Annotated in this window: 96 protein-coding genes, 1 other RNA gene, 2 pseudogenes and 1 other annotated feature (2 of these 100 cut by a window edge); of the genes and pseudogenes, 40 read left to right on the top strand and 59 right to left on the bottom strand. The window is 51.8% G+C overall.

The features are described from left to right. From D9741_RS06660 to glsA, 4 genes are all read right to left on the bottom strand, one after another. Positions 1-5,462, bottom strand: the 5' end (the start) of a protein-coding gene (locus D9741_RS06660) for an Ig-like domain-containing protein (RefSeq protein WP_130215515.1). The gene continues 16,207 nt to the left of window position 1, outside the view; 5,462 of the gene's 21,669 nt are visible here — the first part of the coding sequence; its start codon is at positions 5,460-5,462; the stop codon falls past the left edge of the window. Between the two features lie 108 nt (positions 5,463-5,570). Beyond that, positions 5,571-6,926: a TolC family outer membrane protein gene (locus tag D9741_RS06655; protein WP_130215513.1), complete on the bottom strand. Its 1,356-nt coding sequence runs from the start codon at positions 6,924-6,926 to the stop codon at positions 5,571-5,573. A gap of 342 nt (positions 6,927-7,268) precedes the next feature. Continuing rightward, entirely contained in the window at positions 7,269-8,561 is a 1,293-nt protein-coding gene (locus D9741_RS06650; RefSeq protein ID WP_130206329.1) for an APC family permease, read from the bottom strand. Between the two features lie 2 nt (positions 8,562-8,563). Continuing rightward, the gene (gene glsA, locus D9741_RS06645; protein ID WP_130215511.1) at positions 8,564-9,496 is read right to left on the bottom strand and encodes a glutaminase A; all 933 of its coding nucleotides are present in this window, start codon (positions 9,494-9,496) and stop codon (positions 8,564-8,566) included. 261 nt (positions 9,497-9,757) lie between these two features. Between glsA and copA the strand changes: the two genes are divergently transcribed. Then, complete coding sequence (gene copA / locus D9741_RS06640; RefSeq protein ID WP_130215509.1) at positions 9,758-12,262, top strand: copper-exporting P-type ATPase CopA; 2,505 nt, start codon at positions 9,758-9,760, stop codon at positions 12,260-12,262. 214 nt (positions 12,263-12,476) lie between these two features. Here copA and D9741_RS06635 read toward each other — a convergent pair. Further along, positions 12,477-12,554, bottom strand: a pseudogene (locus D9741_RS06635) (addiction module antidote protein, HigA family); the annotation flags it as partial. Positions 12,555-12,603: 49 nt separating this feature from the next. On the opposite strand from D9741_RS06635, the gene D9741_RS06630 reads away from it, so the two are divergent. Together D9741_RS06630 and ybaK are read left to right on the top strand one after the other, a co-directional pair. Then, the gene (locus D9741_RS06630; protein WP_130215507.1) at positions 12,604-13,398 is read left to right on the top strand and encodes a TraB/GumN family protein; all 795 of its coding nucleotides are present in this window, start codon (positions 12,604-12,606) and stop codon (positions 13,396-13,398) included. A gap of 202 nt (positions 13,399-13,600) precedes the next feature. After that, positions 13,601-14,080, top strand: coding sequence for a Cys-tRNA(Pro)/Cys-tRNA(Cys) deacylase YbaK (ybaK, locus tag D9741_RS06625; RefSeq protein WP_130215505.1), 480 nt, complete (start codon positions 13,601-13,603; stop codon positions 14,078-14,080). Between the two features lie 36 nt (positions 14,081-14,116). Here the strand turns inward: ybaK and ushA are convergent, their stop codons facing one another. Continuing rightward, entirely contained in the window at positions 14,117-15,769 is a 1,653-nt protein-coding gene (ushA, locus tag D9741_RS06620) for a bifunctional UDP-sugar hydrolase/5'-nucleotidase (RefSeq protein WP_130215503.1), read from the bottom strand. Positions 15,770-15,986: 217 nt separating this feature from the next. Between ushA and fsr the strand changes: the two genes are divergently transcribed. Together fsr and ybaL are read left to right on the top strand one after the other, a co-directional pair. Continuing rightward, positions 15,987-17,207 carry a fosmidomycin MFS transporter gene (gene fsr / locus D9741_RS06615; protein WP_130215501.1) on the top strand — a complete coding sequence of 407 codons (1,221 nt, stop codon included), beginning with the start codon at positions 15,987-15,989 and terminating at the stop codon, positions 17,205-17,207. A 238-nt stretch (positions 17,208-17,445) separates the two neighbouring features. After that, positions 17,446-19,122, top strand: a complete 1,677-nt coding sequence (gene ybaL / locus D9741_RS06610) for a YbaL family putative K(+) efflux transporter (RefSeq protein ID WP_130215499.1) — start codon at positions 17,446-17,448, stop codon at positions 19,120-19,122. A gap of 130 nt (positions 19,123-19,252) precedes the next feature. Here the strand turns inward: ybaL and gsk are convergent, their stop codons facing one another. Continuing rightward, complete coding sequence (gene gsk, locus D9741_RS06605) at positions 19,253-20,557, bottom strand: inosine/guanosine kinase (protein WP_130215497.1); 1,305 nt, start codon at positions 20,555-20,557, stop codon at positions 19,253-19,255. A gap of 151 nt (positions 20,558-20,708) precedes the next feature. On the opposite strand from gsk, the gene aes reads away from it, so the two are divergent. Continuing rightward, a complete protein-coding gene (gene aes / locus D9741_RS06600; protein ID WP_130215495.1) occupies positions 20,709-21,677 on the top strand; it encodes an acetyl esterase in 969 nt (322 codons plus the stop codon). Here aes and hemH read toward each other — a convergent pair. The 8 genes from hemH to D9741_RS06560 form a co-directional block, all read right to left on the bottom strand. Next, positions 21,652-22,614: a ferrochelatase gene (gene hemH / locus D9741_RS06595; protein WP_130215493.1), complete on the bottom strand. Its 963-nt coding sequence runs from the start codon at positions 22,612-22,614 to the stop codon at positions 21,652-21,654. The two genes, aes and hemH, sit on opposite strands and share 26 nt — an antisense overlap. A gap of 131 nt (positions 22,615-22,745) precedes the next feature. Continuing rightward, positions 22,746-23,390 (bottom strand): adenylate kinase, encoded by a 645-nt coding sequence (adk, locus tag D9741_RS06590; RefSeq protein ID WP_001313630.1) that lies wholly within the window; start codon positions 23,388-23,390, stop codon positions 22,746-22,748. A gap of 218 nt (positions 23,391-23,608) precedes the next feature. Then, positions 23,609-25,483 carry a molecular chaperone HtpG gene (gene htpG / locus D9741_RS06585; protein ID WP_000678201.1) on the bottom strand — a complete coding sequence of 625 codons (1,875 nt, stop codon included), beginning with the start codon at positions 25,481-25,483 and terminating at the stop codon, positions 23,609-23,611. A gap of 109 nt (positions 25,484-25,592) precedes the next feature. Then, entirely contained in the window at positions 25,593-26,198 is a 606-nt protein-coding gene (recR, locus tag D9741_RS06580) for a recombination mediator RecR (RefSeq protein WP_130206305.1), read from the bottom strand. Further along, complete coding sequence (locus tag D9741_RS06575; RefSeq protein ID WP_001515903.1) at positions 26,198-26,527, bottom strand: YbaB/EbfC family nucleoid-associated protein; 330 nt, start codon at positions 26,525-26,527, stop codon at positions 26,198-26,200. Before D9741_RS06575 ends, recR begins: the two co-directional genes overlap by 1 nt. Positions 26,528-26,579: 52 nt before the next feature. Then, entirely contained in the window at positions 26,580-28,511 is a 1,932-nt protein-coding gene (gene dnaX, locus D9741_RS06570) for a DNA polymerase III subunit gamma/tau (protein WP_130215491.1), read from the bottom strand. After that, positions 27,183-27,247 (bottom strand) — a sequence feature (DnaX frameshifting element). (Overlaps the previous gene by 65 nt.) A 118-nt stretch (positions 28,512-28,629) precedes the next feature. Next, positions 28,630-29,181: an adenine phosphoribosyltransferase gene (apt, locus tag D9741_RS06565; protein ID WP_130215489.1), complete on the bottom strand. Its 552-nt coding sequence runs from the start codon at positions 29,179-29,181 to the stop codon at positions 28,630-28,632. 161 nt (positions 29,182-29,342) lie between these two features. After that, a complete protein-coding gene (locus D9741_RS06560) occupies positions 29,343-29,711 on the bottom strand; it encodes a DUF454 family protein (protein WP_130215613.1) in 369 nt (122 codons plus the stop codon). Positions 29,712-29,780: 69 nt separating this feature from the next. On the opposite strand from D9741_RS06560, the gene priC reads away from it, so the two are divergent. Both priC and rsmS read left to right on the top strand, forming a co-directional pair. Then, complete coding sequence (gene priC, locus D9741_RS06555) at positions 29,781-30,308, top strand: primosomal replication protein N'' (RefSeq protein WP_130215487.1); 528 nt, start codon at positions 29,781-29,783, stop codon at positions 30,306-30,308. A gap of 13 nt (positions 30,309-30,321) precedes the next feature. Continuing rightward, positions 30,322-30,489, top strand: coding sequence for a pleiotropic regulatory protein RsmS (gene rsmS, locus D9741_RS06550; RefSeq protein ID WP_130206299.1), 168 nt, complete (start codon positions 30,322-30,324; stop codon positions 30,487-30,489). Between the two features lie 45 nt (positions 30,490-30,534). Here rsmS and D9741_RS23765 read toward each other — a convergent pair. The 3 genes and pseudogenes from D9741_RS23765 to acrR form a co-directional block, all read right to left on the bottom strand. Next, positions 30,535-30,633, bottom strand: a pseudogene (locus tag D9741_RS23765) (hypothetical protein); the annotation flags it as partial. Between the two features lie 60 nt (positions 30,634-30,693). Beyond that, positions 30,694-34,056, bottom strand: a complete 3,363-nt coding sequence (gene mscK / locus D9741_RS06545; protein ID WP_130215485.1) for a mechanosensitive channel MscK — start codon at positions 34,054-34,056, stop codon at positions 30,694-30,696. Positions 34,057-34,177: 121 nt separating this feature from the next. Continuing rightward, positions 34,178-34,831 (bottom strand): multidrug efflux transporter transcriptional repressor AcrR, encoded by a 654-nt coding sequence (gene acrR / locus D9741_RS06540; RefSeq protein WP_130206295.1) that lies wholly within the window; start codon positions 34,829-34,831, stop codon positions 34,178-34,180. 141 nt (positions 34,832-34,972) lie between these two features. Here acrR and acrA point away from each other — a divergent pair, with 141 nt between their 5' ends. The 7 genes from acrA (at position 34,973) to D9741_RS06505 (ending at position 43,534) form a co-directional block, all read left to right on the top strand. Continuing rightward, complete coding sequence (gene acrA / locus D9741_RS06535) at positions 34,973-36,166, top strand: multidrug efflux RND transporter periplasmic adaptor subunit AcrA (protein WP_130215483.1); 1,194 nt, start codon at positions 34,973-34,975, stop codon at positions 36,164-36,166. A 22-nt stretch (positions 36,167-36,188) separates the two neighbouring features. Beyond that, a complete protein-coding gene (gene acrB / locus D9741_RS06530; protein ID WP_130206291.1) occupies positions 36,189-39,338 on the top strand; it encodes an efflux RND transporter permease AcrB in 3,150 nt (1,049 codons plus the stop codon). 557 nt (positions 39,339-39,895) lie between these two features. Continuing rightward, a complete protein-coding gene (gene tomB / locus D9741_RS06525; protein ID WP_000344800.1) occupies positions 39,896-40,270 on the top strand; it encodes an Hha toxicity modulator TomB in 375 nt (124 codons plus the stop codon). Positions 40,271-40,295: 25 nt separating this feature from the next. Next, positions 40,296-40,514, top strand: a complete 219-nt coding sequence (locus D9741_RS06520; protein ID WP_001280991.1) for an HHA domain-containing protein — start codon at positions 40,296-40,298, stop codon at positions 40,512-40,514. Positions 40,515-40,685: 171 nt separating this feature from the next. Continuing rightward, positions 40,686-41,237, top strand: coding sequence for a maltose O-acetyltransferase (gene maa / locus D9741_RS06515; RefSeq protein ID WP_130215481.1), 552 nt, complete (start codon positions 40,686-40,688; stop codon positions 41,235-41,237). Positions 41,238-41,350: 113 nt separating this feature from the next. Continuing rightward, complete coding sequence (locus tag D9741_RS06510; RefSeq protein ID WP_130206287.1) at positions 41,351-41,821, top strand: YlaC family protein; 471 nt, start codon at positions 41,351-41,353, stop codon at positions 41,819-41,821. A 162-nt stretch (positions 41,822-41,983) separates the two neighbouring features. Next, entirely contained in the window at positions 41,984-43,534 is a 1,551-nt protein-coding gene (locus tag D9741_RS06505; protein WP_130215479.1) for an EAL domain-containing protein, read from the top strand. 37 nt (positions 43,535-43,571) lie between these two features. Here D9741_RS06505 and D9741_RS06500 read toward each other — a convergent pair whose 3' ends face one another. Both D9741_RS06500 and ffs read right to left on the bottom strand, forming a co-directional pair. Next, positions 43,572-43,925: a DUF1428 domain-containing protein gene (locus D9741_RS06500; protein WP_064529090.1), complete on the bottom strand. Its 354-nt coding sequence runs from the start codon at positions 43,923-43,925 to the stop codon at positions 43,572-43,574. Between the two features lie 120 nt (positions 43,926-44,045). Next, positions 44,046-44,142: signal recognition particle sRNA small type (gene ffs / locus D9741_RS06495), an RNA gene on the bottom strand. Between the two features lie 162 nt (positions 44,143-44,304). On the opposite strand from ffs, the gene D9741_RS06490 reads away from it, so the two are divergent. Further along, on the top strand, positions 44,305-44,616 hold the full coding sequence (locus D9741_RS06490) for an MGMT family protein (protein ID WP_130215477.1): 312 nt from the start codon (positions 44,305-44,307) through the stop codon (positions 44,614-44,616). 30 nt (positions 44,617-44,646) lie between these two features. Here the strand turns inward: D9741_RS06490 and D9741_RS06485 are convergent, their stop codons facing one another. Then, on the bottom strand, positions 44,647-45,219 hold the full coding sequence (locus D9741_RS06485) for a YbaY family lipoprotein (protein WP_130215475.1): 573 nt from the start codon (positions 45,217-45,219) through the stop codon (positions 44,647-44,649). 218 nt (positions 45,220-45,437) lie between these two features. On the opposite strand from D9741_RS06485, the gene tesB reads away from it, so the two are divergent. Further along, complete coding sequence (gene tesB / locus D9741_RS06480) at positions 45,438-46,298, top strand: acyl-CoA thioesterase II (protein ID WP_130215473.1); 861 nt, start codon at positions 45,438-45,440, stop codon at positions 46,296-46,298. Between the two features lie 182 nt (positions 46,299-46,480). Here tesB and amtB read toward each other — a convergent pair whose 3' ends face one another. The 6 genes from amtB to cof form a co-directional block, all read right to left on the bottom strand. Then, entirely contained in the window at positions 46,481-47,767 is a 1,287-nt protein-coding gene (gene amtB, locus D9741_RS06475; RefSeq protein ID WP_130215471.1) for an ammonium transporter AmtB, read from the bottom strand. Positions 47,768-47,796: 29 nt separating this feature from the next. Continuing rightward, positions 47,797-48,135 (bottom strand): P-II family nitrogen regulator, encoded by a 339-nt coding sequence (gene glnK, locus D9741_RS06470; protein ID WP_000780338.1) that lies wholly within the window; start codon positions 48,133-48,135, stop codon positions 47,797-47,799. Positions 48,136-48,315: 180 nt separating this feature from the next. Next, entirely contained in the window at positions 48,316-50,097 is a 1,782-nt protein-coding gene (locus tag D9741_RS06465; RefSeq protein WP_130215469.1) for a SmdB family multidrug efflux ABC transporter permease/ATP-binding protein, read from the bottom strand. Continuing rightward, positions 50,090-51,862 carry a SmdA family multidrug ABC transporter permease/ATP-binding protein gene (locus D9741_RS06460; protein ID WP_130215467.1) on the bottom strand — a complete coding sequence of 591 codons (1,773 nt, stop codon included), beginning with the start codon at positions 51,860-51,862 and terminating at the stop codon, positions 50,090-50,092. Before D9741_RS06460 ends, D9741_RS06465 begins: the two co-directional genes overlap by 8 nt. 29 nt (positions 51,863-51,891) lie before the next feature. Next, entirely contained in the window at positions 51,892-52,350 is a 459-nt protein-coding gene (gene decR / locus D9741_RS06455; protein ID WP_130215465.1) for a DNA-binding transcriptional regulator DecR, read from the bottom strand. A gap of 152 nt (positions 52,351-52,502) precedes the next feature. Beyond that, positions 52,503-53,321, bottom strand: coding sequence for an HMP-PP phosphatase (gene cof, locus D9741_RS06450; RefSeq protein ID WP_130215463.1), 819 nt, complete (start codon positions 53,319-53,321; stop codon positions 52,503-52,505). 99 nt (positions 53,322-53,420) lie between these two features. On the opposite strand from cof, the gene D9741_RS06445 reads away from it, so the two are divergent. Together D9741_RS06445 and queC are read left to right on the top strand one after the other, a co-directional pair. Beyond that, on the top strand, positions 53,421-55,121 hold the full coding sequence (locus D9741_RS06445) for an SgrR family transcriptional regulator (protein WP_130215461.1): 1,701 nt from the start codon (positions 53,421-53,423) through the stop codon (positions 55,119-55,121). Positions 55,122-55,184: 63 nt separating this feature from the next. Next, complete coding sequence (gene queC, locus D9741_RS06440; protein ID WP_130206272.1) at positions 55,185-55,880, top strand: 7-cyano-7-deazaguanine synthase QueC; 696 nt, start codon at positions 55,185-55,187, stop codon at positions 55,878-55,880. A gap of 51 nt (positions 55,881-55,931) precedes the next feature. Here queC and fadM read toward each other — a convergent pair whose 3' ends face one another. The 9 genes from fadM to bolA all read right to left on the bottom strand — a co-directional run bounded on the left by fadM (position 55,932) and on the right by bolA (position 66,260). Next, positions 55,932-56,330 (bottom strand): long-chain acyl-CoA thioesterase FadM, encoded by a 399-nt coding sequence (fadM, locus tag D9741_RS06435; protein WP_001194534.1) that lies wholly within the window; start codon positions 56,328-56,330, stop codon positions 55,932-55,934. 93 nt (positions 56,331-56,423) lie between these two features. Then, positions 56,424-56,795, bottom strand: a complete 372-nt coding sequence (locus D9741_RS06430) for a helix-hairpin-helix domain-containing protein (protein WP_130215459.1) — start codon at positions 56,793-56,795, stop codon at positions 56,424-56,426. A gap of 150 nt (positions 56,796-56,945) precedes the next feature. Beyond that, positions 56,946-58,817: a peptidylprolyl isomerase gene (gene ppiD, locus D9741_RS06425; RefSeq protein WP_130215457.1), complete on the bottom strand. Its 1,872-nt coding sequence runs from the start codon at positions 58,815-58,817 to the stop codon at positions 56,946-56,948. A 191-nt stretch (positions 58,818-59,008) separates the two neighbouring features. Further along, positions 59,009-59,299: a nucleoid-associated protein HU-beta gene (gene hupB, locus D9741_RS06420; RefSeq protein ID WP_254892905.1), complete on the bottom strand. Its 291-nt coding sequence runs from the start codon at positions 59,297-59,299 to the stop codon at positions 59,009-59,011. Between the two features lie 190 nt (positions 59,300-59,489). Continuing rightward, positions 59,490-61,844: an endopeptidase La gene (gene lon / locus D9741_RS06415; protein ID WP_130215455.1), complete on the bottom strand. Its 2,355-nt coding sequence runs from the start codon at positions 61,842-61,844 to the stop codon at positions 59,490-59,492. Positions 61,845-62,031: 187 nt separating this feature from the next. Further along, positions 62,032-63,306 (bottom strand): ATP-dependent protease ATP-binding subunit ClpX, encoded by a 1,275-nt coding sequence (gene clpX / locus D9741_RS06410; RefSeq protein ID WP_000130305.1) that lies wholly within the window; start codon positions 63,304-63,306, stop codon positions 62,032-62,034. Positions 63,307-63,431: 125 nt separating this feature from the next. Beyond that, positions 63,432-64,055 carry an ATP-dependent Clp endopeptidase proteolytic subunit ClpP gene (gene clpP, locus D9741_RS06405; RefSeq protein WP_000122253.1) on the bottom strand — a complete coding sequence of 208 codons (624 nt, stop codon included), beginning with the start codon at positions 64,053-64,055 and terminating at the stop codon, positions 63,432-63,434. 245 nt (positions 64,056-64,300) lie between these two features. Then, positions 64,301-65,599 carry a trigger factor gene (tig, locus tag D9741_RS06400; RefSeq protein WP_001198386.1) on the bottom strand — a complete coding sequence of 433 codons (1,299 nt, stop codon included), beginning with the start codon at positions 65,597-65,599 and terminating at the stop codon, positions 64,301-64,303. 343 nt (positions 65,600-65,942) lie between these two features. Then, on the bottom strand, positions 65,943-66,260 hold the full coding sequence (bolA, locus tag D9741_RS06395; RefSeq protein ID WP_130215453.1) for a transcriptional regulator BolA: 318 nt from the start codon (positions 66,258-66,260) through the stop codon (positions 65,943-65,945). A 304-nt stretch (positions 66,261-66,564) separates the two neighbouring features. On the opposite strand from bolA, the gene D9741_RS06390 reads away from it, so the two are divergent. From D9741_RS06390 to cyoE, 7 genes are all read left to right on the top strand, one after another. Continuing rightward, entirely contained in the window at positions 66,565-67,143 is a 579-nt protein-coding gene (locus tag D9741_RS06390; RefSeq protein ID WP_130206262.1) for a lipoprotein, read from the top strand. Between the two features lie 43 nt (positions 67,144-67,186). Continuing rightward, entirely contained in the window at positions 67,187-68,662 is a 1,476-nt protein-coding gene (gene ampG, locus D9741_RS06385) for a muropeptide MFS transporter AmpG (protein ID WP_130215451.1), read from the top strand. A gap of 459 nt (positions 68,663-69,121) precedes the next feature. Beyond that, the gene (gene cyoA, locus D9741_RS06380) at positions 69,122-70,069 is read left to right on the top strand and encodes a cytochrome o ubiquinol oxidase subunit II (RefSeq protein WP_001239440.1); all 948 of its coding nucleotides are present in this window, start codon (positions 69,122-69,124) and stop codon (positions 70,067-70,069) included. 21 nt (positions 70,070-70,090) lie between these two features. After that, positions 70,091-72,082 (top strand): cytochrome o ubiquinol oxidase subunit I, encoded by a 1,992-nt coding sequence (cyoB, locus tag D9741_RS06375; RefSeq protein WP_130215449.1) that lies wholly within the window; start codon positions 70,091-70,093, stop codon positions 72,080-72,082. Beyond that, positions 72,072-72,686 (top strand): cytochrome o ubiquinol oxidase subunit III, encoded by a 615-nt coding sequence (locus D9741_RS06370; RefSeq protein ID WP_000179819.1) that lies wholly within the window; start codon positions 72,072-72,074, stop codon positions 72,684-72,686. Before cyoB ends, D9741_RS06370 begins: the two co-directional genes overlap by 11 nt. Continuing rightward, the gene (locus tag D9741_RS06365; RefSeq protein ID WP_130215447.1) at positions 72,686-73,015 is read left to right on the top strand and encodes a cytochrome o ubiquinol oxidase subunit IV; all 330 of its coding nucleotides are present in this window, start codon (positions 72,686-72,688) and stop codon (positions 73,013-73,015) included. The genes D9741_RS06370 and D9741_RS06365 overlap by 1 nt, the downstream gene beginning before the upstream one ends. Before the next feature lie 11 nt (positions 73,016-73,026). Next, positions 73,027-73,917 (top strand): heme o synthase, encoded by an 891-nt coding sequence (gene cyoE / locus D9741_RS06360; RefSeq protein WP_130215445.1) that lies wholly within the window; start codon positions 73,027-73,029, stop codon positions 73,915-73,917. A 25-nt stretch (positions 73,918-73,942) separates the two neighbouring features. Here the strand turns inward: cyoE and D9741_RS06355 are convergent, their stop codons facing one another. Both D9741_RS06355 and D9741_RS06350 read right to left on the bottom strand, forming a co-directional pair. After that, positions 73,943-74,881, bottom strand: a complete 939-nt coding sequence (locus D9741_RS06355) for a tetratricopeptide repeat protein (protein WP_130215443.1) — start codon at positions 74,879-74,881, stop codon at positions 73,943-73,945. Between the two features lie 10 nt (positions 74,882-74,891). After that, positions 74,892-76,391, bottom strand: coding sequence for an SEL1-like repeat protein (locus tag D9741_RS06350; RefSeq protein WP_130215441.1), 1,500 nt, complete (start codon positions 76,389-76,391; stop codon positions 74,892-74,894). A gap of 393 nt (positions 76,392-76,784) precedes the next feature. Here D9741_RS06350 and D9741_RS06345 point away from each other — a divergent pair, with 393 nt between their 5' ends. Further along, positions 76,785-78,149, top strand: coding sequence for an MFS transporter (locus D9741_RS06345; RefSeq protein ID WP_130215439.1), 1,365 nt, complete (start codon positions 76,785-76,787; stop codon positions 78,147-78,149). Positions 78,150-78,276: 127 nt separating this feature from the next. On the opposite strand, the gene yajQ is transcribed toward D9741_RS06345, so the two are convergent. Then, complete coding sequence (yajQ, locus tag D9741_RS06340) at positions 78,277-78,768, bottom strand: nucleotide binding protein YajQ (protein ID WP_001138904.1); 492 nt, start codon at positions 78,766-78,768, stop codon at positions 78,277-78,279. 167 nt (positions 78,769-78,935) lie between these two features. Between yajQ and panE the strand changes: the two genes are divergently transcribed. Both panE and yajL read left to right on the top strand, forming a co-directional pair. After that, positions 78,936-79,847 carry a 2-dehydropantoate 2-reductase gene (gene panE / locus D9741_RS06335; protein ID WP_130215437.1) on the top strand — a complete coding sequence of 304 codons (912 nt, stop codon included), beginning with the start codon at positions 78,936-78,938 and terminating at the stop codon, positions 79,845-79,847. Then, a complete protein-coding gene (yajL, locus tag D9741_RS06330) occupies positions 79,810-80,400 on the top strand; it encodes a protein deglycase YajL (RefSeq protein ID WP_001276309.1) in 591 nt (196 codons plus the stop codon). Before panE ends, yajL begins: the two co-directional genes overlap by 38 nt. Before the next feature lie 53 nt (positions 80,401-80,453). Here the strand turns inward: yajL and thiI are convergent, their stop codons facing one another. After that, the gene (gene thiI / locus D9741_RS06325) at positions 80,454-81,902 is read right to left on the bottom strand and encodes a tRNA uracil 4-sulfurtransferase ThiI (RefSeq protein ID WP_000668682.1); all 1,449 of its coding nucleotides are present in this window, start codon (positions 81,900-81,902) and stop codon (positions 80,454-80,456) included. A 205-nt stretch (positions 81,903-82,107) separates the two neighbouring features. Here thiI and xseB point away from each other — a divergent pair, with 205 nt between their 5' ends. From xseB to yajO, 4 genes are read left to right on the top strand one after another with little or no spacing between them, the layout of a single operon-like run. Next, on the top strand, positions 82,108-82,350 hold the full coding sequence (xseB, locus tag D9741_RS06320) for an exodeoxyribonuclease VII small subunit (RefSeq protein WP_001124935.1): 243 nt from the start codon (positions 82,108-82,110) through the stop codon (positions 82,348-82,350). Next, positions 82,350-83,249, top strand: coding sequence for a (2E,6E)-farnesyl diphosphate synthase (gene ispA, locus D9741_RS06315; protein WP_130215435.1), 900 nt, complete (start codon positions 82,350-82,352; stop codon positions 83,247-83,249). The genes xseB and ispA overlap by 1 nt, the downstream gene beginning before the upstream one ends. Before the next feature lie 24 nt (positions 83,250-83,273). After that, positions 83,274-85,136: a 1-deoxy-D-xylulose-5-phosphate synthase gene (dxs, locus tag D9741_RS06310; protein WP_130215433.1), complete on the top strand. Its 1,863-nt coding sequence runs from the start codon at positions 83,274-83,276 to the stop codon at positions 85,134-85,136. Positions 85,137-85,190: 54 nt separating this feature from the next. After that, the gene (yajO, locus tag D9741_RS06305) at positions 85,191-86,165 is read left to right on the top strand and encodes a 1-deoxyxylulose-5-phosphate synthase YajO (protein ID WP_130215432.1); all 975 of its coding nucleotides are present in this window, start codon (positions 85,191-85,193) and stop codon (positions 86,163-86,165) included. A 69-nt stretch (positions 86,166-86,234) separates the two neighbouring features. Here yajO and pgpA read toward each other — a convergent pair whose 3' ends face one another. From pgpA to nrdR, 6 genes are all read right to left on the bottom strand, one after another. Further along, entirely contained in the window at positions 86,235-86,750 is a 516-nt protein-coding gene (gene pgpA, locus D9741_RS06300) for a phosphatidylglycerophosphatase A (protein ID WP_053883271.1), read from the bottom strand. Further along, complete coding sequence (gene thiL / locus D9741_RS06295) at positions 86,728-87,705, bottom strand: thiamine-phosphate kinase (protein WP_130215430.1); 978 nt, start codon at positions 87,703-87,705, stop codon at positions 86,728-86,730. The genes pgpA and thiL overlap by 23 nt, the downstream gene beginning before the upstream one ends. Positions 87,706-87,783: 78 nt before the next feature. Beyond that, positions 87,784-88,203: a transcription antitermination factor NusB gene (gene nusB, locus D9741_RS06290; RefSeq protein ID WP_000801125.1), complete on the bottom strand. Its 420-nt coding sequence runs from the start codon at positions 88,201-88,203 to the stop codon at positions 87,784-87,786. A 19-nt stretch (positions 88,204-88,222) separates the two neighbouring features. Beyond that, on the bottom strand, positions 88,223-88,693 hold the full coding sequence (gene ribE, locus D9741_RS06285) for a 6,7-dimethyl-8-ribityllumazine synthase (protein WP_001021161.1): 471 nt from the start codon (positions 88,691-88,693) through the stop codon (positions 88,223-88,225). Positions 88,694-88,781: 88 nt separating this feature from the next. Beyond that, positions 88,782-89,885, bottom strand: a complete 1,104-nt coding sequence (ribD, locus tag D9741_RS06280; RefSeq protein WP_130215428.1) for a bifunctional diaminohydroxyphosphoribosylaminopyrimidine deaminase/5-amino-6-(5-phosphoribosylamino)uracil reductase RibD — start codon at positions 89,883-89,885, stop codon at positions 88,782-88,784. Between the two features lie 3 nt (positions 89,886-89,888). Next, positions 89,889-90,338 (bottom strand): transcriptional regulator NrdR, encoded by a 450-nt coding sequence (nrdR, locus tag D9741_RS06275; protein WP_064527125.1) that lies wholly within the window; start codon positions 90,336-90,338, stop codon positions 89,889-89,891. Positions 90,339-90,488: 150 nt separating this feature from the next. Here nrdR and D9741_RS06270 point away from each other — a divergent pair, with 150 nt between their 5' ends. Continuing rightward, positions 90,489-91,031, top strand: coding sequence for a DUF3251 domain-containing protein (locus tag D9741_RS06270; protein WP_130215426.1), 543 nt, complete (start codon positions 90,489-90,491; stop codon positions 91,029-91,031). Positions 91,032-91,328: 297 nt separating this feature from the next. Next, the gene (gene tsx, locus D9741_RS06265; protein ID WP_116836751.1) at positions 91,329-92,213 is read left to right on the top strand and encodes a nucleoside-specific channel-forming protein Tsx; all 885 of its coding nucleotides are present in this window, start codon (positions 91,329-91,331) and stop codon (positions 92,211-92,213) included. A 229-nt stretch (positions 92,214-92,442) separates the two neighbouring features. Here tsx and yajD read toward each other — a convergent pair whose 3' ends face one another. The 6 genes from yajD to queA form a co-directional block, all read right to left on the bottom strand. Beyond that, the gene (gene yajD, locus D9741_RS06260) at positions 92,443-92,790 is read right to left on the bottom strand and encodes an HNH nuclease YajD (RefSeq protein ID WP_000974823.1); all 348 of its coding nucleotides are present in this window, start codon (positions 92,788-92,790) and stop codon (positions 92,443-92,445) included. Positions 92,791-92,918: 128 nt separating this feature from the next. Continuing rightward, complete coding sequence (secF, locus tag D9741_RS06255) at positions 92,919-93,890, bottom strand: protein translocase subunit SecF (protein WP_130206230.1); 972 nt, start codon at positions 93,888-93,890, stop codon at positions 92,919-92,921. Positions 93,891-93,900: 10 nt separating this feature from the next. After that, positions 93,901-95,748: a protein translocase subunit SecD gene (gene secD / locus D9741_RS06250; protein ID WP_130215424.1), complete on the bottom strand. Its 1,848-nt coding sequence runs from the start codon at positions 95,746-95,748 to the stop codon at positions 93,901-93,903. A gap of 27 nt (positions 95,749-95,775) precedes the next feature. Beyond that, positions 95,776-96,108: a preprotein translocase subunit YajC gene (gene yajC / locus D9741_RS06245; RefSeq protein ID WP_000007629.1), complete on the bottom strand. Its 333-nt coding sequence runs from the start codon at positions 96,106-96,108 to the stop codon at positions 95,776-95,778. A gap of 22 nt (positions 96,109-96,130) precedes the next feature. Further along, positions 96,131-97,258: a tRNA guanosine(34) transglycosylase Tgt gene (tgt, locus tag D9741_RS06240; RefSeq protein WP_000667317.1), complete on the bottom strand. Its 1,128-nt coding sequence runs from the start codon at positions 97,256-97,258 to the stop codon at positions 96,131-96,133. Between the two features lie 54 nt (positions 97,259-97,312). Then, a complete protein-coding gene (gene queA, locus D9741_RS06235; protein WP_130206226.1) occupies positions 97,313-98,383 on the bottom strand; it encodes a tRNA preQ1(34) S-adenosylmethionine ribosyltransferase-isomerase QueA in 1,071 nt (356 codons plus the stop codon). Positions 98,384-98,475: 92 nt separating this feature from the next. Between queA and acpH the strand changes: the two genes are divergently transcribed. Beyond that, complete coding sequence (gene acpH, locus D9741_RS06230; RefSeq protein ID WP_130215422.1) at positions 98,476-99,057, top strand: ACP phosphodiesterase; 582 nt, start codon at positions 98,476-98,478, stop codon at positions 99,055-99,057. Positions 99,058-99,061: 4 nt separating this feature from the next. On the opposite strand, the gene malZ is transcribed toward acpH, so the two are convergent. The 5 genes from malZ to phoB all read right to left on the bottom strand — a co-directional run bounded on the left by malZ (position 99,062) and on the right by phoB (position 106,250). Continuing rightward, a complete protein-coding gene (gene malZ, locus D9741_RS06225) occupies positions 99,062-100,879 on the bottom strand; it encodes a maltodextrin glucosidase (protein WP_130215420.1) in 1,818 nt (605 codons plus the stop codon). A gap of 154 nt (positions 100,880-101,033) precedes the next feature. Next, positions 101,034-102,407, bottom strand: coding sequence for a proline-specific permease ProY (proY, locus tag D9741_RS06220; RefSeq protein ID WP_130215418.1), 1,374 nt, complete (start codon positions 102,405-102,407; stop codon positions 101,034-101,036). 75 nt (positions 102,408-102,482) lie between these two features. Continuing rightward, entirely contained in the window at positions 102,483-103,802 is a 1,320-nt protein-coding gene (gene brnQ, locus D9741_RS06215; protein ID WP_130206217.1) for a branched-chain amino acid transporter carrier protein BrnQ, read from the bottom strand. A 405-nt stretch (positions 103,803-104,207) separates the two neighbouring features. Then, the gene (gene phoR, locus D9741_RS06210) at positions 104,208-105,503 is read right to left on the bottom strand and encodes a phosphate regulon sensor histidine kinase PhoR (protein WP_130206215.1); all 1,296 of its coding nucleotides are present in this window, start codon (positions 105,501-105,503) and stop codon (positions 104,208-104,210) included. 57 nt (positions 105,504-105,560) lie between these two features. After that, positions 105,561-106,250: a phosphate response regulator transcription factor PhoB gene (gene phoB, locus D9741_RS06205; protein ID WP_000113933.1), complete on the bottom strand. Its 690-nt coding sequence runs from the start codon at positions 106,248-106,250 to the stop codon at positions 105,561-105,563. 189 nt (positions 106,251-106,439) lie between these two features. Between phoB and sbcD the strand changes: the two genes are divergently transcribed. From sbcD to araJ, 3 genes are all read left to right on the top strand, one after another. Then, on the top strand, positions 106,440-107,642 hold the full coding sequence (gene sbcD / locus D9741_RS06200) for an exonuclease subunit SbcD (protein WP_130215416.1): 1,203 nt from the start codon (positions 106,440-106,442) through the stop codon (positions 107,640-107,642). Next, on the top strand, positions 107,639-110,782 hold the full coding sequence (gene sbcC, locus D9741_RS06195) for an exonuclease subunit SbcC (protein ID WP_130215414.1): 3,144 nt from the start codon (positions 107,639-107,641) through the stop codon (positions 110,780-110,782). Before sbcD ends, sbcC begins: the two co-directional genes overlap by 4 nt. Positions 110,783-110,907: 125 nt before the next feature. Beyond that, positions 110,908-112,092 (top strand): MFS transporter AraJ, encoded by a 1,185-nt coding sequence (araJ, locus tag D9741_RS06190; RefSeq protein WP_130215611.1) that lies wholly within the window; start codon positions 110,908-110,910, stop codon positions 112,090-112,092. A gap of 138 nt (positions 112,093-112,230) precedes the next feature. Here araJ and mak read toward each other — a convergent pair whose 3' ends face one another. Beyond that, positions 112,231-113,139, bottom strand: coding sequence for a fructokinase (mak, locus tag D9741_RS06185; RefSeq protein ID WP_130215412.1), 909 nt, complete (start codon positions 113,137-113,139; stop codon positions 112,231-112,233). Between the two features lie 124 nt (positions 113,140-113,263). Between mak and rdgC the strand changes: the two genes are divergently transcribed. Further along, a complete protein-coding gene (gene rdgC / locus D9741_RS06180) occupies positions 113,264-114,175 on the top strand; it encodes a recombination-associated protein RdgC (RefSeq protein ID WP_130206205.1) in 912 nt (303 codons plus the stop codon). A 144-nt stretch (positions 114,176-114,319) separates the two neighbouring features. Here rdgC and D9741_RS06175 read toward each other — a convergent pair whose 3' ends face one another. Continuing rightward, positions 114,320-115,343 carry the 3' portion of a DUF2773 domain-containing protein gene (locus D9741_RS06175; protein WP_130215410.1) on the bottom strand. It continues 1,256 nt past the right edge of the window, so 1,024 of the gene's 2,280 nt are visible here — the last part of the coding sequence; its start codon lies beyond the right edge, outside the window; its stop codon occupies positions 114,320-114,322.

Here is a 115,343-nt window from a genome sequence, read left to right as displayed (position 1 = left end):
GCGTCCGTCGTGGCGGAGTAATTTTGTCCGTTAAGCGTCAGCGTAATTGTGGTGCCTGCTGGCTGATTGCTGGTGCCGGAAATTTGCAGGTCCGCGCCTTTTTCGGTGGCGTTAATCACGTCATCGGTGGCGATGGTGTTGATGCCAATGGTCGGCGCGGTAAGGTTAACGGTAACCGTGTGCGTCTCGTTATCGCTATTACCCGCCGCATCAGTCACCGTGGCGGTAACAGTTTGCGGGCCGCTGCCCAGCGCCGTGACATCCGCCGCCGGAACGCCGACGCTCCAGTTGCCGGAAGCATCCAGCGTCGTGGTGTAGGTTTTATTGTTTAGCGTGACGCTGACGACATCTCCCGCCTCTCCGCCTGTGCTGGAACCAGAAATCACCAGCGCCTGCCCGTGTTCGGCGGCGTTAATAATGTCATCGCCCGCAATGGTGTTGATGGTGAGTACCGGAACGGTGAGATCCACCGCCAGATTATGCGTGGTGCTCGCCGGGTTGCCCGCTTTGTCATTGACCGTCGCGGTCAGGGTGTGGCTGCCATCGGTCAATGCCTCAAGATCTGCCGCCGGAATATTAATACTCCAGCTGCCGTCGGCCTGTACCGTTGCCTGATACGTCTGCACGGTCGGGCTATTGAGCGTTATCGTAACAATCTGCCCCGCTTCAGCGGTGGTGCTGCCGCTCACCGTCACGCCCGCATCAGCTTCGCTGGCGTTGACGATATTGTCGCTGGCGACGGTATTGATAATGATGGTTGGCGCGCTGCTGTCGACGCTGTAGCTATGCACCGCCGAGGCGCTATTGCCGTTGATATTGCTGACGCTGGCCTGCGCGGAGGCGCTGCCATCGGTTAATGACGCCAGATCGGCGGCGGGAACGGTGGCGGTCCAGCTACCATCGCTCGCCACGGTAGCGGTGTAGTTTTTACCGCCAAAGGTCACGGTGACCGTTTGCCCGGCTTCTACATTCGTGGTGGTGCCGGAAAGCGTTAAATCAGCGCCTTTTTCTGCGGCGTTAATCACATCGTCCGTGGCGATAGTGTTGATGGTGATCGCCGCCGGAGTGAGATCCACCGTTACCGGATGCGTAATGCTTATCGGATTTCCGGCGCTACTTTCCCCGGACACGGCAATATTAACCGTCCCCGCAGGCCAGGCGCTAACCTGCGCCGCCGTAACGCCCACACTCCAGCTGCCATCGGCCTGCACCGCAGTGGTGTAGTCCACATTATTAATTGTGACGGTAAGCGGCGTGCCTTCTGCCAGCCCCGAGCTGCTGCCGGTGACAACCAGCGCCTGCCCGTGTTCGATGATATTGACCACATCATCGCCCGCCACCGTATCGACCCGCAGACCGGGCAGATTGGCGTCGATGGTGATATCCCGCGTGCCGCTACCGGTATTGCCGTTTTGATTGGTGACCGAGGCGCTCACCGTTAAATCGCCATTACCCAGCGCCTGAATATCTGCCGCCGGAACGCTCACGCTCCAGCTTAAATTGGCCTGCACGGTGGTGGTGTAAGTATTACCGCCCAGCGTAATCGTTACCGTGTCGCCAACGGCGGCTCCAGTAACCTGCCCGCTGATGGTTTGCGCTACGCCCGCTTCGGCGGCGTTAATAATATCGTCGGTTGCCACCGGGTTAATTGTCACACCGGGCAACGCGCTGTCGACCAGCACGTTATGGCTGGCGGTGGCGCTGTTGCCGATACTGCTTGTCACCGCCGCCGTTACCGTGTAGTTGGCCTGGCCCAGCGCGGTTACCGCCGATGCCGGAACCGTGACGCTCCAGTTGCCGGAGGCGTCGGTCGTCGCCGTATAGTTTTGCCCGTTCAGCGTCACGGTGATGGCGGTATTGGCTGGCTGATCGCTGGTACCGGTAATCTGGACATCGGCCCCTTTTTCGCTGGCGTTAATCACATCATCGCCAGCAATGGTGTTAATACCAATTACTGGCGCGGCGGTATCGACCGTGACGGTCAGCGACTGGCTGCCCGTGTTTCCGGCTTTGTCGGTTACTGAGACGCTGACAGGATAACTGCCGTCCACCAGCCCACTGACCACCGAGGCCGGAACGCCCAGACTCCAGTTGCCGGAAGCATCCACCACGGTGGTGTAATTCACATTATTCAGCGTCACAGTGACGATATCGCCCGCCTGCGCGCCAGTGACCGTGCCGCTGATGATTTGTGCCTGGGTGTGTTCCGGCGTGTTGATGACGTTATCGGTCGCCACCGGATTAATGGTCACCACGGGCGGCGTGGCGTCCACCAGCGCCACACGTGAGACGCTGATCGGGTTACCGGCGATATCGTTCACGCTGGCGGTGACGGTGGCGTTGCCGTCAGCCAGTGCGTCAACATTCGCGGCGGGAACGGTCACGCTCCAGGTGCCGTCTGGCTGCACAACGCCCTGATACGTCTGCCCATTCAGCGTAACGGTCACCGTCTGCCCCGGCTGGGCGTCGGTGGTGCCAGTGATTTGCAAATTCTGCCCGCTTTCGGCGGCGTTGATGATGTTATCGGCGGTCAGCGGATCGATGCTCAACGCCGGGGCCTGGCTGTCGACGGTAATGGTATGGGAGGTGTCGCCTGTGTTACCGCTGATATTCGTGACCGTCGCGGTGATTTCTGCTGCGCCATCGGGCAGGCTGCTTACCGCACTGGCGGGAACGGTCAGGCTCCAGGAACCGTCATTCTGAACGGTGGTCGTCAGGGTTTGCCCGGCGAATTTCACGACTACCGTTTGCCCGGCCTCTACTCCTTGAGTAGTGCCGGTCAGCGTCAGCGGCGCGCCTTTTTCTGCGGCATTAATAATGTCATCGCCGGAGACGGTATTGATAACAATCGCCACGCTACCCGCATCAACCAGCACATTATGGTTGATAGAAACCGGGTTACCTGCCGGATCTTCCGCACTGGCGGTAACAATAACCGTGCCCGCAGCGAGCGCCTGCAAGTCCGCAGCTGGAACACCCACCTGCCAGTTGCCGTTGCTGTCGGTCACGCCCTGATAGCTTTCGTTGCCGAGTGTTACCGTCACGGTAGTGCCCGCAGGTAAATGGCTACTGCTGCCAGAAATGACCAAATCCTGCTGCTGTTCGAGAGCGTTAATAACGTCATCGCCGGAGACAGTATTGATACGCAGTCCCGGCAGCGTGGCGCTGATGGTGATATCACGTTCACCATTACCAGTGTTGCCATGCCCGTTCGTCACAGAGGCATTTATCGTTAACGCCCCATCGCCCAGCGCCTGTAAATCCGCCGTCGGTACGTTCACGCTCCAGGTAAGGTTGCTGCCCACCGTCGCCATGTAGGTATGACCGCCCAGTTCAATAGTGACGGTATCGCCCTGCACCGCACCCACGACGCGCCCACTGAGGGTTTGATCTGCCGCTGCTTCGGCGTTGTTAACAATGTTGTCGCCCGCAAAGGTGTTGATGATCACCTGCGGCAGCACCGTATCGACCAGCAAATTGCTCTGCGCGGTGCCGGTGTTGCCGGTCACATCGGTGGCGCTGGCGGTAACGGTGTAATTGGTGTTTGCCAGATTCAGGACATCGCTCACCGGAACATTCAGCGACCAGACGCCGCCGCTGACCTGAGCGCTATACGTGACATTATTCAGCGTCACGTTAACCGTGCCGCCGTCAGGTAAATTGCTGGTGCCACTTAACGTGAGCGGCTGCTGAGATTCCAGCGCATTCAGTACGTTATCACCGCTGATAGTATCTATTGCCACCTGCGGCGCGACGCCTGCCAGCGTGATGTTATGGGTCGCTGTACCGGTATTTCCAGCGGCATCAGTAACCGTGACGATGATGTCGTTAGGGCCACGCGCCAGAGTACGGGTTACCGCCGGATCAAGCGCTACGTTCCAGCTGCCGTCTGCCTGTACCACGCCTGTCAGAACTGTGGCTCCTAACTTCACGGTGACGATATCCCCCGGAGAAGCCCCACTGACCTGACCGGAAATAATCTGCGCCACAATCTGTTCAGCGGTGTTAAGAATATCGTCGCCAGCGATGGTGTTAACGCTAACCACAGGCGCACTGGTGTCTACCGCGAAATTCGCATTGTTACTGGTGGTATTTCCTGCCCGGTCGCTGACGCTGGCGTTTACGGTGTAGTTGCCATCTGCCAGAGCCTGCACTTCTGCGGCAGGCAGCGTCACTTGCCAGGTTCCGTCACTACCGACGGTTGCTGTGTGGGTGACGCCGTTCAGGTTCAGGGTTACGGTTTGCCCCGCTTCCGCATTCGATGTGCCGCTCAGTACCAGCGCGGCGTTATGCTCGGCGGCGCTGACAATGTTGTCCTGGGCGATGGTGTTGATAGCAAGTGTCGGCGGTTGGGTATCGACCGTTAACAGTTGCGCGCCAGTGACCGTATTGCCCGTGGCATCTTTCCCACTGACCAGCACTGCCTGATTCCCTTCGCCTAACGCTTGCGCATCGGCAGTCGGCACCTGCACGCTCCATCCACCGTTAGCCCCAACGGTGGTAGTGTAGGTTTTGCCGTTTAGCGTGACGGTGAGTTCTGTTCCCTGTGCCAGATGGCTACTCGTGCCAGAAAGCGTAAATCCGGCGGCCTGTTCGCTGGCATTAATGATGTTATCGCCTGCGGTGGTGGCGAGCTGTACGGCGGCCTGACTATTGTCGATGGTTAACGTTATCGACCCGGCGTTGGTAATGGTGCTACCGACGATTTGCACCACTGACCAGGTATGTTCGCCCGCGCTTTGCGTGGGCAAATCGACGCTCCAGCGTCCATCGCTACCAACCTGAGTACTGGCGATGGTGTCACCATTGCTGTCTTTAATCTGAATGGTCGCCCCCGCCTGTCCGCTGCCGCTAAAGGTTGGCGTAGTGTCATCGGTGGTATCGTTGGCGGAAAGAATACCGCGTTGATCGCCCTGATTATCGGTTACCAAAAACGATGGCGTGGCGTTGCCGGGTTCGGCTGGCGGTGGGTTGTTAACCACTTCAGTTTTTGAGTCATCATCGCCACCGCTTGCCAGTAAAGCGCCTAGCGCGCCGCCACCTACCGCCGCCCCCGCCAGCCATCCCCACGGGAAAGCCGTCGTCTGACCGACAATATCAAGGTACGGCGCAATGCTTTCAATTGCGGTGGTCTGAGCGGTCAGCTCCACGGGCGCTAATCCACCTGCCGCGGTATCGGCAAATGTTACGTGGGTCAGTTGTTGACCATCGGCAAACACCAGTTCGGATTGTTCGCTGGTATTTGCCGCTTGTAGGAAATAACCGTTGCAGCGGATCACCGTGCCGTCCTGCATATAGATCAACAAGTCATTTCCGTCACGAACATAACGCGCAACGGCAGATGCCTGAGCATGAACCTGCACCACAGAGGGCTCATAAATGACAACCGTAACGTCGCCAGGATTGATCAGCGTTTGTTTGACGGATGTTTTTCGCGAAATAACATCAATAATCAGGCTCATAATGGCATTCCTGATAAATGGCGCACATCCTTAGCGAGTCCATTTATCTAAATAAGACAAAGGTAATCACTCAACAACGATGCATACCTGATATTAATAATGGCAGGATTATTTCAAGTCGGGTAAGTCGTTGTATAAGCCCTGTTTAATTCCCGCTAATGGAATAAGGTTATTAACCGCAGCGGCATAATTCACTGCGGCGACCCAGCCATCATAATTGGCATTTATTTCAGCCGATTGCGCCTGAAAGACATCTTGCTCGACGGTTAATAGATCATTCAGGCTGCGTTTACCCAATTTATATTCATTTTGGTACACATCTCTCGTTTTGTGCGCACTTTCAGATTGCGCTAACCCAGCCTCTTCACGACCCCGTGCGCCAGTCCAGTTGGCGTACGCTACCGACGCTCGTTGAAGCACGTCCAGTTTTGCCTGCTCGACCTGCGAGGCAGAGATTTTTTGTTGCCCTTCGGCCTGTTGCACCTGGGCTGAAACCGCGCCGCCCTGATACAGCGGCGCGTTGACGTTCAGTTGTAACTGATCATCCCAATACGAGCGGTCGCTGGTCTGGTAGCGCGTTTTGCCGCCCTGAATACTGAGCGTAGGCCAGTATTGCGATTTGGTTTTCTCCACGCCGTACTGGGCAGACTGGCGTAAGTTTTCTGCCGCCAGTACCAGCGGGATGGACTGATAGTCGATATTTTTTAGCGACACTGGCTGTTCGGCTAATGCGGCTGGCGGCGAAGCTATCGCCTCCGGCTGTACGCCTGTGAGCACCGCCAGCTGTGCTTTGGCGCTTGTCATCTGTGCCTGATATTGTTCCAGCGTCGAGCGCATTCCCGCTATACGCGTTTGCGCCTGTAACTCATCGGATGATGAATTAAGCCCGGCGTTGGCGCGTAGTGCGGCCATGTTGTAGACGTTTTCCAGAGAGTGAATGTTACGTTGCGCTGCGTCGCACAAAGCCTGATAACGACTGACTTCCATATAGGTCGTCGCCGTCTTTTCGGCTACGTCGGTTAAGGTTGCCATCAATTTAAAGCGGTAGCTGTCACGAGCGGCAGTTTGCAGTTTGATATCGTTACTGGTTTTACCAAAGTCATACACCAGCTGCGTCAGGGTTATGCCATAAGAAACGTTGTTATCCAGCCTGCCGCTGGAGTCCGTTTGCCGGGAAGGCCCCGCATTACCCGTTAAACCGATGTGCGGATACCAGGCGCTTTTGGCTTCATCGATTTGCGCTTCACCAATACCTATCTGCGCCGCCTGTTGGGTGACGTCGGGGTTTCGCGCAAAGGCACGCAATATGCTTTCCTGTAACGATAAACTGGCAACCGGCGTAACCGCAGGAGCATTGGCCCATTGCGGTAATGGCGCAGCAAGCGCGTCTCCACCCATCACAATAAAACTGATTAAAAATATCAGACCTTTATTTTTACGGTTTTTTAATTGTAATCGCGCCATAGATAAGTCACTTCCTTCCAGGTCATTATTTTAACTGATCTTTATAACCAGCATCATTTTATTTAAGAAGGGTAATAACTTGTGCATCTCTTTTGTTTTTACTTCCCCCATTAAAAGAAATGCAGTGAAAAAGCTTATACGTTATTTATTAAGAATACACTACGACTTTTAGTTTACCATCATCCTCGTTAAGAATAATCCACGATAAGAAGTGATAGAAATCACAGTTTTATCGTCTATATATCTTTTTGGTGTGAATTATTTATTAAAAGCATAAGCAAGGGATTAAATTAAGGATAAAAAATAAAAGCGCAGTGCAGAAAGCACTGCGCACAAGAAGGTTTATACCGTTTTATTCCGTTTCATTACCATTGCCACAATAAGGCTTAGTAATAGTGCGCCTATAATCCACATCAGCGCACTGCTGCCCTGGGACCACAGGCTGTAAATAAAACCGATGATCACCAACAACATAACCAGCGTGCCAACGATGAGGATTGGCAACGAGGCGTGGATATCATGACGCAGGCGGATAGCGACCATAAACACCGCCAGGTAACAGACCAAAAAAGTGGCACTGGCGACGCTGGCGAGCGAGCCTAAATTCAACGCCGCCGTCATCAGCATGATCAACACCACCACGATGATGTTGCCCCATGTGCTCTGCCGCCACAGGGATTTATTCATTAGCTTCGGCAGTTCATGCTCGCTGCCCATGTTGTCCATAATATTAAATACCGCGAACAGGTTAGCGTTAATGGCTGAAGCCGTCGCCAGTAAAGCGCCGATCACCACAATCACATACCCCACATGCCCGAGCAGCGGAGAAGCGGCCTGCGCTACCGCGGTATCGGCATATTTTTCTAACTCTAATGCCGAAACATCACTAAGCAGTACCAGCGCTAGTGCGATGTAAAGCAGCGTAGTAACGCCAATCGCCACCAGAAACGCCCGTGGCATAATGACCGCCGGATCTTTTACTTTATCCGCCGCGTTCGCCATCATGCCAAAGCCCGCGTAGGCAAGGAAGGTAATCCCGATACAGGAGAAGAACGCGCCGGAAGTGGGGGGCGCGGAGACAGAAATGTGCGCAGGTTGTAGCGACCAGACGCCCGCAATGATCAACAACAACAGGATCATCATTTTGATGCCAACGAGGATAACTTCCAGTCGGCCTACTGCGTGGTTGCTTAAAGAGTTGAAGAGCGTCATCAGCGCAATGATAGCCAGCGCGTACAGCAATATAAGATGCTCATCCTGGCTGCCTTCATGCAGAAACTGCACGGCATAAGCACCAAATGCGCGGGCAACCATAGCAATACTCACCGCCAGCGTCATCAGGTAAAGCAAGGATAATGCCAGTGAAAAGACGCCGTTCCCTAATCCCCGGCGAAAGAAGTCAATAATCCCGCCATTACTGGGATAACTCGCCCCAAGCCGCGCATAGGCATAACCGGAAAACATCGCCACTATGCCGCCAAAGGCAAAAGCGACCCAGGTTGAGGCTTCCATTAACAACGCCGCCTGCCCCAGCAGGGCAAAGATCCCTGCCCCCACCATTGCCCCGATGCCAATGGAAACGACGTTCCATAGCCCGAGGGGTTTGTTACCGTTATCACCTTCCGCGTTCATCATGATCAGCCCTTAAACACGTTATAGCCGAGTTGGTTAGCAACAGATGCCACCATTTTCTGACCCCGAACACTATTACCGTCTTCATCCAGCGGCGGGGAGAACGCGGCAATCCCCATCACGCCAGGTACGACCGCCAGAATGCCGCCGCCAACGCCGCTTTTTCCTGGCAAACCCACGCGATACGCCCAGTCACCGGAGCGGCCATACAGTCCTTCCATCATCATTTCGGCCAGAATGTATGGCACGTTGTCGGCCTGCAGAATGCGTTTTTGACTTAGCGGATTAACACCGCCCGCCGCCAGCGTCGCGCCAAGCGTCGCCAGTTCCACGGTATTGATGAGCGTGGAACATTGGCGAGTGTAGACATCACAGGCTTCCATCGCATCGCAATACAGATATCCGGCGGAGTACAACAGCCAGGCAATAGCGCGGTTATGGAAGTTGGTTGTTTGTTCCGACTGGTTGACTTCGTCAGAGAGCGCGACTTGTTCTCCTGCAAGCTGTTGTTGAATATGTAAAATTCGCTGCCAGCGTTGTTCTGCATTCTCGGCTTTAATCAGACTGACGGCGGCGATAGCCCCCGCATTAACCAGCGGTGATAACGGTTTGCCACCATGAAGTTCTAAGGCAATGACCGAGTTAAAGGGAAGTCCGGTGGGATCTGCGCCAATTTTATCTTGTACAGCCTGCGGGCCGACATCTTCTAACGCGAGGGCTAGCGTACAGACTTTGGAGATGGATTCCAGCGCAAAGCGGTAATCACTGTCACCGGCACTATAGATATTGCCATCGCAGGTTACGATAGCGACGCTCGCCAGTTGGCTGGGGACATTCGCCAGAAAGGGGATGTAGTCGGCGTTTTGTCCGCCGCTAAGTGAGTGAAATTGGGTATACGCCTGATCCACTGCTTGTTGTAATTTGTTTGCATCTAACATCTTTTGTTAACTCCTTTTTATAGATGCGGGAGGTATTTCCTCACCCCGATGCCAGTTTTCAGGCATCCTGATTTAACTTAGCACCCGTACTTTAGATAAAGGAAAACAAAGAGATAAATGTCTAATTCTGATGCTAATTGCGCCAATTTTTTAATCTCTGCCGACTTTTCATTTCGCTGATAAATAATTTCTTGACCTTCCCCTTGCTGGAAGGTTTACCCTTTATCACAGTCAGTCAACACTGTCTTAAAGGAGTACGTTATGTCACAAACTATCGACCTGACCCTGGACGGCCTGTCCTGCGGTCACTGCGTTAAACGCGTGAAAGAAAGTCTCGAACAGCGCCCGGACGTTGAGCAGGCGGATGTGTCTGTCACTGAAGCACACGTTACCGGCACTGCAAGTGCAGAACAGCTGATCGAAACCATCAAACAAGCGGGTTATGACGCATCTGTAAGCCACCCAAAGGCTAAACCGCTGGCGGAGTCATCAATCCCGTCGGAAGCACTGACAGCGGTTTCTGATGAGCTTCCGGCAGCGACCGCCGATGACGATGACAGCCAGCAGTTGCTGCTGAGCGGCATGAGCTGCGCCAGCTGTGTCACCCGCGTACAAAATGCGCTGCAAAGCGTACCGGGCGTCACCCAGGCACGGGTAAACCTGGCGGAGCGTACTGCGCTGGTGATGGGCAGTGCCTCCCCACAAGATTTAGTGCAGGCGGTGGAGAAAGCAGGTTACGGCGCGGAAGCGATTGAAGATGACGCTAAACGCCGTGAGCGCCAGCAGGAAACCGCCATCGCTACAATGAAGCGCTTCCGCTGGCAGGCGATTGTCGCCCTGGCGGTGGGTATCCCGGTGATGGTCTGGGGGATGATCGGCGATAACATGATGGTTACCGCCGACAACCGCAGCCTGTGGCTGGTTATCGGCCTGATAACGCTGGCGGTGATGTTTTTCGCGGGCGGACATTTTTACCGTAGCGCATGGAAAAGCCTGCGCAACGGTGCGGCGACGATGGATACGCTGGTGGCGCTGGGTACGGGCGTGGCGTGGATCTATTCGATGAGCGTCAACCTGTGGCCGCAGTGGTTCCCGATGGAAGCGCGGCATCTTTATTACGAAGCCAGCGCGATGATTATCGGTCTGATTAATCTCGGCCATATGCTGGAAGCACGCGCACGTCAGCGTTCTTCAAAGGCGCTGGAGAAATTACTCGATTTAACCCCGCCGACGGCACGACTGGTTACTGACGAAGGTGAAAAAAGCGTGCCGCTGGCGGAAGTTCAGCCAGGCATGCTACTGCGCCTGACGACGGGCGACCGCGTGCCGGTAGATGGTGAAATTACCCAAGGCGAAGCGTGGCTGGATGAAGCGATGCTGACGGGCGAACCTATCCCGCAGCAAAAGGGCGAAGGCGATAGCGTCCATGCCGGGACAGTGGTTCAGGACGGTAGCGTGCTGTTTCGCGCCAGTGCGGTTGGCAGCCATACCACGCTGTCGCGGATTATTCGTATGGTGCGCCAGGCCCAGAGCAGCAAGCCAGAAATCGGCCAGCTGGCGGATAAAATCTCTGCCGTATTTGTGCCGGTGGTAGTGGTGATTGCGCTGGTCAGTGCGGCAATCTGGTATTTCTTTGGTCCGGCACCGCAGATTGTCTATACCCTGGTGATCGCCACCACGGTGCTGATTATCGCCTGTCCGTGTGCGCTGGGGCTGGCGACGCCGATGTCGATTATTTCCGGCGTCGGGCGGGCGGCTGAGTTTGGTGTGCTGGTGCGGGACGCCGACGCACTGCAACGCGCCAGTACGCTCGATACCGTCGTGTTCGATAAAACCGGGACGCTGACCGAAGGGAAACCGCAGGTTGTCGCGGTAAAAACATTTGCTGATGTTGATGAAGCGCAGGCATTGCGTCTGGCGGCGGCGCTAGAGCAAGGTTCCAGCCATCCGCTGGCACGAGCGATCCTTGATAAAGCAGGCGATATGCAGCTGCCGCAGGTCAACGGTTTCCGCACATTGCGCGGGCTGGGCGTGAGCGGTGAAGCAGAAGGTCATGCGTTATTGCTGGGTAATCAGGCGTTGTTAAATGACCAGCAAGTCGATACTAAAGCGATTGAAGCAGATATTTCAGCTCAGGCATCGCAAGGCGCAACGCCTGTGCTGCTGGCGGTTGACGGGAAAGCGGTGGCCCTGCTGGCAGTACGCGATCCGTTGCGTAACGATAGCGTGGCGGCGCTGCAACGCCTGCATAAAGCGGGATATCGTCTGGTGATGTTGACCGGGGATAACCCAACCACCGCCAAAGCAATCGCCAAAGAAGCTGGAATTGATGAAGTTATTGCCGGGGTGCTGCCGGACGGTAAAGCCGAAGCGATCAAACGTCTGCAAAGTGAAGGACGTCAGGTGGCAATGGTGGGCGACGGCATTAACGACGCGCCAGCGCTGGCCCAGGCGGATGTCGGTATTGCGATGGGTGGCGGCAGTGATGTTGCCATTGAAACCGCGGCGATTACCCTGATGCGCCATAGCCTGATGGGCGTTGCGGATGCGCTCGCTATTTCCCGCGCAACGCTGCGCAACATGAAGCAGAACCTGCTCGGCGCGTTTATCTACAACAGTATCGGTATTCCGGTCGCCGCCGGTATTTTGTGGCCGTTCACTGGAACACTGCTTAACCCGGTAGTTGCCGGAGCGGCAATGGCGCTCTCGTCGATTACCGTAGTGAGTAACGCCAACCGATTGCTGCGGTTTAAACCGAAGGAATAAGTACGTCATTGCGGATGCGCTGCTTTAGGGCGGCGCATTTGGCATCGACGCATGACTGCCGGATGCGGCGTAAACGCCTTATCCGGCCTACGGTTCAGGCATAAGTTTGTAGGCCTGATAAGACGCGCCAGCGTCGCATCAGGCAATGGTGATCGAATGCCGGATGCGGCGTGAACGCCTTATCCGACCTACGAGATGAAGCGATGTTTTAGCCTTACGCGATCTTTTTTGCACGCTCTTCACGGCGTGCCAAATATTCGGTCGCAGTTTCAATCCGTCTCAACTCCATTTGCGCCATCCCTCCCCGCGCGCTAGCATGATATTTCACAAAGGGAGGTCGTATGGATCTGTTGTACCGGGTAAAAACGCTTTGGGCCGCGCTGCGCGGTAATCATTACACCTGGCCTGCCATCGATATCTCTCTTCCCGGCAATCGCCATTTTCATCTGATTGGCAGTATTCATATGGGGAGTCACGATATGGCTCCCCTGCCCACCCGTTTGCTCAAAAAGCTCAAAAACGCCGATGCGCTGATCGTCGAGGCGGATGTTTCCACCAGCGATACGCCTTTTGCCAATTTGCCAGCCTGCGAGGCGCTGGAAGCGCGCATTAGCGAGGAGCAACTCCAAAACCTGCAGCACATTAGCCTGGAGATGGGCATTTCTCCCTCGCTGTTTTCTACCCAACCGCTGTGGCAAATCGCGATGGTTCTTCAGGCGACGCAGGCACAAAAGTTGGGGCTGCGGGCAGAATACGGTATCGATTACCAGTTATTGCAGGCGGCGAAGCAACAACATAAACCTGTAATTGAACTGGAAGGGGCAGAAAAGCAAATTGCCATGTTGCTCCAGCTTCCCGACAAAGGACAGGCGCTGCTGGACGATACGCTGACTCACTGGCATACCAATGCACGGTTGCTGCAACAAATGATGAGCTGGTGGCTGAATGCGCCGCCGCAAAATAATGAAATAACGCTGCCCAATACGTTTAGCCAGTCGCTGTATGATGTCCTGATGCACCAGCGCAATCTTGCCTGGCGGGATAAATTACGCGCCATGCCGCCGGGGCGCTATGTGGTCGCGGTCGGTGCTTTACATCTGTATGGAGAAGGAAATTTGCCGCAGATGTTGCGCTAAAAAAATGGCCAATATCGCTATTGGCCCGTCAAAGAGGAATTTCATATTTTTATTATTATGCCGTCGCTTTAAACGACGGTGTAAGTCGATTGTCGCTCAATCTCACCATCCTGCCAATACTCTTAGGCAAGATGACACTTTTTTTTGGGCCGCCATCAGGCGTATGCTTTCTCCGTTTTTTGTTTGAGGCAGGAAAATTACGATGACACCCGCAGTTAAATTACTCGAAAAAAACAAAATTTCTTTTCAGGTTCATACCTACGAACACGATCCGGCTGAAACCAATTTTGGCGATGAAGTCGTCAAAAAATTAGGTTTGAATCCGGATCAGGTCTACAAAACGCTGCTGGTCGCAGTGAACGGCGATATGAAACATCTGGCAGTGGCCGTCACGCCGGTCGCAGGTCAATTGGATCTCAAAAAAGTGGCTAAGGCGCTGGGAGCCAAGAAAGTAGAGATGGCCGATCCGATGGTCGCGCAGCGTTCAACAGGATATCTGGTTGGTGGAATTAGCCCACTAGGGCAGAAAAAACGTCTGCCGACGATTATCGACGCCCCCGCACAAGAATTTGCCACTATTTATGTTTCCGGCGGTAAACGCGGGCTGGATATCGAACTGGCGGCAAGCGATCTGGCGAAGATCCTCGATGCCAAATTTGCCGATATCGCTCGCCGCGATTAAGCATCGTGCCGGATGTGAGCATCCGGCACTTTCAGATTACTGCCAGCTCACCTCACCTTTCGGCTCATAAGCATTCGCATCCAGCGGCGAGTTTTTCTGGATATACGCTTTCAGCACTTCGGCATCAATAAAGCCGGTATTCACATATCCCGGTTTGTTATCAAGGCGCGGGTAACCATCACCGCCAGTAGCATTAAAGTTTAATGTTGCCATGCGGTAGGTTTTTGCCGGATCGACCGGTTCGCCTTTAATTTTCAGGTCGTTGAGTTTGCCGTCTTTCGCCACAAAACTGACGTTGGCAAATTGCGGGTAGGCACCGGAATCCGGCTTCATCTGCGCGACGGCAGTCAGGTAATCAATCGCCTCTTTACCGGTCATGTCGGCATACACCACCACATTGCCGAACGGCTGCACTTTCAGCACGTTTTTATAGCTGATATTGCCTGCCTCGATAGAATCACGAATTCCACCTCCGCTCATCACCGCAAAGTCGGCACCAGTACGATCCATTTGGGCTGCCAGAATCAACCGCCCCATATTGGTCTGTACAAAACGCACTTTGTCACGATCGCCTTCCAGACGACCATTGGTTTCGCCAATTTTCACTTCCAGCTGCGCTTTGCCTTTATTCTGGAACGGTGATAACAGCGAGATCATTTGCTGATTCTCGGCGATTTCCGGGGTGTACAGCACACGCTCGCTTTTCCCGTCTTCCCAGGTGACTTTTTTCTTCAGGTTTACCGGAATCAACTGGTAGTTGACCATTTTCATTTCGCCGTTGCGAAACTCAAAGTCGGCCCGACCAACGTACTTGCCCCACTCATGCGCTTGTACAATCCAGATGCCGTTTTGTTGATCCGGTTTGCATGGTGTACCAGGAACGTAATCTACCTGCTTTTTATTTTCAGCCGCCATACAAACGGGATCTTGCGAATGTCCGCCGACAATCATCGCCAACGATCCGGCCGGCAAACTGCGCGCCATCTCTACATCACCCGGCGCGTTAGAACCGTGCTCACCGTTGTCGTAATGCCCCATATGGGTCGCCGCGATAATAATGTCCGGCTTTTCTGTCTGTTGCAGCTCCTGGATCACCAGTTTGGCTTCGTCGGCAGGTTTACGGAATTCAATGTCGGTGAAGTTTTCTGGGTTACCTAATTTCGCTGTTTCATCAGTTGTTAAACCAATAACGGCGATTTTCAGATCCTGACTCTTAAACAGAGCCCACGGTTTAAACAGGCGCTCGCCGGTACTTTTCTGGTAGATATTGGCGGAAAGCAACGGGAACTTAGCCCACTTTTCCTGCTGGCGTAATACGGTGAGCGGGTTATCAAATTCATGATTACCGATTGCCATCGCATCATAGCCCACCAGATTCATACCGCGAAAATCTGGCTCTGCGTCCTGCAAATCGGATTCCGGCACACCGGTATTAATGTCGCCACCAGAAAGTAGCAGCACGCTCCCGCCTTCAGCGGCGACCTCTTTACGAATACCGTCCACCAGCGTTTTTTGTGCCGCCAGACCGTATTCGCCATATTCATTGCGCCAGAAATGACCGTGATGGTCGTTGGTATGCAGAACCGTAATTTTATAGGTTTTATCCTGCTCATAGGCCAACGCAGTTTCACTCGCCAGTGACAATGTGGTTAACAGTGCTAATGCCACACCCCGCTGCAATAATTTCATACTTCTCTCCCTGACCAGATAATAACGTGTTGAAAATTAGTATGACGCGACATCATAGACAAGTCTGCGTTCGGTTACGATAAATCTACATCCAGATTGGAAATTCTGTTTTCCACATTGAGACTTCCTTCAAAAGGCACGTGCAGGTATGTTAGTCAGGTAATAATCACAATTAAGATAAATTTTTACATCGCAACTCTAAAAAAGTGACTTTCCTATGGCAATGAGTGAACAATCCCAGCCTGTGGCAGGCGCGACTGCGTCGGCCACCAAGGCCCGAACTTCGTTTGGTATTTTAGGCGCTATCAGCCTCTCACATCTGCTGAACGACATGATCCAATCGCTGATTCTGGCGATTTATCCGCTATTACAGTCAGAGTTTTCCCTGACGTTTATGCAGATTGGGCTGATAACCCTCACCTTCCAGCTCGCCTCTTCGCTGCTGCAACCAGTGGTCGGTTACTGGACAGATAAATACCCCATGCCGTGGTCGTTGCCAATTGGCATGTGCTTTACCTTAAGCGGCCTGGTATTGCTGGCACTGGCGGGCAGTTTTGGCTCGGTGTTGCTGGCGGCGGCGCTGGTCGGTACCGGTTCGTCGGTCTTTCATCCAGAATCTTCCCGCGTGGCACGTATGGCGTCTGGCGGACGTCATGGTCTGGCGCAATCTATCTTCCAGGTCGGCGGTAACTTTGGCAGTTCGTTGGGACCTTTGCTGGCGGCGGTGCTCATCGCCCCCTATGGCAAAGGCAACGTTGCATGGTTTGTACTGGCGGCACTGCTGGCAATCGTGGTGTTGGCGCAAATCAGCCGCTGGTACTCTGCGCAGCACCGAATGAGTAAAGGCAAGCCGAAAGCGCCAATAATCAATCCGCTGCCACGAAATAAGGTCGTGCTGGCTGTTTGCGTACTGTTAGTGCTGATTTTCTCGAAATATTTCTATATGGCGAGCATCAGCAGCTATTACACCTTTTATCTGATGGAAAAATTCGGATTATCCATCCAGAATGCCCAACTTCATCTGTTTGCCTTCCTGTTTGCCGTTGCGGCGGGGACGTTGATTGGCGGGCCTGTTGGCGATAAGATTGGGCGAAAATATGTAATTTGGGGCTCTATCCTCGGCGTTGCGCCTTTTACGCTTATTTTACCGTACGCAAGCCTGCACTGGACGGGGGTTTTGACGGTGATTATTGGATTTATCCTCGCCTCTGCGTTTTCTGCCATTCTGGTTTATGCGCAAGAGCTGCTTCCAGGGCGTATCGGCATGGTTTCCGGGCTCTTTTTCGGTTTTGCTTTTGGCATGGGTGGCCTTGGAGCCGCAGTTCTGGGGCTTATCGCCGACCATACCAGTATCGAGTTAGTTTATAAAATATGTGCTTTCCTGCCGCTTCTTGGAATGTTGACCATATTCTTACCTGATAATCGGCATAAATCCTGAATTCCCGGCAGTCAAAGGTAAACTTTGGCTGCTTCATTTTGCAGTAACCATAAGCCTTTCCTCTTCATACACCTCATCACTTTTCCGATCCGTGCCTTTTTTGCGGCTAATTCCATTTTTCTGCAAAATTCAATAATTATTCATAAACATCATCTATGAAATTGTCATAAACTATTACCTGTAATTTTGGTTTTCCCGGCCAAAATATGGACAACCACCACCAGGAAAAGGAGACGGAATGCATCACGCCACCCCGCTTATCACCACAATTGTTGGCGGCCTTGTGCTTGCCTTTATCCTCGGCATGCTGGCCAATAAACTGCGTATTTCTCCTCTGGTGGGATATCTGTTAGCGGGTGTGCTGGCAGGCCCCTTTACCCCAGGTTTTGTTGCCGATACAAAACTTGCGCCTGAACTGGCGGAACTGGGCGTTATTCTGTTGATGTTCGGCGTCGGCCTGCATTTTTCACTCAAGGATTTGATGGCGGTAAAGTCTATCGCCATTCCCGGCGCGATCGCCCAGATAGCCGTGGCGACACTGCTGGGTATGGCGCTCTCCGCCGTGCTGGGTTGGTCGTTGATGACCGGTATCGTGTTCGGTTTGTGTCTTTCCACCGCCAGTACCGTGGTGTTACTGCGCGCACTTGAAGAACGGCAATTAATAGACAGCCAGCGAGGGCAAATCGCCATCGGCTGGCTGATTGTGGAAGACCTGGTGATGGTCCTGACGCTGGTGTTGCTGCCAGCGGTAGCCGGAATGCTGGAACAGGGCGATGTGGGCTTTGCGACACTGGCGCTGGATATGAGTATCACCATCGGCAAAGTGGTCGCATTTATCGCCATTATGATGTTGGTAGGTCGCCGTCTGGTGCCGTGGATTATGGCACGCAGCGCAGCAACCGGTTCGCGCGAGTTGTTTACCCTGTCGGTGCTGGCGCTGGCGTTAGGGATTGCTTTTGGCGCGGTGGAGCTGTTTGACGTCTCCTTTGCACTCGGCGCGTTCTTTGCCGGGATGGTGCTGAATGAGTCCGAACTTAGCCACCGTGCCGCCCACGATACGCTGCCATTACGTGATGCGTTTGCAGTGTTGTTCTTCGTCTCTGTCGGGATGTTGTTTGATCCGTTAATCCTGATTCAGCAGCCGTTGGCGGTGCTGGCTACGCTGGCGATTATTCTGTTTGGTAAATCGGTCGCGGCGCTCTTCCTCGTCCGGTTGTTTGGCCACTCCCAGCGTACGGCGTTGACCATCGCCGCCAGCCTGGCGCAGATTGGTGAGTTCGCCTTTATCCTGGCGGGACTGGGGATGGCATTGAATCTGCTGCCGCAGGCGGGGCAAAACCTGGTGCTGGCGGGGGCGATTTTGTCGATTATGCTCAACCCTGTGCTGTTCGCGCTGCTGGAGAAATACCTAGCGAAAACCGAAACGCTGGAAGAGCAGACGCTGGAGGAAGCTATCGAAGAAGAGAAGCAGATTCCGGTGGATATCTGCAACCATGCGCTGCTGGTAGGTTATGGTCGTGTGGGCAGCCTGCTGGGGGAGAAATTGCTCGCGTCTGATATTCCTTTAGTGGTGATTGAGACGTCACGTACTCGCGTCGACGAACTGCGTGAGCGCGGAGTCCGGGCGGTATTAGGCAACGCGGCTAACGAAGAGATCATGCAACTGGCGCATCTGGAATGCGCAAAATGGCTGATCCTGACGATTCCCAACGGTTACGAAGCAGGCGAGATTGTGGCATCTGCTCGCGCGAAAAACCCGGATATTGAGATTATCGCCCGCGCCCATTATGACGACGAGGTGGCCTATATCACCGAACGTGGCGCGAATCAGGTGGTGATGGGCGAGCGTGAAATTGCCCGTACCATGCTGGAACTGCTGGAAACGCCACCGGCAGGTGAAGTGGTGACGGGGTAAACGGTGATTACCGGATAATAGGCGCGGATATGTAGGCCTGATAAGACGCAGCCAGCGTCGCATCAGGCATCGAGAGCCAAATGCCAGATGCGGCGTGAACGCCTTATCTGGCCTACGAACCGACGATAACTTAACGATCCCAGTAAGATTCTTCCAGGCTGTCTTCACGCTCCGGCAGCCCGCGCGTTAAGCGTGGAGAATGCTGGTTCAGTACCTGATAGCTCACACGGTTGGCGTATTTACACACCTGCGCTAATGACGAATACGTCAACCAGGTGAATTTATGCTTGCTGGAATTTGGTACGCTGCTACGGTGATAACTGTTAGCGGTAATGTCATGCAACAGCGCCGCCAGCGCCCCATCTCCGGCACCGTTAGTGTTCATGATTTTTTCTGGTCCGCCCATATACGGCGCAATGTGCGAATAGACGCGCAGCGGATTCTGGCAATCCTTGTGGCGCATGGCGCGGCTAAACTCATACTGGTTAAATTCCGCGATAGCGCCCGGCAGCAGCGGATGCTGGGTTTTGCGTTTCGCTTCGTCTTCAGTAAAGCCCGCCATATACAAACCGATTGGCCCGGCGGTGCACAGCACCAGATCCACCCAGTCCAGCGCCTTGTCAGACGCCAGCAGCGGATCGCTCTCTCCGGTCAACGCTTCGGCTTCTTCTTCGTTCATCGCAAGGATGGAAACGTGTTCTTTGAGGAATTGCTGCCACCACTGCGGATTCTCGGCGATGACAAATTTAGTCCCCAGCGTCAGCACCACCGGCACGTTATATTTCTTCGCGTACTCAATGGCTTTCATGGTTGCTTCCGGCATCGGTTCGCCCGGCTTGCAGCGCACCAGATATGAGGTGAGTACCAGCGCCGACGCTCCGGCAATCACATCTTCCGGAATGCTTTCTGCCCGTAGCTGGTTCATGTGGCCAGGGCTAATGGCAAAAGTGCGTTCGCCAGACTCGCCAATCAGCGTAAAACAGCGTCCAATCGGGCCGTCTACGCCTTGCAGATAGTTAAGATCGGTACGGCTGGAGGTATTACACAAATAACGATAGGCGTAGCTGCCAATTTCAATATTGCTGCACATCACGCCCAGTAGTACCGAGCGGTCATCCGCCAGTACCGAGTAGTTATGCATGGTGTTACCAATAGTGCCACCCGCAAACTGATGGGTAATCAGGTTTTTCTCTTTAAGTTCCTGATAGAGTGCTTCGGCAACATCATCTTCAATCACCAGTGAATGCCCGGCACTTAATCCATAACGTTCAATGAACTCATCATCCACTTTCGCTTCTATATCGACCAGAGTCTGGTCGATACCCACTACCCAGGCGGCGCTGGTTTCGTTTTCTGGCTGGAACTGCTGAAGCAGCGGATCGCGTGCGTTTACGGGGAAGTAATGTTTGGATTTACGTTTACCGGGAAATTTCATGGTTGTTTTTACGGGTGGTTAACTGAGCGGCGAATGTTAACACAATCTCCCGGGAACGCGCGAGATGCAGCCAGTTTCAATATCAGCAGACGAGATCGCATTATCATGGCAGAGCTTCCTTACAATGGCGCAATTTGAAAGGAGTTTTTCTATGAAGATGGAAAACAAATTACCCGCACTGGAACTGATTTCTGCCGAAATGAGGGCCGTTGTTAATACACTTCAGCCTGATTTACCGCCCTGGCCCGCAGAAGGAACACTTGCCGAGCAGCGTCAGCATTACACGCTCGAGCGGCGATTCTGGAATGCTGGCGCTCCAGAAATGGAAACCAGGGATTACGCAGTTCCGACAAAATATGGACAGGTGGAGGCCCGCTTATTTTGTCCAAATTCAGATAGCCCAGCGACGCTATTTTATCTTCACGGCGGTGGTTTTATTCTCGGCAACCTAGATACCCACGATCGCATCATGCGACTTCTGGCAATCTACACTCAGTGTACGGTGATTGGCATTGATTACACCCTTTCGCCAGAAGCGCGTTTTCCGCAAGCGATAGAAGAAATCGTGGCCGCCTGTTGTCACTTCCACCAGCAGGCGGGCGATTATCAAATCAATATGTCACGTATTGGCTTTGCCGGTGATTCCGCTGGCGCAATGCTGGCGCTAGCCAGCGCCTTGTGGCTGCGGGATAAACAGATCGATTGCGGTAAGGTTGTGGGCGTTTTGCTGTGGTATGGACTTTATGGGTTACGGGATTCCGTGACTCGTCGCCTGCTGGGCGGTGCCTGGGATGGCTTAACGCAACAGGATTTGCAGATGTATGAAGAGGCATATTTAGGCAGCGAAGCGGATCGCGAGTCGCCGTATTACTGCCTGTTTAATAATGATCTCACTCGAAATGTGCCGCCCTGTTATATCGCCGGAGCGGAGTTCGATCCGCTGCTGGATGACAGTCGCCTGCTTTACCAGACGTTAGCGGCACACCAGCAACCTTGTGAGTTCAAACTCTACTCCGGTACGCTGCACGCCTTTTTGCATTATTCACGGATGATGAAAACCGCCGACGATGCTCTACGCGACGGTGCTCGATTCTTTAGCGATAGGCTGCAACAAGATTAGCCATCATTTCGATATGTTCCGGTGTAGCATTAAGCGCCGGAATATATTCGTATTTTTTCCCGCCAGCGCCGAGGAAGACTTCACGGTTTTGCTCGGCAATCTCTTCCAGCGTCTCCAGACAATCCGCAGCAAAGCCCGGGCACATCACCTGAATATGACCTACGCCTTTTTCTCCAAGCATTTTCAACGTTTCGTCGGTATAAGGCATCAGCCAGGGTTCCCGGCCAAAGCGCGACTGAAAGGTCATCATCACTTTTTCTGGTGCCATTCCCAGTGCGGAAGCCAGTTCACGCGTCGTTGTGCGACAACGCTGCGGGTAATCATCGCCTTCATCCGCGTAACGCTGGGGAATGCCATGATAAGAGAGCAGCAGCAGATCCGGCTCGCCATGTTTTTCGAAAGAGGCCCGCACGCTATTTGCCAGCGCATTAATGTAATCGTGGTTATCGGCGTAATCACGAATAAACGAAATCCCCGGAATGCTACGCTTGCGCGCGAGAATGCGTGCAAGTTCATCCCACACAGCGCCAACCGTTGAACAGGAGTATTGCGGATAAAGCGGCAGCACCACAATATGATCAACATGTTCTGCCAGTAGTTCATCGACGGCGCTTTCCAGTGATGGCGAGCCGTAGCTCATGCCCAGCGCCACTGGCATATCCGGTAAACGTTGTGCCAGCGCCTGCTGTTGCTGGCGGCTGTAAACCATCAGCGGCGAGCCACCTTCCATCCAGACCGAGGCGTACAGCTTCGCCACGCGCGGCGAGCGCAGCGGCAAAATCACACCACGCAGCAACGGCCACCACAACAGCCGTGAGGTATCGACCACGCGTCTATCGCTTAAAAATTGTTTCAGATAGCGTTTTACCGCTTCAGGAGTGGGGGCATCGGGCGTCCCCAGGTTTGCCAGCAAGATACCGGTTTTAGTCTGACGCATTACCGCCTCTTATCGATTCAACTTGTTGATAATTGTAGCGGAAAAGTGAGGAAGAAGAACTAATTGCTGTGAAAGGCCTGGCCTGAGGAGGATGAGCAGACCTGCCCGAAAACAGATCTGCTGCGGCTTGATTAGCCGAGGATTTTTTCCAGAGCCGCGCGAACTTCAGCAACCGGTTTGGTGCCGTCAACTTTCGCGTATTTGGTGTTACCCGCTTCTGCTTCTTTGGAGTAGTAGCCGATCAGCGGTGCAGTCATCTGATGGTATTCAACCAGACGTTTACGTACGGTTTCTTCCTGATCGTCTTTACGAGTAGTCAGCTCTTCACCGGTCACGTCGTCTTTGCCTTCTACTTTCGGCGGATTGAATTTAACGTGATATACACGACCAGACGGCGCGTGAACGCGGCGACCGACGATACGATCAACAATCAGCTCGTCCGGTACGTCGAATTCCAGAACGTAATCAACATTGATGCCCGCTTCTTTCATCGCGTCTGCCTGCGGAATGGTACGCGGGAAGCCGTCCAACAGGAAACCATTACGGCAATCTTCCTGAGCAATGCGCTCTTTAACCAGCGCGATCACCAGTTCATCGGTGACCAGTTTGCCAGCGTCCATAATGTCTTTAGCTTGTTTACCCAGCTCGGAGCCAGATTTGACTGCGGCACGCAGCATATCGCCAGTGGAGATTTGCGGAATACCATATTTCTCCATGATGAACTGAGCCTGAGTCCCTTTCCCCGCGCCCGGAGCGCCAAGCAGAATGATACGCATTGCGAAAATCCCCTTAAATTGTGTCGAATTTTTTGAAAAAGCGATAAACGATACCACCAACAGGCGATTGCCTCAAGAAAGGCACCTGAGGCTGAAACGGTTAATGGCGAGATAATTTGCGGAAAGTGCAGAGGATGAAAAGAAAAATGCCGGATGACACGAAGGTCATCCGGCACCACATTCAGCTGTATGCCGGATAAAATTCATCCGGCATTACATCAGGAAACCAGTAACTGGTTCATACGACGAATAAACAGGTTCGGATCTTCCAGCGTACCGCGTTCTGCCAGCAGCGCCTGATCCAGCAGCAGTTCTACCCACTCGCTGAACTTGGCTTCATCTTCAGTATCTGCCGCACGTTTCACCAGTACGTGATCCGGGTTCAGTTCGAAGATGTATTTCACTTCTGGCACTTTCTGGCCCGCTGCGGCGAACAGTTTCGCCATCTGGGTGCTCATTTCGTCCGCGTCGGTAGAAACGATCGCTGGCGTATCGGTCAGACGATGAGTCAGACGGACATCTTTCACGCGCTCGCCGAGCAGGGCTTTTACGCGGTCGATGAACGGAGTCAGTGCTTTTTCCGCTTCTTTCGCACTCTCATCAACTTCGTCAGCCAGTTTTTCCAGCGACTCATCAACTTTAGACACGGACTGGAACGGTTTACCGTCGAACTCGGTCAGATAGTTCATCATCCACTCATCGATGCGGTCGGAAAGCAGCAGAACTTCGATGCCTTTCTTACGCAGCAGTTCCAGGTGCGGGCTGCTCTTCGCTGCCGCATAGCTGTCTGCGGTGATGTAGTAGATTTTCTCCTGCCCTTCTTTCATGCGGGAAACGTAGTCTTCCAGAGACACGGTCTGCGCAGAAGAATCGGTATGGGTAGACGCAAAACGCAGCAGTTTGGCGATCGCTTCCTGGTTAGCGAAATCTTCCGCCGGACCTTCTTTCAGTACCAGGCCAAACTGTTGCCAGAAGGTCTGGTATTTTTCCGCGTCGTCTTTCGCCAGTTTTTCCAGCATTTGCAGCACACGCTTGGTCAGCGCATTGCGCAGATTGCGGGTTACGGTGCTGTCCTGGAGGATTTCACGGGAAACGTTCAGCGGCAGATCGCTGGAGTCAATCAAACCACGCACGAAGCGCAGATAGTTCGGCATGAACTGTTCTGCGTCGTCCATGATGAACACACGCTGGACGTACAGTTTCAGGCCGTGTTTATGATCGCGGTTCCACATATCCCACGGCGCCTGCGACGGGATGTACAGCAGGCTGGTGTACTCCTGCTTACCTTCAACGCGGTTGTGGCTCCAGGTCAGCGGATCGTTAAAGTCATGGGCGATATGTTTGTAGAACTCTTTGTACTCTTCATCGGTGATCTCCGACTTGTTACGCGTCCACAGCGCCTGCGCTTTGTTGATTTTCTCCCAGGAGATAACGGTTTCGCCATCTTTCTCTTCGCGTTTTTCGATCTCTACCGGCAGCGCGATATGGTCGGAGTATTTGCTGATGATGGAGCGCACGCGCCAATCATCGAGGAACTCGTCTTCGCCTTCACGCAGATGCAGGGTGATTTCAGTGCCACGATCTTCTTTGGTGATGTCGGCAACGGTGTATTCACCTTCACCAGCCGATTCCCAGAACACGCCGTTTTCTGGTTTTTCGCCCGCCGCACGAGTACGCACGGTCACTTTATCGGCCACGATAAACGCGGAGTAGAAACCAACACCAAACTGACCGATCAGCTGGCTGTCTTTCGCCTGGTCAGAACCCAGGGATTCGAGGAATGATTTGGTGCCGGATTTAGCGATAGTCCCCAGATGGTCAATCACTTCGTCGCGGGTCATCCCCACGCCGTTATCGGAAATGGTCAGCGTGCGCTTGTCTTTATCGAAAGAAACACGAACGCGCAGTTCGCCGTCACCTTCGTACAGATCCGGGTTAGAGAGCGCGCGGAAACGCAGCTTGTCCGCCGCATCGGAGGCGTTAGAGATAAGCTCACGCAGGAAGATTTCTTTATTGGAATAGAGAGAATGGATCATCAGGTGCAGAAGCTGCTTCACTTCTGACTGAAAACCACGAGTTTCTTGTCCTTTCATGTAGGTCTACCTCAATAATGCCATTTTAAGGTTAAAAACAGGATGAGGGGTAAATGGGGACAAGGAAGGATAATTTCAAGCGAGAGCAGGTGATCCTGCTCTCGTTTGCTTAAAAACGAATCTTATGACGCCCGGCAAGGGAATGCGACAACGTGGTGCCGTCGACCATTTCCAGCTCGCCGCCAACCGGTACGCCATGAGCGATTCGGCTGGCTTCCACGTCATATTGCGCGCAAAGCTCGGCAATATAGTTGGCGGTGGCTTCACCTTCGACCGTCGGGTTGGTGGCGAGGATCACTTCGGTGATTTTTTCTGCCGCCAGACGCTGTTCCAGTCGATCAAGTCCGATATCATCCGGGCCAATACCGTCCAGCGGTGACAGATGCCCCATCAACACAAAATAACGACCGGAAAACTGCCCCGTCTGCTCAATGGCGTAGATGTCCGCCGGACTCTCTACCACGCAGATTTGACCGTTTTCCTGACGACGCGGATTCGAACAGATATTACAGACTTCCTGTTCAGTGAAGGTGCGGCAATCGGCGCAGTGGCCGATTTCCGACATCGCCCGGGTGAGCGCCTGCGCCAGACGCATCCCGCCGCTACGATCGCGCTGAAGCAGCGTGAACGCCATACGCTGCGCCGACTTCGGGCCAACGCCCGGCAGACAGCGCAGTGCTTCCATAAGCTGTGTTAACAGCGGGCTGGTTTGCATCAGAACGGCATCTTAAAGCCTGGCGGCAGCTGCATTCCGGAGGAAACAGAGGCCATTTTTTCTTTCTGGGTTTCTTCGATGCGGCGCGCTGCGTCGTTGAATGCCGCAGCGACCAAATCTTCCAGCATCTCTTTGTCGTCTTCCAGCAGGCTAGGGTCGATCTCTACGCGACGGCAGTTGTGAGCGCCATTGATGGTCACTTTCACCAGACCAGCACCGGATTCGCCAGTCACTTCCAGCTTCGCGATTTCTTCCTGCATCTGCTGCATTTTTTCTTGCATCTGCTGGGCTTGCTTCATCAGGTTGCCCAGACCGCCTTTACCAAACATAGGTTTCTCTCTCAATCACGTTAAGGATGACGATCGTAAGCAGTGCTTACGATCAAATGGGGCGGATACTTTCTTCATCCAGCTCTGCATCAAAGAATCGACGCAGGGTCTGAATATTATTATCCGCAATAATGGACTCGCGCGCCTGCGCAAGTTTTTCTTCGTATATCGCCTGACGCCACTCCAGCGGCGTGCGCACCGCGGGATTATCATCTTCAACGATAGTCAGTTCAACCGTTGAACCTTTTAACGTGCTCAACGCTTCAGCCAGTTTTTGCTGTGCGCCGCGGTTATTCAAATGCCGCTGAGAGGAGCGTAAATGCAGGCATACAGCGTTGTCGCTCTCCTCTTTCCAGGCATTTAACGCCACCTGCTCGACCAGTTTGGGTAGCGATAGTTGGCTCACCTGTGCCGCCCACGGGTCGCGCTCAATGGCTTCTGCCGCCAGCTTCGCCGCCAGTTCCGGCGTTTTTTCATGTTCCAGCGCTTTTTTAAGCGCCTTCGGCGTGGCGACTACTTCTTTTTGCTGCATCACTGGGGTGGTCGCCTTCCAGCGATACGCTTCTTTTTTGGCTGGCGCTTTTTCCAGCGCCGATGGCACCGGACGCGACTGAACGCGATCGGTGACCGAAGCCAGTCTTTCCAGCGCAGCGTTATTCACCGGCCGCGCGCGGGTAGCGGCTGCCGGTTCACTCTTTTTTGCTTTGGTTGCTCCCTGAGCGCGCTGCAGTTGCTGACGCGCCGCCAGCACCTGGCTGGTGGTTTCTGAGAGCGGTACAGTCGGTGCCTGCTGCGGCGCTGGTTGCGGTTGCGGCGGCACCTGGGTTGGCGTCATTACCGCCGTTGGCGCGACGGGCGCAAAGGACTGGCGTGGCACTTCTGGCTCAGGCAGCGGCATACGCGGATGGAACGCCAGCGCGCGCAGCAGCGTCATCTCAACGCCCATGCGGCGGTCCGGCGCATACGGTAATTCTTTGCGACCAATCAACAGCGTCTGATAGTAAAGCTGAATATCCGTCGGCGGTATGGTGCGCGCCAGTTCACGCATCCGCAGCTCGATGGCGGCCATGTCGTTGCCAAGTGCAGCAGGCGAAAGTTGTACCATCGCAATACGATGCAACAGACCGAGCATTTCCACCAGCAACGCTTCCCACTCGATACCACGGGCAGCGGCTTCATTAATCAGCGCCATTACGCGCTCGCCGTTGGCCTCGACCATCGCTTCAACCAGCGACAGCGCCTGATCGTCGTCAAGCGTACCCAGCATCGCACTGACCGCCTGGGTTGAAACCTGGCCGTCACCGCTGGCAATTGCCTGGTCGGTCAGACTTAAGGCGTCTCGCAGGCTGCCTTCAGCGGCGCGCGCCAGCAGCTGCAACGCACGTGGCTCGTGGGCGATATGTTCTTCGTTGAGGATGTGCTCAAGCTGATGGCGAATTTGCTCGACATCCAGCGCCTTGAGATGGAATTGCAGACAGCGTGACAAAATCGTCACCGGCAATTTCTGCGGATCGGTCGTCGCCAGCAGGAACTTGACGTGCTCTGGCGGCTCTTCAAGGGTTTTTAACAGTGCGTTAAAGCTGTGACGCGACAGCATATGCACTTCGTCGATCAGATAGACTTTAAAACGACCACGCGCCGGAGCGTACTGAACGTTATCCAGCAGGTCGCGGGTATCTTCAACTTTAGTGCGCGAGGCGGCGTCGATTTCAATCAAATCGACAAAGCGCCCCTGCTCGATTTCACGGCAGTTATCGCATACGCCGCACGGCGTCGCGGTAATGCCGGTTTCGCAGTTTAGCCCCTTCGCCAGCAGTCGGGCGATAGAGGTTTTTCCGACGCCACGGGTGCCGGAAAAAAGATAAGCATGATGAATACGCCCTAACGACAAGCCGTTCGCCAGTGCGGTCAGCACATGTTCCTGGCCGACGACGTCAGCAAAGGTTTGTGGGCGCCATTTTCGGGCTAAGACCTGATAACTCATTGGCAGGCTCTGAAACGCTGGAAGGTGGATTCACGAAGGGGTAATGCTAACACAGCCCCGTCAGAACGGCGAGGCTGAATGTACAACTTGTGCTGCCCATGACGTGGGCTGGCGAAAATTAATGGCCCGGGAACGGGACAAGGCTATAACAGGTAATGCCCTGCTTTTCGAGGCGCTGTTCGCCGCCAAGATCGAACAGATTAATGATGAATGCAGCGTCAGTAACTTCACCACCTAAACGGCGGATCAGTTTAACCGTCGCTTCAATGGTGCCGCCTGTTGCCAGCAAATCATCAACCACCAGCACTTTGTCGCCAGGTTTAATGGCATCAACGTGGATTTCCAGCTTATCGGTGCCGTATTCCAGTTCGTAAGAATCGTTGATAGTTTCGCGCGGCAGTTTGCCTGGTTTACGTACCGGCACAAAACCAACGCCCAGACCCAGTGCTACCGGAGCGCCGAACAAGAAGCCACGAGCTTCAGTGCCGACAACTTTGGTAATGCCCGCATTTTTGTAACGCTCAACCAGTAAATCGATGCTGAGAGCGTAAGCTTTCGGGTCTTCCAGTAAGCTGGTGACATCGCGGAAAAGAATGCCGGGTTTCGGGTAGTCCTGAATGCTTTTGATGCTATTTTTGAGATACTCAAGCTGCTGTGCAGTCGCGGTCATAAGTGTATGCCTGCTTGTTACGGTGGTACTCACGGCGCGTTTTAAACGAGTCAAAAGTAACAGTTGTTTAACCTTTGACCGCCTGCGCCTGTGCTCGAAAACGCCAGAATGTACTGGCTGTGGGCGATAATTGCAACAGCGATTGTTGTGCTTTGCCGTTTTTATTGCTTTTCATCAATCACTGGGATTCGCCACATAAAAATCAGCAAACAGCCGAGGATCACCAATAACAGAATCCGCACCCACGTCATATGTACGAACCAAAGTGAAATCGCAAAAGTCAGTAAAATAATGCATATCGCCCGAGGCTTTGCGCCGCGTGGCATTGCATGATATTTCTGCCAGAAGCGTAAATAGCTGCCAAACCATGAACGGTACAGCAACCAGGCATGGAAGCGCGGCGATGAACGGGCAAAGCACCAGGCGGCCAGCAGGATAAATGGCGTCGTCGGCAATACCGGTAATACCACGCCCAGCGTACCCAACACTACCGCCAGCCAGCCAATGATGATTAAAATGATTCGTTGCATATTATGTGTAGTCAGCATACAGAGTGGCTACTTTAGCATAACAATTATCATTTTCATTGAGGTCTTATCGTGAAAACTGCCCTGCTGCTGGAAAAACTGGAAGGTCAGCTCGCCACGCTGCGCCAGCGTTGTGCCCCGGTGGCGCAGTTCGCCACGTTAAGCGCCCGTTTCGACAGGCACCTTTTTCAGACCCGTGCGACAACGTTACAGGCGTGCCTGGAAGAAGCAGGAGATAATTTGTCCGCGCTTCGCCATGCGGTTGAGCAACAGCAACTGCCGCAAGTCGCCTGGCTGGCAGAACATCTGGCGGCACAACTGGAGGCTATAGCGCGTGAAGCCGCAGCCTGGTCGCTACGCGAGTGGGATAGCGCACCACCAAAAATTGCCCGCTGGCAGCGTAAACGTATTCAGCATCAGGAGTTTGAACGACGGCTACGTGAAATGGTTGCCGAACGTAAAGCCCGTCTGGTGCGGGCGACCGATCTCGTGGAACAGCAAACGCTACATCGTGAAGTGGAAGCCTATGAAGCGCGCCTGGCGCGTTGCCGTCATGCGTTGGAAAAAATCGAAAACAGGTTAGCGCGTTTAACCCGCTAACAATGGAGAAAGTATGTCACTGGAAAATGCCCCTGACGATGTCAAACTGGCCGTCGATTTAATTGTGCTGCTGGAAGAAAATCAAATCCCTGCCAGTACCGTGCTGCGCGCGCTGGATATTGTAAAGCGTGATTATGAAAAGAAATTAACGCGCGATGATGAGGCGCAAAGTGATAAATAAATGGGGCCGCTAAATGTCCCCTAAGATTGCGGGCAAACGCAAAACTGCCTGATGCGCTACGCTTATCAGACCTACACCGCTCCTGCAATATATTGAATTTTCGCGGTTTCGTAGGCCGGATAAGGCGGTCACGCCGCATCCGGCATGAACAACGCGCACTTTGTCAGCAATCTCGGGGGCAACTAAATGCCGCCCCTTTCGTTATTATCCTACCGCAGGCGTCGGATCGTCACCTTTGTAGTCACGTTTCACTTCCGTCACTTCATCGCCCTTCTCGTTATGCAAATGCACTTCAAGCTGGTTAAAGGCAATGTTGATGTCGTTTTCACGGCATAACTGATCGATAGTACGGTTCAGTTCATCGACGGTGCGGCTACGGTCGCGCAGTTCACGAACATACAAGCGCAGTTCGTGATCCAGCGTGCTGGCGCCAAATGCAGTAAAGAAGACTTCTGGCATTGGCTCGTGCATCACCCTTGGATGCTCAGTCGCTGCCTGGAGCAGAACTCTGCGGACTTTTTCCAGATCGGAACCATAGGCCACGCCCAGACGGATCACCAGACGCGTGGTGGTATCAGTCAACGACCAGTTGATTAGACGCTCGGTAACAAACGCTTTGTTCGGGATGATCACTTCTTTGCGATCGAAATCGGTAATCGTTGTCGCACGAATACGGATCTTACTGACCGTCCCAGAGTAGGTACCAATGGTTACCGTATCGCCAATGCGCACCGGACGTTCGAACAGGATGATCAAACCGGAGACGAAGTTACCGAAGATCTCCTGTAAGCCAAAACCAAGACCTACGGATAATGCTGCTGCCAGCCACTGGAGTTTATCCCACGAGACGCCCAGCGATCCGAACACCGTCATCGCACCAACGGCAATGATGATGTAGTTAAGGATAGTAGTGATGGCATACGATGCCCCCTGGCGCATGTTCAGGCGCGACAGCACCAGCACTTCCAGCAAACCAGGCAGGTTGCGAATCAACGCCCAGGCCACCATTGAGGCGATAATCGCAAACAACAGACTGCCCATGGTGACGTTTTTCACCACCGCTGCGCCAGCTTCATTGCCGTTGTAATGCCAGAGCGTGATGCTGTCGAGATAGCTGAACACGGTGATCAAATCGGACCAAATTGCCCAGAACATGACACCGAACAGCGCAAACATCAGCAACATGGTAATACGCAGCGTCTGCTGGTTAACCTGCTCCAGCGCGATGGTGGGTTCTTCCGGCGGTTCGGCACCTTCAGCGCCCTCTTTCACCAGATTCTGCCGACGCGCCAGCGCACGACGCCAGGCGATACGTCGCGCCGCTACGCTTAAGCCGCGCAACACCGTCTGGTAGAGCAAGTTCCAGATGATCACCAGATAAACGGTTTCAATCCAACGCCCGGAGAGGCGCAGCGTGGTGTAGAAGTAGCCTGTAGCGGTCAGCACCATCAGTGCAATCGGGATAATCGACAGCACGGTAATGGTGACCAGTCGCATGGTGTGCGACTCTTTATCACGCCAGCTTTCGCGGCACATCGGCCATACCAGGAAGGCAATCAGCTGCAAGTTGAAGAAAATCATCGCCTGCCCCAGCACATCATCCATCAGATGCAGCGGGGAGAGTTCTGCCACCACAGACCAGAAATGGATCGGCAGCAACGCGAGGCTGATGCGGACAATTTGCCGACGCCAGTGGCTGGTCTGCTGTTCCGGCATACCAAAGTGACGCACGGCAACACCGTTTTTCTCCAGCACTTTCCAGCACAGGCCAAACACCAGCCAGAAAATCGCCAGCTTTTTGCTGAACGACCACAATAATTCGCTGATATTGAGCTGCATAGTCAGCAGAATCAGGCCGACAGCGAGAATAATCAGGCACACCGGCAGTGCGCGGATCAGGTCAATAAGAATCGCTTTTGGCGTATTGAGCTGGCTATCGTTACGCAGGGAACCTACCGCCGAAGCCAGTTTTTGTTGATATGCTTTCAGCCAGCCTAAACGCCAGTGAATCAGCCCGGCAATCAACAGCAGCGGCAAACCGGCAAGAAAAGCGATAAATACGGCGGGCCAGGCTTTTTCCCAGTTCACCGTAATTTTCATCGATTTAAACTCATCTTTCAGGGTTTGCGGGAACGCTTTGATCCAGTCCCAGTCCATTGGACGGTTACTGTTCACCCAAAAAATTTGCTGAGTCAGGATGGATTTCAGGTTTTTCGATACGCTCATTAACTGCTGCTGGTTGATTTGCAGGTTAATGGCCATCATCAGCTGGTTACCCAACTGTTTGTTAAGCTGATCCAGCAATTCGCGACGCATATCAACCACTTGCAATAACGCATCGTGAACTTCGCTGTTGACTTCGTTGGCGTGACCTTCTTCCAGCTTGCTGACGAACGCATCGCTCTGGAACAGCGCGTCACGTTGCTGGTTGACTTCAAACTGTTCGAGACGCAAGTCCGCGATGCGGTTGGTCATATTTTCCAGTTCATCCGCCGAGGGCAGCGTTTGTTGTTGCTGATAAAGAATGCGTGAAAGCAGCAGACTGCCTTTCAGGACAGAAATCTGCTCTTTGATGTTACGTTCCGATTGCAGCGCCCGCTCCAGCCAGTTTTTGACTTTGATGTTTTGCTGCATCAGGACATTACCGTTTTCGGTAGCGGTAATCAGACGCTGGCTTAATTGCTGGTTTATTTCCAGCTCCTGCTTCACCAGCGGATTAGCCTGAATACGCGCAGCTTCATCCGGGGTAACGGCTTCCTGCGCCGTTTTTTCGGTTAATGTCAGGCGCTTGCTGTTCACCGCCTCCTGCAGCAGTTGTAGCTGATGTTCAAGTCGCGTACTGTTCGCCGTCACGTAATCACGCTGCTTTTGCAGGGTGTCCTGTAAGACAGTGTTCCCTTCCAGGCTTTTACGCTGTTGGTCAATCTCGGCATTCAGCAAAGCCTGCTGTGCCTGCATTAACACTTTCTGGCTGGGACGTAAGGCGGCTTCGCCGACCTCGGTTCCATCCAGGCGGCTGCGAATTTGTTGCAATTGCTGCGAGGCGGTATACATCGCATTTTGCACGCGTTCAGGCTGCGTCTGTAACGAAACTAACTGGCTGTTATAAGAAGCCAGATCATTTTGTGCATTCTGCAAATCGTCCAGCGCCTGGGAGACGCGTAACTCCAACTGGCGCAACGATAGCGTACTCAGAATTTTGCGGGTTTCTTCGTCGTTATCCACATCGTTGAGCGCAGTTAACGCAGCGGTCGCCTGGCGCATTTTCTCTGGCGCTTCGGCAACTTTTTGCCGTAATTGCACCGTTTCGTCTTTTACGCGATCGATTTTCTCGAGGGTGGCTAATGTGTCAGTAATATCTTGCTGCACCAGCTTGTCCTGGGCAGAAAGATCTTTTTGTTTATTAAGTGAGTCAAGTTGTGCCTGCAGGTCTGCTTTCGTCGGTAGATCACCATTCGATGACGCCCGCGCAAACGCCGTGTTCTGGCATAACAAGACAAGAACAAAAGCAATAAATGCTGAAAAAACAAAATGCCGTGATCGTTTGTAATACTGGAACATAGTCATGATGAATGAAGGTTTCTGAACCTGAAGAACGACCTGAACTAGTCGGGTGGCTAGAATATCACGGTGTAGAGAGCCAGAATAGCAACAGCGAAAATGTCCAGGATAAATCCTGGAGTCTGATTCAGGATTTTTCGTTGGCGGCGGGAGTACGAAGGGTCGGGCAAAGAAGATACATTTCCAACAAGATGGCTACGTAATCGCGGGCTTCTTTTTTTAGATCAAAAGATTGCGGTGCAAACAGCCAGTTTTCCATCAGGCCGGAAATATAACCGCGCATAATTATCGCCGCACGGCGCGTCATTAAATTGGTTGGTAATAATTTCTTTTCAATACAATGCCTTAACGTTTGCTCTATACGTTCATAACTTTCCAGACAGAGATTTCGTTGTGCCTGTTGGACAACCGCCATTTCTCCGACAAACTCGCATTTGTGGAAAATAATCTCCATCAATAATCGACGCCGTTCCTCTGTCACCGTCGATTCAAGCACATGAATTAGTATTTCTCTTAAAACTGAGAGTGGATCGTCAGGGAATTTTGCCTGATACTCAAGCTCTAGTTCACCAATATTGGACTCTGACAGCTCCCAGATCTCACTGAACAAATCCGACTTGTCTTTAAAATGCCAGTAGATTGCACCGCGCGTAACGCCTGCCGCTTTTGCAATCTCTCCCAGTGAGGTGGATGATACCCCCTGCTGTGAGAAAAGACGTAGCGCCACATCGAGGATGTGTTGACGCGTTTCTTGCGCTTCTTGTTTGGTTTTTCGTGCCATATGTTAGTGAATTTACAGGCGTTAGATTTACATACATTTATGAATGTATGTACCATAGCACGACGATAATATAAACGCAGCAATGGGTTTATCGACTTTTGACCATTGACCAATTTGAAATCGGACACTCGAGGTTTACATATGAACAAAAACAGAGGGTTTACGCCTCTGGCGATCGTTCTGATGCTCTCAGGCAGCTTAGCGCTTACAGGATGTGACGACAAACAGGCCCAACAAGGTGGCCAGCAGATGCCCGCCGTTGGGGTAGTAACAGTCAAAACTGAACCTCTGCAGATCACAACCGAGCTTCCGGGCCGCACCAGTGCTTACCGGATCGCAGAAGTTCGTCCTCAAGTTAGCGGGATTATCCTGAAGCGTAATTTCAAAGAGGGTAGCGACATCGAAGCAGGCGTCTCTCTTTATCAGATTGATCCTGCTACCTACCAGGCGGCGTACGACAGTGCAAAAGGCGATCTGGCGAAAGCGCAGGCGGCAGCCAATATCGCGCAACTGACTGTTAATCGTTACCAGAAACTGCTGGGTACTCAGTACATCAGTAAGCAAGAGTACGATCAGGCGCTGGCTGATGCGCAACAGGCAAATGCGGCTGTCACTGCGGCAAAAGCGGCTGTTGAAACCGCGCGCATCAATCTGGCTTACACCAAAGTCACCTCTCCGATTACTGGCCGTATTGGTAAATCGAACGTGACGGAAGGCGCCCTGGTGCAAAACGGTCAGGCGACTGCGCTGGCAACCGTGCAGCAACTTGATCCTATCTATGTGGATGTTACCCAGTCCAGCAACGACTTCCTGCGTCTGAAACAGGAACTGGCAAATGGCACGCTGAAGCAAGAGAACGGCAAGGCCAAAGTCTCGCTGATCACCAGCGACGGCATTAAGTTCCCGCAGGACGGTACGCTGGAGTTCTCTGACGTGACTGTCGATCAGACCACCGGTTCTATCACTTTACGCGCTATCTTCCCGAACCCGGATCACACTCTGCTGCCGGGCATGTTCGTACGCGCTCGTCTGGAAGAAGGGCTTAATCCTAACGCCATTTTAGTTCCGCAACAGGGTGTAACTCGTACACCACGCGGTGAGGCTACCGTTCTGGTGGTTGGCGCAGATGACAAAGTGGAAACCCGCCCAATCGTCGCAAGCCAGGCTATTGGCGATAAGTGGCTGGTGACAGAAGGTCTGAAAGCAGGCGATCGCGTAGTAATAAGTGGGCTGCAGAAAGTGCGTCCTGGTGTCCAGGTAAAAGCACAAGAAGTTACCGCTGATAATAACCAGCAAGCCGCAAGCGGTGCTCAGCCTGAACAGTCCAAGTCTTAACTTAAACAGGAGCCGTTAAGACATGCCTAATTTCTTTATCGATCGCCCGATTTTTGCGTGGGTGATCGCCATCATTATCATGTTGGCAGGGGGGCTGGCGATCCTCAAACTGCCGGTGGCGCAATATCCTACGATTGCACCGCCGGCGGTCACGATCTCCGCCTCCTACCCCGGCGCTGATGCGAAAACAGTGCAGGACACGGTGACGCAGGTTATCGAACAGAATATGAACGGTATCGATAACCTGATGTATATGTCCTCTAACAGTGACTCCACAGGTACTGTGCAGATCACCCTGACCTTTGAGTCTGGTACTGATGCGGATATCGCGCAGGTTCAGGTGCAGAACAAACTGCAGCTGGCGATGCCGTTGCTGCCGCAAGAAGTACAGCAGCAAGGGGTGAGCGTTGAGAAATCTTCCAGTAGCTTCCTGATGGTTGTCGGCGTTATCAACACTGACGGCACCATGACGCAGGAAGATATCTCTGACTACGTAGCGGCAAATATGAAAGATGCCATTAGCCGTACGTCGGGCGTTGGTGACGTTCAGCTGTTCGGTTCACAGTACGCGATGCGTATCTGGATGAACCCGAATGAGTTGAACAAATACCAGCTAACGCCGGTTGATGTCATTACCGCTATCAAAGCACAGAACGCCCAGGTCGCAGCCGGTCAGCTCGGCGGTACACCGCCGGTGAAAGGCCAGCAGCTTAACGCCTCTATTATTGCTCAGACGCGTCTGACCTCTACTGAAGAGTTCGGCAAAATTCTGCTGAAAGTGAATCAGGATGGTTCCCGCGTGCTGCTGCGTGATGTGGCGAAGATTGAGCTGGGTGGTGAGAACTACGACATCATCGCGGAATTTAACGGACAACCGGCTTCTGGTCTGGGTATCAAGCTGGCAACCGGTGCGAACGCGCTGGAAACTGCTGCGGCAATCCGTGCTGAACTGGCGAAGATGGAGCCATTCTTCCCGTCAGGTCTGAAAATCGTTTATCCGTACGACACGACGCCGTTCGTGAAAATCTCTATTCACGAAGTGGTTAAAACGCTGGTCGAAGCAATCATCCTCGTGTTCCTGGTTATGTATCTGTTCCTGCAGAACTTCCGCGCGACGTTGATTCCGACCATTGCCGTACCGGTGGTATTGCTGGGGACCTTTGCCGTCCTTGCCGCCTTTGGCTTCTCGATAAACACGCTAACGATGTTCGGGATGGTGCTCGCCATCGGCCTGTTGGTGGATGACGCCATCGTCGTGGTAGAAAACGTTGAGCGTGTGATGGCGGAAGAAGGTCTGCCGCCGAAAGAAGCCACACGTAAGTCGATGGGGCAAATTCAGGGCGCACTGGTGGGTATCGCGATGGTGCTGTCGGCGGTATTTATCCCGATGGCCTTCTTCGGCGGCTCTACTGGTGCAATCTATCGTCAGTTCTCCATTACCATTGTTTCGGCAATGGCGCTGTCAGTGCTGGTGGCGTTGATCCTGACTCCGGCACTTTGTGCCACTATGCTGAAACCTATCGCTAAAGGCGATCACGGCGAAGGCAAAAAAGGCTTCTTCGGCTGGTTTAACCGCATGTTCGAGAAGAGCACGCACCACTACACCGACAGCGTAGGCGGCATTCTGCGCAGTACGGGGCGTTATCTGGTGCTGTATCTGATCATTGTGGTCGGCATGGCTTATCTGTTTGTACGTCTGCCAAGTTCCTTCTTGCCAGATGAAGACCAGGGTGTATTTATGACCATGGTCCAACTGCCAGCGGGTGCGACGCAGGAACGTACGCAGAAAGTGCTCAATGAGGTGACGGATTACTATCTGACCAAAGAGAAGAACAACGTTGAGTCGGTATTCGCCGTTAACGGCTTCGGCTTTGCGGGACGTGGTCAGAACACTGGTATTGCGTTCGTTTCGTTGAAGGACTGGGCTGACCGTCCGGGTGATGAAAACAAAGTTGAAGCGATTACCACGCGTGCAACGCGCGCTTTCTCGCAGATTAAAGATGCGATGGTCTTCGCCTTTAACCTGCCTGCGATTGTGGAACTGGGTACGGCAACCGGCTTCGACTTTGAGCTGATTGACCAGGCTGGCCTCGGTCACGAAAAACTGACTCAAGCGCGTAACCAGCTGCTGGGCGAAGCGGCGAAACATCCTGATCTGTTGACCAGCGTGCGTCCGAACGGTCTGGAAGATACTCCGCAGTTCAAGATTGATATCGACCAGGAGAAAGCTCAGGCTCTGGGTGTTTCTATTAACGATATTAACACTACCCTGGGCGCTGCATGGGGCGGCAGCTACGTGAACGACTTTATCGACCGCGGTCGTGTGAAGAAAGTTTACGTCATGTCAGAAGCAAAATACCGCATGCTGCCGGAAGATATCGGTAACTGGTATGTGCGTGCTGCTGATGGCCAGATGGTGCCGTTCTCGGCATTCTCCTCTTCGCGTTGGGAGTACGGTTCGCCGCGTCTGGAACGTTACAACGGCCTGCCATCCATGGAGATCTTAGGCCAGGCGGCACCAGGTAAGAGTACCGGTGAAGCAATGGCGCTGATGGAACAACTGGCGAGCAAACTGCCTACCGGTGTTGGCTACGACTGGACGGGGATGTCCTATCAGGAACGTCTCTCCGGCAACCAGGCGCCGTCGCTGTATGCGATTTCGTTGATTGTCGTGTTCCTGTGTCTGGCGGCATTGTACGAGAGCTGGTCGATTCCGTTCTCCGTTATGCTGGTCGTTCCGCTGGGGGTTATCGGTGCGTTGCTGGCAGCCACCTTCCGCGGCCTGACCAACGACGTTTACTTCCAGGTGGGCCTGCTCACAACCATTGGGTTGTCGGCGAAGAACGCGATACTTATCGTCGAATTCGCCAAAGACTTGATGGATAAAGAAGGTAAAGGTCTGATTGAAGCAACTCTGGATGCGGTGCGGATGCGTTTACGCCCAATCCTGATGACTTCACTGGCATTTATCCTCGGTGTTATGCCGCTGGTTATCAGCACCGGTGCTGGTTCCGGCGCGCAGAACGCAGTAGGTACTGGTGTAATGGGCGGGATGGTGACCGCAACGGTACTGGCGATCTTCTTCGTTCCGGTGTTCTTCGTGGTGGTTCGCCGCCGCTTTAGCCGCAAAAATGAAGATATCGAACATAACCATACAGTCGATCATCATTGATTAACGTCGTAATCACTAAGGCCGCGCAAGCGGCCTTTTTTATACGCGTAATCTTAATGTTGAAATGTTTATAGTTAATGATTTCAAACGTAAGTTAGTTTTAACACCGCATAAAATTCATAAAAAATACTTATTGTTAGTTAATTTATATTAAGTCGTACCGATGGATTTAATAACCCCCAGGCATCTAGAGGCTATTCTTAATTATTTGCGGCAATTCTTTATTTGTTCATGTCAATTACATCATAATCAGAGTAATCCTGGGTATTAGTGTGACAAATCGTCAGACCATTTTATCACTCTCAAACATCCTGATTACATTATGTTATGAATAGCATCAGACAAAGTGCTTTAGCCATTACGTCGTCGGCGCTGGAATGAGGAAGAGGGTCTTTTCCCTCTCCTCCTCCTAATTGTAATTTTTCGTAATAATACGATGAAAACCGCCAAAGAGTAGCTTATAGTTAATCTAACAAGTGAGAGAGCAAGGCCAGGTCTGTAAGTTTTCCATCCCAAAAGGTGTCCGTTAGTTCAACCGCTAAGAAGGGGGACGCGTTATGGATGAATACTCACCAAAAAGACATGATATCGCGCAGCTTAAATTTCTCTGCGAAACCTTGTATCATGACTGTCTTGCAAATCTTGAAGAAAGTAACCATGGTTGGGTTAACGACCCTACCTCGGCCATCAATCTGCAGCTTAATGAACTCATTGAGCATATAGCAACCTTCGCACTTAATTACAAAATTAAGTATAATGAAGACAATAAGCTCATTGAGCAGATAGATGAATATCTGGACGACACCTTTATGTTGTTCAGTAGTTATGGTATTAATATGCAGGATCTCCAGAAATGGCGGAAGTCAGGTAACCGACTGTTCCGTTGTTTTGTGAATGCCACTAAAGAGAATCCTGCGAGTTTATCTTGTTAGAATTATTACAACCATGGGTAGAAGTATGTCCGATAAACCTTTAACGAAAACCGATTATTTGATGCGTCTGCGTCGTTGCCAGACAATTGACACGCTTGAGCGTGTTATCGAGAAAAATAAATACGAATTATCAGATAATGAACTGGCGGTATTTTACTCAGCCGCAGATCACCGCCTCGCAGAATTGACCATGAATAAACTGTACGACAAGATCCCCTCCTCTGTATGGAAATTTATTCGGTAATTAAATAGCAGACATTCGAAGATGTAACCGACTGTTTATTAACATTATTATATTATTCGCAATGAAAGCATACTGCATGTGACATTCATCACACTCGGGAAACGGGAACGTTCTCTTAACTGACTTTTCGCATTACCGTGTTGCCGCATTTTCAGCAACGGGAGGTCAGTAATGAGCACAGAAAAAGAAAAAATGATTGCTGGTGAGTTGTATCGCTCGGCAGATGAGGAGTTATCTCGCGATCGCCTGCGCGCTCGTCACCTTATTCACCAATACAATCACTCCGCACCGGAAGAACAAACATTACGCCAGAAAATTCTCACCGATTTATTCGGTCAGGTAGCAGATGCTTATATTGAACCCTCTTTTCGCTGCGACTATGGCTATAACATTTTTTTGGGCAAAGGATTTTACGCCAACTTCGATTGCGTGATGCTCGATGTCTGCCCAATTCGTATCGGTGATAATTGCATGTTGGCACCAGGTGTTCACATTTATACCGCAACGCACCCTGTTGACCCAGTAGCCCGTAATAGTGGCGCTGAACTGGGGAAACCTGTGACTATCGGTAATAACGTCTGGATTGGCGGACGTGCTGTCATCAACCCTGGTGTAACCATTGGCGATAACGTCGTGGTGGCCTCTGGTGCCGTCGTCACAAAAGATGTTCCGGCTAACGTTGTCGTGGGCGGTAACCCGGCCACTGTCATTAAAAAACTGTAACCATAGTTGCAACTGTTATGCAAAATTGTGGTTAATCTGTTACTTTCATCATATGATTCCCACGTTAAAATAGGGTGTTCCCTGAAAAGTTGCAGATACCACAAAGGCAAAAGATGACTGAAATACAACGCCTGCTGACCGAAACAATTGATGCACTAAATGCACACGAAAAACGCGATAATAAACCTCGCTTTAGTATCAGTTTTATCCGTAAACATCCGGGGCTGTTTATCGGTATGTATGTCGCTTTTTTTGCCACTCTGGCTGTGATGTTACAGTCTGAAACGCTGGTTGGTTCAGTCTGGCTCCTGGTGGTATTGTTCATCCTGCTTAACGGTTTCTTCTTTTTTGACGTTTATCCGCGTTACCATTACGAAGATATCGACGTTCTGGATTTCCGGGTTTGCTACAACGGCGAATGGTACAATACACGCTTTGTTCCAACTGCATTGGTCGACGCTATTCTGAACTCGCCGCGTGTCGCGAACATCCACAAAGAACAGTTGCAGAAAATGATCGCTCGTAAAGGTGAGTTGTCCTTTTACGATATTTTCACTCTCGCCCGCACCGAAGCGACACCATAAGTTGTATCACCCTCACCAGGCGTAAACCTCCGCGCCTGGTGAATTGACAACAATCGTTGCCACAACGCATTTAACGAAACTCCCCCGCATCACTTATCTTTTGCATGCCGTTATTCGCTATCGGATATACTTTCCCTACACTGCGTAAATAAGGACATGCTGGTGAGAACACGACATCTGGTCAGCCTAATTTCAGGAGTACTGATCCTTTCCGTACTTCTGCCAGTGGGCTTAAGCATCTGGCTGGCTCATCAACAGGTAGAAACGTCATTTGTTGAGGAGCTACATACCTACTCATCCCGCGTCGCTATTCGCGTCAACAAAGTGGCGTCACAAGGGAAAGATGCACTACAAAAACTGGAAAAATGGCAAGGCGCAGCCTGTAGCGAGGCTCATCTAATGGAAATGCGCCGGGTATCTTATAGTTATCGCTATATTCAGGAAGTGGTCTATGTCGATAACAACGTTCCTCAGTGCTCTTCTCTGGAACATGAAAGCCCGCCAGATACCTTCCCCGAGCCAGGTAAAATATCGAAAGATGGTTATCGGGTATGGTTAACCTCGCACAACGATTTAGGTATTACCCGCTACATGGTCGCTATGGGAACTGCACATTACATAGTGATGATTGACCCCGCCTCATTTATAGATGTGATTCCTTATAGCTCGTGGCAAATTGATGCCGCGATTATTGGCAATGCGCATAACATTATCATTACCAGCAGTGACGAAATAGCCCAGGGAATTATTACCCAGCTGCAAAAAACACCGGGCGAACACATCGAAAAGAATGGAATCATTTACGATATCCTGCCTCTCCCCGAGATGAACATTTCCATAATCACCTGGGCTTCGACAAAAACGTTACAAAAAGGTTGGTATCGGCAGGTCTTTATCTGGTTGCCTGTCGGATTGTTAATTGGCCTACTGGCGGCAATGTTCGTCCTGCGGATTTTACGCCGTATCCAGTCACCGCATCATCGCCTGCAAGATGCTATCGAAAACCGCGATATTTGCGTGCACTATCAGCCTATTATCTCCTTATCGAATGGAAAGATTGTCGGAGCCGAAGCGCTGGCGCGCTGGCCGCAGACAGACGGTAGCTGGTTGTCACCGGATAGTTTTATCCCGCTGGCGCAACAAACGGGCCTGTCAGAATCTCTGACTCTGCTTATTATCAAAACGGTCTTTGAAGATATGGGCGACTGGCTGCGTCAGCATCCGCAGCAACATATTTCGATCAATCTTGAATCCACCGTGCTCACCTCGGAAAAAATCCCGCAATTGCTGCGTGAAATGATCAATCACTACCAGGTCAATCCCAGACAGATCGCTCTTGAACTCACTGAACGCGAGTTTGCCGATCCAAAAATCAGCGCCCCGGTAATCTCCCGATATCGACAGGTTGGTCATGAAATTTATCTTGATGATTTTGGTACCGGTTATTCGAGCTTAAGTTATTTGCAGGATCTGGATGTCGATATTCTGAAGATCGATAAATCCTTCGTTGATGCGCTGGAATATAAAAATGTCACACCGCATATCATCGAAATGGCAAAAACACTGAAACTTAAAATGGTGGCGGAAGGGATCGAAACCAGCAAACAGGAAGAGTGGCTACGCCAGCATGGCGTACATTACGGCCAAGGGTGGTTGTACAGCAAAGCATTACCGAAAGAAGAGTTTTTACGCTGGGCAGAACACCATCTGTGAATTTTGGGGCTGGCGGCACGCCGCACAGCCCGTCACGCTACTCGTCGATGATTGACTCGAACCCACCGTAGATCATTCGTTTACCATCAAACGGCATGGACTCGCCGAACTCTTTCATCCGTGGGTCCGACATCATCTTCTGATTGGCAGCGTCGCGGACCTCTTTTGAAGGGTATTCAATCCAGCTAAAAACCACTTCCTCATTCTCTTCCGCTTTGACCGCCATACGAAAATCGGTCACTTTGCCATTCGGTACATCGCTGGCCCAGCATTCAACAATGCGCAGGGCGCCAAACTCTTTAAACAGCGGCGCGGCCTTTGCGGCCATTTCACGATAGGCATCCTTTTTGTCGGCAGGAACAGCAACCACAAAACCATCAACATACTTCATCAGACATACCTCCGAAGCGTACTGCGCAGCCAGAAAATTCTTGCGGCATCAGTCGTGATTAAAGTTTAGCCACATTGGGATTTTTTGACGAAACGGTGGGGAGGCAGAAATGGGTGGGGGCCCTGCCAGCTACATCCCGGCACACGCGTCATCTGCCTTGGCTGCTTCCTTCCGGACCTGACCTGGTAAACAGAGTAGCGTTGCGGGAGAACCAACAGAGCCCCCATTGAGAGCGTTGAGAACCAACGCGCAGGCGCATTATCACTGCTGCCCCGGCTAATTGCAACCCATTGCGTGCCAGATGCTGGTTTCTTGCGCAATGCGGCTTCACTAGGACGTTTTTCCAGATTATGCTGAAAAATTACCTCAGGAAGAAAAGATGGAAAAAGAAGATTCATTTCCCCAACGCGTGTGGCAAATCGTAGCCGCTATTCCCGAAGGGTATGTCACTACTTACGGCGATGTCGCGAAACTGGCAGGATCTCCCCGTGCCGCACGCCAGGTGGGCGGTGTGTTAAAGCGCCTGCCCGAAGGCAGCACTTTGCCCTGGCATCGGGTGGTTAACCGCCACGGCACAATCTCATTAACTGGACCAGATTTACAGCGTCAGCGGCAGGCATTACTGGCAGAAGGCGTGATGGTATCGGGAAACGGACAAATCGACTTACAGCGTTATCGCTGGAACTACTAACCCTCTCCGGGCGGAGAGGGTTAACTTCGCTTAATATTGCGTAGGAGCTGGAACTGCCGAAGACGGATTCACCTGGGTTGGTGAAGTCGAAGGTACGGTAGTTGTTGCGCCACCGCTGGCCTGAACTGGCACGGCGGTTTGCTGTACCGGCACCAATGTCAGGTCGGCTTTAGTTCCGCCCTGGTTGATCACCGGCTGAACGGTATCGGTAATAAACACCAATTTGTCATTTACGGTAATCGCCGCACTTAACAGAATACGCGCGTTCGGCTGAACATCTGCCGGGTTAAATGGCAGAACAAAGCTGAATGGCGACTGTTTACCTTCAGTACGCACCGCTTTTTGCGCCAGTACTTTAGACGGCGCATCGGCTAACGACGCGTCAGAAAGTGTCACGGTCAGCACAGCATCGGGAGGCAGTGCGACTTTCTGACGGATCCAGACCGTACCGGAGACATTAGGTTGCTGTATAGCAGGTTGTTGTGTCGCCGCAATAGAGGTATTTGCAGCAGGTGCTGGCGTCTGGATATCCGCGCTTTTATCAGCGCAAGCCGCCAACGCAATCGCAACCGCTAAACCACTGGCCATGTGCACGAGTTTCATTCACTTCTCCTTATTATCAATGCACCAGCGGGCTAACTTTCCTCGCCGGAAGAGTGGTTAACAAAATCGTAACGTCAATAAGTGTGGCACAAATCACGAATTTACGCCTGCATTTAGCCCGTAATTCAGACCATTGCACCCATCGGACCAGTGACAAAATTGCGTTATACTCAACTCACTTTGGCTTGCTGCGGCAGCTTTGTTACTGGAGAGTTAATATGAGTCAGGCCTTAAAAAATTTACTGACATTGTTGAATCTGGAAAAAATTGAGGAAGGACTCTTTCGCGGCCAGAGTGAAGATTTAGGTTTACGCCAGGTGTTTGGCGGCCAGGTCGTGGGTCAGGCCCTGTATGCCGCAAAGGAGACAGTACCCGAAGAGCGTCTGGTGCATTCATTCCACAGCTACTTTCTTCGCCCTGGTGATAGCAAGAAGCCGATTATTTATGATGTCGAAACACTGCGCGACGGCAACAGTTTCAGTGCTCGCCGTGTGGCAGCGATTCAGAACGGCAAACCGATTTTTTATATGACAGCGTCTTTCCAGGCGCCAGAAGTTGGATTCGAACACCAAAAAGAGATGCCTCTGGCCCCAGCGCCTGATGGTTTGCCCTCGGAAACACAGATCGCCCAGTCGCTGGCGCACCTGCTGCCGCCAGTGCTGAAAGATAAATTCATCTGCGATCGTCCGCTGGAAGTGCGTCCGGTGGAATTTCATAACCCACTGAAAGGTCACGTCGCCGCGCCGCATCGTCAGGTATGGATCCGCGCAAATGGTAGCGTGCCGGATGATCTGCGCGTTCATCAGTATCTGCTGGGGTACGCTTCTGATCTTAACTTCCTGCCGGTAGCTCTACAGCCGCACGGCATCGGTTTTCTCGAGCCGGGGATTCAGATAGCCACCATTGACCATTCCATGTGGTTCCATCGACCATTTAATTTAAACGAATGGCTGCTGTATAGCGTGGAGAGCACGTCAGCGTCCAGCGCACGCGGCTTTGTGCGCGGTGAGTTTTATACCCAGGACGGCGTGCTGGTTGCCTCGACCGTTCAGGAAGGGGTAATGCGTAATCACAATTAAAAAAACAGCCGGAGGTGAAAACCGTCCGGCTGCCAGATAGTTGGTAACGTACTTTTGTTGATGCCGGATGCGGCGTAAACGCCTTATCCGGTCAACAAATTATCGTAAATTCAACAAATTGTGATTTTTATTGTAGGCCTGATAAGCGCAGCGCATCAGGCGAAATTGCATTTGATTGCTTGTTACGCGTTATAGGCATTTTCGCCGTGGCTGTTGACGTCCAGCCCTTCTCGCTCCTGTTCTTCCGGCACACGCAGGCCAACCGTCAGATCCGCCAGTTTGTAGCCGATAAATGCCACCACACCGGACCAGACGATCGTAATGGCGATGCTTTCAAGCTGTACCAGCAACTGATGGCCCATCGTCACACCTTCAGCGAAGCCCACGCCGCCCAGTGAGCTGGCGGCAAAAATCCCGGTCATGATACAGCCGACAATGCCACAAACGCCGTGCACACCGAAGACATCGCAGGGATCATCGACCCGCAACAGGCGTTTGAGCATGGTAACGCCCCACAAGCCCGCCAGACCCGCTACCACGCCGATAATCAACGCGCCGCCAACCCCAATGTAGCCACAGGCTGGCGTCACGCCGACCAGACCGGCAATCGCGCCAGAACACGCCCCCAGCAGTGAAGGCTTACCACGCAGCGCCCATTCACCGAAGATCCAGCCAAGAATCGCCGCCGCCGTTGCCACCACAGTATTCACAAATGCCAGTGCTGCGATTTCATTCGCCGTACCCGCTGACCCGGCGTTAAAGCCAAACCAACCGATATAGAGAATGGCAGTTCCGGTGAAGACCATCGGCAGATTGTGCGGTTTAAACGCCTCTTTGCCAAAGCCCACGCGTTTACCTATCAGATACGCGCCCACCAGACCGGCGATTGCGGCGTTAATGTGCACCACCGTGCCACCCGCGAAATCCAGCGCACCATGAGAAGCCAGCAAACCACCGCCCCAGACCATATGCGCAATCGGAATGTAAGAGAGCGTCAGCCATACCACCACGAAAATCAGCACTGCTGAGAAGCGGATCCGTTCCGCCAGCGCCCCGACTATCAAGCCGACGGTAATGCAGGCAAACGATCCCTGAAACGCCACGTGGATATACTGATAAATGCTGCCCATCACCGCCGTCAGTTCGATGTTTTTCAGCATCAACCAGTTGATGTTGCCAAAGAAGTTGTTGCCCTCACCAAACGCCAGCGAGTAACCGTAAACCACCCAGAGAATACAGACCAGTGCAAACGTCACGGTCACCTGCGTTAGCATCGACAGCACGTTTTTGCCGCGAATCAACCCGCCGTAGAACAGGGCAATCCCCGGAACAGTCATAAACAGCACCAGCGCAGTACAAATCATCATAAACGCATTGTCGGCTTTATCGGCCACCGCAGGTGCAGCCATGACCAGTCCCGGCAGCATCGCCAGTGAAGCAAGCCCAGTTTTTATCGTCGCTATCTTCATTTTTCGTTCCTGTTGCTGTGTGCCAGAGATTACAGCGCCGCTTCGTCGGCTTCGCCGGTACGAATACGAATGACGCGTTGCAATTCAGCGACGAAGATTTTGCCATCGCCAATTTTTCCGGTGTAAGCCGCCTTACTGACGATATCGATCACTTCATCGAGTTGATCATCAGCAATCGCCACATCAATTTTTACTTTTGGCAGGAAATTGACGCTGTATTCCGCGCCCCTGTACAGCTCAGCATGGCCCTTCTGACGCCCGAAACCTTTCACTTCGGTGACGGTCAGGCCCTGAATACCAATGGAAGATAACGCTTCACGAACGTCTTCCAGCTTGAATGGTTTGATTATCACGGTCACCAGCTTCATAGATCCCCTCCGGTCAGAATTCGGTAATGGTTCTGCTACACGAAGAAGGTATTGCAAGCGGTGTGCCAGAAATGAAAAACGAGAAAGAGAGCAGGAAGTTAAGAAGATTGAAAATAAAAACGCACTATGACAGTGCACAGTGCGTTACATTTTTGCACCACCGATGAAATTTTGCGCTAATCAGGCGCTCAGAGATTCATCTTCACGCACGCTGGCTGCCAGCTCTTCGCCCGCAAGTTGCAGTTGATACATCTGCCAGTAGCGCCCCTGGGCGGCCAGCAGTTGCTGGTGAGTACCCTGTTCCACAGCCTGACCACGATGAAGCACCAGAATGGTATCAGCATCAACAATGGTCGATAAGCGGTGAGCAATCACCACCAGCGTAGTATGTTCACGCACCGCCGCCAGAGCATGTTGAATCGCCTGTTCAGTACCGGAGTCAATGCTGGCGGTTGCCTCATCAAGGATCAGGATTTGCGGCGTCTCCACCAGCACGCGTGCCAGTGCCAGCAGTTGCTTTTGCCCGACTGAGAGATTATTCCCCTGCTCGCCCAGCGGCGTATTAATACCGTCGCTCATGCTACGCGCGAGTTCCGCCAGTTGTACCGTTTCCAGCGCCTGCCAGACGCGCTCTTCGGAGATATCACGTCCCAGCGTCACATTGGCAAGGAAAGTATCCGCCAGCACCACCGGATCTTGCTGCACCATCGCCACGCCCTGACGCAGCGCGCTATGACTGAGCGAACTTAACGGACGTCCATCAAGGCGAATCTCACCTTCTGTTAGTGGGTAATAGCCCATCAGCAAACTTGCCAGGGTACTTTTTCCGCTACCGGTATGCCCCACCAACGCCACAAAGCTGCGCGAAGGAACGGCAAGATTAATATTTTTCAGCACCAGATTGTCATCGCGATAAGCAAATGACACGTTATCAACTTCAATGGTGCCGCTCTGTAACGGGCGATCATCATTGCCATATTGCTGCCGCGGACCGTCCATCAGCTCAAACACACGTTCGCCAGCAACAACAGCCTGTTGCAGCATCGCCTGTTGCGTGGTCAGTTCGATTAAGGGTTCGTTAAGTCGCCCAAGATAGCTGATAAACGCATACAACACGCCCACTTCAATGGTGCCGCTGGCGGAGAAGCCAAACAGCATCAACAAGCCACAAAGAATGAGCGATGAAAACAGACTCAGCAGGGGACGCAGTAAAAAGCCGTCCAGCCGTAGCGTTTGCATTCGCGCCATATAGTGTGAACGGCTGGCTTCGCCCATACGTTCGCCAAATCGCGCCTGCTGGCGGAACTGCTGGATGACGCTCATGCCGTTAATAACTTCGTTAAAGCCGTCGTTGATATCCGCCAGATAGGCGCGCACACGACGGACAATCGGCGTGCTGTAACGCTGGTATATCACCATCACCACCAACACAACCGGGAATATCATTATCGCTACCAGCGCCATTCGCCAGTCGAGACTGAACATCGCTATCAGCATCGCCCCTACCAGGGCGGCGCTACGCAGGACAGTTGCCACTACGGTAACGTAGAGATCGCGGATCACTTCAGTGTCATTAGTGACGCGGGAAATAACCTGCCCGACGGGTTGGGTATCAAACTCGCTTAATGGCTGGCGTAACGCAGCATCCATCACGTCGGTACGCAACTGTTGTACAACGCCTACTGCCGCACGGTTAAACAACAGCGACTGCGCGTAATGTAGCCCGGCGGCAAACAGTTGCAGTACGACATATGCCGCTGCCAGCCCGACAACCATTTTCAGCGGTAGATTATTTTTCGCCACCATATTGTCGATAAAGTAACTGACGAGCAGCGGGCAGCTCACTTCTGCCGCCGCTGCCACCCACATCATCAACACTGCGATACCCAGCGGTTTACGCCACGGTGAACCGTAAGCTAACAGGCGCTTCAGAGTCGGCCAGAGTTGGCTAAAACTACGCATCAACGGCCTCCTCATGATTTTCCGGAGCATCGTTGAGCGCCGCTTCCAGTTGTTGATAGCGATACATATCGCGATACCAGCCGCTTTGCTGCGCCAGCACATCATGATCGCCGCGCTGGGCAATATGCCCATGCTGCATCACAATAATTTCACTCGCTTCGGTCAGGGCAGAAAGGCGATGGGCGCTGATAATCACCGTTCTCCCCTGCCCCCACTGGCGCAGGTTATGGAGAATCTGGTATTCCGTGCGACCATCTACCGCCGATAGAGCATCGTCAAGAATGAGGATTTCCGCATTCACCAGCAATGCCCTGGCAATGGAGATTCGCTGTTTTTGCCCACCGGAAAGCATCACGCCGCGCTCGCCCACTTCTGTGTCGTAACCTTGCGGCAGACGCAAAATATCGTCATGCACGCTGGCTAACCGCGCTACATGTTCAATTTCTTGCTGGGTGGCATTTGGGCAACCCAGCGCGATGTTATTAGCAACCGTGTCAGAAAAAAGGAACGGTGTCTGGCTAACTACCGCCAGGCGGCTACGCCAGCTGTCGAGTTGCAACTGCGTCAAAGGAATATCATGAAAACGGATATCACCCTCGGTGACATCAAAATGACGTTGAATTAATGACAGCACAGTACTTTTGCCGGAGCCGGTCGGCCCACAAATTCCCAGCATCTGACCCGGTTTCAGCGCAAAACTGATGTTCTCGAGCGCAGGGTGATGAGTTTGAGGATAGGTAAACTGGCGAATATTCACATCCAGTTCACCACGACCTTCTGGCACCTTATCTTTACCATCAATAACGACTGGCGCTTCGGCCAGCATGGTACGAATTCGGCTATACGCCGCGCTGCCGCGCTCCACAATGTTAAACATCCACGCCAGCGCCAGCATCGGCCAAATCATCAAACCAAGGTACATCATAAAACTGGTGAGCTGGCCCAACGTTAAGCTGCCCTGCACGACCATCCAACTACCACCGCCAATCGCCAGTAAATTCGCCATGCCAATCGCGATATAAATGGTCGGATCGAAACGAGCATCGATGCGCGCTACTCGCATGTTTTTCTTACCGGTATCTTCGGCATCTGCGGCGAACAGTGCAGACTGGCGATCCTCCAGACCAAAGGATTTAATCATACGAATACTGGTCAGACTCTCCTGGGTACGATCGTTAAGGCTGGAAAAGGCGGCTTGTGCCAGCTTAAAGCGTTCATGCAAGGCGTCGCCGTTGCGTTTAATCATGATTGCCATCACTGGCATCGGCAACAGCGCTATTAAAGTTAACTGCCAGCTAATCTGCGTTGACATCATTATCAGCACTGCGCAACCCATCACCAGCGAATCCACCAGCGTTAGCACCCCTTCACCGGCGGCAAATACCACACGATCGACGTCATTTGTCGCACGGGCCATAAGGTCGCCCGTGCGATGACGCAGATAAAACTCTGGATGCTGGCGGCTTAGCTGGCGGTAATAATCTTCACGCAGTTCAACAGCCAGTTGATAAGACGCGCCGAACAGCAGTACGCGCCAGACGTAGCGCAGGAGATAAACCACGACTGCAATCAACACCATGGTGGCGATCCACATCAGGATCTGCCCGGTAGTAAAGTGTTTTTCTGTCACGCCATCGACAACAATACCAACGACTTTTGGCGGGATCAGTTGCAGAATTGCAATAATGACAAGCAAGGCGACAGCCCCGAGATAGCGGCGCCATTCCCGGCGGAAATACCAGCTTAGTTGAGCAAATAATCGCACGCGTTATGTCCTGACCTGATCCTGGATAATTATTCGATAGGTAACGAGGTAGTGTACTTAATCTGTTCCATCGCGAAGCTGGAAGTGACGTCCGAAAGCCCTGGCACACTGTTAACCAGACGCTTATAAAACTCATCGTAGCGCTTCATATCAGCAACCTGAACCCGCATCAGATAATCGTATTCACCGGCCATGCGCCAGAAACCGAGAACTTCCGGCATTTCCGTGACGACCGTAACAAAGCGACAATACCATTCACTGCTGTGATGTTGCGTTTTAATCAGCACAAAAGCCGTCAGACCCAGGCCAATTTTTTCCGGATCCAGCAACGCGACTTTGCCGATAAGAATACCGTCATCTTCCAACCGTTTCAGACGCTTCCAGCAAGGCGTGGTTGTCAGATTAACGGCTTCTGCCAGTGCGTGCAAAGAAAGGGTGCAATCCTGCTGTAATAAGGCCAGCAGCTTACGGTCAATTTTATCTAACATAGCCAATCCACAGAGAATTATTTTCTCTTTTGATTCTATTTTAAAGGCCAAATAGCGACAATTTATTCCGTGCGATTTCACAGAGAATGCACAAAATGACAAATTCGGGGCAAAAAAAACCGGGCAGTTGCCCGGTGCTGGAAGGGATCTCGTTATTCGGGGGAATAAGGTAGATGTGGATTATCCAGCCAGTGCGTCAAAAAGTGAGAGACAGCCTGATTACGGCAGTGTCCAATCACCGGTAAATGAGGGAGTTCCGCGCGCAATTGCGGCATCGCATTACCCATAATGAAGCCCTTACCGACGCTGCCTAACATTTCGCGATCATTCATCGCGTCACCAAAGGCCATACAGTCACGCAGCGAAAAACCTAAATGTTGGGTCAGCATAGTCAACGCAGCGCCTTTATTGCAGCCCACCGGCAGCACTTCCAGGCAATCAGTCGCGGAAAAACACAAATGTGCATGCTCACCTAAAGCTTCGTGTAGTTGGATCTGCAAGCGTACAAGATCGTCGTGATCGCCACAGAAACAGATCTTGGTGACACTGCCGAGTGGCATTTTTTTGACATCGATTATCTGATAACGAAAACCGCTATAGACAAATGCCTGCAACAGCGCAGGGATCTCTTTCCCGGTAAACCAACCATCGTCATTGAAGATATGCATGCTGGCTCGGGTATCCCATTGCTGATACAGCACCAGCTCCGCCACATCCGCAGGTAAATCATCACGATGTAAAAGTTCGCCTTCCAGAGAGTGCACACGCGTGCCGTTGCCGGTAATTAAATACGCATCCAGCGATAGCGCCCCGAGAATATGCTGCATCTCCAACGCATGACGCCCCGTAGCAAATGTAAGGGTAATATCGCGTTCACGCAGGCGCGCCAGAGTAGAGAGAGTTTTCTCACCTAAATGATGGTCAGGCATCAATAAAGTGCCGTCCATATCAAATGCTGCCAGACGAGCCATTTCTTTCTCCACTCTGTGACACGGTTAATGGTGATTGAGTATCACTTGATATATACGGAAGTAATAGTGAATAGATAAAAAATATTGTTCCGGGTTTATATGCGACTGCTTAATCGTCTTAACCAGTATCAACGTTTGTGGCAGCCTTCCGCCGGAGCACCACAATCCGTTACCGTCAGCGAACTGGCAGAACGTTGCTTTTGCAGCGAACGCCATGTACGCACATTGTTACGTCAGGCGCAGGAGGCGGGATGGCTGGAGTGGCAGGCGCAATCCGGGCGCGGAAAACGCGGGCAACTGCGCTTTCTGGTGACGCCGGAATCCTTGCGCAATACGATGATGGAACAGGCGCTGGAAAGTGGAAAACAACAGGATGTGCTGGAACTCGCGCAGCTGGCGCCTGGCGAACTGCGTACCATGTTACAACCGTTTATGGGCGGGCAATGGCAAAACGATACCCCGACATTGCGTATTCCTTATTATCGCCCGCTCGAACCACTGCAACCGGGTTTTTTAGCCGGACGTGCCGAACAGCATCTCGCCGGGCAAATTTTTTCCGGCCTGAGCCGTTTCGACAATAACTCCCAGCGCCCAATTGGCGATTTAGCGCATCACTGGGAAACGTCTGCTGACGGGTTACGCTGGGATTTTTATCTTCGCTCAACCCTACACTGGCATAACGGTGATGCAGTAAAAGCAACACAGCTACATCAACGCTTGCTGATGCTGCTACAGTTGCCTGCCCTGAGGCAGTTATTTATTAGCGTGAAGCGTATTGAAGTCACCCACACGCAGTGTCTGACCTTCTTTTTAAATCGTCCCGATTACTGGCTGGCACACCGACTGGCGAGCTATTGCTGCCATCTGGCGCATCCGCAATTACCACTGGTAGGAACCGGACCTTTCCGCTTAACACAATTCACACCGGAACTGGTGCGCCTCGAAAGCCATGATTATTACCATTTACGTCATCCGCTACTAAAAGCGGTTGAGTACTGGATAACCCCGCCGCTTTTTGAAAAAGATTTGGGTACGAGTTGTCGGCATCCCGTCCAAATCACGATCGGCAAACCAGAGGAATTGCCACGGGTCAGTCAGGTCAGTAGCGGCATCAGTTTAGGTTTTTGCTATTTAACGTTGCGCAAAAGCCCCCGACTGACTCTCTGGCAGGCACGAAAAGTGATCACCATTATTCATCAATCCGGTTTACTACAAACGTTAGAAGTCGGAGAAAACCTGATCACCGCCAGTCATGCATTGCTGCCTGGCTGGACTATTCCGCAATGGAAGGTACCGGAGGAAGTCAAACTACCTGAAACGCTGACGCTGGTTTATCACCTGCCGGTGGAACTTCATGTGATGGCAGAACAGTTACGAACGACGCTGGCAGCAGAAGATTGCGAGCTAAAGATTATTTTTCATAACGCGAAAAACTGGGATGGAGCCACGCCACTGGCGCAAGCAGACCTCATGATGGGCGACAGATTAATTGGCGAAGCGCCGGAATATACCCTTGAACAGTGGCTGCGCTGCGATCCGCTGTGGCCACATGTTTTTACTGCCAGTACATACGCACATCTACAATCGACACTGGATGCCGTGCAAATAATGCCTGACGAAGAAAGCCGATTTAATGCCCTGAAAACAGTGTTTAGCCAGTTAATGGCAGATGCGACGCTGACGCCGCTATTCAACTATCACTATCGCATTAGTGCGCCGCCAGGCGTGAACGGTGTGCGACTGACACCGCGCGGCTGGTTTGAATTTACCGAGGCCTGGCTACCCGCACCGTCGCAATGAAGAGCTGGCCCGGGTTAACCGCAGGCGTTACCATAACGTTTTATCGATTTAGCAGGATGATTTATGAAACGTGCTGTCGTTGTATTCAGTGGGGGCCAGGACTCTACAACCTGTCTGGTGCAGGCATTGCAACAATATGATGAAGTCCATTGCGTGACGTTTGATTACGGTCAGCGCCATCGCGCAGAGATCGACGTTGCGCGCGATCTGGCGCTGAAACTGGGCGCACGCGCGCATAAGGTGCTGGATGTCACCCTGCTTAACGAGCTGGCAGTCAGCAGTCTGACGCGTGACAGCATTCCCGTGCCAGATTATGAACCTGAAGCCGATGGCATTCCGAATACGTTTGTTCCAGGGCGTAATATTTTGTTCCTGACGCTCGCGGCGATTTACGCATATCAGGTGAAAGCCGAAGCGGTGATTACCGGAGTCTGCGAAACAGATTTCTCCGGCTACCCGGATTGCCGCGATGAGTTTGTGAAAGCACTAAACCATGCCGTCAGTTTGGGCATGGCGAAAGAGATTCGTTTTGAAACGCCGCTGATGTGGATTGATAAAGCGGAAACCTGGGCGCTGGCGGATTATTACGGCAAGCTGGATTTAGTGCGTAACGAAACACTGACCTGCTATAACGGCATTAAAGGCGACGGTTGCGGTCAATGTGCGGCGTGTAATCTGCGCAGTAATGGGTTGAATCATTATCTGTCCGATAAACCAGCGGTGATGGCGGCGATGAAGCAAAAGACCGGGTTGAAGTAATTATTCCGGGTGTTGCCGGATGCTCAAGCCGCATCCGGCACAACAAAACGTTTACTTAACCATCTGCTCCAACTTTTCGCGCAGCTCCCCTTCCAGAGCTAAAGCCTTCTGCGTTTTAAGATCGATACAGACAAACGTGATAAGCGCATCCGCGACCACCTGCCCTTCCGGCTCCAGAGTGATGACCTGGCTTAAGATGCCGCTTTTACCGTTTAATTGCTGTAACTGGCTCGTAATGGTTAACAAGTCACTTAATACCGCCGGGCGGCGATAGTTGATATTGATATTCACCACCACGAAAGCGATGTTATGGGCGGTCATCCATTGAAAACTGTCGCTGTTTTCCAATCCATCCCAGCGGGCTTCTTCGAGAAACTCAAGGTAGCGGGCGTTGTTTACGTGCTGGTAGACGTCGAGATGATATCCACGAACTTTGATTTGTGTTTGCATAGCGCAATAACCTTACGTTGTTGTTATAAGTACAGAGGTCACAACTGGTATGACCTCTTCAGTCTGGCAAAAAATTGCCACTATGCAAATTAATTACAGGGTTAATACCGCCAGATTACGTTCCACCAGCGAATTACCCATCCCCGGCACCTGCTTCAGATCCTCCACCGTTTTAAATGGGCCATACTCTTCGCGATAACTGACAATCGCCTGCGCTTTCTTCAGGCCAACGCCATTCATCGCGCGGGCTAGCTCTTCCGCGCTGGCATTATTAATGCTGACTCTGGTGCCTTCTTCATCACTGGCTTTCGCCGGTACTGCCGCTTTGCTTTGTGCCGCAGGGGCTTCCGCTTTGGTTTCGACCGCCGCCGGTTTCGCTGCAGGAGTTGCCGCCAGCGCACAGTGAGACATTCCGGCACAGGCCAGGGACAGGGTAATGAGCAGTGCTTTGATTCCGTGTTTCATACTGTTTTCTCCTTGTTTGTTAACAGTGGAATCACCTTAACGGCAGTGAAAACAGTAAACAAATGGCAATGTTCAGAAATGGAAAAGGCCGCGAAAGCGACCTTTTCTTGTTACAGCTGCAAAGCATTTTTTTGCGAGGCGGCTTCAGGATTATTGCTGTTCCAGCGCATCGCCAATTTTGATTTTCGCCTCTTTGCGCAGGTTACTCATCAGAGCTTCAAAGACGATTTGTGCGTTGTTTTGGGTAATGCCCTGCACCATCGCTTTTTTCTGCTCTTCCGGCATTGAACCTTGTTTCACTTCGTCCAGCGCCAGCAGAACGACATTGCCCTGCATATCGGTCGCCATACCGTAGCTCGGTTTGTCTTTCGCTGGCAGAGGCAGTGCAAATGCCGCCAGGCTAATCGGGTCACGACCAGAACGGCTTAAGGTTTTCGGCTCACCAAATTTCACACCGGCAGCCTGCATAGCTTCCGCACCTTTGCCCGCTTTCAGATCAACCAGCAGTTTTTCAGCATCGATTTTCGCTTGCTGTTCAGCTTTGTTGTGCTGAACCATTGCTTTAACCTGTTCCTGAACATCTGCCAGCGGTTTAACCGCTTCCGGTTTATGCTCACTGATACGCAGAACGAATGCACGATCGCCATCTACGGTGATGATGTCAGAGTTGATGCCCGGTGCGCCGTTTTCACCAATCAGACCGCCGTTAAAGATAGCGTCCGCAACCGGCTTGAAGTTTAACTCTTCCGGCAGCTTATCTTTGCTGAACCAGCCAGTCTGAGTAGCTTTAACGCCCACTGCCTGCTCTGCACCTGCCAGAGATTCAGTGTCGTTGCTTGCTGCATCGCTTATTTTCTGTTGCAGCGCGTAGTATGCATCCAGCGCTTTTTCGTGTTTCACTTTCGCTGCGATGTCGTCACGCACTTCGTCTAACGACTTCACTTTTGCTGGCTGAATGTCATCCAGACGGACGATCAGGAAACCTACCGAGGATTTGATCACGCCAGAAAGCTGACCTTTTTCTTTCAGACCGGCATTTTTCAGCTCGTCCGGAGTGGTGGCGTCTTCTAACCAACCCATATCACCGCCGTTACGGGCAGAGATAATATCGGCAGATTTTTCTTTTGCTAACGCGGCAAAATCACCGCCTTTGTTCAGCGCATCAAGTACGGCTTTCGCTTCATCTTCAGTTTTGGTCTGGATGATGCTGTAGCGCGTGCGCTGCGGCTGGGTGAATTGATCCTGATGCTGATCGTAGTAGCTCTGGATATCCGCATCGCTAACCGATTGCTGCATCGTGGCAGCATCCAGCTTGATGTAGCTCACGCGGAACTGTTCCGGAGTCATGAAATTGTTTTTGTTTTGCTCGTAGTAGCTGGCGATTTCTGCTTCGGTCACAGCTTGCTTAGCCGCCAGCGCATTAACGTCGATAGTCGCTTCACGCACTACACGTTGTTGAGCGACCAGCGCGGCCAGTTCGTCAGTTTCACCTTTCAGCATAAAGTCGGTGCCGGCAACGCCATTAATCAGCTGTTGGGTGGTGAGCTGGTTACGCAGCGCCTGCGCGTACTGATCGGCACTCATTCCCATTCGGTTGAGGATATCGTTGTAGCGGCTGTTATCGAACTTGCCGTCCACCTGGAAAGCCGGGGTCGCGAAAATCGCCTGCTTGACCTGCTCATCGCTGATACCCAGTTTCAGTTCGCGAGCGTACTGATCCAGTAGAGCCTCGTCGATAAGACGATTCAGCACCTGTTGACGCAGGGTTTTCATATAGCCTTCGTTCGCCGCCAACTCGGAGTATTGATCGCCCAGCTGTTGCTGCATGCGATTACGCTCGCTGTTGAAGGCGTTCTCGAACTGCCCACGGCTGATTTCCTGGTCATTCACTTTTGCGGCGTAGTTATTGCCTCCGCCAATCAGGTAACCACTCACGCCGGTCAATATGAACGACACGATAATGATACCGAAAATAATCTTGAGCACGAGACTGTTTGCAGCCGTGCGTAAGCTGTCCATCATGGTGTAACAACACTCCGCTGTAGATGACTGTATACCTCACGCAACTTATCGCTGCGCGCAAAGGCCTATTGTGACAAGAAACGGGGGCAATTGTCAGCCCACAATGCGCAGAAAGTCACGGAATACAAATAAAAAAGGCACATCAGTAGATGCGCCCTTGAACTTCGTCACATCCCCAATGGGGACAACACTTAGTTTACCGCGTCTTTCAGTGCTTTACCTGCACGGAAGCTCGGTACTTTAGCTGCAGCGATGGTGATCTCTTTACCGGTCTGCGGGTTGCGACCAGTACGGGCAGCACGCTCTTTAACGGCAAAAGTACCAAAACCTACCAGTGCTACATCATCCCCTTCTTTCAGGGATTCAGTTACGGAAGCAATAATAGCATCTAACGCACGGCCAGCCGCAGCTTTAGAGATATCAGCCCCTGCAGCAATCTTGTCAATCAATTGAGATTTATTCACTCTTCTCTTCCTCTTTATAATTTATCTCGCACTTGAATCCTTCAAGGTGCGAACGCGCAGCAGTTATATCAGGCCAGCCATCCCCTTACAACACCCCTTAATAAGGGCAAGCCTAATCCGCCCTCTAACTTAACGAGACAAAAAAAGGCTGGCAAGTCCGAATTTACCTGCCAGCCCTTTTTTTATTAGTGCATTTTGCGCGAGGTCACTATTTTGCGGTTACAACCTGCATGCCAGACGGCTCATTTTGCAACGCGAGAGTCAGAACTTCCTCAATACGTTTCACCGGATGAATGTCCAGATCGGCAATAACATTGTCTGGAATCTCTTCCAGATCGCGTTTATTTTCGTGCGGAATTAACACAGTTTTAATTCCACCACGATGCGCCGCCAGCAGTTTTTCTTTCAAACCGCCGATTGGTAACACTTGGCCACGCAAGGTTATCTCGCCCGTCATCGCCACATCGGCGCGAACCGGGTTACCGGTCAGGCAAGAAACCAGCGCAGTGCACATGGCAATACCAGCGCTCGGACCATCTTTCGGCGTCGCACCTTCCGGTACGTGCACGTGGATGTCGCGTTTTTCGTAAAAATCTGGATTGATCCCCAGTTTTTCCGCACGCGCACGAACCACCGTTAACGCCGCCTGAATGGACTCTTGCATCACTTCGCCCAGCGAACCGGTATAAGTGAGTTTACCTTTGCCTGGTACACATGCAGTTTCGATGGTCAGCAAGTCGCCGCCGACTTCTGTCCACGCCAGACCCGTTACCTGACCGACGCGGTTTTCGTTATCCGCGCGACCATAGTCGAAACGTTGTACGCCGAGGTAGTCATGCAGGTTATCGCCGTTAATTTCGATATGTTTTAATGACTTATCGAGAAGTAACTGCTTAACCGCTTTACGGCACAGTTTGGAGATTTCACGCTCCAGACCACGCACGCCTGCCTCACGGGTGTAGTAACGAATAATGCCGATAATGGCGCTATCGTCGACGGTCAGCTCACCTTTTTTCAGCGCATTACGTTCAATCTGCTTCGGCAGCAAGTGACGTTTGGCGATGTTCAATTTTTCATCTTCGGTATAACCGGAGAGGCGAATCACTTCCATACGATCCAGCAGCGGTGCCGGAATGTTCATGGAGTTCGACGTCGCGACAAACATCACGTCACTCAGGTCGTAATCCACTTCCAGGTAATGGTCGCTGAACGCCACGTTCTGCTCTGGATCCAACACTTCAAGCAGTGCAGAAGCCGGATCGCCACGCATGTCAGAAGACATTTTGTCGATCTCATCGAGCAGGAACAGCGGGTTTTTCACGCCCACTTTCGCCATTTTCTGGATCAATTTACCCGGCATAGAACCGATGTAAGTACGGCGGTGACCACGGATTTCCGCTTCATCACGCACGCCGCCCAGTGCCATACGGACATATTTACGTCCTGTGGCTTTGGCTATGGACTGACCCAGGGACGTTTTACCTACCCCCGGCGGCCCTACCAGGCAGAGGATCGGCCCCTTGATTTTGTTTACACGGCTTTGAACCGCGAGGTACTCAAGGATACGATCTTTCACGCGCTCCAGACCATAATGATCGGTATCGAGGATTTCTTGCGCCTGACGCAGGTCTTTTTTGACCTTGCTACGCGCATTCCACGGCACCTGCACCATCCAGTCGATATAACCACGCACCACGGTTGCTTCTGCCGACATCGGAGACATCATTTTCAGCTTCTGCAGTTCTGCTTCCGCTTTTTCTTTTGCCTCTTTCGGCATTTTCGCCGCGTCGATTTTGCGCTTCAGGGCTTCATTTTCGTCCGGCGCGTCATCCATTTCGCCGAGTTCTTTCTGAATGGCTTTCATCTGCTCGTTCAGATAGTACTCACGCTGGGATTTCTCCATCTGCTTTTTCACGCGGTTACGAATACGTTTCTCAACCTGCAGCAGATCGATTTCCGATTCCATCATCGCCATCAGATATTCCAGACGCTCGTTAACGTCGGACATCTCAAGAACAGACTGTTTGTCAGCCAGTTTCAGCGGCATATGCGCGGCAATGGTATCTGCCAGACGCGCAGGATCGTCGATGCTGTTAAGCGACGTCAGCACTTCTGGTGGGATTTTCTTATTCAGCTTGATGTAGCCTTCGAACTGGCTGATTGCAGTACGCACCAGCACTTCCTGTTCCCGCTCCTCAATGGTCGGCGATTCCAGATACTCCGCCTTCGCAGAAAAGTGTTCGCCATTGTCAGAGAGCGCAGAAATACGCGCGCGCTGTAACCCCTCGACCAGCACTTTGACGGTGCCGTCAGGCAGCTTCAGCATCTGCAATATAGAGGCCACGGTCCCGACGGTGAAAAGATCGTTTACACCCGGCTCATCCGTTGAAGCTTCTTTCTGCGCGACCAGCATAATTTTTTTATCATGGTCCATCGCCGCTTCCAGACAACGGATAGATTTTTCCCGCCCGACAAATAAGGGGATGACCATGTGCGGATAAACCACCACATCGCGCAGCGGCAATACGGGGATTTCAATGCGTTCAGAACGCTCAGGATTCATAGAGCTCTCTCTTAGTTTAATTTCCGCCAGGTAATCAGATGACACGACTGTGCTTCACGCCATCTATTAACATGTACGTCAGTATATGGGGATGTTTCCCCCACATTCAACGTCGAGAATAGAGGAAAAATGAAAGGGGAGATAAAATCCCCCCTTTTTGGTTAACTGGCTGTATGCGAATGGTTAATTATTCACCAGATGCCTGTTGCGCTTCCGGCTTACCATAAATCAGCAGCGGTTTGCTCTGGCCATCAATTACCGATTCGTCGATAACCACTTTTTCGACATCTTCCATGGACGGCAGATCGTACATGGTATCGAGCAGTGCGGCTTCTACGATGGAGCGCAGACCACGTGCACCGGTTTTACGCGCCATCGCTTTCTTAGCGATAGCATCCAGCGCCTCGTCACGGAACTCCAGATCAACGCCCTCAAGATTAAACAACGCCTGATATTGCTTGGTCAGGGCGTTTTTCGGCTCTTTAAGGATCTGAATCAGGGCTTCTTCGCTCAGTTCATTCAGCGTTGCTACAACTGGCAGACGACCGATGAACTCAGGGATCAGACCAAATTTGATCAGATCTTCCGGTTCTACCTGTGCCAGCAGTTCGCCTTCACTTGCTTTGTCGGACTTCGCTTTTACCGTCGCGCCAAAACCAATGCCGGAGCCGGTTTCTACACGATGGGAAATCACTTTATCCAGACCAGCAAACGCACCACCACAGATAAACAGGATCTTAGAGGTGTCTACCTGCAAGAACTCCTGCTGCGGATGCTTACGCCCGCCCTGCGGTGGAACGGCAGCAACTGTACCTTCGATCAGTTTCAACAGTGCCTGCTGTACGCCTTCACCGGAAACGTCACGGGTAATAGACGGGTTGTCAGACTTACGTGAAATCTTGTCAATTTCATCGATGTAGACAATACCGCGCTGCGCTTTCTGTACGTCGTAGTCGCACTTCTGCAACAGCTTCTGAATGATGTTTTCAACGTCTTCGCCCACATAACCGGCTTCGGTCAGTGTAGTCGCATCGGCCATAGTGAACGGAACATCCAGCAGGCGTGCCAGCGTTTCAGCCAGCAGCGTTTTACCGGAACCGGTCGGACCGATCAGTAGAATGTTACTTTTGCCCAACTCGACGCCATTGCTGGTATCGCCATTGCGCAGACGTTTGTAGTGGTTGTATACCGCGACCGCCAGCACTTTTTTCGCCTGTTCCTGACCGATTACGTAATCGTCCAGATGGTTGCGAATTTCATGCGGCGTCGGTAGCGCACTGCGTTCACGATGCGGTGCAACTTCTTTAATCTCTTCGCGAATGATGTCGTTACATAAATCAACACATTCGTCGCAGATATACACGGATGGTCCGGCAATCAGCTTGCGCACTTCATGCTGGCTTTTGCCGCAAAAAGAGCAGTATAACAGTTTGCCTGAGCCATCTTTGCGTTTATCTGTCATGGGTCAAAACCTCTTCTTTGTTCTTTGTGCCGCACACGACGACGCAAATGCCATTCTCAGGCGCAAGTCGCTTATAGCGTTGTGCCGCCCTGGATAAGTATAGCGGCACAGTTGCGCCTCTGGCATCAATTACGATGGGTCAGAATCGAATCGACCAGACCGTATTCCACCGCTTCAGGGGCGGAAAGGAAGCGATCGCGCTCGGTATCTCGTTCAATCTGTTCTAATGATTGACCCGTATGGAGCGCCATAAGTTCATTCATGCGCCCTTTAACTTTCAGAATCTCACGGGCATGAATTTCGATATCGGTCGCCTGGCCCTGATAGCCGCCCAGCGGCTGGTGAATCATCACGCGCGAGTTCGGCAGGCAGAAACGTTTACCTTTTGCCCCTGCGGTCAGCAGGAATGCGCCCATCGAGGCCGCCTGGCCCATACAGATGGTGCTGACATCAGGCTTGATAAACTGCATGGTGTCATAGATAGACATCCCGGCAGTGATCACTCCGCCTGGGGAGTTAATGTACAGATAGATATCTTTTTCTGGGTTTTCCGCTTCCAGGAACAGCATCTGCGCCACAATCAGGTTAGCCATGTGGTCTTCAACCTGGCCAGTCAGAAAAATGACGCGTTCCTTAAGTAGACGAGAATAGATATCAAAAGAGCGCTCACCGCGTGAGGTCTGTTCAATGACCATCGGCACCAGCGCCATATGGGGTGCAAAGTTATCTCGTTCGCCGCTGTATGACATTTCCGTCTCCTGGATAAAATTGAAAAAACCTGCTGTACCGATTGTAACCTTATGGACGGATTATCAGCTAGTCCCTGTGTTATGGGTACGGCATCACCATATTTCAAGCATAACAATCTTTTGTTGTTACGCTAACACCGAAAGAGCGTTTTCGCACGGTTCCATGCAAAATTCATGACAAAAAAAAGCCCACCACCTGGCGGTGACGGGCCTTTGTGCGAATTTAGCGCGTTATGCTGCGTAAATTACGCCTGCTGGTTCATCAGCTCGTTGAAAGTGGTTTCTTTTTCAGTCACTTTCGCTTTCGCCAGTACAGCTTCTACAGCCTGTTCTTCCAGAGCAACATTGCGCATGTTGTCCATCAGTTCTTTGTTTTTGCTGTAGAACTCGATAACTTCTTTCGGATCTTCGTACGCAGAAGCCATCTCTTCGATCAAGCCTTTCACGCGCTCTTCGTCAGCTTTCAGCTCGTTGGTGCGGATAACTTCGCCCAGCAGCAGGCCAACAACTACGCGGCGTTTAGCCTGTTCTTCGAACAGTTCACGCGGCAGTTCCAGCGCTTGTTTCTCGTTACCGCCGAAACGCTGTGCAGCCTGACGACGCAGAACGTCGATTTCGCTGTCGATCAGCGCAGCCGGTACGTCGATGTCGTTAGCTTTTACCAGACCTTCGATCGCCTGAGACTTAACGCGGTTACGGATGGCGCTCTTCAGTTCGCGCTCCATGTTTTTACGCACTTCAGCGCGCAGACCTTCTACGGAACCATCTTCAACGCCGAAACGTTTGATGAATTCTGCAGTCAGTTCCGGCAGTTCACGCTCTTCAACTTTCTTCAGGTTGATAGCGAATTTCGCTGCTTTACCCTTCAGATTTTCTGCGTGGTATTCTTCCGGGAAGGTCACGTCGATGGTGAACTCTTCGCCAGCTTTGTGGCCTTTGATACCGTCTTCAAAGCCCGGGATCATGCGACCCTGACCCATCGCCAGTACGAAATCAGACGCTTTACCGCCTTCGAACTCTTCGCCGTCAACTGAACCGGTGAAGTCGATGGTTACGCGGTCTTCTGCTTCAACAGCGCCGTCTTTTTCTTTCCAGGTCGCCTGCTGTTTACGCAGAGTATCCAGCATGCCGTCAACGTCAGCGTCGGTCACTTCCACGATCGGTTTTTCAACTTCGATCGCTTCCAGACCCTGCAATTCAACTTCCGGATACACTTCAAACTCTACAGAGTAGGTGAAGTCTTCACCCAGCTTGTATTCGCCCGGAACATAGGTCGGTGCGCCAGCCGGATTGATTTTTTCTTTAATGATGGCGTCAATGAAGTTACGGCTCATCAGGTCGCCCAGAACGTCCTGGCGTACAGACGCGCCATAACGCTGAGCAACGATATTCATTGGCACTTTGCCTTTACGGAAGCCGTCAATACGTACTTTTTTCGCAACGTTGACCAGCTCGCTTTTAACAGCGGTTTCGATGCTGTCAGCAGCGATAGTAATCGTTACACGGCGGCCAAGGCCTTGAGTGGTTTCAACTGAAACTTGCATCTTGTTACCTCAAAAAATCACAGTGCTCGGTCAACTCTTACCCCGCAAGCACAGGTTGTTGGCTTCGCGGTACCGGGATGTTCTTATAATCAATCACATTCCCTGTTACCAGAATCATCCCGAAAGCATTCAAATAGGACGCGGCATTATAGCGGCATCACTTTTATGAGTCGAGAACGGTTATTGCGCGCTACCGCGTATTTTTTCACAATTCCCGGGGAATTTTCGTCTGAATGCTGGGCAAAAAGCACAAAATCCAGACAAAACAAAACGGCCCACAGGCCGTTTTTCATAAAATCTTTAGCAACATACTGGAAAAGCGCTGACGGTTGCAAATGCGTTTTTACGCGATGCTTCCTGCTCCACGACAGGGAGGAGAGGCAAAAATGGTATCCTGCAACCCTTCCCATTCCTTAATAGTGTAAGTATGCAGAGCCAGCGCATGAACGGTAGTAGAGAGTTCCTCCGCTAAAGTACTGTAAATCATTCGATGACGATTCAGAAAACGTTCACCCGTAAAACGATCGCTGACCAGCACAACTTTAAAATGGCTTTCAGAGCCGGCTGGGACATTGTGACGATAGCTTTCATCCACAACTTCGAGGAATACGGGTTGGAACGACGCCCTTAATTTTTCTTCTATCCGCTCACGTATCATCATGAAATATCTCCTCCGACAACGCTGAGATGTCACCCATCCCTTTAAATACTAGCCGCTTTTACCGTTACCATTACAGCTTAGCAACAAATATTTAGCTTTCGTCCCAGTTTTTCAGTCAACCGTATGAAGTTTACTGATTTAAAGATTAATTCACAGGCTGCGCACGAGTGATTCTTTTACTCACGGTGATTATTTCGTCAACACGATGAATTTACATGCCTTACCCACTTCCCCTCGTCGTTGGCAATGTTATGATGGCGAGAATTTTTACCAAACACGCTTACCAGTCTCTGAGAGCCAGAACATGTTCAAAAAAATCCTCTTCCCATTAGTTGCTCTGTTTATGCTTGCAGGATGCGCAACACCACCAACGACGATTGACGTTTCCCCAACGATGACGCTGCCGCAGCAGGATCCAAGCCTGATGGGCGTCACCGTTAGCATTAATGGTGCCGATCAACGTACCGATCAGGCGCTGGCGAAAGTGACCCGCGATAATCAGATTGTCACCCTGACCGCCTCTCGCGATTTGCGTTTCCTGCTGCAAGAAGTGCTGGAAAAACAAATGACCGCACGTGGTTACATGGTCGGCCCAAATGGTCCGGTTAATCTGCAAATCATCGTTAGCCAACTGTATGCTGACGTGTCCCAGGGTAACGTGCGTTACAACATCGCCACTAAAGCAGATATCGCCATCATCGCCACCGCGCAGAATGGCAACAAGATGACCAAAAACTATCGTGCCAGCTACAACGTTGAAGGCGCTTTTCAGGCTTCCAACAAAAATATCGCCGATGCGGTTAACAGTGTGCTGACCGACACCATTGCTGACATGTCTCAGGACACCAGCATTCACGAATTCATCAAGCAGAACGCGCGTTAATTTCTGCCCTCTGGCCCGGTGCAAACCGGGCCTGTAGACGCCCATGTCCAGTCAATATTTACGTATTTTCCAACAGCCGCGTTCAGCCATTTTGCTGATCCTGGGTTTTGCATCCGGGCTACCGCTAGCCCTGACATCCGGCACGTTACAGGCGTGGATGACCGTTGAGAATATCGATCTTAAAACCATCGGTTTCTTCTCTCTGGTAGGCCAGGCTTATGTATTTAAATTTCTCTGGTCCCCGCTGATGGACCGCTACACCCCACCGTTCCTCGGACGTCGGCGCGGTTGGCTGCTCGCTACACAAACTCTATTGTTACTGTCCATTGCGGCGATGGGTTTTCTCGAACCTGGCACCCAATTACGCTGGATGGCAGCTCTGGCGGTGGTGATCGCTTTTTGCTCCGCCTCCCAGGATATCGTCTTTGATGCCTGGAAAACGGATGTGCTTCCAGCGGAAGAACGCGGCGCAGGTGCAGCAATCAGCGTGCTGGGGTATCGCCTGGGGATGCTGGTATCCGGCGGCCTGGCTTTATGGCTGGCGGATAAATGGCTGGGCTGGCAAGGCATGTACTGGTTGATGGCGGCGCTGCTGATCCCCTGTATTATCGCGACACTGCTTGCACCAGAACCAACCGACACCATTCCTGTACCCAAAACGCTGGAACGAGCCGTTGTAGCACCATTGCGTGATTTCTTTGGCCGCAATAACGCATGGCTGATTCTGCTTTTAATCGTACTGTACAAACTGGGCGATGCTTTCGCCATGAGCCTGACAACCACGTTTTTGATTCGCGGCGTCGGATTTGATGCCGGCGAAGTGGGTGTAGTTAACAAAACGCTCGGTCTACTGGCGACTATCGTCGGCGCATTGTTCGGCGGAATTTTAATGCAGCGCCTGTCATTGTTCCGTGCGCTCATGATTTTCGGCCTTTTACAAGGTGCGTCCAACGCCGGTTACTGGCTACTTTCCGTGACTGATAAGCATCTCTACAGCATGGGCGCGGCTGTCTTTTTCGAAAATCTGTGTGGCGGGATGGGAACATCAGCATTTGTGGCGCTATTAATGACCCTGTGTAATAAGTCATTTTCCGCTACCCAGTTCGCCCTGCTCTCGGCGCTTTCTGCTGTAGGACGGGTTTATGTAGGACCAGTAGCAGGTTGGTTTGTTGAAGCTCACGGCTGGCCGACGTTCTATCTGTTCTCTGTTGCCGCCGCCGTACCTGGACTTATTTTGCTGCTGGTTTGCCGCCGCACGCTGGAGTACACATGGGTCAATAACGACTTTATCCCTCGTACCGGGTATCCGGCAGGTTATGCCTTTGCCATGTCGACGCTGGCAACGGGCGTCAGTCTGTTAACCGTGTGGTTACTGCTATTGACGATGGACGCGCTGGATTTGACCCACTTCTCTTTCCTGCCTGCTCTGCTGGAAGTCGGCGTTTTAGTCGCCCTGGGCGGAGTCGTGTTTGGTGGTTTGCTGGATTATCTGGCGCTACGAAAAACACATCTGACGTAATCTGTGAATATTATTTAGCTGTAGTAATCACCCGGCGTAATTATTACGGCTAAATAAACATCAGCATCGCTTAATAATATTTGTTCTTTTGTGCGGCTTAGATTTCTAAAATTATTGACGCCATTTATAAATTCTATTTTTCTTACACGATTCAGCTAATGACACTTTATTTCCCCTTACCTAAATTGTCACTTCAATGATAATTATTTGTTAAATAATTGTTTTATTTTGAGTTGGTTATACCAATTGCCCTGCTACCCCCCTTCCGCGCGCCCCTTTCGTTATAACGCCCTTTTGCAACAGCTTCTTAAAACCAGCTTGATATGTTTTGCAACATATGTGACCTGGCAGCCAAATCCAAGTAACAGGAATTTAATCATGTTTACAGTAATGTAACCTTCCCGTAAAATGCCCACACACTTTAAACGCCACCAGATCCCGTGGAATTGAGGTCGTTAAATGAGACTCAGGAAATACAATAAAAGTTTGGGATGGTTGTCATTATTTGCAGGCACTGTATTGCTCAGTGGTTGTAATTCTGCGCTGTTAGATCCCAAAGGACAGATTGGTCTGGAGCAACGTTCACTGATACTGACGGCATTTGGCCTGATGTTGATTGTCGTTATTCCCGCAATCTTGATGGCTGTTGGTTTCGCCTGGAAGTACCGTGCGAGCAATAAAGATGCTAAGTACAGCCCGAACTGGTCACACTCCAATAAAGTGGAAGCTGTGGTCTGGACGGTACCTATCTTAATCATCATCTTCCTTGCGGTACTGACCTGGAAAACTACTCACGCTCTTGAGCCTAGCAAGCCGCTGGCGCATGACGAGAAGCCCATTACCATCGAAGTGGTTTCCATGGACTGGAAATGGTTCTTCATCTACCCGGAACAGGGAATTGCTACCGTGAATGAAATCGCTTTCCCGGCGAACACTCCGGTGTACTTCAAAGTGACCTCCAACTCCGTGATGAACTCCTTCTTCATTCCGCGTCTGGGTAGCCAGATTTATGCCATGGCCGGTATGCAGACTCGCCTGCATCTGATCGCCAACGAACCCGGTACTTATGACGGTATCTCCGCCAGCTACAGCGGTCCGGGCTTCTCAGGCATGAAGTTCAAAGCTATCGCAACGCCGGATCGCGCCGAATTCGACCAGTGGGTCGCAAAAGCGAAACAGTCGCCGAACAGCATGTCTGACATGGCAGCGTTCGAAAAACTGGCCGCGCCTAGCGAATACAACCAGGTGGAATATTTCTCCAACGTGAAACCAGACTTGTTTGCCGATGTGATTAATAAGTTTATGGCTCACGGTAAGAGCATGGACATGACCCAGCCAGAAGGTGAGCACAGCGCACACGAAGGTATGGAAGGCATGGACATGAGCCACGCGGAATCCGCCCATTAAAGGGGTTGAGGAAGAATAAAGATGTTCGGAAAATTATCACTTGATGCAGTCCCGTACCATGAACCTATCGTCATGGTTACGATCGCTGGCATTATTTTGGGAGGTCTGGCGCTCGTTGGCCTGATCACTTACTTCGGTAAGTGGACCTACCTGTGGAAAGAGTGGCTGACCTCCGTCGACCATAAACGCCTCGGTATCATGTATATCATCGTGGCGATTGTGATGTTGCTGCGTGGTTTTGCTGACGCCATTATGATGCGTAGCCAGCAGGCCCTTGCCTCGGCGGGCGAAGCGGGCTTCCTTCCGCCTCACCACTACGATCAGATCTTCACCGCGCACGGCGTGATTATGATCTTCTTCGTGGCGATGCCTTTCGTTATCGGTCTGATGAACCTGGTGGTTCCGCTGCAGATTGGCGCGCGTGACGTTGCGTTCCCGTTCCTCAACAACTTAAGCTTCTGGTTTACCGTTGTTGGTGTGATTTTGGTTAACGTTTCTCTCGGCGTGGGCGAATTTGCGCAGACCGGCTGGCTGGCCTATCCACCGCTATCGGGAATAGAGTACAGTCCGGGAGTCGGTGTCGATTACTGGATATGGAGTCTCCAGCTATCCGGTATAGGTACGACGCTAACCGGTATCAACTTCTTCGTTACCATTCTGAAGATGCGTGCACCTGGCATGACCATGTTTAAGATGCCGGTATTTACCTGGGCATCACTGTGCGCAAACATTCTGATTATTGCTTCCTTCCCAATTCTGACGGTTACCGTCGCGTTGTTGACCCTGGATCGCTATCTGGGCACCCATTTCTTTACCAACGATATGGGTGGCAACATGATGATGTACATCAACCTGATTTGGGCCTGGGGCCATCCGGAAGTTTACATCCTGATCCTGCCTGTTTTCGGTGTGTTCTCCGAAATTGCGGCAACCTTCTCGCGTAAACGCCTGTTTGGTTATACCTCGCTGGTATGGGCAACCGTCTGTATCACCGTGCTGTCGTTTATCGTCTGGCTGCACCACTTCTTTACGATGGGTGCGGGCGCGAACGTAAACGCCTTCTTTGGTATCACCACAATGATTATCGCCATCCCGACCGGGGTGAAGATCTTCAACTGGCTGTTCACCATGTATCAGGGCCGCATCGTGTTCCATTCTGCGATGCTGTGGACCATCGGCTTTATCGTCACCTTCTCGGTGGGCGGTATGACTGGTGTGCTGCTGGCAGTACCGGGCGCGGACTTCGTTCTGCATAACAGCCTGTTCCTGATTGCGCACTTCCATAACGTTATCATCGGCGGCGTGGTCTTCGGCTGCTTCGCAGGGATGACCTACTGGTGGCCTAAAGCGTTCGGTTTCAAACTGAACGAAACCTGGGGTAAACGCGCGTTCTGGTTCTGGATCATCGGCTTCTTCGTTGCCTTTATGCCGCTGTATGCGCTGGGCTTCATGGGTATGACTCGTCGTTTAAGCCAGCAGATTGACCCGCAGTTCCACACCATGCTGATGATTGCAGCCAGCGGTGCGGTACTGATTGCGCTGGGTATTCTCTGCCTCGTGATTCAGATGTACGTTTCTATTCGCGACCGCGACCAGAACCGTGACCTGACTGGCGACCCGTGGGGTGGCCGTACGCTGGAGTGGGCAACCTCTTCCCCGCCTCCGTTCTATAACTTTGCCATTGTGCCGCACGTTCACGAGCGTGATGCATTCTGGGAAATGAAAGAAAAAGGCGAAGCGTACAAAAAGCCTGACCACTATGAAGAAATTCATATGCCGAAAAATAGCGGCGCCGGTATCGTCATTGCAGCTTTCTCCACCATCTTCGGTTTCGCCATGATCTGGCATATCTGGTGGCTGGCGATTGTTGGCTTCGCAGGCATGATCATCACCTGGATCGTGAAAAGCTTCGACGAGGACGTGGATTACTACGTGCCGGTGGCAGAAATCGAAAAACTGGAAAACCAGCATTTCGATGAGATTACTAAGGCAGGGCTGAAAAATGGCAACTGATACTTTGACGCACGCGACTGCCCACGCGCACGAACACGGGCACCACGATGCAGGCGGAACCAAAATCTTCGGATTCTGGATCTACCTGATGAGCGACTGCATTCTGTTCTCCATCTTGTTTGCTACCTATGCCGTTCTGGTGAACGGCACCGCAGGCGGCCCGACAGGTAAGGACATTTTCGAACTGCCGTTCGTTCTGGTTGAAACTTTCTTGCTGTTGTTCAGCTCCATCACCTACGGCATGGCGGCTATCGCCATGTACAAAAACAACAAAAGCCAGGTTATCTCCTGGCTGGCGTTGACCTGGTTGTTTGGTGCCGGATTTATCGGGATGGAAATCTATGAATTCCATCACCTGATTGTTAACGGCATGGGTCCGGATCGCAGCGGCTTCCTGTCAGCGTTCTTTGCGCTGGTCGGCACGCACGGTCTGCACGTCACTTCCGGTCTTATCTGGATGGCGGTGCTGATGGTGCAAATCGCCCGTCGCGGCCTGACCAGCACTAACCGTACCCGCATCATGTGCCTGAGCCTGTTCTGGCACTTCCTGGATGTGGTTTGGATCTGTGTGTTCACTGTTGTTTATCTGATGGGGGCGATGTAATGAGTCATTCTAACGAACATAGCGGCGCATCCCATGGCAGCGTAAAAACCTACATGACAGGCTTTATCCTGTCGGTAATCCTGACGGTGATCCCGTTCTGGATGGTAATGACAGGTTCTGCCTCTCCGGCCGTAATTCTGGGAACAATCCTGGCAATGGCAGTGGTACAGGTTCTGGTGCATCTGGTGTGCTTCCTGCACATGAATACCAAATCAGATGAAGGCTGGAACATGACGGCGTTTGTCTTCACCGTGCTAATCATCGCTATCCTGGTTGTAGGCTCCATCTGGATTATGTGGAACCTCAACTACAACATGATGATGCACTAAGAGCGGCGGTTATGATGTTTAAGCAATACCTGCAAGTAACGAAACCAGGCATCATCTTTGGCAACCTGATCTCGGTGATTGGGGGATTCCTGCTGGCCTCAAAGGGCAGCATTGATTATCCCCTGTTTATCTACACGCTGGTTGGGGTGTCACTGGTTGTGGCGTCGGGTTGTGTGTTTAACAACTACATCGACAGGGATATCGACAGAAAGATGGAAAGGACGAAGAATCGGGTGCTGGTTAAAGGCCTGATCTCTCCTGCTGTCTCGCTGGTGTACGCCACCTTGCTGGGTATTGCTGGCTTTATGCTGCTGTGGTTTGGCGCGAATCCGCTGGCCTGCTGGCTGGGGGTGATGGGCTTTGTGGTTTATGTCGGCGTTTATAGCCTGTACATGAAACGCCACTCAGTCTACGGCACATTGATTGGTTCGCTCTCCGGCGCTGCGCCGCCGGTGATTGGCTACTGTGCAGTAACCGGCGAGTTCGATAGCGGCGCAGCGATCCTGCTGGCTATCTTCAGCCTGTGGCAGATGCCTCACTCCTATGCCATCGCCATTTTCCGCTTTAAGGATTACCAGGCGGCAAACATTCCGGTACTGCCGGTGGTGAAAGGCATTTCGGTGGCGAAGAATCACATCACGCTGTATATCATCGCCTTTGCCGTTGCCACGCTGATGCTCTCTCTTGGCGGTTACGCTGGGTATAAATATCTGGTGGTCGCCGCAGCGGTGAGCGTCTGGTGGTTAGGCATGGCCCTGCGCGGTTATAAAGTTGCTGATGACAGAGTCTGGGCGCGTAAGCTGTTTGGCTTCTCTATCATCGCCATCACTGCCCTCTCGGTGATGATGTCCGTTGATTTTATGGTGCCGGACTCGCATACGCTGCTGGCGTCTGTTTGGTAAATCTTATCGTCATCAAAAAACCCGCTTACTCTGGCGGGTTTTTTATTGCCCCCACTTTTAGCAGATCCACTTCTTTACCCTTTATCGTTGCCGTTGCGGCAATAATGCGAGTCTTCACCTGTGAACACATTTTCGACTCAAAATCGGATCTATAAAGAAGGAGCAATGAATTGCTGCTAAACGAACCAATTATGTAATCAGTAAAGTTAATATTCAGCCGGTTTAAGCCGAAAGGCTCGAAACCAACCGTTTGGATAATTTCTTTACCAGACGGACTCTTGATGTTGTACGTAACACGAAGATTGGCCACTTCGCCTAATTTATTGGTTTCGGCAAAGAGGCTGTCCATACAGGAAAAGCTCTCATCTAAAAAATTATCCCGCATTCCAGAATGGGTAATTGTGATGGCTGGCAACATATCATCGACCGTTTTTCTGTCAATCATGTCTTTTCGACAGGCGGCAAGAAAGTTCTGCGGGCCACCATAAATGTGGACACCCTTATCAAGATATTCCTTCGCTTTCTTACAATCTACCTCAACATACTGACCATTGGCGTACATCATACCCAATCTGGACCATGCTAAATTTATACCGTGCTGCGCGGCCTGATTAAATAACGCATACGCTTTGGCGTAATCCACCCGTATAAGTGTACCGGAATAGTAAATATCTCCCAGTGCCAGCAAAGCATCTCCATGACCTTGCCTGGCGGCTAACTCGAACCATTTAATCGCTTCCTGCACGTTGGGTTTCGTATCATAGCGGGGCTGATAATATTCCCAGCCTAACAGGCTCTGCGCGTCGACATCCCCCGATTCAGCCATTTTATGCAGTGTACTTATAACATCGGGCGCAGGTTTACCATCGTATATGCTGTCATACAATTCATGCGCTTTCTCACTTGCCACCACGCCTGGTGAAACTATCAGCATTAAAGAAAATAATATTCTTTTAGGCAACATAAAATATCCCTTATTTATCTTGCACCTGAATATGCTCTTCTTTTAATAAATCACGTTGTTTTCCATTCAGTATCGCCGTCGCAGCTTTAACAGAATAAGTCAAATCATGAAAATCGCATAAATTACGATTATACATTGGGATGTCTATATAGCTTTTTCTTATATGACTGGAATTATTATACATATCCACACCGAGCGTATTCAAACTAAAAGGAGGGACAGAAAGGGTATATTCTTTACTCATTCCCTCACTCCCCTTTAGCTCAAGCGTCAACTGCAAATTAGTTATACCACTAATTTTATCTGCATTAATTTCAATACTGACATCGCATATTTTTGGTTTTTCATTTGCGTTAAAGCCATAGGTCCCGTAATGTTTTAACGTGAGATAAGGTAAAATATCACCCTGTGTTTCTCGGGTTTTCTGATCTTGATTACAACGGGTTAAATATTCATCCTTATTAAATTTCATTGAATATTTCCCCGCACCTTTTTCGTAATAATCCCATGCCTTATTACAATCAAGCGTTTCACCTAATCCGTTGTAATACATCCAACTTAACCACAACGCGGCTTTTTTTGCCCCTTGCTGTTCAGCCTTGTCAAAAAGCACGCTCGCTTTAGAATAATCAACCTCACCGGTCAACCCAGAATAGTAAATATTCCCCAGGGCCACTAATGCTTTTTCGTCATTCTTATTTGCAGCTAATTCGTACCATTTTTTGGCTTCGACAGCATCAATTGTTAAACCAGCACTGCCATTTTCGTAGGCATCGCCCATGGTATACTGCGCCATCGGATAACCTTTTTCTGCCGCAGTGCGAAACCATTGCAGTGCTTTCTTTATGGTGTCTAAAGAACGTCTATCATCAGAAGGTGAAAAATCATCGAGATAAAGATTTCCGACAATATAATCCATTTCGGGGTCGCCTTCCTGCGCCCATAGAGTCGCCAGACGCAGAATTTCCGGTTTACTGAAACCAATTCGCCCCCAAAAAAGCAAATCATTCTCGGGTGCCTGACCGACATAACGACTGACAAATTCAATTAAACTCGCCCGTTTCGTTTTGTCTGTCTCGGCCCCGGATTTCAATTCATAGGCCTGATTAATTATTTTATTCATCAAATCAGGCGGAATATTAAGATCGTCAGTTTTCGACTTACTGGCATACATCTGTGCTCGTGTCACATCCAGGGTTATGCCTTTACCATATTGAAAGAAATAACGTGCATTATAACAACCGTATTCGCCCCCCTGGTTACAGGCTTTCTCATACCACTGAATCGCCTTTGGGATGTCAACAGATACTGTCACTCCGTGTTCATAAACAAATCCCAGTAGCACTAGCGCCTGCGTGTTATTGGTATCAGCTAATTTTTGCAGTTCTTTTAACGCCGTCTGATCTTTATTGACAATACGTTCATACAGTTGATCAATATCTGTTGAAGCATAACAAAAAGAAGCCAGAGATAAACCCAATGATAATAAAATAACTTTACCAGACCACATACATTCCTCCTTGATATATTCAACCACCAAACATCCACCTCATGAATAAATACGCTGCCATAACGGCCCAGGTAATAAGTAAACATTTAAGCTGAAACAGCATAACCAGTGCCTCCAACGCTTTTATTTATTGCGATAAAATAACACCATCCTTTGATAAAAAATTACACGCCCATCAATAAATCCGAAAATAATGTCATTAGTTGCAGGATAAAATCATTTGAACTTTTCATTTGTTATATTTAACGCATGATATATTAATAGCAAGAATATGAGAGAAGCTCATACCTGACGTAAAAATCACTCTCTTATGTAATATTTACTCATTAACACTCTGTTTACCTAACATGCGCTCCGCACTACACTATGTGGGCAATTTTTTAAGAGGTGGTAATGAACGATTATAAAATGACGCCAGGTGAGCGGCGCGCGACCTGGGGTTTAGGGACCGTATTTTCATTGCGCATGCTGGGCATGTTTATGGTACTGCCGGTTCTGACTACGTACGGTATGGCACTGCAAGGCGCCAGCGAAGCATTAATCGGTATTGCCATTGGTATTTATGGTCTGACCCAGGCCGTTTTTCAGATTCCGTTTGGCCTGCTTTCCGACCGTATTGGTCGCAAACCATTAATTGTCGGCGGACTGGCAGTGTTTGCTGCCGGTAGCGTTATTGCTGCGCTCTCTAACTCCATCTGGGGAATTATTCTGGGCCGGGCGCTACAAGGCTCCGGCGCCATAGCCGCAGCCGTTATGGCGTTGCTTTCCGATCTCACTCGCGAACAAAACCGCACCAAAGCGATGGCGTTTATTGGCGTAAGCTTCGGCATTACCTTCGCCATTGCGATGGTGCTTGGCCCGATCATTACTCACAAACTTGGGCTGCACGCGCTGTTCTGGATGATCGCTATTCTGGCAACGATCGGCATTGCGTTGACCATTTGGGTTGTACCCAACAGCAGCACGCACGTACTTAATCGTGAGTCCGGGATGGTGAAAGGCAGTTTCAGTAAAGTGCTGGCGGAACCACGGCTGCTGAAACTCAACTTCGGCATTATGTGTCTGCACATGCTGCTGATGTCGACGTTTGTTGCCCTGCCAGGGCAACTGGCTGATGCGGGTTTCCCGGCGGCTGAACACTGGAAGGTCTATCTGGCAACGATGTTAATCGCCTTTGGCTCTGTCGTGCCTTTCATTATCTACGCTGAAGTTAAGCGCAAAATGAAACAAGTCTTTGTCTTCTGTGTCGGGCTGATCGTGGTTGCGGAAATCGTGTTGTGGAATGCACAAACGCAGTTCTGGCAACTGGTGGTCGGCGTGCAGCTTTTCTTTGTGGCGTTTAATTTGATGGAAGCCCTTCTGCCTTCGCTTATCAGTAAAGAGTCTCCAGCTGGTTACAAAGGTACGGCGATGGGCGTTTACTCCACCAGCCAGTTTCTTGGCGTGGCGATTGGTGGTTCGCTGGGCGGCTGGATTGACGGCATGTTTGACGGTCAGGGCGTCTTTCTCGCTGGCGTAATGCTGGCAGCATTGTGGCTGGCAGTCGCCAGTACCATGAAAGAACCACCGTATGTCAGCAGCTTGCGCATTGAAATCCCGGCGGACATTGCCGCAAACGAGGCGTTAAAAGTGCGTTTGCTGGAAACTGAAGGCGTCAAAGAAGTGTTAATTGCAGAAGAAGAACATTCAGCTTACGTGAAAATCGATAGCAAAGTGACGAATCGCTTTGAGGTTGAACAGGCAATTCGTCAGGCATAAAAAAGGAGGCGAATTGCCTGCTGCGCTACGCTTACCAGGCCTACAAAGTTCCTGAGTTACAAGCCTTTGTAGGCCGAATTAGGCGTTCATGCCGCATTCGGCATGAACAAAACGCACATTGTCGCGATTAATCGCGGAAGTTTTTGAACTGGAACGGCTGACCGAGATCGCCACCGCGCACCATCGCCATGACAGCCTGCAAATCATCACGAGATTTGCCAGTCACGCGGATCTCATCGCCCTGAATTTGCGCCTGCACTTTCAGTTTGCTGTCTTTGATCATCTTGACGATTTTCTTCTGGGTCGCGCTCTCAATGCCCTGTTTCAGTTTCGCTTCCACAAACCAGGTTTTACCGCTATGAACGATATTTTCCGGTACATCCAGCGAACTGCCTTCAATGCCGCGCTTCAGCAGCTTGGCACGCAGAATATCCAGCAACTGATTGACCTGGAAATCGGACTCGCTCAACACTTTAATGGTTTTGCTGGCGTCGTTCAGCTCAAATGAGGCTTCAACGTTACGGAAGTCAAAACGGGACTCCACTTCGCGGCTCGCGTTATCAACCGCGTTACGTGCTTCCTGAAGATCAACTTCAGAGACAATATCGAAAGATGGCATCTTTTCCTCTCCCTTCATTTTTGATGCGAAGCATAATACCTGCAAAGTTAAATAACCAACAGTCCTGCACCAGGACGTATCCCTTAATTGTGCATAGACGCAACAGCATGCACAATTAAGGGATAGCCTTATTGAACACCCGGAGTGGTTGCGGGTGAGGAGGAACAATGAAAATTACCGTATTGGGATGCGGTGCCTTAGGGCAATTATGGCTTACAGCACTTTGCAAACAGGGTCACGAAGTTCAGGGCTGGCTGCGCGTACCGCAACCTTATTGTAGCGTGAATCTGGTTGAGACTGACGGTTCGATATTTAACGAATCGCTGACCGCTAACGATCCCGATTTTCTGGCCACCAGCGATCTGTTACTGGTGACGCTGAAAGCATGGCAGGTTTCCGATGCCGTCAAAAGCCTCGCGTCCACACTGCCTGTAACCACGCCAATACTGTTAATTCACAACGGCATGGGTACCATCGAAGAGTTGCAAAGCATTCAGCAGCCGTTACTGATGGGCACCACCACCCATGCGGCGCGCCGCGACGGAAATGTCATTATTCATGTGGCAAACGGTATCACGCATATTGGTCCGGCACGGCAACAGGACGGCGATTACAGTTATCTGGCGGATATTTTGCAAACCGTATTACCTGACGTTGCCTGGCATAACAATATTCGCGCCGAACTGTGGCGCAAGCTGGCAGTCAACTGTGTGATTAATCCACTAACCGCCATCTGGAATTGCCCGAACGGTGAATTACGTCATCATCCGCAAGAAATTATGCAGGTATGCGAAGAAGTCGCGGCAGTGATTGAACGCGAAGGGCATCATACTTCAGCAGAAGATTTGCGTGATTACGTGATGCAGGTGATTGATGCCACAGCGGAAAATATCTCGTCGATGTTGCAGGATATCCACGCGCTGCGCCACACTGAAATCGACTATATCAATGGTTTTCTCTTACGTCGCGCCCGCGCGCATGGGATTGCCGTACCGGAAAACACCCGCCTGTTTGAAATGGTAAAAAGAAAGGAGAGTGAATATGAGCGCATCGGCACTGGTTTGCCTCGCCCCTGGTAGTGAAGAGACTGAAGCCGTCACCACTATAGATCTGCTGGTTCGCGGCGGGATCAAAGTCACCACTGCCAGCGTCGCCAGCGATGGCAACCTGGCAATTACCTGCTCGCGCGGCGTGAAGCTGCTGGCGGATGCGCCGCTGGTCGAAGTTGCCGATGGCGAATATGACGTGATCGTGCTGCCTGGTGGCATTAAAGGCGCAGAGTGTTTTCGCGATAGCACCCTGCTGGTTGAAACTGTTAAACAGTTCCACCGTTCCGGGCGTATCGTCGCGGCGATTTGCGCCGCGCCAGCCACCGTGCTGGTACCGCACGATATCTTCCCTATTGGCAATATGACCGGCTTCCCGACGCTGAAAGATAAAATTCCCGCTGAACAATGGCAGGACAAGCGCGTCGTCTGGGATGCACGGGTAAAATTGCTGACCAGCCAGGGGCCGGGTACAGCTATCGACTTTGGTCTGAAAATTATTGACTTGCTGGTTGGGCGTGAAAAAGCCCATGAAGTAGCATCACAACTGGTGATGGCGGCAGGGATTTATAATTATTACGAGTAGTGTCGGATGCGGCAAACGTCGCATCTGACCAGATGCGACGTAAAAACCACAAATTACGGGCGATATACCTTCACATTGTTAAAGCCCTGCTCGCGCAGATAGAGCGCCTGCAGACGGCTCATCACCCCGCGCTCACACCACAATAGCCAGGTTTTGTTCTGGTCGAGATCGCCAAATTTGGTGCTCAGTTTATAGAACGGCAGAGAAACCACATCAATCCCTTCGACTTTCAGTGGCTTATCTTCCTGTTCATCGATAGAACGGATATCGAGGATCACGTCGTTCGGACCGAAGCCATTGACGGTTTCCACTTCCACCACTTCCTGCTCGGTCTGCTGGGCGATTTCGCGGATATCAACGTTATTCGCTTCCTCAACCACTTTATCGAGGATGCTGAAGTCGAACTTCTCTTCTTCCGCTTCAATCTTCGATTTAACCGCTTTCACCGTCGGGCTTTTGGAGATCACGCCACAATATTCCGGCATCGTGCGGGCAAAGTCTTCGGTGCCAATCTGGCGAGCCAGGTTGATGATGTGCTCTTTGTCGTAAGAGATCAGCGGACGCAGGATCAGCGTATCGGAGACGTTATCAATCAGGCGCAGGTTGGTCAGCGTCTGGCTGGACACCTGACCCAGTGCTTCGCCGGTGACCAGCGCCTGTACGCCGTAACGTTCAGCCACTTTAGATGCGGCACGCACCATCATACGTTTGAGGATAACGCCCATCTGACCGTCGTCGATTTTCTCGAGAATTTCCCCGACGACTGGTTCGAAATTAATAGCGACAAATCGCACACGGTGGGAGCTGCCAAAGCGGTTCCACAGATAATGCGCCACCTGGCGAACGCCGATTTCATGCGCCGCGCCGCCGAGGTTAAAGAAGCAGTAATGCACGCGGCAGCCGCGACGCATCAACATATAGCTGGATACACCGGAGTCGAAACCGCCGGAAATGAGCGACAGTACATCTTCCTGGGTGCCGATCGGGAAACCACCAATACCTTCGTAGCGACCTTTGATCAGCAGCAGACGATCGTCTTCCACTTCCAGATGGACAGTCACTTCCGGATTCGTCAGCTTCACGCGCGCGGATTCAATATGCTGATTTAAACCGCCGCCGACGTAACGTTCCACATCAATCGAGCTAAAATCATGCTTACCGCGGCGCTTCACGCGCACGCAGAAGGTTTTGCCTTCCAACTGATCGCGATACTGAACCAACGCTTTCTCAAAAATATCGTGCATGTCAGTAAACGGCACGTCTTCAACTTCGAGAATATGGTGGATACCCGGAATACGGGTCAGGGCGTCGCGAATGGCCAGACGCTGGTTTTCATCTTTCGCGCGAACTTCGATGTTATCCCAGTGGCGGACGACAGCGAGCGTCTCATCATAGTGCTTTAAAACGTTACGAATGTTCCCGGTAAGGATTTTTATAAAGCGCAAGCGCACAGATTGGCTTTTGATGGTGATTTCCGGGAACAATTTAATGATAAACTTCATGGCGGCAATGGTTCGTTGGCAAGTCTTAAGCGACTTGTATAGGGAAAAATACAGCAGCCCACACCTGCGGCTGCATCCAGGCGCGGAAGTATACCACTAACATCGCTTTGCTGCGCACATCACCTTACCATTGCGCGTTATTTGCTATTTGCCCTGAGTCCGTTACCATGACGGGGCGAAAAATATTGAGAGTCAGACATTCATTATGCCGAAGAAAAATGAGGCGCCCGCCAGCTTTGAAAAGGCGCTGAGCGAGCTGGAACAGATTGTAACCCGTCTGGAAAGTGGCGACCTGCCGCTGGAAGAGGCGCTGAACGAGTTCGAACGCGGCGTGCAGCTGGCACGTCAGGGGCAGGCCAAATTACAACAAGCCGAACAGCGCGTACAAATTCTGCTGTCTGACAACGAAGACGCCTCTCTAACCCCTTTTACACCGGACAATGAGTAATGGACTTTCCGCAGCAACTCGAAGCCTACGTTAAGCAGGCCAACCAGGCGCTGAGCCGTTTTATCGCCCCACTGCCCTTTCAGAACACTCCCGTGGTAGAAACCATGCAGTATGGCGCATTATTAGGTGGTAAGCGCCTGCGACCTTTCCTGGTTTATGCCACCGGTCAAATGCTCGGCGTAAGTCTGAATACTCTGGACGCACCCGCCGCCGCCGTAGAGTGTATCCACGCTTACTCATTAATTCATGATGATTTACCGGCAATGGATGATGACGATCTGCGTCGCGGCTTGCCGACCTGTCACGTGAAGTTTGGCGAAGCAAACGCGATTCTCGCTGGCGACGCTTTACAAACGCTGGCGTTCTCGATTTTAAGCGATGCCGATATGCCGGAAGTGTCGGACCGCGACAGAATTTCGATGATTTCAGAACTGGCAAGCGCCAGCGGTATTGCCGGAATGTGCGGTGGTCAGGCATTAGATTTAGATGCGGAAGGCAAACACGTACCTCTGGACGCACTCGAGCGTATTCATCGTCATAAAACCGGCGCATTGATTCGCGCCGCCGTTCGCCTTGGTGCATTAAGCGCCGGAGATAAAGGGCGTCGTGCTCTGCCAGTACTCGACAAGTACGCAGAGAGCATCGGCCTTGCCTTCCAGGTTCAGGATGACATCCTGGATGTGGTGGGAGATACTGCAACGTTGGGAAAACGCCAGGGTGCCGACCAGCAACTTGGTAAAAGTACCTACCCTGCACTTCTGGGTCTTGAGCAAGCCCGGAAGAAAGCCCGGGATCTAATCGACGATGCCCGTCAGTCGCTGAAACAACTGGCTGAACAGTCACTCGATACCTCGGCACTGGAAGCGCTAGCGGACTACATCATCCAGCGTAATAAATAAACAATAAGTATTAATAGGCCCCTGATGAGTTTTGATATTGCCAAATACCCGACCCTGGCACTGGTCGACTCCACCCAGGAGTTACGACTGTTGCCGAAAGAGAGTTTACCGAAACTCTGCGACGAACTGCGCCGCTATTTACTCGACAGCGTGAGCCGTTCCAGCGGGCACTTCGCCTCCGGGCTGGGCACGGTCGAACTGACCGTGGCGCTGCACTACGTCTATAACACTCCGTTTGATCAGTTAATCTGGGATGTGGGGCATCAGGCTTATCCGCATAAAATTTTGACCGGACGCCGCGACAAAATCGGCACCATCCGTCAGAAAGGTGGCCTGCACCCGTTCCCGTGGCGCGGCGAAAGCGAATATGACGTATTAAGCGTCGGGCATTCATCAACCTCCATCAGTGCCGGAATTGGTATTGCGGTTGCTGCCGAGAAAGAAGGCAAAAATCGCCGCACCGTCTGTGTGATTGGCGACGGCGCGATTACCGCTGGCATGGCGTTTGAAGCGATGAATCACGCGGGCGATATTCGTCCTGATATGCTGGTGGTTCTCAACGACAATGAAATGTCGATTTCCGAAAATGTTGGCGCACTCAACAACCATCTGGCGCAGCTGCTTTCCGGAAAGCTTTACTCTTCACTGCGCGAAGGCGGGAAAAAAGTTTTCTCTGGCGTGCCGCCCATTAAAGAGCTGCTCAAACGTACCGAAGAACATATTAAAGGCATGGTAGTGCCTGGCACATTGTTTGAAGAGCTGGGCTTTAACTACATCGGCCCGGTTGACGGTCACGATGTGCTGGGGCTTATCACCACGCTTAAGAACATGCGCGACCTGAAAGGCCCGCAGTTCCTGCATATCATGACTAAAAAAGGTCGTGGTTATGAACCGGCAGAAAAAGATCCAATCACCTTCCACGCCGTGCCTAAATTTGATCCCTCCAGCGGTTGTCTGCCGAAAAGTAGCGGCGGCCTACCGAGCTATTCAAAAATCTTTGGCGACTGGTTGTGCGAAACCGCAGCGAAAGACAACAAGCTGATGGCGATTACTCCGGCGATGCGTGAAGGTTCCGGCATGGTCGAGTTTTCACGTAAATTCCCGGATCGCTACTTCGACGTGGCAATTGCCGAGCAACACGCAGTGACCTTTGCTGCGGGTCTGGCGATTGGAGGCTACAAACCCATTGTCGCGATCTACTCCACCTTCCTGCAACGCGCCTATGATCAGGTGCTGCATGACGTGGCGATTCAAAAGCTTCCGGTCCTGTTCGCCATCGACCGCGCGGGCATTGTTGGTGCTGACGGTCAAACCCACCAGGGCGCTTTTGATCTCTCTTACCTGCGCTGCATACCGGAAATGGTCATTATGACCCCGAGCGATGAAAACGAATGTCGCCAGATGCTCTATACCGGCTATCACTATAACGATGGCCCGTCCGCGGTGCGCTACCCGCGCGGCAACGCGGTTGGCGTGGAACTGACGCCACTGGAAAAACTGCCAATTGGCAAAGGCATTGTGAAGCGTCGTGGTGGGAAACTGGCGATCCTTAACTTTGGTACGCTGATGCCAGAAGCGGCGAAAGTCGCAGAATCGCTGAACGCTACGCTGGTCGATATGCGTTTTGTGAAACCGCTTGATGAAGCGTTAATTCTGGAAATGGCCGCCAGCCATGAAGCGCTGGTCACCGTAGAAGAAAACGCCATTATGGGCGGCGCAGGCAGCGGCGTGAACGAAGTGCTGATGGCCCATCGTAAACCAGTACCCGTGCTGAACATTGGTCTGCCGGACTTCTTTATTCCGCAAGGAACGCAGGAAGAAATGCGCGCCGAACTCGGCCTCGATGCCGCCGGTATGGAAGCCAAAATCAAGGCCTGGCTGGCATAATCCCTACTCCACTCCTGCTATGCTTAAGAAATTATTCATGGCAGGAGTGGCAGCATGCAATACAACCCCTTAGGAAAAACCGACCTTCGCGTTTCCCGACTTTGCCTCGGCTGTATGACCTTTGGCGAGCCTGATCGTGGTAATCACGCATGGACACTACCGGAAGAGAGCAGCCGTCCCATAATTAAACGCGCGCTGGAAGGCGGCATAAATTTCTTTGATACCGCCAATAGCTATTCCGATGGCAGCAGCGAAGAGATCGTCGGTCGCGCACTGCGGGATTTCGCCCGTCGTGAAGACGTTGTCGTTGCGACCAAAGTGTTCCATCGCGTTGGTGATTTACCGGAAGGATTATCCCGTGCACAAATATTGCGCTCTATCGACGACAGCCTGCGCCGTCTCGGCATGGATTATGTCGATATCCTGCAAATTCATCGCTGGGATTACAACACGCCGATCGAAGAGACGCTGGAAGCCCTGAACGACGTGGTAAAAGCCGGGAAAGCACGTTATATCGGCGCATCATCCATGCACGCCTCGCAGTTTGCTCAGGCGCTGGAACTACAAAAACAACACGGCTGGGCGCAGTTTGTCAGTATGCAGGATCACTACAATCTAATTTATCGCGAAGAAGAGCGCGAGATGCTGCCACTGTGTTATCAGGAGGGCGTGGCGGTCATTCCGTGGAGCCCACTGGCGCGGGGCCGTCTGACACGTCCGTGGGGAGAAACCACTGCACGCCTGGTGTCTGATGAAGTGGGGAAAAATCTCTACAAAGAAAGCGATGAAAATGACGCGCAAATTGCAGAACGCTTAACGGGCGTCAGTGAAGAACTGGGCGCGACACGAGCACAAGTCGCGCTGGCCTGGTTGTTGAGCAAACCAGGTATTGCTGCACCCATTATTGGTACATCGCGGGAAGAACAACTTGATGAACTACTGAACGCGGTGGATATCACCTTGAAGCCGGAACTGATTGCCGAGCTGGAAACACCCTATAAACCGCATCCGGTGGTAGGATTTAAATAGGAATCCAGGCCTGATAAGACGCGACGGCGCACAACCGCCGGATGCGGCGTGAACGCCTTATCCGGCCGACTATAGGATACCAATCGGCCAGTGATGACCGATAAAATACAGGATTCCTGCGGAAATCACCCCGGCGACGATATCATCGATCATGATCCCCATGCCGCCATGCACATTGCGATCAAACCAGCGGATCGGCCACGGTTTCCACATATCCAGAATACGGAAAATCACAAACCCGGCGGCGACCCACTGCCAGTCATTGGTCGGCAGCGCCATGAGCGTGATCCACATACCGATAAATTCGTCCCAGACAATGCTGCCATGATCGTGCACGCCCATATCTTTCGCGGTCTGATGACAAAGATAAACGCCAATACAGATCCCCAGCATGACTACCAGCGAATAAAGCTGCCAGGGTAAAAAGGTCATCAGATACCAGAACGGAATCGCCGCCAGCGATCCCATCGTGCCAGGAACAATCGGGCTTAATCCACTTCCGAATCCGACAGCAAGCAGATGCCACGGATTACTCATCTTCAGGCGACTTTTCGCGACATCTTTATGGCGTGGCAAAATGGTCATATCCTTTCCAGTCTAACGTGACAGGTTCGCCGTCACGAACAAAACAGAGTCCTTCTATATCGGCGGTCATTTGCCCGATACAGGTAAATGGTACGCCAAGATGTCCCAAAGCGACATCCAGCGCGCCACGGTTCAGTTCCGGCACAGTGAAACACAACTCGTAATCTTCGCCACCAGAGAGCGCCCAGCGCAGCGCCTGTTCCGGTTCAACGTGGCGAGAAAGTGCGTCAGAAAACGGCAGCAATGCCAGGTCAATGCGTGCGCCGCAGTCGCTGGCTTTCACGATATGCCCGAGATCGGAAATCAAACCGTCAGAGAGATCGATGGCTGAATTTGCCAGATCGCGCAATGCCTGCCCCTGTAAAATACGCGGCGACGGACGGAGGTGACGTTTAATCAAGTAGTCCGCATCTTTAGCATCGGCAACCTGCAAACGGTTTTGCAAAATCGCCAGCCCGGCGGCGCTATCGCCCGGCGTACCGGTCACATAAATCCAGTCACCCGGTTTCGCCCCAGAGCGCGTTAAGGCTCGTCCCATCGGAACAAAGCCGTGGATACCCAACGTCATTGATAATGGCCCACGCGTGGTATCGCCGCCAATGAGTTGCATATCGTAATAATTGAGGAGCTCAAACAAACTGTCGCTGAAGGACTCAAGCCACGATTCGTCTACGTCCGGTAAGGTTAATGCCAGCGTCAGCCAGGCCGGATCGGCGCCCATCGCTGCCAGATCGCTTAGGTTTACCACCAGTGCTTTATATGCCAGATCCGCAGGATCGATATCAGGGAGGAAATGGTTGCCCGCCACCAGCGTATCAGTGCTGATCGCCAGAGTCTGTTTCTCGGGGATATTGAGAAGTGCGCAATCGTCGCCAATGCCAAGTTCGACATCAAGACGAGAGCTTCTTACACGGTCAAAATAACGGGCAATCAGGGAGAACTCGCCACATGCCATACGTTATGCCTCAGCAGGTAAAAAAGAAAAGGCCGGCGAGTGCGGAACTGTTTTTCCGTTACTCTGCCGGCCTGGATATCACTTTTTGTTAGGGCGAATCACAGGTGCTGCTTTATCCAGTACGCCATTGACGAACTTATGGCTGTCTTCTGCGCCGAACGATTTCGCCAGTTCGATCGCTTCGTTAATGGCCACTTTGTACGGCACATCGCTACGTTTAGACAGCTCGTACAGCGCAATGCGCAGTACCGCTTTTTCTACCTGGCCCAGCTCTTCCAGCAGGCGAGACAGATATGGCTTCATCAGTCCGTCGAGGTATGCGGTGTTAGTCGCCACCCCGGCCAGCAGCTCACGGAAGTACAGGACGTCAACGTCTTTTACATCCTGTTCAGCCAGGAACTGGTATTCAACATCAGCGATGTCGTTCTGGGACAACTGCCAGGAGTAGAGCGCCTGGACGGCACACTCACGAGCGCGGCGACGAGCAGCAGGTTTCACGGATTTCCCCTTACTAATTTCAGGCCTTGATGGCTTTCAATACATTAATCATTTCAAGCGCGGTCAGTGCAGCTTCTGCACCTTTGTTACCAGCTTTGGTGCCAGCACGTTCGATCGCTTGTTCAATGCTTTCAGTGGTCAGAACCCCAAAAGCAACCGGAATTTCGCTGTCCTGGGCAACATGCGCCAGGCCGTTGCTTGCACCACCAGCGACATATTCAAAGTGGGCAGTGCCACCACGAATAACCGTACCCAGCGCAATCACCGCGTCGTATTTACCGGTTTTAGCCAGTGCACCCGCCGCCAGCGGCAGCTCATAGGCACCAGGCACCCAAACAACGGTAATGTTTTCATCTTTTACCTGACCGATACGTTTCAGTGCGTCAATTGCACCTTCCAGCAGGCTGTCATTGATAAAGTTGTTGAAACGCGCAATGGTGATGGCGACGCGAGCGTCCGGGGTAGCAACGTTAGCTTCAATAATGTTCATTTTCTTCCTTCGGGTTCGAGTATGGCCCCGCAGGGGGGCGGATTTTAGCATAATATTTCGTGCGCTGCTTCCCTTTCGAGCCGGGAGATCATGCACCCACTAAATGCAGGCAAACATCCGGGCCTACATGACGTATCTCTTTGAATTTAAATTGGGGCGCGTCGGCTAATTTCTCAAGCCCCGGCAGCGTACATAATCCGCGGGCGTCGCTGCCTAATAGTTTAGGTGCGATATAGACAATCAGCTCATCGACTAAACCCGCCTGTAGCAATGCGCCAGCGAGCGTTGGCCCCGCTTCCACCCAGATGCTGTTAATCTGCTGTTTACCCAGTTGCATCATCAGCACAACCAGATCCAGATGACCTTTATGCTCTGGAATCAGCAAAGTACGCACCGTTTCCGGCCATGCACGAGAATCTTCCTGCGTACGCGCGAACCAGGTTTCGCCCGGCTGCTGCACAATGCGGTGTTCCGGCGTCACGCGATTTTGGCTATCAATCACAATACGTACCGGCTGACGGAGATTTTGTTGCGGATAGAGCGCCTGAGTTTGTTCATCCAGTTCAGACCAACGCACCGTTAAGGCTGGATCGTCCGCCAGCACCGTGGCGCTGCTGGTTAAAATAGCATGACTTTGCGCGCGCAGACGCTGAACATCGCGTCGAGCCTGAGGTGAAGTGATCCACTGGCTTTCACCGCTGGCCATCGCAGTGCGACCATCTAGCGACGCGCCGAGTTTCAACTGTATATAAGGAAAGCCGGTGCGCATGCGCTTGAGGAAGCCTTTATTCAATTGCTCGGCTTCGCTCATCATCAGGCCGTGGCTGACGTCAATGCCAGCTTGTTGCAAACGGTAAAGTCCACGCCCAGCGACCTGCGGATTAGGGTCCTGCATCGCAGCCACCACGCGCGCCACGCCAGCAGCAATTAATGCGTCACAACACGGCGGCGTACGACCATGATGACTACAAGGTTCGAGTGTCACATACGCCGTTGCGCCTTTGGCTTTTTCACCTGCCATGCGCAACGCGTGTACCTCGGCATGCGGTTCGCCCGCGCGGTGATGGTAACCTTCACCGACAATTTCGCCATCTTTCACAATGACGCAACCGACATTCGGGTTAGGGTGAGTGGTGAAGCGCCCTCGTTGCGCCAGCTTTAGCGCCCGCGCCATGTATAACTCGTCCTGCACGGTTTAATCCTCCAGGCGCGCGATCTCTTCGCCAAATTCTTTGATATCTTCGAAACTGCGATAGACAGAGGCAAAACGGATATAGGCGACTTTGTCGAGCTTTTTCAATTGCTCCATCACCAGATTGCCAATCATTTTGCTCGGCACTTCGCGCTCACCGGTGGCGCGGAGTTGCGATTTAATATGGTTGATCGCCATTTCGACGTCATCGGAACTCACCGGACGTTTTTCCAGCGCCCGCAGCATTCCGCTACGCAATTTTTCTTCATTAAACGGTTCGCGCACGTCGTTGCTTTTCACGACACGCGGCATAACCAGTTCCGCCACTTCAAAAGTAGTGAAACGTTCATTACACACCAGACACTGCCGACGGCGGCGTACGGAAGAACCCTCGCTCACGAGACGAGAGTCAATTACCTTAGTGTCCACGGCGAAACAGAATGGGCAATGCATACGGCGTCCTGACCAGGTGGTTAATAGAAATCTATTTTACCCTGAACTGGCGATACAACAAAGGCGCAACGCTTTTGAGATAAAGGATCGATGCTTTCACGGCTTTAAGCCTCTACCATTAGGATAATTGTGACGAGAAAGGGACTACCTATGAACATTAAAGTATGTTTTCGACTACTCTTGCTGGGAAGCCTGTTCAGCCTGAGCGCCTGCGTACAGCAAAGCGAAGTACGCCAGATGAAACACAGCGTCAACACGTTGAATAAAGAGATGACTCAGCTCAACAAAGAAACTGTCAAAATCACCCAGCAAAATACGCTGAACGCAAAATCCAGCAGTGGGGTTTACCTGTTACCTGGTGCAAATACACCGGCACGGCTGGAAAGCCAAATTGGCACTTTACGTATGTCGCTGGTGAATATTACGCCAAATGCAGATGGCACTACGCTGACGCTGCGTATTCAGGGCGAGTCCAATGATCCCTTACCCGCTTTCAGCGGAACCGTTGAATATGGGCAAATTCAGGGAACAACTGACAACTTTCAGGAAGTCAATGTGCAGAATCAATTGATTAACGCACCTGCCAGCGTCCTCGCTCCGAGCGGTGTTGATATTCCATTACAGTTAAAGGGTATTTCTGTGGATCAGTTAGGTTTTGTACGTATACACGACATTCAACCTGTTATGCAGTAAACGTATCGCGGGGCGTTTTGTGCGTCCCGCAACATCCTCTCCCGTCATTTTGTTACTCCGCTTACATCACCCAGATTGATAGTAAAAGTTTGCAACAAGGGTGAAAGTCAGTACAATCCCCGCCCGAATATGTGTAAACGTGAACGCAATCGATTACGTAAATGATAGAACTGTGAAACGAAACATATTTTTGTGAGCAATGATTTTTATAATAGGCTCCTCTGTATAGGAAATATTTAGAAACGCAATTTGCGCCTTTTTCACTCCCGTAAGGGATTTTCAAACAGTGGCATACATATGAAAAAAACATTACTGGCAGCCGGTGCGGTACTGGCGCTCTCTTCGTCTTTTACTGTCAACGCAGCTGAAAACGATAAACCGCAGTACCTTTCCGACTGGTGGCACCAGAGCGTTAACGTAGTTGGTAGCTATCACACTCGTTTCGGACCGCAGATCCGTAACGATACTTACCTGGAGTATGAAGCATTCGCTAAAAAAGACTGGTTCGACTTCTATGGTTACGCGGATGCGCCGGTATTCTTCGGCGGTAACTCCGATGCAAAAGGTATCTGGAACCACGGTTCTCCGCTGTTTATGGAAATCGAACCGCGTTTCTCCATCGATAAGCTGACCAATACTGACCTTAGCTTCGGTCCGTTCAAAGAGTGGTACTTCGCGAACAACTACATTTACGACATGGGCCGTAACAAAGATGGTCGCCAGAGCACCTGGTATATGGGTCTGGGTACCGATATCGACACTGGCCTGCCGATGAGCCTGTCCATGAACGTGTATGCGAAATACCAGTGGCAGAACTACGGCGCAGCGAACGAAAACGAGTGGGACGGTTACCGTTTCAAAATTAAATACTTTGTGCCGATTACCGATCTGTGGGGCGGTCAGCTGAGCTACATCGGTTTCACCAACTTCGACTGGGGTTCCGATTTGGGTGATGACAGCGGTAACGCAATCAACGGTATTAAGACGCGCAGCAATAACTCCATCGCTTCCAGCCATATTCTGGCGCTGAACTACGATCACTGGCACTACTCTGTCGTAGCTCGTTACTGGCACGACGGTGGTCAGTGGAACGATGATGCAGAGCTGAACTTCGGTAACGGCAACTTCAACGTTCGCTCTACCGGCTGGGGTGGTTACCTGGTGGTAGGTTACAACTTCTGATTATGAAAATGCCGGGATTTATTCCCGGGATTTATTCCCGGCATTTCAGATTGTCGACAACGTGCGCTTTGTTCATGCCGGATGCGGAGTAAACGCCTTATCCGGTCTACAAAAGCACGCAAATTCAATATATTGCTGATATTACGTAGGCCTGATAAGCGTAGCGCATCAGGCAATTTTGCGTTTGTCATAAAGCTCAAATAACAAATTTTGTATCCGGCATTTTTTATTACTTCTTCTTATTCATCATCGCTTTTAAATCAGCAAACGGGTTGTACTTCGCTTCACCGACATCTTTCTGCGCATCTTCCCCTGCGATAACCGTCGTACCATACTGATCCGCTTCGGTATATTTCGAATGCTCATGATCATGGCAATAGAGACAAAGCAATTCCCAGTTACTACCATCTTCCGGGTTATTGGTATGGTCGTGATCGATATGGTGAACGGTAAGCTCACGCAGGTTGGAATAAACAAACTCGCGGGAACAGCGACCGCAGACCCACGGATAGAGTTTTAATGCTTTTTCGCGATAGCCGCTTTCTAACCGCGCATAGTTTTTTGGGATGATAGCCATGAAAAGTTACCTGGATGAAATGTAGGGTTACGCGCAGTTTCCCAAGATGCGGGGATTTTCGCAATCTCCATACATCAAAAAAAATCCCGATCTTCTGACCGGGATTTTCAACATCAACGGGAACTTGATTAAGGCAGAATTGACGGCTGGTCCGCCCCTTCTTTTTCCACTTTCTGCTGCAGCATGTGTTCGCGCTTCATGCCCAGTTTCAGGGCCAGCGCCGATGCTACGTAGATAGAAGATGCAGTACCGATAGTCACACCAATCAGCATGGTCAGCGAGAAGCCTTCCAGCACCGGGCCACCGAAGAGATACAGCATCAGGATAACCATCAAGGTGGTACCGGATGTGATCAAGGTACGGTGCAGCGTCTGAGTCAAGGACACGTTAAAGATTTCGTAAGGCGTACCGCGACGGATCTTGCGGAAGTTTTCACGAATACGGTCCGATACCACGATACTGTCGTTAAGCGAGTAACCGATAACCGACATCAACGATGCCACAATGGTCAGGTCAATCTCGATATGGAATAACGACAAAATACCCAGCGTAATGATAACGTCGTGCGCCAGCGCGATTACTACCCCTGCAGCCAGTCGCCACTCAAAGCGGAAACCAACGTATACAAGGATAGACAGCAGCGCCGCCATCAGCGCCATCGCGCCGGTTTGCGCAAGGTCTGCCCCTACGCTCGGACCGACGAACTCAATACGCTTCACCGCCGCGTTCTGATTGGTAGCTTCGTTAATCACCTTCAGAACTTTGCTGCCCAGCACCTGACCACCGGTTTCGCCTTCAGCTGGCGGCATGCGGACCATGATGTCGTGGCTGCTACCGAAGTTTTGCAGCATCGGCTCTTCAAAGCCCGCTTTCTGCAATGCATCACGCATTACATCAATTTCAGCCGGTTTTTCGAGCGTAATTTCAATAACCGTACCACCGGTGAAATCCAGCCCCCAGTTAAAGCCGCGCACGCCCATAATGACGATCGCGGCGATTAACAGTAGACCAGAGATGCCGAAAGCCCAGTAGTCCCAGCGCATAAAGTCGTAGACTTTACGGCCGTGGTTTAGTTGTTCAACAGTATATTCCTGTGCCACATCGCACTCCTCAGATTGACAGCTTCTTGACGCGCTTGCCGCCATATAGCAGGTTTACGATGGCACGCGTACCGACAATCGCGGTAAACATCGACGTCGCCACACCGATACCGGTAGTAATCGCGAACCCTTTAATTGCCCCGGTACCCACCGCGTACAGGATGATGACTTTAATCAGCGTGGTGATGTTCGCATCGAAGATGGAACTGAACGCGCCACGATAACCTTCATCAATTGCCTGCTGAACAGTACGCCCGTTGCTTAACTCTTCTTTAATACGTTCGTTGATCAGTACGTTAGCATCGACCGCTACCGCAAGGGTTAAGACGATACCCGCAATACCCGGCATACTCAGCGTTGCGCCTGGCAACAGCGACATAATGCCGACAATCAAGATCAAGTTCGCAATCAGAGCGCTGGTCGCAATCAGACCAAACTTCTTATAGAAGAGGATCATGAACAGAATAGAAACCAGCAGGCCAGCCAGACACGCTTCCAGCCCCTGTTCAATGTTCTGCATACCCAGAGTCGGGCCAATGGTACGTTCTTCAACAATCTGAATCGGCGCGATCAACGCACCGGCACGCAGCAGCAGCGACAGCTGACGCGCTTCGTTCGGGTTGTTGATACCAGTGATACGGAAGCTGTTACCCAGACGAGACTGGATATTCGCGATGTTAATCACCTCTTCCTGTTTCACCAGAACCGCACGACCGTTAGCATCTTTCTTACCGCTGTCTTTGTACTCCACAAACAGGGTCGCCATCGGTTTGCCGATGTTGTCCTTAGTGAAGTTAGACATGATGTTGCCACCAGCGCTATCGAGCGAGATGTTAACCTGCGGCTGGTTGTATTCGTCCTGGCTGGAAGTGGAATCGGTGATATGGTCACCGGTCAGAATTACGCGTTTGTACAGCACAACCGGCTGACCTTCGCGGGTCTGTTTCACTTCAGAGTCACCCGGTACGCGGCCAGATGCAGCAGCGGCCTGGTCAACGTTGGTGTTTACCAGACGGAACTCCAGCGTCGCGGTCGCGCCAAGAATCTCTTTCGCGCGAGCGGTATCCTGAATACCTGGCAGCTCAACGACAATGCGGTCTGCGCCCTGACGTTGTACTACAGGCTCCGCCACACCAAGCTGGTTTACACGGTTACGCAGGATGTTAATGTTCTGCTGCACCGCATATTCACGCGCTTCACTGAGACGCGCATCGCTCATGACCGCACGCAGCTGGTTGCTACCCTGGCTGCTAATGACCAGATCGGGATGACGCTTGCTCAGATATGCAATGGCTTCATCACGGGCGTTGCCATCGCGGAAAGTGATGCTCAGACCGTAATTATTTTCTTTACGAACAGTGGTATACGGGATGCCCTTTTCACGCAGATCGCTGCGCAGGCTATCGATATTTTGTTCCTGAAGTTTGCCAAGCGCAGTGTCCATATCCACTTCCATCAGGAAGTGAACGCCGCCACGCAAGTCAAGGCCGAGCTTCATCGGCTCAGCGTGAATAGCTGCCAGCCAGCGCGGCGTAGCCGGGGCAAGGTTAAGCGCCACGACATATTTGTCACCCAGAATGCCCATTAATGCTTCACGAGCGCGTAGCTGGGTGTCAGTGGAGTCGAAGCGCGCAAGAATAGCGCCCTCTTCCAGTGCCACAGACTTAGCAGTTATTTTTTCTTCTTGTAACGTTTTCTGGACCTGGATCAGCGTTTGCTCACTGGCGGCGACTCCGCGCGCGCCAGTGATCTGAACAGCCGGATCCTCACCAAACAGGTTGGGAAGCGCATACAGCAGACCGATGACAATCACCACGATCAGCATGACGTACTTCCACAAAGGATAACGGTTTAACACGGCAATTCCCTTAGGGAAAAATTTTAATTACAGCGCCTTCATGGTGCCTTTCGGCAGAACGGCGGCTACGAAGTCACGTTTAATAACTACTTCAGTGGTGTCATTCAGCGCGATAGCAATGTAGCCGTTTTCTGCTACTTTGGTTACGCGACCGACCAGGCCACCGTTCGTCAGCACTTCATCACCTTTCGCGATGGAGTCCATCAGCTTTTTGTGTTCTTTGGTGCGCTTCTGCTGTGGGCGCAGGATCATGAAATAGAAAATCAGACCGAATACCACCAGCATCAAAATCAAAGACATCGGGCTACCTTGTGCCGGAGCACCCGTTGCCGCTACCGCATCAGAAATAAAAAAGCTCATTAAATTTCCCTCATTATTAATATTAATCAACGTTCAAAGGTGGTACTTCTCGCCCCTGACGCTGGTAAAAATCAGCTACGAAGCTCTCTAATTTACCCTCTTCAATAGCCTTGCGTAAACCCGCCATCAAACGCTGGTAGTAACGAAGGTTATGAATGGTGTTGAGTCGCGCGCCTAATATTTCGTTGCAACGGTCGAGATGATGCAAGTAGGCACGTGAATAATTGCGACAGGTGTAGCAATCACACTCAGGATCGAGCGGGCCAGTGTCGCTCTTATACTTCGCATTGCGGATTTTCACCACGCCATCGGTCACGAACAGATGACCGTTACGCGCATTACGTGTTGGCATTACGCAGTCAAACATATCGATACCGCGGCGCACGCCTTCAACCAGGTCTTCCGGTTTACCAACGCCCATCAGGTAACGTGGTTTGTCTGCCGGAATTTGCGGGCACACATGCTCCAGGATACGGTGCATATCTGCTTTAGGCTCACCCACTGCCAGACCGCCGACAGCGTAGCCATCAAAACCGATATCTACCAGACCTTTAACAGAGATATCACGTAAATCTTCGTAAACGCTGCCCTGAATGATACCAAAGAGCGCATTTTTGTTGCCGAGGCTGTCAAAACGCTCGCGGCTACGCTTCGCCCAACGCAGCGACATCTCCATAGAGCGCTTCGCGTAATCCCAGTCAGCAGGATAAGGCGTACACTCGTCAAAAATCATGACGATGTCTGAGCCAAGATCGTATTGAATCTCCATCGATTTTTCGGGATCGAGGAAAATCGGGTCGCCGTTAATGGGGTTACGGAAGTGCACGCCCTGTTCGGTGATTTTACGGATATCGCCGAGACTGAAGACCTGGAAGCCGCCGGAGTCGGTAAGGATCGGGCCTTTCCACTGCATAAAATCGTGCAGATCGCCATGCAGTTTCATGATTTCCTGACCCGGGCGTAGCCACAGGTGGAAAGTGTTACCCAGAATAATTTGCGCGCCAGTGGCTTCAACTTCTTCCGGCGTCATCCCTTTTACGGTGCCGTAGGTGCCAACAGGCATAAAACAAGGCGTTTCCACTACGCCACGATCGAAGACCAGGCGGCCACGGCGTGCGCGACCGTCGGTGGTGTCCAGTTCAAATTTCATTTTTTCTCCACTACGTCAGAAAAACAGTCCAACGTTTAAACCAGCGCCGCGGAATTACTCCCCGACGCGCTCATTAATTGCCTGCGGATTGTACGTGATAAACATCGCATCACCGTAACTAAAAAAGCGATATTTCTCTTCTACTGCCGCTTTATAGGCGTTCATGGTGTGTTGATAACCGGCAAATGCGGAAACCAGCATAATCAGCGTTGACTCCGGCAGGTGGAAGTTAGTCACCAGCGCATCGACCACTTTGTACTGGAAGCCGGGATAGATAAAGATTTGTGTATCATCGAAAAACGGTTCAATCAGATCGTTTTTCGCCGCCTGGGCCGCGCTCTCAAGCGAGCGAACAGAGGTGGTGCCAACCGCAATCACCCGGTTACCACGCGCTTTCGCAGCCAGCACTGCGTCAACCACATCCTGCGGCACTTCTGCATATTCCGAGTGCATGATGTGGTCTTCAATGGTGTCGACGCGTACCGGCTGGAAGGTACCCGCCCCCACATGCAGGGTCACGAATGCCATCTCCACGCCTTTGGCGCGTAATTTTTCCAGCAGCGGTTCGTCAAAGTGCAGTCCGGCGGTCGGTGCTGCTACCGCGCCTGGTTTTTCGCTATAAACCGTTTGATAAAGTTCGCGGTCTGCATCTTCGTCCGGACGGTCGATGTACGGCGGCAGTGGCATATGGCCGATGCTGTTGAGAATATCCAGCACCGAGCGCTCATCGTTAAATTCGACTTCAAACAGCGCGCCGTGACGAGCGGTCATTGTTGCTTTGATGCTTTCGTCATCGCCCAGCAGTAGCTCCGCGCCCGGTTTTGGCGCTTTCGAGGCGCGAATATGCGCAAGAATGCGTTTGTCGTCGAGCATCCGCTCAACCAGCACTTCAATTTTACCGCCGCTAGCTTTTCGCCCAAACAGACGCGCCGGGATCACGCGGGTATTGTTAAAAACCAGAAGATCGCCGGGGTTGAGCTTGTCGAGTAAATCGGTGAAAGTACCGTGCGTCAGCGCGCCCGTCGGCCCGTCCAGCGACAGTAAACGACAGCTACTGCGTTCAGGCATTGGATAGTGGGCAATCAGGGATTCGGGCAATTCAAAGGAGAAATCGGTAACGCGCATGACACTGACTCAGACTAAAATAAGAGGCGGGTAGTCTAGTGCCGGGGCGCTCTCCCTGCAACCTTTACCCCCCTTTGGATAGAATATAATCGATGAATTTTTTAGCTCACCTGCATTTAGCCCATCTCGCTGAAAGTTCGCTTTCCGGCAATTTACTGGCTGATTTTGTTCGCGGAAATCCTGACGAAAGTTTTCCGCCCGACGTGGTTGCAGGTATTCATATGCATCGGCGTATCGATGTGTTAACCGACAATCTGCCGGAAGTCCGCGAAGCACGGGAATGGTTTCGTAGTGAAACCCGCCGCGTTGCGCCTATTACGCTGGATGTGATGTGGGATCACTTTCTGTCCCGCCACTGGTCGCAGTTGTCGCCCGACTTTCCGCTACAGGAATTTGTCTGTTATGCCCGCGAGCAAGTGATCACTATTCTGCCGGACTCACCGCCGCGCTTTATCAATCTGAATAACTACTTGTGGTCAGAGCAATGGCTGGTGCGCTATCGCGATATGGATTTCATCCAGAGCGTGTTAAACGGCATGGCAAACCGTCGCCCACGTCTGGATGCTCTGCGTGACTCCTGGTACGATTTAGACACCCATTACGACGCCCTTGAAACCCGCTTCTGGCAATTTTATCCGCGGATGATGGAGCAGGCGTCACGCAAAGCGTTGTAAGGTATTAATTCATCCACACCGTGGCTGATATCGCGGGCAACGCCAGGATCCCATCTACCCGTTGTCCATTCCCTTCTTTGCATTGCCATTGCGCGACATTAAGCAACGGCGATGCGGGTAGCACCACTTCACACGCTTCGCCACGGTTGATTGCCACTAGCACACGCTGCTGATTGAGCACACGCACAAACACCACCACGTTATCTTCCGCATACAACACCTGACAGCCGCCACGACGCAATGCCAGGCTCTTCTTACGCAGCGCAATCATTCGCTGGTATAGCGCGAATAGCTCCGTATCTTGTTTTTCCGGGTCCCAGGGAAACGGTTTACGACAAAATGGATCGTTATTGCCGTCCAGCCCCACTTCATCGCCGTAATAAATACACGGCACACCAGGCCAGGTGAACAGCCAGACGACCGCCAGTGGCAGACGCGCAACATCCCGTCCGAGTAACGTTTTAAATCGCGCGGTATCGTGACTATCGAGCTGGTTAAACATACGCAGTTGCTGTTGATGAGAAAGCCCGGCACGGTAATTGTCCATCCAGGTCATACAGATTTGAGCGTTAATCTGCTGCGGATCGTAAGAGACATCGGTATTAGCGAGAAAGCCCCACAGCGGAAAAGTAAAGCCGCGATAGTTCATCGATGCATCTTCCACATCGGCCTGTAACCATTGCCGCGCATCGCCAAAATATTCACCGACAATGTACGCTTCTGGCTGGGTTTCTTTCGCCGCCTCAGTGATGCCGGCGACATGCTGCAAATTATTGCGCGCCCCGCCCGCTTCCCCCAGCATATGCACCACATCCAGCCGCCAGCCGTCCATATTCCACGGCGCTTTCAGCCAGTGACGGACAATGCTGTCTTCACCGCGATAAATTTCATTCACCAGACTTTCCGACTGATAATCCAGTTTTGGCAGGCTGGCATAGCCCAGCCAATCGAGCGCCGTGCCGTCATCGCGAAACGAGTACCAGTCGCGCCAGGGCGATTCGGGGTTATGGCAAGCGCCGCCCGTCCCGCGATTGTGCCTGTCAAACCAGGCATGAGAATCACCACTGTGGTTAAACACGCCGTCCAGCATCAGGCGCATTCCTTGCTGCTGCGTGTTGTGTCTCAAACGTAGCAACGCCCCGTCGCCGCCAAACTGCGGATCGACGTGGCGATAATCTTCGGTATCGTATTTATGCACGCTGGGTGCTTTAAACACCGGATTAAGATACAGCGCCGTCACGCCGAGTTTTTTCAGGTACGGCAGTTTTTCGCTTATCCCGTCCAGATCGCCGCCATAGAACGTTGATCCGCCCGCCTGTGCCGTGACCGGTTCATCCCAGTCACGCAATATGATTTCCCGCCCGGCGGCGTGATGATAATAGACATGATCCTGATCGGCATTACGAGGAAGACTCCGGGCAAAACGATCCGGAAAGATCTGATAAAAAATCTGATCCGCCGCCCATTGTGGTCCGATATCCGGCACATCGACGGCAAACTGTTCCAGCCGTGCTGGTGGTATTGGGCTGAAACCTTGCGGCGTAAACCAACGCTGGCGATCGTGCCACAGCAATTTGAAACTGTAGCGCCGCCGTGGTTGCCCGGTGGCGAGAGAGAGCGCTCCCCGCCACGCCGTCACACCAGGCTGCGGCTGGCTGCGCTGTTTATGCATCGGTATTGATGTTTCTTCGTTATCGTTTTCCATGCGCAACATAATGCGCTGTGGCGGCTCTTCGCCCGTCAGCCACAGTGTAATGAGCAGTTGATCTTTGCTTTGCTTAACAAACGGGGGCACCGGCAGGTGCCATGCATTTAACATCATAATTCCCCTGTGATGAAAATGTGTTCACCTTGCCATAGCCTAATGCAGGATCACTCATCATCTGAAGGATATTTGGGGGATGAGGATGGGGGTGGATAACTTTCGGAATAGCCGGATCAGGTTTTGCTCCTGATCCGGCGACAAAAGGCGGGAATTAGTGGTTTTCTGCAAACTGCCGATCGTGGCGGCGTTTAAACATCCAGCCAATCAACAGCACCACAATCCACGCAAAACCAACGTACAGAGAGATACGCGTTTCAGGGTGATAACCAATCAGTCCGATGATAAAGAGCAGGAAAACCAGCCCCGTGATGGTCGTTGCCACCCCGCCAGGAACTTTAAATTTCAGCGCTTTAACTTCTTCTGGCGGCAGGCGGCGACGGAAGGCAATCTGAGACAGCAGGATCATAATCCACACCCACACGGTAGCGAAGGTCGCCAGCGAGGCAATCACCAGGAAGACGTTTTCCGGCATGATGTAGTTCAGATACACAGCAAACAGCAGCGCGGTAGTCATGACCAGCACCGTGACCCACGGAATACCGCGACGCGACGTTTTGCTGAAAATTTTCGGCGCACTGCCCTGCTCTGCCATGCCGTGCAACATACGGCCTACACCAAACACGTCGCTGTTAATTGCCGAAAGCGAAGCGGTCAGCACAACGAAGTTAAGAATGCTGGCGGCAAAGGTAATCCCCAAATGCTGGAACGTCAGCACGAACGGGCTACCAGCAGTACCTACCTGATTCCACGGATAGATAGACATAATGACGAACAGCGTACCAACATAGAACACCAGAATACGCATCGGCACTGAATTAATCGCGCGCGGAATAGACTTCTCCGGCTCTTTCGCTTCACCGGCGGTAATACCAATAATTTCAATACCACCGTAGGCAAACATCACCATTTGCAACGACATCACCATGCCAAGCCAGCCGTTACTGAAGAAGCCGCCGTTGCTCCACAGGTTATGGATACCGGTCGGTTGCCCGCCGTTGCCAATCCCCCAAATGATGATACCGAAACCAGCAACGATCATGATGATAATGGTGGCGACTTTAAAGAACGAGAACCAGAATTCCAGCTCACCAAAGACTTTCACGCTCATCAGGTTAATGGCGCAGATAATCAGCACCACGCTCAACACCCATATCCAGTGCGGCACCGTCGGGAACCAGACGCCCATATAGATACCGAAAGCGGTGACATCGGCGATGGCGACAATAAGGATTTCAAAGCAGTAGGTCCAGCCGGTGATATAACCTGCCAGCGGGCCAAGGTTTTCCTGCGCATAACGCGAGAAAGAGCTGGCGGCCGGGTTATGTACCGACATTTCTCCCAGCGCACGCATAATGATATATGCCGCGACACCACCGATAATATAGGCCAACAACACGCTCGGTCCGGCCATTTTGATGGCGTCCGCCGAACCGTAAAACAACCCGGTGCCAATTGCTGAACCCAGTGCCATAAAGCGTATGTGTCGGGTACTTAGCCCACGCTTTAGCTTGTTCTTACTTTCCATCAATTCCTAACCCATCAACACAATAAAAAACCACGGGGCATCGCAGCCCCGTGGTTAAAACAAATTTACAGTGATTTAGTGGGCGCTGGAGGTCACCTGACGACCTGCTGCGCGATCCCAGATAATGGCCAGAACCACCATCACCACCGTTGGCATTAACCACGCCAGACCTTGTTCGGCCAGCGGTAAACGCTGCGCCCAGGACGGTAAAATATCGCTGAATGCAGATGCTTTGATCCCGTCGAGAATACCAAAAAGCAGGCTGATAAACATCGGCGGAGCAATCACGCGGGACGAATTATGCCACCATGAGCGTGTAAAACTTAATACAACCAGTGCGATACACGGCGGATAAATGGCAGTCAGCACCGGTACAGAGATCTGAATCAGCTGGCTCAAGCCCAGATTAGACACCACCATCGAGAAGCCGCCGAGGATAAACACCAGCGTACGGTATGAGAGCGGGATGTATTGGGCGAAGAATTCCGCACAAGCGCAGGTCAGACCAACCGCCGTGACCAGACAAGCGATGAAGATTAACGCCGCCAGCAGGAAGCTACCGCCGCCGCCAAAGGTGTGCTGAACGTAAGCATGCAGAATAGCGGCACCATTTGCGGATTGATCAACCAACGACGCGCTGTCTGAACCCAGACGGAACAGCGCCAGGTACAGCAGAGTCAAACCAACGCCTGCCATCAGGCCAGCCCAGACGGTATAACGGGTCAGCAGACGCGCTTCGGTAACGCCGCGAGAACGCGCCGCGTTAACAATAACGATACCAAACACCATCGCGCCCAGCGTATCCATAGTCAGATAGCCATTGACGAAGCCGTTAGAAAACGCAGCGTTTTGATAAGCCTCAGTTGCCGTGCTGATAGAACCCGCAGGCCAGACAATCGCCGCAACAGACAGGATGACCAGCGCGATAATTTTCAGCGGTGCAAGGAAGTTGCCCACGGTATCCAGCAGCTTGCCCGGATAGAGCGAAACCAGAATAACGATAGCGAAATAGACCAGGCTGTAGATAAACAGCGGCAGTGCGGAGTCACCCGTCAGCGGCGCAATGCCCACTTCAAAGGAGACAGTTGCCGTACGCGGTGTTGCAAACAACGGCCCTACCGCCAGGTAGCAGACCGTTGCCAGCAGCACCCCTGCGACTTTACCGATTGGTGTGCTCAGACTGTCAACGCCGCCGCCAACTTTCGCCAGCGCCACTACCGTTAATACCGGCAGACCAACGGCAGTAATGAGGAAGCCGAATGCCGCAGTCCAGACGTGTTCGCCTGCCTGCAAGCCGACCATAGGAGGGAAAATAATGTTACCTGCGCCAACGAACAACGCAAATGTCATAAAGCCCAGAGCGATGATATCGCGCGATCTTAACTGATGGGTCATAAATCATACTGCCTGTGGATGTGGTGTTGTAACGTTAAATTTTGTGCCAATCCCTGGGGATGATACAGCGGTATATTTAAACAATTTTAGCGGGAAATACTCCCAACCAGGCGCGGCGAAGAATAGTTTTTCGATTTACCGCGTGAATGCAGTCAGTATGACAGCACCTGAAGCGCAATTTAAACGCTTATAACGTTTTAAAGCAAGGAGGGATCTAAAAACCAGAGGTATATAGCGATAAGAAATCACCAACCAGTATAAAACACTATTTCCGTGAAAAAGATATGGCTTATCATGCGAACAAAAAATCACCAGACATTGTAAAATTCAGCGCCCGTTTTTTGACTGCAAAGAAAAAAAGCCAGCATCGGCTGGCTTATGGCAACAAAAAATGACAAAGGTGGATTAATCGCTATTTTTGGCAATTAAACGTTCCGGCAGAACAAAACTGAAACGCGTACCTTTGCCCACCGTACTTTCAATATTGAGCCGGCTTTCATGATGATTTACCGCATGCTTCACGATCGCTAACCCCAACCCGCTACCGCCTGTTTGTCGGGAACGCGCTTTATCAACGCGATAAAAACGCTCGGTCAGGCGCGGAATATGCTCCGGTGCGATGCCCGGTCCATTATCTTCAACACTAAATTCGGCACCGTGCGGTACTCGCTGCCAGCGTACGGTGATATGGGTACCTTCCGGCGTATGATTCACGGCGTTATAGACCAGATTCGAAATCGCACTGCGTAACTGGTCTTCGCTGCCAGACACTTTGAGGCCGTTATCAATCTCAAAGGTAAATGTCTGTTTTTGCTGGCTCAGCGTCTGAGCTTCACGCTCAACGACGCGCAGCATCATCGGCACATCAACCTTCTCATTCAGCAACTGCGTCGGCGCGGCTTCAATTTTCGACAAGGTCAGTAACTGCTTCACCAGCCCTTCCATCCGCTGAGTCTGCTCGCGCATGGTGTGCAACGCTTTTTCACGTACAGCCCCCTCCAGTGGTTGCTCATCCATCATCTCCAGGTAGCCTTGTAACACGGTCAATGGCGTACGTAACTCATGGCTTACGTTGGCGAAAAAGTTGCGCCGCGCCCCTTCCAGTTGATGCATTTGCGTGACATCTCGCGCCACCATCAGCAGCTGTTTATGGGTATAAGGCATGACGCGAATTTCCAGATGCCGCCCGGTGTTGAGCACCAGATTGAGCGGGCGAGAAAAATCACGCGTTTTCAGATATTGCGTAAACTCCGGATAACGCAGCAGGTTAAGGATGTTCTGCCCGTTATCTTCTGGCCAGCGCAGACCTAGAATTTGTTGCGCCAGACCATTACACCAGAAAATACCGCCCTCTTCCGTGGTCAGCACCACCGCATCGGGTAGCGACTCCGCACCGCTACGAAAGCGTTTGATAAGATTACCCAGCTCGCGGCGGCGTTTTTTATTACGCAGTTGCATCTGGTGTAAACCGTACAGCAGCGGTTCCCAGCTACCACGCCCCGGTGGCGGGGTCATACTGCGATCCACCCACAGCCACCATGAAAGGCGCAATAAATTCCAGAAATGCCAGATAAGCAGTCCTGTTACCGATGCCAGCAAAAACCAGGGCAGGTAACCAAAAAATGCACCCAGGATGAAAGCCGGGAGGCAGCAAAGTAGCAGCTCCAGCACCAGCCTTTTCCACGACAGCCGTTCCAGCACGTAAGATACTCCAGTTAAGAAATCATAAGCCCTGCTCTGCGTCCGATGAGCAAGGCGTTAAAAGCGGGTTGAAAAACGATATCCTGTACCGCGCACGGTCTGCACCATGCGGTCATGCCCGCCGGGCTCCAGTGCTTTACGCAGGCGGCGAATGTGGACATCGACCGTGCGGTCTTCCACATATACGTTGGTTCCCCAGACGTGATTTAACAGTTGCTCGCGACTGTACACGCGCTCGGGATGCGTCATAAAAAAGTGCAGCAGTTTAAATTCAGTTGGCCCCATCTCCAGCGGTTCTTCGCCCGCCATCACCCGGTGAGATGTCGGGTCGAGACTTAGCCCCTGCATCTCAATCACCTCTTCCACCGCCATCGGCGATATACGGCGCATTACCGCTTTGATTCGCGCCACCAGCTCCTTCGGCGAAAACGGCTTGGTGATATAGTCATCCGCACCGGTTTCAAGGCCGCGCACGCGATCTTCTTCTTCCCCTCTGGCGGTCAACATCACAACCGGAATATCACGGGTCATCGACTCACGCTTGAGGTGTTTGATGAACTGGATACCGGAGCCGCCGGGTAACATCCAGTCGAGGAGAATTAAATCCGGCCAGGGTTCATTCAGTTGGTTCACAGCACTGTCATAATCTTCCGCTTCGACCGGCTGGAAGCCATTTTGCTCGAGCACGAAGCAGACCATTTCGCGAATTGGAGCTTCATCTTCTACGACCAGAATACGTCTCGCCATGATTTGCCCTGTTGTAATAAATAGATTGCGATCATTAATGCGACGTCATTATGCGTCAGATTTATGACAGATTTATGAAAAGCTCGTCGCACATATCTTCAGGTTATTGATTTCTGTGGTGCAGAAAAAAGCAAATAGCGCACCTGTTTGGGTATAATCGCGCCCATGCTTTTTCGCCAGAGAATCGTTATGCGCATCCTTCACACTTCAGACTGGCATCTCGGCCAGAACTTCTACAGTAAAAGCCGCGAAGCTGAGCATCAGGCTTTTCTTGACTGGCTGCTGGAGACAGCACAAACCCATCAGGTGGATGCGATTATTGTTGCCGGTGATGTTTTCGATACCGGTTCGCCGCCCAGTTACGCCCGTACTTTATACAACCGTTTTGTTGTCAATTTACAACAAACGGGCTGTCATCTGGTGGTACTGGCAGGAAACCATGATTCGGTCGCCACGCTGAATGAATCGCGCGATATCATGGCGTTCCTCAATACTACCGTGGTCGCCAGCGCCGGACATGCGCCGCAAATCTTGCCTCATCGCGACGGGACGCCAGGCGCAGTGCTGTGCCCCATTCCTTTTTTACGCCCGCGTGACATTATTACCAGCCAGGCGGGGCTAAACGGTATTGAAAAACAGCAGCATTTGCTGGCGGCTATTACTGATTATTATCAACAACACTATGCCGATGCCTGCAAACTGCGCGGCGATCAGCCTCTGCCCATCATCGCCACGGGACATTTAACGACCGTGGGTGCCAGTAAAAGTGACGCCGTGCGTGACATTTATATTGGCACGCTGGACGCGTTTCCGGCACAAAACTTTCCGCCAGCCGACTACATCGCGCTCGGGCATATTCACCGCGCGCAGCTCATTGGCGGCATGGAACATGTTCGCTATTGCGGTTCCCCCATTCCACTGAGTTTTGATGAATGCGGTAAGAGTAAATATGTCCATCTGGTGACATTTTCAAACGGCAAATTAGAGAGCGTGGAAAACCTGAACGTGCCGATAACGCAACCGATGGCGGTACTGAAAGGCGATCTGGCGTCGATTACCGAACAGCTTGAACAATGGCGCGATGTATCACAGGAGCCACCTGTCTGGCTGGATATCGAAATCACTACCGATGAGTATCTGCATGATATTCAGCGCAAAATCCAGGCATTAACCGAATCATTGCCAGTTGAAGTATTGCTGGTGCGCCGGAGTCGTGAACAGCGCGAGCGTGTGTTAGCCAGCCAACAGCGTGAAACCCTCAGCGAACTCAGCGTCGAAGAGGTGTTCAATCGCCGTCTGGCACTGGAAGAACTGGATGAATCGCAGCAGCAACGTCTACAGAATCTTTTCGCCACGACGTTGCAGACCCTCGCCGGAGAACACGAAGCATGAAAATTCTCAGCCTGCGCCTGAAAAACCTGAACTCATTAAAAGGCGAATGGAAGATTGATTTCACCCGCGAGCCGTTCGCCAGCAACGGGCTGTTTGCCATTACCGGCCCAACCGGTGCGGGGAAAACCACCCTGCTGGACGCCATTTGTCTGGCGCTGTATCACGAAACCCCGCGCCTCTCTAACGTTTCGCAATCACAAAATGATCTCATGACCCGCGATACCGCCGAATGTCTGGCGGAAGTGGAATTTGAAGTGAAAGGTGAAGCGTATCGCGCGTTCTGGAGCCAGAATCGGGCGCGTAACCAGCCGGACGGTAATTTGCAGGTGCCACGCGTAGAGCTGGCGCGCTGCGCAGACGGCAAAATTCTCGCCGACAAAGTGAAAGATAAGCTGGAACTGACGGCGACGTTAACCGGACTGGATTACGGGCGCTTCACCCGTTCGATGCTGCTTTCACAAGGGCAATTTGCTGCCTTCCTCAATGCGAAACCGAAAGAACGCGCGGAATTGCTCGAGGAGTTAACCGGCACCGAAATCTACGGGCAAATCTCTGCGATGGTTTTTGAACAGCATAAATCGGCCCGTACTGAGCTGGAGAAACTGCAAGCGCAGGCCAGCGGCGTTGCGTTATTAGCGCCAGAACAGCTGCAATCGCTGACAGAAAGTTTGCAGGTACTCACTGACGAAGAGAAACGGTTACTCACTGCGCAGCAGCAAGAACAACAATCGCTAAACTGGTTAACGCGTCTGGACGAATTGCAGCAAGAAGCCAGCCGCCGTCAGCAGGCCTTGCAACAGGCGTTAGCCGAAGAAGAAAAAGCGCAACCGCAACTGGCGGCGCTCAGCCTGGCACAACCGGCACGAAATCTTCGTCCGCACTGGGAACGCATCGCAGAACACAGCGCAGCGCTAACGCATACTCGCCAGCAGATTGAAGAAGTAAATACTCGCTTACAGAGCACAATGGCGCTTCGCGCGAGCATTCGCTACCACGCGGCGAAGCAGTCAGCAGAATTACAGCAGCAGCAACAAAGCCTGAATGCCTGGTTACAGGAACACGACCGCTTCCGTCAGTGGAACAACGAACTGGCAGGTTGGCGTGCGCAGTTCTCCCAACAAACCAGCGATCGCGAGCATCTGCGGCAATGGCAGCAACAGTTAACCCATTCTGAGCAAAAACTTAATGCGCTTGCGGCAATCACGTTGACGTTAACTGCCGATGAAGTTGCTAGCGCCCAGGCGCAATATGCTGAGCAACGCCCACTGCGTCAACGCCTGGTTGCGCTGCATGGGCAGATTGTTCCCCAACAAAAACGTCTGGCGCAGTTACAGGTCGCTATCCAGAATGTCACTCTGGAACAGACGCAACGTAATGCCGCACTTAACGAAATGCGCCAGCGTTATAAAGAAAAGACGCAGCAACTTGCCGATGTCAAAACCATTTGCGAGCAGGAAGCTCGCATTAAAACGCTGGAAGCCCAACGTGCACAGTTACAGGCGGGTCAGCCCTGCCCACTTTGTGGTTCCACCAGCCACCCGGCGGTCGAGGCGTATCAGGCGCTGGAGCCTGGCGTTAATCAGTCTCGATTACTGGCGCTGGAAAACGAAGTTAAAAAGCTCGGCGAAGAAGGCGCGGCGCTGCGTGGGCAACTGGACGCCTTAACGAAGCAGCTTCAGCGCGATGAAAACGAAGCACAAAGCCTCCGACAAGATGAGCAAGCACTTACTCAACAATGGCAAGCCGTCACGGCCAGCCTCAATATCACCTTGCAGCCGCAGGACGATATTCAACCGTGGCTAGATGCACAAGATGAACACGAATGCCAGCTGCGGTTACTCAGCCAACGGCATGAATTACAAGGTCAGATTGCCGCGCATAATCAGCAAATTATCCAGTATCAACAGCAAATTGAACAACGCCAGCAGCAACTCTTAACGGCATTGGCGGGTTACGCACTGACATTGCCACAGGAAGAGGAAGAAGAGAGCTGGTTGGCGACACGTCAGCAAGAAGCGCAGAGCTGGCAGCAACGCCAGAACGAATTAACTGCGCTGCAAAACCGTATTCAGCAGCTGACGCCGATTCTGGAAACGTTGCCGCAAAGTGATGAACTCCCGCACAGCGAAGAAACTGTGGCGTTGGAAAACTGGCGGCAAGTTCACGAACAATGCCTCGCGTTGAAAAGCCAGCAGCAAACGTTGCAGCAACAGGAGGTTCTGGCAGCGCAAAGTCTGCAAAAAGCCCAGGCGCAGTTTGACACCGCGCTACAGGACAGCATTTTTGACGATCAGCAGGCATTTCTTGCGGCGTTAATGGATGAGCAGACGCTAACTCAGCTGGAACAGCTGAAACAGAATCTGGAAAACCAGCGTCGTCAGGCGCAAGCGCTGGCCACTCAGACAGCTGAAACGCTGGCACAGCATCAGCAACACCGACCTGGCGGGCTGGATCTCACGGTGACGGTGGAACAGATTCAGCAAGCGTTAGCGCAAACTCACCAAAAGTTGCGTGAAAACACCACTCGCCAGGGGGAAATTCGCCAGCAGCTGAAGCAGGATGCAGACAACCGTCAGCAACAACAAACCTTAATGCAGCAAATTGCACAGACGACGCAGCAGGTTGAGGACTGGGGATATCTTAATTCGCTGATTGGCTCCAAAGAGGGCGATAAATTCCGTAAATTCGCTCAGGGGCTGACGCTGGACAATCTGGTCCATCTGGCTAACCAGCAACTTACCCGGCTGCACGGTCGCTACCTGTTACAGCGTAAAGCCAGCGAGGCGCTGGAGGTCGAGGTTGTTGATACCTGGCAGGCAGATGCGGTGCGCGATACCCGTACGCTTTCCGGCGGTGAAAGTTTCCTCGTGAGCCTGGCACTGGCGCTGGCGCTTTCGGATCTGGTCAGCCATAAAACGCGTATTGACTCGCTGTTCCTCGATGAGGGTTTCGGCACGCTGGATAGCGAAACGCTGGATACCGCCCTTGACGCACTGGATGCCCTGAATGCCAGTGGTAAAACCATCGGGGTGATTAGCCACGTTGAAGCGATGAAAGAGCGTATTCCGGTGCAGATTAAAGTGAAGAAGATCAACGGACTGGGCTACAGTAAACTGGAAAGCGCGTTTGCGGTGAAATAACTATTCAGCAGGATAATGAATACAGAGGGGCGAATTATCTCTTGGCCCGACTGGTCGTTATCCTGCAAGCTATCACTTTATTGGCTACGGTGATTCGTAGCTGCTCTGTTGGTTGTGATGGTGGTATGAAAAAAGTTATTTTATCTTTGGCACTCGGCACATTTGGCCTGGGGATGGCTGAATTTGGCATTATGGGGGTGCTCACGGAGCTGGCGTATAATGTGGGGATTTCGATTCCTGCCGCCGGGCATATGATTTCGTATTATGCGCTGGGGGTGGTAGTCGGTGCGCCGATAATCGCGCTTTTTTCCAGTCGCTACTCACTCAAACATATCTTGTTGTTTCTGGTGACGTTGTGCGTCATTGGCAACGCCATGTTCACGCTCTCTTCGTCTTACCTGATGCTCGCCATTGGTCGCCTGGTATCCGGCTTTCCGCATGGCGCATTTTTTGGCGTCGGAGCGATCGTGTTATCGAAAATTATCCAACCCGGCAAAGTCACCGCCGCCGTGGCGGGGATGGTTTCCGGGATGACGGTCGCCAATCTGCTGGGCATTCCGCTGGGGACGTATTTAAGTCAGGAATTTAGCTGGCGCTACACCTTTTTATTGATCGCTGTTTTTAATATTGCGGTGATGGCATCGGTCTATTTTTGGGTACCGGATATTCGCGACGAGGCGAAAGGAAAGCTGCGCGAACAATTTCACTTTTTGCGCAGCCCGGCCCCGTGGTTAATTTTCGCCGCCACCATGTTTGGCAACGCAGGCGTGTTTGCCTGGTTTAGTTACGTTAAACCTTACATGATGTTTATTTCCGGTTTTTCGGAAACGGCGATGACCTTCATTATGATGCTGGTCGGACTGGGGATGGTGCTGGGGAATATGCTAAGTGGCCGGATTTCCGGACGTTACTCGCCGCTACGCATTGCGGCAGTGACTGACTTTATTATTGTGCTGGCACTGTTGATGCTCTTTTTCTTCGGCGGTATGAAAACAACGTCGCTTATTTTTGCTTTTATTTGTTGCGCGGGATTATTTGCCCTTTCAGCACCGCTGCAAATATTGTTACTGCAAAATGCCAAAGGTGGGGAGTTATTAGGTGCCGCGGGAGGGCAAATAGCGTTTAACCTCGGTAGCGCCGTGGGTGCTTATTGCGGCGGGATGATGCTGACGCTGGGGCTGGCGTATAATTACGTGGCGTTGCCTGCTGCCCTGCTCTCGTTTGCTGCGATGTCCTCATTGCTGCTGTATGGTCGCTATAAGCGCCAGCAAGTAGCGGAGAGTCCGGTGCTGGCGAAACCACTGGGATAGGTTGCAGTCACGGTGCACGTTACTTGTTGCCGGATGCGGCGTGAACGCCTTATCCGGCATACGGGCTGCTTATTTTGTAGGCCTGATAAGACGCGGCAAGCGTCGCATCAGGCATGATGCACCAGTTGCCTGGGTTTTTTACTCTTGTGGCCATAACCATGCGGCGCCGCGTACGCCGCTGGAATCACCATGCTTCGCCTTACGCACGGGCGTTTCACATTCGCCACCGAAGACAAATTGTTTAATCAGCGGTGGAACTGTTTGATATAAACGGTCAACATTGCTCATCCCTCCGCCCAGGACAATCACATCCGGGTCGAGAATATTCACCACATGCGCCAGCGACTTCGCCAGTCGTAGCTCATAACGACGTAATGCCAACTCAGCAACCGGATCGTTTTCTTCAACCAGGCGGATAATTTCACTGCCTTTCAGCGCATGTCCGCTCAAACGACGATAATCCGTCGCGAATCCGGTGCCCGAAATAAAGGTTTCAATACAACCTTGTTTACCGCAATAACAAGGGACTTCCTCGCGATAACGCAGTTCGTCTTCGTCCATCCACGGTAGCGGATTGTGTCCCCACTCGCCTGCCGTGCCATTGCCGCCGATATGCGCCCGACCATTGAACGCCACGCCCGCGCCGCATCCCGTGCCGATAATCACAGCAAATACCGTCTGCGCTCCCGCTGCTGCGCCATCTACCGCTTCCGAAACCGCCAGACAGTTGGCGTCATTTACCAGCCGCACTTCCCGCTGCAACCGCGCGCTTAAGTCTTTATCGAAGGGCTGACCGTTAAGCCAGGTTGAATTGGCATTTTTCACCACTCCGGTATAGGGTGAAATCGAGCCTGGGATCCCCATCCCCACTGTTCCACGCTGCCCTGTCGCCTGCTCCGCCATCTCTACCAACGTGGCGATCGTTTCTATGGTCTGCCGGTAATCATCACGCGGCGTGGGCAGACGATGACGGTACAACTGCTCCCCTGCATCGCCCAGTGCAATCACTTCTGTTTTGGTGCCGCCTAAATCGATACCTATACGCACGGTACTCTCCTTATTTTTTTCAATATCAATAGCGTAGAGACGGACAACCGGATTGGCAATGCAAGGCCGCCGACAATTCGTTATCATGCCCGCTAAATTTAACGACAAGGCCGTGGAAATTATCATGCTGTGGTTCAAAAATTTAATGGTTTACCGTCTTAGCCGCGAGATTTCGCTGCGTGCAGAAGAGATGGAAAAACAGCTAGCCTCGATGGCATTTACCCCATGCGGCAGCCAGGATATGGCGAAGATGGGCTGGGTTCCTCCGATGGGATCGCACAGCGATGCATTAACGCACGTTGCCAATGGTCAAATTGTTATCTGCGCGCGCAAAGAAGAAAAAATCCTCCCGTCTCCGGTCATTAAACAGGCGCTGGAAGCGAAAATCGCCAAACTGGAAGCTGAGCAAGCACGTAAGCTGAAGAAAACCGAAAAAGATTCGCTGAAAGATGAAGTGTTGCACTCTCTGCTGCCTCGCGCCTTCAGCCGTTTCAGCCAAACCATGATGTGGATCGACACGGTGAACGGTTTGATCATGGTGGACTGCGCCAGCGCCAAAAAAGCGGAAGATACGCTGGCACTGCTGCGTAAAAGCCTGGGGTCGTTACCGGTTGTGCCATTGAGCATGGAAAACCCGATTGAACTGACGCTGACCGAATGGGTTCGCTCCGGTAGTGCGGCACAGGGCTTCCAGCTGCTTGATGAAGCCGAGCTGAAATCGCTGCTGGAAGATGGCGGCGTGATCCGCGCGAAGAAACAAGATCTGACCAGCGAAGAGATCACTAATCACATTGAAGCCGGAAAAGTGGTGACTAAACTGGCGCTCGACTGGCAGCAGCGCGTTCAGTTTGTGATGTGCGACGATGGTTCGCTCAAGCGCCTGAAGTTCTGCGACGAACTGCGCGATCAAAACGAAGACATCGACCGCGAAGATTTTGCCCAGCGCTTTGACGCCGATTTCATCCTGATGACCGGCGAACTGGCAGCGTTAATTCAAAACCTGATCGAAGGATTGGGTGGCGAAGCGCAACGTTAATAGCTGGTTTGCCTTCAATGCCGGATGCGACGCCTCAGTGCGTCTTATCCGGCGTACGAAGCCATGCCAGGCATTAATCTAATCATTCGCTACGTCGGGTAATGATTTTTAACGCTGCAATATTGTGTGTTTTACGCCGTGACCTCATTTTAATTCCTCAAGCTTATTGCGCGCTTCACTGCGAATTTGCCGTGTCGATCCGGTTTTAACTAATACACGTAATTGTTGTGGATCCGGATGATCGGCAAATAACAGTAATGACGGATCCTCTTTTAACCACGCCGTTTTCACCTCAGCAGGCAGTTGCGGATTGGCAATCGCTCCCTGACGATCCTGCGGTGTAACCAATGCTGTGAATGCGGAAGTCGGCGTATGCGCATTAATCAACGCCGTTTTACGTAATTGTTCATGCCGACTTTGCAGTAATGCCAGCCAAAACTCGTCATCAGGCTTATCTGTCAGCTTATCCAGCTCGATTAAAATAACGCTATCATCATCATTCCAGCGACGTAATCCTCTATCACACTGCCTACGATTACTATTTGTCATGTCTGTAACAGACAGCGCCCAGTCAGAATTAAAGCGATATTGCTTATCAAGACGGGTAATAATCTCTGAGGGTAAATCATTTTTATCAAATAACTGATTGCGCATCCGGTAACGATATTCAGCCGGTAAATCAGGCAGCAAATCGATGGCGTCATTGAGCATTGCTTCATCTACCATGCCATTATCAATCAGTTCCAGTTGTATATCATACGCCTGCTCCTGATCTTCTTGCCGTTTGCTCATCATTAATTGCAATGTGCGCTGCCACAATTTTTTCTTATATTCCAACGGCAGCAGTTTATCGTGTGCTAATTCATTCCAGACAGCGGGGTTATCATGATGTGTCAGAAGATAGTTAATCACTTCAGTTGACGTCAGATAACGCGCACCTTCACGTAAATGTTGTATATCTTCTTTTGCCAGCGACAGTTGGCGCGCTTCAGGTAAAGCAATAAATAATGCCATCACGATATTTTTATGGTCTTTATTATCGAGATACATTTGATCTGCAATACGTTCAATATCGGGAATACTCATGTTTGCAGAAAGCCGCGTAACTTTGAGTTCCGCAAGGGCATGAGCTACGGCTTCACGGACCTTAAGTGATTGATCGTTACTC

The organism is Escherichia sp. E14V7, assembly GCF_004212225.1.
GTDB lineage: Bacteria > Pseudomonadota > Gammaproteobacteria > Enterobacterales > Enterobacteriaceae > Escherichia.
Note: the sequence above shows the minus strand (reverse complement) of the source record. Positions and strands in the feature narration are given on the sequence as shown.

Coding starts and splice junctions, on each gene's coding strand:
- D9741_RS06655 (WP_130215513.1), bottom strand. CDS start 6,926: ATGGCGCGATTACAATTAAAAAACCGTAAAAATAAAGGTCTGATATTT.
- D9741_RS06650 (WP_130206329.1), bottom strand. CDS start 8,561: ATGATGAACGCGGAAGGTGATAACGGTAACAAACCCCTCGGGCTATGG.
- glsA (WP_130215511.1), bottom strand. CDS start 9,496: ATGTTAGATGCAAACAAATTACAACAAGCAGTGGATCAGGCGTATACC.
- copA (WP_130215509.1), top strand. CDS start 9,758: ATGTCACAAACTATCGACCTGACCCTGGACGGCCTGTCCTGCGGTCAC.
- D9741_RS06630 (WP_130215507.1), top strand. CDS start 12,604: ATGGATCTGTTGTACCGGGTAAAAACGCTTTGGGCCGCGCTGCGCGGT.
- ybaK (WP_130215505.1), top strand. CDS start 13,601: ATGACACCCGCAGTTAAATTACTCGAAAAAAACAAAATTTCTTTTCAG.
- ushA (WP_130215503.1), bottom strand. CDS start 15,769: ATGAAATTATTGCAGCGGGGTGTGGCATTAGCACTGTTAACCACATTG.
- fsr (WP_130215501.1), top strand. CDS start 15,987: ATGGCAATGAGTGAACAATCCCAGCCTGTGGCAGGCGCGACTGCGTCG.
- ybaL (WP_130215499.1), top strand. CDS start 17,446: ATGCATCACGCCACCCCGCTTATCACCACAATTGTTGGCGGCCTTGTG.
- gsk (WP_130215497.1), bottom strand. CDS start 20,557: ATGAAATTTCCCGGTAAACGTAAATCCAAACATTACTTCCCCGTAAAC.
- aes (WP_130215495.1), top strand. CDS start 20,709: ATGAAGATGGAAAACAAATTACCCGCACTGGAACTGATTTCTGCCGAA.
- hemH (WP_130215493.1), bottom strand. CDS start 22,614: ATGCGTCAGACTAAAACCGGTATCTTGCTGGCAAACCTGGGGACGCCC.
- adk (WP_001313630.1), bottom strand. CDS start 23,390: ATGCGTATCATTCTGCTTGGCGCTCCGGGCGCGGGGAAAGGGACTCAG.
- htpG (WP_000678201.1), bottom strand. CDS start 25,483: ATGAAAGGACAAGAAACTCGTGGTTTTCAGTCAGAAGTGAAGCAGCTT.
- recR (WP_130206305.1), bottom strand. CDS start 26,198: ATGCAAACCAGCCCGCTGTTAACACAGCTTATGGAAGCACTGCGCTGT.
- D9741_RS06575 (WP_001515903.1), bottom strand. CDS start 26,527: ATGTTTGGTAAAGGCGGTCTGGGCAACCTGATGAAGCAAGCCCAGCAG.
- dnaX (WP_130215491.1), bottom strand. CDS start 28,511: ATGAGTTATCAGGTCTTAGCCCGAAAATGGCGCCCACAAACCTTTGCT.
- apt (WP_130215489.1), bottom strand. CDS start 29,181: ATGACCGCGACTGCACAGCAGCTTGAGTATCTCAAAAATAGCATCAAA.
- D9741_RS06560 (WP_130215613.1), bottom strand. CDS start 29,711: ATGCAACGAATCATTTTAATCATCATTGGCTGGCTGGCGGTAGTGTTG.
- rsmS (WP_130206299.1), top strand. CDS start 30,322: ATGTCACTGGAAAATGCCCCTGACGATGTCAAACTGGCCGTCGATTTA.
- mscK (WP_130215485.1), bottom strand. CDS start 34,056: ATGACTATGTTCCAGTATTACAAACGATCACGGCATTTTGTTTTTTCA.
- acrR (WP_130206295.1), bottom strand. CDS start 34,831: ATGGCACGAAAAACCAAACAAGAAGCGCAAGAAACGCGTCAACACATC.
- acrA (WP_130215483.1), top strand. CDS start 34,973: ATGAACAAAAACAGAGGGTTTACGCCTCTGGCGATCGTTCTGATGCTC.
- acrB (WP_130206291.1), top strand. CDS start 36,189: ATGCCTAATTTCTTTATCGATCGCCCGATTTTTGCGTGGGTGATCGCC.
- tomB (WP_000344800.1), top strand. CDS start 39,896: ATGGATGAATACTCACCAAAAAGACATGATATCGCGCAGCTTAAATTT.
- D9741_RS06520 (WP_001280991.1), top strand. CDS start 40,296: ATGTCCGATAAACCTTTAACGAAAACCGATTATTTGATGCGTCTGCGT.
- maa (WP_130215481.1), top strand. CDS start 40,686: ATGAGCACAGAAAAAGAAAAAATGATTGCTGGTGAGTTGTATCGCTCG.
- D9741_RS06510 (WP_130206287.1), top strand. CDS start 41,351: ATGACTGAAATACAACGCCTGCTGACCGAAACAATTGATGCACTAAAT.
- D9741_RS06500 (WP_064529090.1), bottom strand. CDS start 43,925: ATGAAGTATGTTGATGGTTTTGTGGTTGCTGTTCCTGCCGACAAAAAG.
- D9741_RS06490 (WP_130215477.1), top strand. CDS start 44,305: ATGGAAAAAGAAGATTCATTTCCCCAACGCGTGTGGCAAATCGTAGCC.
- D9741_RS06485 (WP_130215475.1), bottom strand. CDS start 45,219: ATGAAACTCGTGCACATGGCCAGTGGTTTAGCGGTTGCGATTGCGTTG.
- tesB (WP_130215473.1), top strand. CDS start 45,438: ATGAGTCAGGCCTTAAAAAATTTACTGACATTGTTGAATCTGGAAAAA.
- amtB (WP_130215471.1), bottom strand. CDS start 47,767: ATGAAGATAGCGACGATAAAAACTGGGCTTGCTTCACTGGCGATGCTG.
- glnK (WP_000780338.1), bottom strand. CDS start 48,135: ATGAAGCTGGTGACCGTGATAATCAAACCATTCAAGCTGGAAGACGTT.
- D9741_RS06465 (WP_130215469.1), bottom strand. CDS start 50,097: ATGCGTAGTTTTAGCCAACTCTGGCCGACTCTGAAGCGCCTGTTAGCT.
- decR (WP_130215465.1), bottom strand. CDS start 52,350: ATGTTAGATAAAATTGACCGTAAGCTGCTGGCCTTATTACAGCAGGAT.
- cof (WP_130215463.1), bottom strand. CDS start 53,321: ATGGCTCGTCTGGCAGCATTTGATATGGACGGCACTTTATTGATGCCT.
- D9741_RS06445 (WP_130215461.1), top strand. CDS start 53,421: ATGCGACTGCTTAATCGTCTTAACCAGTATCAACGTTTGTGGCAGCCT.
- queC (WP_130206272.1), top strand. CDS start 55,185: ATGAAACGTGCTGTCGTTGTATTCAGTGGGGGCCAGGACTCTACAACC.
- fadM (WP_001194534.1), bottom strand. CDS start 56,330: ATGCAAACACAAATCAAAGTTCGTGGATATCATCTCGACGTCTACCAG.
- D9741_RS06430 (WP_130215459.1), bottom strand. CDS start 56,795: ATGAAACACGGAATCAAAGCACTGCTCATTACCCTGTCCCTGGCCTGT.
- ppiD (WP_130215457.1), bottom strand. CDS start 58,817: ATGATGGACAGCTTACGCACGGCTGCAAACAGTCTCGTGCTCAAGATT.
- lon (WP_130215455.1), bottom strand. CDS start 61,844: ATGAATCCTGAGCGTTCTGAACGCATTGAAATCCCCGTATTGCCGCTG.
- clpX (WP_000130305.1), bottom strand. CDS start 63,306: ATGACAGATAAACGCAAAGATGGCTCAGGCAAACTGTTATACTGCTCT.
- clpP (WP_000122253.1), bottom strand. CDS start 64,055: ATGTCATACAGCGGCGAACGAGATAACTTTGCACCCCATATGGCGCTG.
- tig (WP_001198386.1), bottom strand. CDS start 65,599: ATGCAAGTTTCAGTTGAAACCACTCAAGGCCTTGGCCGCCGTGTAACG.
- bolA (WP_130215453.1), bottom strand. CDS start 66,260: ATGATGATACGTGAGCGGATAGAAGAAAAATTAAGGGCGTCGTTCCAA.
- D9741_RS06390 (WP_130206262.1), top strand. CDS start 66,565: ATGTTCAAAAAAATCCTCTTCCCATTAGTTGCTCTGTTTATGCTTGCA.
- ampG (WP_130215451.1), top strand. CDS start 67,187: ATGTCCAGTCAATATTTACGTATTTTCCAACAGCCGCGTTCAGCCATT.
- cyoA (WP_001239440.1), top strand. CDS start 69,122: ATGAGACTCAGGAAATACAATAAAAGTTTGGGATGGTTGTCATTATTT.
- cyoB (WP_130215449.1), top strand. CDS start 70,091: ATGTTCGGAAAATTATCACTTGATGCAGTCCCGTACCATGAACCTATC.
- D9741_RS06370 (WP_000179819.1), top strand. CDS start 72,072: ATGGCAACTGATACTTTGACGCACGCGACTGCCCACGCGCACGAACAC.
- D9741_RS06365 (WP_130215447.1), top strand. CDS start 72,686: ATGAGTCATTCTAACGAACATAGCGGCGCATCCCATGGCAGCGTAAAA.
- cyoE (WP_130215445.1), top strand. CDS start 73,027: ATGATGTTTAAGCAATACCTGCAAGTAACGAAACCAGGCATCATCTTT.
- D9741_RS06355 (WP_130215443.1), bottom strand. CDS start 74,881: ATGTTGCCTAAAAGAATATTATTTTCTTTAATGCTGATAGTTTCACCA.
- D9741_RS06350 (WP_130215441.1), bottom strand. CDS start 76,391: ATGTGGTCTGGTAAAGTTATTTTATTATCATTGGGTTTATCTCTGGCT.
- D9741_RS06345 (WP_130215439.1), top strand. CDS start 76,785: ATGAACGATTATAAAATGACGCCAGGTGAGCGGCGCGCGACCTGGGGT.
- yajQ (WP_001138904.1), bottom strand. CDS start 78,768: ATGCCATCTTTCGATATTGTCTCTGAAGTTGATCTTCAGGAAGCACGT.
- panE (WP_130215437.1), top strand. CDS start 78,936: ATGAAAATTACCGTATTGGGATGCGGTGCCTTAGGGCAATTATGGCTT.
- yajL (WP_001276309.1), top strand. CDS start 79,810: ATGAGCGCATCGGCACTGGTTTGCCTCGCCCCTGGTAGTGAAGAGACT.
- thiI (WP_000668682.1), bottom strand. CDS start 81,902: ATGAAGTTTATCATTAAATTGTTCCCGGAAATCACCATCAAAAGCCAA.
- xseB (WP_001124935.1), top strand. CDS start 82,108: ATGCCGAAGAAAAATGAGGCGCCCGCCAGCTTTGAAAAGGCGCTGAGC.
- ispA (WP_130215435.1), top strand. CDS start 82,350: ATGGACTTTCCGCAGCAACTCGAAGCCTACGTTAAGCAGGCCAACCAG.
- dxs (WP_130215433.1), top strand. CDS start 83,274: ATGAGTTTTGATATTGCCAAATACCCGACCCTGGCACTGGTCGACTCC.
- yajO (WP_130215432.1), top strand. CDS start 85,191: ATGCAATACAACCCCTTAGGAAAAACCGACCTTCGCGTTTCCCGACTT.
- pgpA (WP_053883271.1), bottom strand. CDS start 86,750: ATGACCATTTTGCCACGCCATAAAGATGTCGCGAAAAGTCGCCTGAAG.
- thiL (WP_130215430.1), bottom strand. CDS start 87,705: ATGGCATGTGGCGAGTTCTCCCTGATTGCCCGTTATTTTGACCGTGTA.
- ribE (WP_001021161.1), bottom strand. CDS start 88,693: ATGAACATTATTGAAGCTAACGTTGCTACCCCGGACGCTCGCGTCGCC.
- nrdR (WP_064527125.1), bottom strand. CDS start 90,338: ATGCATTGCCCATTCTGTTTCGCCGTGGACACTAAGGTAATTGACTCT.
- D9741_RS06270 (WP_130215426.1), top strand. CDS start 90,489: ATGAACATTAAAGTATGTTTTCGACTACTCTTGCTGGGAAGCCTGTTC.
- tsx (WP_116836751.1), top strand. CDS start 91,329: ATGAAAAAAACATTACTGGCAGCCGGTGCGGTACTGGCGCTCTCTTCG.
- yajD (WP_000974823.1), bottom strand. CDS start 92,790: ATGGCTATCATCCCAAAAAACTATGCGCGGTTAGAAAGCGGCTATCGC.
- yajC (WP_000007629.1), bottom strand. CDS start 96,108: ATGAGCTTTTTTATTTCTGATGCGGTAGCGGCAACGGGTGCTCCGGCA.
- tgt (WP_000667317.1), bottom strand. CDS start 97,258: ATGAAATTTGAACTGGACACCACCGACGGTCGCGCACGCCGTGGCCGC.
- queA (WP_130206226.1), bottom strand. CDS start 98,383: ATGCGCGTTACCGATTTCTCCTTTGAATTGCCCGAATCCCTGATTGCC.
- acpH (WP_130215422.1), top strand. CDS start 98,476: ATGAATTTTTTAGCTCACCTGCATTTAGCCCATCTCGCTGAAAGTTCG.
- malZ (WP_130215420.1), bottom strand. CDS start 100,879: ATGATGTTAAATGCATGGCACCTGCCGGTGCCCCCGTTTGTTAAGCAA.
- proY (WP_130215418.1), bottom strand. CDS start 102,407: ATGGAAAGTAAGAACAAGCTAAAGCGTGGGCTAAGTACCCGACACATA.
- brnQ (WP_130206217.1), bottom strand. CDS start 103,802: ATGACCCATCAGTTAAGATCGCGCGATATCATCGCTCTGGGCTTTATG.
- phoB (WP_000113933.1), bottom strand. CDS start 106,250: ATGGCGAGACGTATTCTGGTCGTAGAAGATGAAGCTCCAATTCGCGAA.
- sbcD (WP_130215416.1), top strand. CDS start 106,440: ATGCGCATCCTTCACACTTCAGACTGGCATCTCGGCCAGAACTTCTAC.
- sbcC (WP_130215414.1), top strand. CDS start 107,639: ATGAAAATTCTCAGCCTGCGCCTGAAAAACCTGAACTCATTAAAAGGC.
- araJ (WP_130215611.1), top strand. CDS start 110,908: ATGAAAAAAGTTATTTTATCTTTGGCACTCGGCACATTTGGCCTGGGG.
- rdgC (WP_130206205.1), top strand. CDS start 113,264: ATGCTGTGGTTCAAAAATTTAATGGTTTACCGTCTTAGCCGCGAGATT.